The 107,049-nt window shown below is 61.9% G+C and carries 120 protein-coding genes (1 of these 120 only partly in view); 53 read left to right on the forward strand and 67 right to left on the reverse strand.

Annotation, left to right across the window (positions count from 1 at the left end; translation table 11 throughout):
* Window positions 1–540 precede the first annotated feature (540 nt).
* Window positions 541–1,185 (forward strand): transporter suffix domain-containing protein, encoded by a 645-nt coding sequence (locus tag AC1DLV_RS21765; protein ID WP_476802148.1) that lies wholly within the window; start codon window positions 541–543, stop codon window positions 1,183–1,185.
* Between the two features lie 20 nt (window positions 1,186–1,205).
* On the opposite strand, the gene AC1DLV_RS21770 is transcribed toward AC1DLV_RS21765, so the two are convergent.
* The 6 genes from AC1DLV_RS21770 to AC1DLV_RS21795 form a co-directional block, all read right to left on the reverse strand.
* Window positions 1,206–1,664 (reverse strand): MaoC family dehydratase, encoded by a 459-nt coding sequence (locus tag AC1DLV_RS21770; protein WP_476802149.1) that lies wholly within the window; start codon window positions 1,662–1,664, stop codon window positions 1,206–1,208.
* Window positions 1,661–2,122 carry a MaoC family dehydratase gene (locus tag AC1DLV_RS21775; protein WP_476802150.1) on the reverse strand — a complete coding sequence of 154 codons (462 nt, stop codon included), beginning with the start codon at window positions 2,120–2,122 and terminating at the stop codon, window positions 1,661–1,663. The genes AC1DLV_RS21770 and AC1DLV_RS21775 overlap by 4 nt, the downstream gene beginning before the upstream one ends.
* Window positions 2,123–2,205: 83 nt before the next feature.
* Window positions 2,206–3,180 (reverse strand): magnesium/cobalt transporter CorA, encoded by a 975-nt coding sequence (gene corA, locus AC1DLV_RS21780; RefSeq protein ID WP_476802151.1) that lies wholly within the window; start codon window positions 3,178–3,180, stop codon window positions 2,206–2,208.
* A gap of 183 nt (window positions 3,181–3,363) precedes the next feature.
* A complete protein-coding gene (locus AC1DLV_RS21785) occupies window positions 3,364–4,158 on the reverse strand; it encodes an APH(3')-II family aminoglycoside O-phosphotransferase (RefSeq protein WP_476802152.1) in 795 nt (264 codons plus the stop codon).
* A gap of 15 nt (window positions 4,159–4,173) precedes the next feature.
* The gene (ychF, locus tag AC1DLV_RS21790; protein ID WP_476802153.1) at window positions 4,174–5,277 is read right to left on the reverse strand and encodes a redox-regulated ATPase YchF; all 1,104 of its coding nucleotides are present in this window, start codon (window positions 5,275–5,277) and stop codon (window positions 4,174–4,176) included.
* Window positions 5,278–5,350: 73 nt separating this feature from the next.
* Entirely contained in the window at window positions 5,351–5,893 is a 543-nt protein-coding gene (locus AC1DLV_RS21795; RefSeq protein ID WP_476802154.1) for a dihydrofolate reductase family protein, read from the reverse strand.
* Window positions 5,894–6,051: 158 nt separating this feature from the next.
* Between AC1DLV_RS21795 and AC1DLV_RS21800 the strand changes: the two genes are divergently transcribed.
* Entirely contained in the window at window positions 6,052–6,426 is a 375-nt protein-coding gene (locus tag AC1DLV_RS21800) for a hypothetical protein (protein WP_476802155.1), read from the forward strand.
* A 9-nt stretch (window positions 6,427–6,435) separates the two neighbouring features.
* Here AC1DLV_RS21800 and pth read toward each other — a convergent pair whose 3' ends face one another.
* Window positions 6,436–7,176 (reverse strand): aminoacyl-tRNA hydrolase, encoded by a 741-nt coding sequence (gene pth, locus AC1DLV_RS21805; protein WP_476802156.1) that lies wholly within the window; start codon window positions 7,174–7,176, stop codon window positions 6,436–6,438.
* Between the two features lie 26 nt (window positions 7,177–7,202).
* Complete coding sequence (locus AC1DLV_RS21810; protein ID WP_476802157.1) at window positions 7,203–7,820, reverse strand: 50S ribosomal protein L25/general stress protein Ctc; 618 nt, start codon at window positions 7,818–7,820, stop codon at window positions 7,203–7,205.
* Window positions 7,821–8,088: 268 nt separating this feature from the next.
* Between AC1DLV_RS21810 and AC1DLV_RS21815 the strand changes: the two genes are divergently transcribed.
* From AC1DLV_RS21815 to chrA, 3 genes are all read left to right on the forward strand, one after another.
* Entirely contained in the window at window positions 8,089–8,853 is a 765-nt protein-coding gene (locus AC1DLV_RS21815; protein ID WP_476802158.1) for a sulfite exporter TauE/SafE family protein, read from the forward strand.
* Between the two features lie 148 nt (window positions 8,854–9,001).
* Window positions 9,002–9,805, forward strand: coding sequence for a chromate resistance protein ChrB domain-containing protein (locus tag AC1DLV_RS21820; protein ID WP_476802296.1), 804 nt, complete (start codon window positions 9,002–9,004; stop codon window positions 9,803–9,805).
* A 1-nt stretch (window position 9,806) separates the two neighbouring features.
* Window positions 9,807–11,141 (forward strand): chromate efflux transporter, encoded by a 1,335-nt coding sequence (gene chrA, locus AC1DLV_RS21825; RefSeq protein ID WP_476802159.1) that lies wholly within the window; start codon window positions 9,807–9,809, stop codon window positions 11,139–11,141.
* A gap of 86 nt (window positions 11,142–11,227) precedes the next feature.
* Here chrA and AC1DLV_RS21830 read toward each other — a convergent pair whose 3' ends face one another.
* From AC1DLV_RS21830 to AC1DLV_RS21865, 8 genes are all read right to left on the reverse strand, one after another.
* Window positions 11,228–12,163, reverse strand: a complete 936-nt coding sequence (locus AC1DLV_RS21830) for a ribose-phosphate pyrophosphokinase (protein ID WP_476788010.1) — start codon at window positions 12,161–12,163, stop codon at window positions 11,228–11,230.
* A 113-nt stretch (window positions 12,164–12,276) separates the two neighbouring features.
* Window positions 12,277–12,867, reverse strand: coding sequence for a hypothetical protein (locus tag AC1DLV_RS21835; protein ID WP_476802160.1), 591 nt, complete (start codon window positions 12,865–12,867; stop codon window positions 12,277–12,279).
* A 43-nt stretch (window positions 12,868–12,910) separates the two neighbouring features.
* Entirely contained in the window at window positions 12,911–14,062 is a 1,152-nt protein-coding gene (locus tag AC1DLV_RS21840; protein WP_476802161.1) for a M24 family metallopeptidase, read from the reverse strand.
* Window positions 14,063–14,066: 4 nt separating this feature from the next.
* On the reverse strand, window positions 14,067–14,858 hold the full coding sequence (pgeF, locus tag AC1DLV_RS21845) for a peptidoglycan editing factor PgeF (protein WP_476802162.1): 792 nt from the start codon (window positions 14,856–14,858) through the stop codon (window positions 14,067–14,069).
* 106 nt (window positions 14,859–14,964) lie between these two features.
* Entirely contained in the window at window positions 14,965–16,041 is a 1,077-nt protein-coding gene (locus AC1DLV_RS21850) for a class I SAM-dependent methyltransferase (RefSeq protein WP_476802163.1), read from the reverse strand.
* Window positions 16,038–16,892, reverse strand: a complete 855-nt coding sequence (gene lgt, locus AC1DLV_RS21855) for a prolipoprotein diacylglyceryl transferase (protein ID WP_476802164.1) — start codon at window positions 16,890–16,892, stop codon at window positions 16,038–16,040. Before lgt ends, AC1DLV_RS21850 begins: the two co-directional genes overlap by 4 nt.
* A gap of 86 nt (window positions 16,893–16,978) precedes the next feature.
* Window positions 16,979–17,278 carry a type II toxin-antitoxin system RelE/ParE family toxin gene (locus AC1DLV_RS21860; protein WP_476802165.1) on the reverse strand — a complete coding sequence of 100 codons (300 nt, stop codon included), beginning with the start codon at window positions 17,276–17,278 and terminating at the stop codon, window positions 16,979–16,981.
* Window positions 17,279–17,282: 4 nt separating this feature from the next.
* Window positions 17,283–17,534, reverse strand: coding sequence for a type II toxin-antitoxin system ParD family antitoxin (locus AC1DLV_RS21865; RefSeq protein WP_476802166.1), 252 nt, complete (start codon window positions 17,532–17,534; stop codon window positions 17,283–17,285).
* 159 nt (window positions 17,535–17,693) lie between these two features.
* On the opposite strand from AC1DLV_RS21865, the gene AC1DLV_RS21870 reads away from it, so the two are divergent.
* The 3 genes from AC1DLV_RS21870 (at window position 17,694) to AC1DLV_RS21880 (ending at window position 19,198) form a co-directional block, all read left to right on the forward strand.
* Complete coding sequence (locus AC1DLV_RS21870) at window positions 17,694–18,008, forward strand: accessory factor UbiK family protein (protein ID WP_476802167.1); 315 nt, start codon at window positions 17,694–17,696, stop codon at window positions 18,006–18,008.
* 320 nt (window positions 18,009–18,328) lie between these two features.
* Window positions 18,329–18,829, forward strand: a complete 501-nt coding sequence (locus AC1DLV_RS21875) for a type III secretion system chaperone family protein (RefSeq protein ID WP_214389781.1) — start codon at window positions 18,329–18,331, stop codon at window positions 18,827–18,829.
* A gap of 9 nt (window positions 18,830–18,838) precedes the next feature.
* On the forward strand, window positions 18,839–19,198 hold the full coding sequence (locus AC1DLV_RS21880; RefSeq protein ID WP_476802168.1) for a tRNA-binding protein: 360 nt from the start codon (window positions 18,839–18,841) through the stop codon (window positions 19,196–19,198).
* Window positions 19,199–19,348: 150 nt separating this feature from the next.
* Here AC1DLV_RS21880 and AC1DLV_RS21885 read toward each other — a convergent pair whose 3' ends face one another.
* Complete coding sequence (locus AC1DLV_RS21885; RefSeq protein ID WP_476802169.1) at window positions 19,349–20,353, reverse strand: glycosyltransferase family 4 protein; 1,005 nt, start codon at window positions 20,351–20,353, stop codon at window positions 19,349–19,351.
* Window positions 20,354–20,666: 313 nt separating this feature from the next.
* Between AC1DLV_RS21885 and AC1DLV_RS21890 the strand changes: the two genes are divergently transcribed.
* The 3 genes from AC1DLV_RS21890 (at window position 20,667) to AC1DLV_RS21900 (ending at window position 23,311) form a co-directional block, all read left to right on the forward strand.
* Entirely contained in the window at window positions 20,667–21,515 is an 849-nt protein-coding gene (locus AC1DLV_RS21890) for a MetQ/NlpA family ABC transporter substrate-binding protein (protein WP_476802170.1), read from the forward strand.
* 73 nt (window positions 21,516–21,588) lie between these two features.
* Window positions 21,589–22,674: a methionine ABC transporter ATP-binding protein gene (locus AC1DLV_RS21895; RefSeq protein ID WP_476802171.1), complete on the forward strand. Its 1,086-nt coding sequence runs from the start codon at window positions 21,589–21,591 to the stop codon at window positions 22,672–22,674.
* Window positions 22,655–23,311, forward strand: coding sequence for a methionine ABC transporter permease (locus tag AC1DLV_RS21900; protein ID WP_476802172.1), 657 nt, complete (start codon window positions 22,655–22,657; stop codon window positions 23,309–23,311). The genes AC1DLV_RS21895 and AC1DLV_RS21900 overlap by 20 nt, the downstream gene beginning before the upstream one ends.
* A 2-nt stretch (window positions 23,312–23,313) precedes the next feature.
* On the opposite strand, the gene AC1DLV_RS21905 is transcribed toward AC1DLV_RS21900, so the two are convergent.
* From AC1DLV_RS21905 to AC1DLV_RS21915, 3 genes are read right to left on the reverse strand one after another with little or no spacing between them, the layout of a single operon-like run.
* Window positions 23,314–24,726, reverse strand: coding sequence for an ATP-binding protein (locus tag AC1DLV_RS21905; protein WP_476802173.1), 1,413 nt, complete (start codon window positions 24,724–24,726; stop codon window positions 23,314–23,316).
* Between the two features lie 54 nt (window positions 24,727–24,780).
* On the reverse strand, window positions 24,781–25,500 hold the full coding sequence (locus tag AC1DLV_RS21910) for a response regulator (RefSeq protein WP_476787127.1): 720 nt from the start codon (window positions 25,498–25,500) through the stop codon (window positions 24,781–24,783).
* On the reverse strand, window positions 25,490–26,020 hold the full coding sequence (locus AC1DLV_RS21915; RefSeq protein ID WP_476787126.1) for a MarR family winged helix-turn-helix transcriptional regulator: 531 nt from the start codon (window positions 26,018–26,020) through the stop codon (window positions 25,490–25,492). The genes AC1DLV_RS21910 and AC1DLV_RS21915 overlap by 11 nt, the downstream gene beginning before the upstream one ends.
* Before the next feature lie 239 nt (window positions 26,021–26,259).
* Between AC1DLV_RS21915 and AC1DLV_RS21920 the strand changes: the two genes are divergently transcribed.
* The 3 genes from AC1DLV_RS21920 to AC1DLV_RS21930 all read left to right on the forward strand — a co-directional run bounded on the left by AC1DLV_RS21920 (window position 26,260) and on the right by AC1DLV_RS21930 (window position 28,371).
* Entirely contained in the window at window positions 26,260–27,153 is an 894-nt protein-coding gene (locus tag AC1DLV_RS21920; RefSeq protein ID WP_476802174.1) for a branched-chain amino acid aminotransferase, read from the forward strand.
* A 150-nt stretch (window positions 27,154–27,303) separates the two neighbouring features.
* Window positions 27,304–27,594 carry a hypothetical protein gene (locus tag AC1DLV_RS21925; RefSeq protein ID WP_476785679.1) on the forward strand — a complete coding sequence of 97 codons (291 nt, stop codon included), beginning with the start codon at window positions 27,304–27,306 and terminating at the stop codon, window positions 27,592–27,594.
* A gap of 135 nt (window positions 27,595–27,729) precedes the next feature.
* Window positions 27,730–28,371: an MBL fold metallo-hydrolase gene (locus tag AC1DLV_RS21930; protein WP_476802175.1), complete on the forward strand. Its 642-nt coding sequence runs from the start codon at window positions 27,730–27,732 to the stop codon at window positions 28,369–28,371.
* Window positions 28,372–28,442: 71 nt separating this feature from the next.
* On the opposite strand, the gene AC1DLV_RS21935 is transcribed toward AC1DLV_RS21930, so the two are convergent.
* The 3 genes from AC1DLV_RS21935 to AC1DLV_RS21945 all read right to left on the reverse strand — a co-directional run bounded on the left by AC1DLV_RS21935 (window position 28,443) and on the right by AC1DLV_RS21945 (window position 29,793).
* The gene (locus AC1DLV_RS21935) at window positions 28,443–28,874 is read right to left on the reverse strand and encodes a BA14K family protein (RefSeq protein ID WP_476802176.1); all 432 of its coding nucleotides are present in this window, start codon (window positions 28,872–28,874) and stop codon (window positions 28,443–28,445) included.
* Window positions 28,875–29,077: 203 nt separating this feature from the next.
* Window positions 29,078–29,290 carry a cold-shock protein gene (locus AC1DLV_RS21940; RefSeq protein ID WP_018428999.1) on the reverse strand — a complete coding sequence of 71 codons (213 nt, stop codon included), beginning with the start codon at window positions 29,288–29,290 and terminating at the stop codon, window positions 29,078–29,080.
* Window positions 29,291–29,580: 290 nt separating this feature from the next.
* The gene (locus AC1DLV_RS21945; protein ID WP_067959476.1) at window positions 29,581–29,793 is read right to left on the reverse strand and encodes a cold-shock protein; all 213 of its coding nucleotides are present in this window, start codon (window positions 29,791–29,793) and stop codon (window positions 29,581–29,583) included.
* Window positions 29,794–30,222: 429 nt separating this feature from the next.
* Here AC1DLV_RS21945 and AC1DLV_RS21950 point away from each other — a divergent pair, with 429 nt between their 5' ends.
* Entirely contained in the window at window positions 30,223–30,729 is a 507-nt protein-coding gene (locus AC1DLV_RS21950) for a Kazal-type serine protease inhibitor domain-containing protein (protein WP_476802177.1), read from the forward strand.
* Window positions 30,730–30,865: 136 nt separating this feature from the next.
* Here AC1DLV_RS21950 and map read toward each other — a convergent pair whose 3' ends face one another.
* The 5 genes from map to AC1DLV_RS21975 all read right to left on the reverse strand — a co-directional run bounded on the left by map (window position 30,866) and on the right by AC1DLV_RS21975 (window position 33,568).
* Window positions 30,866–31,657 (reverse strand): type I methionyl aminopeptidase, encoded by a 792-nt coding sequence (gene map / locus AC1DLV_RS21955; RefSeq protein ID WP_476802178.1) that lies wholly within the window; start codon window positions 31,655–31,657, stop codon window positions 30,866–30,868.
* Window positions 31,654–31,866 carry a ParD-like family protein gene (locus AC1DLV_RS21960; RefSeq protein WP_476802179.1) on the reverse strand — a complete coding sequence of 71 codons (213 nt, stop codon included), beginning with the start codon at window positions 31,864–31,866 and terminating at the stop codon, window positions 31,654–31,656. The genes map and AC1DLV_RS21960 overlap by 4 nt, the downstream gene beginning before the upstream one ends.
* 204 nt (window positions 31,867–32,070) lie before the next feature.
* Window positions 32,071–32,460, reverse strand: coding sequence for a DUF1801 domain-containing protein (locus AC1DLV_RS21965; RefSeq protein WP_476802180.1), 390 nt, complete (start codon window positions 32,458–32,460; stop codon window positions 32,071–32,073).
* A 4-nt stretch (window positions 32,461–32,464) separates the two neighbouring features.
* On the reverse strand, window positions 32,465–33,280 hold the full coding sequence (locus AC1DLV_RS21970) for a transporter (protein ID WP_476802181.1): 816 nt from the start codon (window positions 33,278–33,280) through the stop codon (window positions 32,465–32,467).
* A gap of 108 nt (window positions 33,281–33,388) precedes the next feature.
* The gene (locus tag AC1DLV_RS21975; RefSeq protein WP_476802182.1) at window positions 33,389–33,568 is read right to left on the reverse strand and encodes a hypothetical protein; all 180 of its coding nucleotides are present in this window, start codon (window positions 33,566–33,568) and stop codon (window positions 33,389–33,391) included.
* Between the two features lie 107 nt (window positions 33,569–33,675).
* Between AC1DLV_RS21975 and AC1DLV_RS21980 the strand changes: the two genes are divergently transcribed.
* Together AC1DLV_RS21980 and AC1DLV_RS21985 are read left to right on the forward strand one after the other, a co-directional pair.
* On the forward strand, window positions 33,676–34,584 hold the full coding sequence (locus tag AC1DLV_RS21980) for a LysR substrate-binding domain-containing protein (RefSeq protein ID WP_476802183.1): 909 nt from the start codon (window positions 33,676–33,678) through the stop codon (window positions 34,582–34,584).
* A gap of 74 nt (window positions 34,585–34,658) precedes the next feature.
* Window positions 34,659–35,357 (forward strand): aspartate/glutamate racemase family protein, encoded by a 699-nt coding sequence (locus tag AC1DLV_RS21985; RefSeq protein WP_476802184.1) that lies wholly within the window; start codon window positions 34,659–34,661, stop codon window positions 35,355–35,357.
* A 3-nt stretch (window positions 35,358–35,360) separates the two neighbouring features.
* Here the strand turns inward: AC1DLV_RS21985 and AC1DLV_RS21990 are convergent, their stop codons facing one another.
* Both AC1DLV_RS21990 and AC1DLV_RS21995 read right to left on the reverse strand, forming a co-directional pair.
* A complete protein-coding gene (locus AC1DLV_RS21990; RefSeq protein WP_476802185.1) occupies window positions 35,361–35,975 on the reverse strand; it encodes a DUF502 domain-containing protein in 615 nt (204 codons plus the stop codon).
* 63 nt (window positions 35,976–36,038) lie between these two features.
* Window positions 36,039–37,625, reverse strand: a complete 1,587-nt coding sequence (locus AC1DLV_RS21995; RefSeq protein ID WP_476802186.1) for an ABC-F family ATP-binding cassette domain-containing protein — start codon at window positions 37,623–37,625, stop codon at window positions 36,039–36,041.
* A 158-nt stretch (window positions 37,626–37,783) separates the two neighbouring features.
* Between AC1DLV_RS21995 and AC1DLV_RS22000 the strand changes: the two genes are divergently transcribed.
* From AC1DLV_RS22000 to AC1DLV_RS22035, 8 genes are all read left to right on the forward strand, one after another.
* Window positions 37,784–38,167 (forward strand): GFA family protein, encoded by a 384-nt coding sequence (locus AC1DLV_RS22000; RefSeq protein WP_476802187.1) that lies wholly within the window; start codon window positions 37,784–37,786, stop codon window positions 38,165–38,167.
* A gap of 133 nt (window positions 38,168–38,300) precedes the next feature.
* Window positions 38,301–38,945, forward strand: coding sequence for a VOC family protein (locus AC1DLV_RS22005; RefSeq protein ID WP_476802188.1), 645 nt, complete (start codon window positions 38,301–38,303; stop codon window positions 38,943–38,945).
* A 179-nt stretch (window positions 38,946–39,124) separates the two neighbouring features.
* Entirely contained in the window at window positions 39,125–39,697 is a 573-nt protein-coding gene (gene gfa / locus AC1DLV_RS22010) for an S-(hydroxymethyl)glutathione synthase (RefSeq protein ID WP_476802189.1), read from the forward strand.
* Window positions 39,698–39,844: 147 nt separating this feature from the next.
* Complete coding sequence (locus AC1DLV_RS22015) at window positions 39,845–40,138, forward strand: GYD domain-containing protein (RefSeq protein WP_476802190.1); 294 nt, start codon at window positions 39,845–39,847, stop codon at window positions 40,136–40,138.
* Window positions 40,139–40,315: 177 nt separating this feature from the next.
* Window positions 40,316–40,999 (forward strand): class I SAM-dependent methyltransferase, encoded by a 684-nt coding sequence (locus tag AC1DLV_RS22020; protein WP_476802191.1) that lies wholly within the window; start codon window positions 40,316–40,318, stop codon window positions 40,997–40,999.
* A 154-nt stretch (window positions 41,000–41,153) separates the two neighbouring features.
* On the forward strand, window positions 41,154–41,759 hold the full coding sequence (locus AC1DLV_RS22025) for a TetR/AcrR family transcriptional regulator (RefSeq protein ID WP_476802192.1): 606 nt from the start codon (window positions 41,154–41,156) through the stop codon (window positions 41,757–41,759).
* 54 nt (window positions 41,760–41,813) lie between these two features.
* Window positions 41,814–42,959, forward strand: a complete 1,146-nt coding sequence (locus AC1DLV_RS22030) for an efflux RND transporter periplasmic adaptor subunit (RefSeq protein WP_476836243.1) — start codon at window positions 41,814–41,816, stop codon at window positions 42,957–42,959.
* A 122-nt stretch (window positions 42,960–43,081) separates the two neighbouring features.
* Complete coding sequence (locus AC1DLV_RS22035) at window positions 43,082–46,225, forward strand: efflux RND transporter permease subunit (protein ID WP_476802194.1); 3,144 nt, start codon at window positions 43,082–43,084, stop codon at window positions 46,223–46,225.
* A 31-nt stretch (window positions 46,226–46,256) separates the two neighbouring features.
* Here the strand turns inward: AC1DLV_RS22035 and AC1DLV_RS22040 are convergent, their stop codons facing one another.
* The 3 genes from AC1DLV_RS22040 to AC1DLV_RS22050 all read right to left on the reverse strand — a co-directional run bounded on the left by AC1DLV_RS22040 (window position 46,257) and on the right by AC1DLV_RS22050 (window position 49,638).
* Window positions 46,257–46,688, reverse strand: a complete 432-nt coding sequence (locus AC1DLV_RS22040; protein WP_476802195.1) for a GFA family protein — start codon at window positions 46,686–46,688, stop codon at window positions 46,257–46,259.
* Window positions 46,689–46,800: 112 nt separating this feature from the next.
* A complete protein-coding gene (locus AC1DLV_RS22045; RefSeq protein ID WP_476802196.1) occupies window positions 46,801–48,153 on the reverse strand; it encodes a serine hydrolase in 1,353 nt (450 codons plus the stop codon).
* 273 nt (window positions 48,154–48,426) lie between these two features.
* Window positions 48,427–49,638, reverse strand: coding sequence for a diaminopropionate ammonia-lyase (locus tag AC1DLV_RS22050; protein ID WP_476802197.1), 1,212 nt, complete (start codon window positions 49,636–49,638; stop codon window positions 48,427–48,429).
* A 100-nt stretch (window positions 49,639–49,738) separates the two neighbouring features.
* Here AC1DLV_RS22050 and AC1DLV_RS22055 point away from each other — a divergent pair, with 100 nt between their 5' ends.
* Entirely contained in the window at window positions 49,739–50,251 is a 513-nt protein-coding gene (locus AC1DLV_RS22055; RefSeq protein WP_476802198.1) for an Lrp/AsnC family transcriptional regulator, read from the forward strand.
* Between the two features lie 11 nt (window positions 50,252–50,262).
* Here AC1DLV_RS22055 and AC1DLV_RS22060 read toward each other — a convergent pair whose 3' ends face one another.
* From AC1DLV_RS22060 to AC1DLV_RS22070, 3 genes are all read right to left on the reverse strand, one after another.
* Window positions 50,263–50,532, reverse strand: coding sequence for a hypothetical protein (locus AC1DLV_RS22060; protein WP_476802199.1), 270 nt, complete (start codon window positions 50,530–50,532; stop codon window positions 50,263–50,265).
* A 118-nt stretch (window positions 50,533–50,650) separates the two neighbouring features.
* Window positions 50,651–51,616: a 4-hydroxy-tetrahydrodipicolinate synthase gene (gene dapA / locus AC1DLV_RS22065; protein WP_476802200.1), complete on the reverse strand. Its 966-nt coding sequence runs from the start codon at window positions 51,614–51,616 to the stop codon at window positions 50,651–50,653.
* The gene (locus AC1DLV_RS22070) at window positions 51,606–52,034 is read right to left on the reverse strand and encodes a hypothetical protein (RefSeq protein ID WP_476802201.1); all 429 of its coding nucleotides are present in this window, start codon (window positions 52,032–52,034) and stop codon (window positions 51,606–51,608) included. Before AC1DLV_RS22070 ends, dapA begins: the two co-directional genes overlap by 11 nt.
* 242 nt (window positions 52,035–52,276) lie before the next feature.
* Between AC1DLV_RS22070 and AC1DLV_RS22075 the strand changes: the two genes are divergently transcribed.
* Window positions 52,277–52,888 carry a glutathione S-transferase family protein gene (locus AC1DLV_RS22075; protein ID WP_476802202.1) on the forward strand — a complete coding sequence of 204 codons (612 nt, stop codon included), beginning with the start codon at window positions 52,277–52,279 and terminating at the stop codon, window positions 52,886–52,888.
* Window positions 52,889–53,162: 274 nt separating this feature from the next.
* Here the strand turns inward: AC1DLV_RS22075 and AC1DLV_RS22080 are convergent, their stop codons facing one another.
* From AC1DLV_RS22080 to AC1DLV_RS22090, 3 genes are all read right to left on the reverse strand, one after another.
* Complete coding sequence (locus tag AC1DLV_RS22080) at window positions 53,163–53,363, reverse strand: hypothetical protein (RefSeq protein WP_476802203.1); 201 nt, start codon at window positions 53,361–53,363, stop codon at window positions 53,163–53,165.
* A gap of 39 nt (window positions 53,364–53,402) precedes the next feature.
* The gene (gene uvrB / locus AC1DLV_RS22085; RefSeq protein WP_476802204.1) at window positions 53,403–56,459 is read right to left on the reverse strand and encodes an excinuclease ABC subunit UvrB; all 3,057 of its coding nucleotides are present in this window, start codon (window positions 56,457–56,459) and stop codon (window positions 53,403–53,405) included.
* Window positions 56,460–56,569: 110 nt separating this feature from the next.
* Window positions 56,570–57,028, reverse strand: a complete 459-nt coding sequence (locus AC1DLV_RS22090; protein ID WP_476836244.1) for an SH3 domain-containing protein — start codon at window positions 57,026–57,028, stop codon at window positions 56,570–56,572.
* A 265-nt stretch (window positions 57,029–57,293) separates the two neighbouring features.
* On the opposite strand from AC1DLV_RS22090, the gene AC1DLV_RS22095 reads away from it, so the two are divergent.
* The 3 genes from AC1DLV_RS22095 (at window position 57,294) to AC1DLV_RS22105 (ending at window position 60,616) form a co-directional block, all read left to right on the forward strand.
* Window positions 57,294–58,385: a glycosyltransferase family 4 protein gene (locus AC1DLV_RS22095; protein WP_476802206.1), complete on the forward strand. Its 1,092-nt coding sequence runs from the start codon at window positions 57,294–57,296 to the stop codon at window positions 58,383–58,385.
* Window positions 58,386–58,461: 76 nt separating this feature from the next.
* Window positions 58,462–59,499, forward strand: coding sequence for a CapA family protein (locus tag AC1DLV_RS22100; RefSeq protein WP_476802207.1), 1,038 nt, complete (start codon window positions 58,462–58,464; stop codon window positions 59,497–59,499).
* 163 nt (window positions 59,500–59,662) lie between these two features.
* Entirely contained in the window at window positions 59,663–60,616 is a 954-nt protein-coding gene (locus tag AC1DLV_RS22105) for a DUF3137 domain-containing protein (protein ID WP_476802208.1), read from the forward strand.
* A gap of 9 nt (window positions 60,617–60,625) precedes the next feature.
* On the opposite strand, the gene AC1DLV_RS22110 is transcribed toward AC1DLV_RS22105, so the two are convergent.
* Window positions 60,626–60,883: a SemiSWEET family sugar transporter gene (locus tag AC1DLV_RS22110; protein ID WP_476788026.1), complete on the reverse strand. Its 258-nt coding sequence runs from the start codon at window positions 60,881–60,883 to the stop codon at window positions 60,626–60,628.
* Window positions 60,884–61,349: 466 nt separating this feature from the next.
* Here AC1DLV_RS22110 and AC1DLV_RS22115 point away from each other — a divergent pair, with 466 nt between their 5' ends.
* Entirely contained in the window at window positions 61,350–61,592 is a 243-nt protein-coding gene (locus AC1DLV_RS22115; RefSeq protein ID WP_476781821.1) for a DUF1344 domain-containing protein, read from the forward strand.
* A gap of 134 nt (window positions 61,593–61,726) precedes the next feature.
* On the opposite strand, the gene AC1DLV_RS22120 is transcribed toward AC1DLV_RS22115, so the two are convergent.
* The 3 genes from AC1DLV_RS22120 to AC1DLV_RS22130 form a co-directional block, all read right to left on the reverse strand.
* Window positions 61,727–62,131, reverse strand: a complete 405-nt coding sequence (locus tag AC1DLV_RS22120; RefSeq protein ID WP_476802209.1) for a hypothetical protein — start codon at window positions 62,129–62,131, stop codon at window positions 61,727–61,729.
* A gap of 131 nt (window positions 62,132–62,262) precedes the next feature.
* Complete coding sequence (locus tag AC1DLV_RS22125) at window positions 62,263–62,577, reverse strand: BrnA antitoxin family protein (RefSeq protein WP_476802210.1); 315 nt, start codon at window positions 62,575–62,577, stop codon at window positions 62,263–62,265.
* Window positions 62,561–62,875 (reverse strand): BrnT family toxin, encoded by a 315-nt coding sequence (locus AC1DLV_RS22130; RefSeq protein ID WP_476802211.1) that lies wholly within the window; start codon window positions 62,873–62,875, stop codon window positions 62,561–62,563. The genes AC1DLV_RS22125 and AC1DLV_RS22130 overlap by 17 nt, the downstream gene beginning before the upstream one ends.
* Before the next feature lie 145 nt (window positions 62,876–63,020).
* Here AC1DLV_RS22130 and AC1DLV_RS22135 point away from each other — a divergent pair, with 145 nt between their 5' ends.
* Window positions 63,021–63,959, forward strand: a complete 939-nt coding sequence (locus tag AC1DLV_RS22135) for a diacylglycerol/lipid kinase family protein (protein WP_476802212.1) — start codon at window positions 63,021–63,023, stop codon at window positions 63,957–63,959.
* A gap of 205 nt (window positions 63,960–64,164) precedes the next feature.
* Here AC1DLV_RS22135 and AC1DLV_RS22140 read toward each other — a convergent pair whose 3' ends face one another.
* From AC1DLV_RS22140 to AC1DLV_RS22155, 4 genes are all read right to left on the reverse strand, one after another.
* Entirely contained in the window at window positions 64,165–64,386 is a 222-nt protein-coding gene (locus tag AC1DLV_RS22140; RefSeq protein WP_476802213.1) for a DUF6500 family protein, read from the reverse strand.
* Between the two features lie 75 nt (window positions 64,387–64,461).
* The gene (locus tag AC1DLV_RS22145; RefSeq protein WP_476802214.1) at window positions 64,462–65,379 is read right to left on the reverse strand and encodes an NAD(P)-dependent oxidoreductase; all 918 of its coding nucleotides are present in this window, start codon (window positions 65,377–65,379) and stop codon (window positions 64,462–64,464) included.
* Window positions 65,376–66,587, reverse strand: a complete 1,212-nt coding sequence (locus tag AC1DLV_RS22150) for a mandelate racemase/muconate lactonizing enzyme family protein (RefSeq protein WP_476802215.1) — start codon at window positions 66,585–66,587, stop codon at window positions 65,376–65,378. The genes AC1DLV_RS22145 and AC1DLV_RS22150 overlap by 4 nt, the downstream gene beginning before the upstream one ends.
* A 59-nt stretch (window positions 66,588–66,646) precedes the next feature.
* Complete coding sequence (locus AC1DLV_RS22155; protein WP_476802216.1) at window positions 66,647–68,266, reverse strand: GMC family oxidoreductase; 1,620 nt, start codon at window positions 68,264–68,266, stop codon at window positions 66,647–66,649.
* A 187-nt stretch (window positions 68,267–68,453) separates the two neighbouring features.
* Here AC1DLV_RS22155 and AC1DLV_RS22160 point away from each other — a divergent pair, with 187 nt between their 5' ends.
* Window positions 68,454–68,846: an acyl-CoA thioesterase gene (locus AC1DLV_RS22160; RefSeq protein ID WP_476802217.1), complete on the forward strand. Its 393-nt coding sequence runs from the start codon at window positions 68,454–68,456 to the stop codon at window positions 68,844–68,846.
* Between the two features lie 593 nt (window positions 68,847–69,439).
* Here the strand turns inward: AC1DLV_RS22160 and AC1DLV_RS22165 are convergent.
* On the reverse strand, window positions 69,440–69,808 hold the full coding sequence (locus AC1DLV_RS22165) for a winged helix-turn-helix transcriptional regulator (protein ID WP_476802218.1): 369 nt from the start codon (window positions 69,806–69,808) through the stop codon (window positions 69,440–69,442).
* A 102-nt stretch (window positions 69,809–69,910) separates the two neighbouring features.
* Between AC1DLV_RS22165 and AC1DLV_RS22170 the strand changes: the two genes are divergently transcribed.
* Window positions 69,911–70,516: an NADPH-dependent FMN reductase gene (locus AC1DLV_RS22170; protein ID WP_476802219.1), complete on the forward strand. Its 606-nt coding sequence runs from the start codon at window positions 69,911–69,913 to the stop codon at window positions 70,514–70,516.
* Between the two features lie 209 nt (window positions 70,517–70,725).
* Here the strand turns inward: AC1DLV_RS22170 and AC1DLV_RS22175 are convergent, their stop codons facing one another.
* The 5 genes from AC1DLV_RS22175 to AC1DLV_RS22195 form a co-directional block, all read right to left on the reverse strand.
* Window positions 70,726–72,036 (reverse strand): hemolysin family protein, encoded by a 1,311-nt coding sequence (locus AC1DLV_RS22175; RefSeq protein ID WP_476802220.1) that lies wholly within the window; start codon window positions 72,034–72,036, stop codon window positions 70,726–70,728.
* A gap of 85 nt (window positions 72,037–72,121) precedes the next feature.
* The gene (locus AC1DLV_RS22180; RefSeq protein ID WP_476802221.1) at window positions 72,122–72,826 is read right to left on the reverse strand and encodes an LssY C-terminal domain-containing protein; all 705 of its coding nucleotides are present in this window, start codon (window positions 72,824–72,826) and stop codon (window positions 72,122–72,124) included.
* Between the two features lie 101 nt (window positions 72,827–72,927).
* The gene (locus AC1DLV_RS22185) at window positions 72,928–73,947 is read right to left on the reverse strand and encodes an extensin-like domain-containing protein (RefSeq protein WP_476802222.1); all 1,020 of its coding nucleotides are present in this window, start codon (window positions 73,945–73,947) and stop codon (window positions 72,928–72,930) included.
* A gap of 93 nt (window positions 73,948–74,040) precedes the next feature.
* Complete coding sequence (locus AC1DLV_RS22190) at window positions 74,041–74,886, reverse strand: extensin-like domain-containing protein (protein ID WP_476802297.1); 846 nt, start codon at window positions 74,884–74,886, stop codon at window positions 74,041–74,043.
* 101 nt (window positions 74,887–74,987) lie between these two features.
* On the reverse strand, window positions 74,988–75,413 hold the full coding sequence (locus AC1DLV_RS22195; protein WP_476802223.1) for a DUF3775 domain-containing protein: 426 nt from the start codon (window positions 75,411–75,413) through the stop codon (window positions 74,988–74,990).
* A 155-nt stretch (window positions 75,414–75,568) separates the two neighbouring features.
* Between AC1DLV_RS22195 and AC1DLV_RS22200 the strand changes: the two genes are divergently transcribed.
* The 4 genes from AC1DLV_RS22200 (at window position 75,569) to AC1DLV_RS22215 (ending at window position 78,165) form a co-directional block, all read left to right on the forward strand.
* Window positions 75,569–75,919, forward strand: coding sequence for a DMT family protein (locus AC1DLV_RS22200; protein ID WP_476802224.1), 351 nt, complete (start codon window positions 75,569–75,571; stop codon window positions 75,917–75,919).
* 67 nt (window positions 75,920–75,986) lie between these two features.
* A complete protein-coding gene (locus AC1DLV_RS22205) occupies window positions 75,987–76,694 on the forward strand; it encodes a tetratricopeptide repeat protein (protein ID WP_476802225.1) in 708 nt (235 codons plus the stop codon).
* A 239-nt stretch (window positions 76,695–76,933) separates the two neighbouring features.
* Window positions 76,934–77,515, forward strand: coding sequence for a tetratricopeptide repeat protein (locus AC1DLV_RS22210; RefSeq protein ID WP_476802226.1), 582 nt, complete (start codon window positions 76,934–76,936; stop codon window positions 77,513–77,515).
* Window positions 77,516–77,637: 122 nt separating this feature from the next.
* Window positions 77,638–78,165 (forward strand): tetratricopeptide repeat protein, encoded by a 528-nt coding sequence (locus AC1DLV_RS22215; protein WP_476802227.1) that lies wholly within the window; start codon window positions 77,638–77,640, stop codon window positions 78,163–78,165.
* Window positions 78,166–78,251: 86 nt separating this feature from the next.
* Here the strand turns inward: AC1DLV_RS22215 and AC1DLV_RS22220 are convergent, their stop codons facing one another.
* The gene (locus tag AC1DLV_RS22220) at window positions 78,252–79,385 is read right to left on the reverse strand and encodes a PQQ-dependent sugar dehydrogenase (protein WP_476802228.1); all 1,134 of its coding nucleotides are present in this window, start codon (window positions 79,383–79,385) and stop codon (window positions 78,252–78,254) included.
* 285 nt (window positions 79,386–79,670) lie between these two features.
* Here AC1DLV_RS22220 and greA point away from each other — a divergent pair, with 285 nt between their 5' ends.
* The 3 genes from greA (at window position 79,671) to AC1DLV_RS22235 (ending at window position 82,152) form a co-directional block, all read left to right on the forward strand.
* Window positions 79,671–80,144, forward strand: coding sequence for a transcription elongation factor GreA (gene greA, locus AC1DLV_RS22225; protein ID WP_476782780.1), 474 nt, complete (start codon window positions 79,671–79,673; stop codon window positions 80,142–80,144).
* 89 nt (window positions 80,145–80,233) lie between these two features.
* Window positions 80,234–81,274: a glycosyltransferase family 4 protein gene (locus tag AC1DLV_RS22230; RefSeq protein WP_476802298.1), complete on the forward strand. Its 1,041-nt coding sequence runs from the start codon at window positions 80,234–80,236 to the stop codon at window positions 81,272–81,274.
* 23 nt (window positions 81,275–81,297) lie between these two features.
* The gene (locus AC1DLV_RS22235; protein WP_476802229.1) at window positions 81,298–82,152 is read left to right on the forward strand and encodes a glycosyltransferase family 25 protein; all 855 of its coding nucleotides are present in this window, start codon (window positions 81,298–81,300) and stop codon (window positions 82,150–82,152) included.
* Window positions 82,153–82,180: 28 nt separating this feature from the next.
* Here the strand turns inward: AC1DLV_RS22235 and AC1DLV_RS22240 are convergent, their stop codons facing one another.
* Window positions 82,181–82,651, reverse strand: coding sequence for an Lrp/AsnC family transcriptional regulator (locus tag AC1DLV_RS22240; protein ID WP_476782778.1), 471 nt, complete (start codon window positions 82,649–82,651; stop codon window positions 82,181–82,183).
* A 242-nt stretch (window positions 82,652–82,893) separates the two neighbouring features.
* Between AC1DLV_RS22240 and trxB the strand changes: the two genes are divergently transcribed.
* Window positions 82,894–83,868, forward strand: a complete 975-nt coding sequence (gene trxB / locus AC1DLV_RS22245; protein WP_476782777.1) for a thioredoxin-disulfide reductase — start codon at window positions 82,894–82,896, stop codon at window positions 83,866–83,868.
* Window positions 83,869–83,900: 32 nt separating this feature from the next.
* Window positions 83,901–84,797, forward strand: coding sequence for a LysR family transcriptional regulator (locus AC1DLV_RS22250; protein WP_476782776.1), 897 nt, complete (start codon window positions 83,901–83,903; stop codon window positions 84,795–84,797).
* Here the strand turns inward: AC1DLV_RS22250 and AC1DLV_RS22255 are convergent.
* Together AC1DLV_RS22255 and msrP are read right to left on the reverse strand one after the other, a co-directional pair.
* A complete protein-coding gene (locus tag AC1DLV_RS22255; protein ID WP_476802230.1) occupies window positions 84,794–85,291 on the reverse strand; it encodes a methyltransferase family protein in 498 nt (165 codons plus the stop codon). The two genes, AC1DLV_RS22250 and AC1DLV_RS22255, sit on opposite strands and share 4 nt — an antisense overlap.
* Before the next feature lie 847 nt (window positions 85,292–86,138).
* A complete protein-coding gene (gene msrP / locus AC1DLV_RS22260; RefSeq protein ID WP_476802231.1) occupies window positions 86,139–87,053 on the reverse strand; it encodes a protein-methionine-sulfoxide reductase catalytic subunit MsrP in 915 nt (304 codons plus the stop codon).
* A 34-nt stretch (window positions 87,054–87,087) separates the two neighbouring features.
* Here msrP and AC1DLV_RS22265 point away from each other — a divergent pair, with 34 nt between their 5' ends.
* Window positions 87,088–87,423: a hypothetical protein gene (locus tag AC1DLV_RS22265; RefSeq protein WP_476802232.1), complete on the forward strand. Its 336-nt coding sequence runs from the start codon at window positions 87,088–87,090 to the stop codon at window positions 87,421–87,423.
* A 139-nt stretch (window positions 87,424–87,562) separates the two neighbouring features.
* Here AC1DLV_RS22265 and AC1DLV_RS22270 read toward each other — a convergent pair whose 3' ends face one another.
* Window positions 87,563–89,614 (reverse strand): elongation factor G, encoded by a 2,052-nt coding sequence (locus AC1DLV_RS22270; protein WP_476802233.1) that lies wholly within the window; start codon window positions 89,612–89,614, stop codon window positions 87,563–87,565.
* Between the two features lie 319 nt (window positions 89,615–89,933).
* Between AC1DLV_RS22270 and AC1DLV_RS22275 the strand changes: the two genes are divergently transcribed.
* Window positions 89,934–91,601, forward strand: a complete 1,668-nt coding sequence (locus AC1DLV_RS22275) for an arylsulfatase (protein WP_476802299.1) — start codon at window positions 89,934–89,936, stop codon at window positions 91,599–91,601.
* 106 nt (window positions 91,602–91,707) lie between these two features.
* On the opposite strand, the gene AC1DLV_RS22280 is transcribed toward AC1DLV_RS22275, so the two are convergent.
* From AC1DLV_RS22280 to AC1DLV_RS22295, 4 genes are all read right to left on the reverse strand, one after another.
* Entirely contained in the window at window positions 91,708–93,594 is a 1,887-nt protein-coding gene (locus AC1DLV_RS22280) for an MFS transporter (RefSeq protein WP_476802234.1), read from the reverse strand.
* Window positions 93,595–93,789: 195 nt separating this feature from the next.
* Window positions 93,790–93,960 (reverse strand): type II toxin-antitoxin system antitoxin, encoded by a 171-nt coding sequence (locus tag AC1DLV_RS22285; RefSeq protein ID WP_476786303.1) that lies wholly within the window; start codon window positions 93,958–93,960, stop codon window positions 93,790–93,792.
* A gap of 123 nt (window positions 93,961–94,083) precedes the next feature.
* The gene (locus AC1DLV_RS22290) at window positions 94,084–94,476 is read right to left on the reverse strand and encodes a hypothetical protein (protein ID WP_476802235.1); all 393 of its coding nucleotides are present in this window, start codon (window positions 94,474–94,476) and stop codon (window positions 94,084–94,086) included.
* 223 nt (window positions 94,477–94,699) lie between these two features.
* Entirely contained in the window at window positions 94,700–95,902 is a 1,203-nt protein-coding gene (locus AC1DLV_RS22295) for a pyridoxal phosphate-dependent aminotransferase (protein WP_476802236.1), read from the reverse strand.
* Window positions 95,903–96,157: 255 nt separating this feature from the next.
* On the opposite strand from AC1DLV_RS22295, the gene AC1DLV_RS22300 reads away from it, so the two are divergent.
* The 3 genes from AC1DLV_RS22300 to AC1DLV_RS22310 all read left to right on the forward strand — a co-directional run bounded on the left by AC1DLV_RS22300 (window position 96,158) and on the right by AC1DLV_RS22310 (window position 98,627).
* Entirely contained in the window at window positions 96,158–97,069 is a 912-nt protein-coding gene (locus AC1DLV_RS22300; RefSeq protein ID WP_476802237.1) for an EAL domain-containing protein, read from the forward strand.
* The gene (locus AC1DLV_RS22305) at window positions 97,062–97,898 is read left to right on the forward strand and encodes an EAL domain-containing protein (RefSeq protein ID WP_476802238.1); all 837 of its coding nucleotides are present in this window, start codon (window positions 97,062–97,064) and stop codon (window positions 97,896–97,898) included. Before AC1DLV_RS22300 ends, AC1DLV_RS22305 begins: the two co-directional genes overlap by 8 nt.
* A 117-nt stretch (window positions 97,899–98,015) precedes the next feature.
* On the forward strand, window positions 98,016–98,627 hold the full coding sequence (locus AC1DLV_RS22310; RefSeq protein WP_476802239.1) for a glutathione S-transferase family protein: 612 nt from the start codon (window positions 98,016–98,018) through the stop codon (window positions 98,625–98,627).
* A 298-nt stretch (window positions 98,628–98,925) separates the two neighbouring features.
* On the opposite strand, the gene AC1DLV_RS22315 is transcribed toward AC1DLV_RS22310, so the two are convergent.
* Window positions 98,926–99,135, reverse strand: a complete 210-nt coding sequence (locus AC1DLV_RS22315) for a cold-shock protein (protein WP_109575191.1) — start codon at window positions 99,133–99,135, stop codon at window positions 98,926–98,928.
* A 284-nt stretch (window positions 99,136–99,419) separates the two neighbouring features.
* Here AC1DLV_RS22315 and AC1DLV_RS22320 point away from each other — a divergent pair, with 284 nt between their 5' ends.
* A complete protein-coding gene (locus AC1DLV_RS22320; RefSeq protein WP_476802240.1) occupies window positions 99,420–99,722 on the forward strand; it encodes a hypothetical protein in 303 nt (100 codons plus the stop codon).
* Between the two features lie 153 nt (window positions 99,723–99,875).
* On the forward strand, window positions 99,876–100,196 hold the full coding sequence (locus AC1DLV_RS22325; protein ID WP_476802241.1) for a hypothetical protein: 321 nt from the start codon (window positions 99,876–99,878) through the stop codon (window positions 100,194–100,196).
* On the opposite strand, the gene AC1DLV_RS22330 is transcribed toward AC1DLV_RS22325, so the two are convergent.
* On the reverse strand, window positions 100,193–100,783 hold the full coding sequence (locus AC1DLV_RS22330; RefSeq protein WP_476836245.1) for a methylated-DNA--[protein]-cysteine S-methyltransferase: 591 nt from the start codon (window positions 100,781–100,783) through the stop codon (window positions 100,193–100,195). The genes AC1DLV_RS22325 and AC1DLV_RS22330 overlap by 4 nt on opposite strands.
* A 166-nt stretch (window positions 100,784–100,949) precedes the next feature.
* Here AC1DLV_RS22330 and AC1DLV_RS22335 point away from each other — a divergent pair, with 166 nt between their 5' ends.
* From AC1DLV_RS22335 to AC1DLV_RS22345, 3 genes are all read left to right on the forward strand, one after another.
* Window positions 100,950–101,981: a transglycosylase SLT domain-containing protein gene (locus tag AC1DLV_RS22335; protein WP_476802242.1), complete on the forward strand. Its 1,032-nt coding sequence runs from the start codon at window positions 100,950–100,952 to the stop codon at window positions 101,979–101,981.
* 2 nt (window positions 101,982–101,983) lie between these two features.
* Window positions 101,984–102,472, forward strand: a complete 489-nt coding sequence (locus tag AC1DLV_RS22340) for a GNAT family N-acetyltransferase (RefSeq protein ID WP_476802243.1) — start codon at window positions 101,984–101,986, stop codon at window positions 102,470–102,472.
* 622 nt (window positions 102,473–103,094) lie between these two features.
* A complete protein-coding gene (locus tag AC1DLV_RS22345; RefSeq protein WP_476802244.1) occupies window positions 103,095–104,663 on the forward strand; it encodes an HNH endonuclease family protein in 1,569 nt (522 codons plus the stop codon).
* 45 nt (window positions 104,664–104,708) lie between these two features.
* Here the strand turns inward: AC1DLV_RS22345 and AC1DLV_RS22350 are convergent, their stop codons facing one another.
* The 3 genes from AC1DLV_RS22350 to carB form a co-directional block, all read right to left on the reverse strand.
* Window positions 104,709–105,065: a hypothetical protein gene (locus AC1DLV_RS22350; RefSeq protein WP_476802245.1), complete on the reverse strand. Its 357-nt coding sequence runs from the start codon at window positions 105,063–105,065 to the stop codon at window positions 104,709–104,711.
* Between the two features lie 242 nt (window positions 105,066–105,307).
* Complete coding sequence (locus AC1DLV_RS22355; protein WP_476802246.1) at window positions 105,308–105,682, reverse strand: hypothetical protein; 375 nt, start codon at window positions 105,680–105,682, stop codon at window positions 105,308–105,310.
* Between the two features lie 317 nt (window positions 105,683–105,999).
* Window positions 106,000–107,049 carry the end of a carbamoyl-phosphate synthase large subunit gene (gene carB / locus AC1DLV_RS22360; protein WP_476802247.1) on the reverse strand. It continues 2,445 nt past the right edge of the window, so 1,050 of the gene's 3,495 nt are visible here — the last part of the coding sequence; the start codon falls outside the window, past its right edge; the stop codon is at window positions 106,000–106,002.

A 107,049-nucleotide genomic window follows, 5' to 3' on the forward strand; every position in this document is an offset into this window, starting at 1 on the left:
GGGAAGCGCCGGTGCCGGGCTGGTGGGAGGTCGGTTCTCCTGCTGGGTGATGAGCCCCCAAGCCCGGGCCTTGCGGCGGCTGGCGGTGAAAGCCGAGGCGACTGAGCGGGGCAAGAACACCGAGCGGGGCGCGAACGTCGCGCCACATATTATCAATCGGAAGGCTCGGCCTCGCGCCCCGCTTCCCGAACTACCTCCTGCAAGGGAGTGCTCTTTGACAATGACCAGGCGCGAAAGCGAGCGTGGCGGTGAATAAGTGCGAGCCAAAGGCGGCGGAGGTCGTATTCCTTCGCGCCCCCCCTCTGGCCTGCCGGCCATCTCCCCCTCAGGTGGGGAGATCACGCCGTCATCGCGGCCTTAGCTAACCATCAACGTCGCAAAGGGCGCGAGGTGCCGAAGCTGCTGATCTCCCCACCTGAGGGGGAGATGGCCGGCAGGCCAGAGGGGGGGCAACGTAGAGCGCCGCGATTGCCCATCACCCGGCCCTTCGGGCCACCCTCTCCCCAAAAACGGGGCGAGGGGAGCCCACGCCAGCAGGGTATGCCGAAGCTGCAGGGGCATCGCCGCCGACGAATTGGCGTGTTAGCACTGTTGCTGACGGCCAAGCTGGTCGGACGTCGCACAGCGAAACGGAGTTCGCCGATGGCAGGTCAAGGCTCGCAAGCTGCCCAGCCGAGCATGTCGACGTGGCGCTTCAAGGCTGGTGTTTTCTTGCTGGGCCTGGTGATTGCCGCCTGGCTGCTGGTGCCGGTCGCGGCGTGGCTCGGGGCCTCGGCAGGTACCATTGCGACACTCACCGGTCTGATCTTCATCTGGAACAAGGCGGTCATCCTGCTGATGATCGCGGTCATGGGCAAGCCGGGCTTTCAGCAGCTCAAGAGCAAGGTGCTCGCTGCCTTCCGCTTTCCGCCTGAAAGCAGTATCAGCCCGGCGCGCTACAATATAGGGCTGGTCATGTTCTGCGTCCCCTTGGCCACATCGGCGCTCGAGCCCTACATCGACGCGGCATTTCCCGAGCTTCGCCCGAACCTGTTTGAGTTGCAGATACTCGGCGACCTGGTGTTCCTGGCCAGCTTTCTGGTGCTGGGGGGTAATTTCTGGGCAAAGATCCGCGCCTTGTTCAGCCGAACGGCGCGTGTTTTCGACGATGGTGAAACAGTTGGGCATGCTGATCTGGCCGCGTGAGCCCACGAGGCAAGCTGCTGCTAAGCTACCTTCACGAGCACTGCGCTGTTAAACTCGATGACCTTGTCGCCGGTGGAGTCAAAACCCTCGGAGTGAATGGTCATGATGCGCCAGCCGGGGCGTGAGGCGAGCGGCCGGTGATCGAGGCCGCGCCGGGTGAAGGTCACCGTCTCGCCGGCATAGACCGGCTTCAGCCATTTCAGGTTCTTGAAGCCGGGCGAGGGGCCGAATTCTGGTTTCGGGCCGGGGCCCTCCCAGGCGCGGCCGCGATGCGCAAGGTTGAGCTTCATCCAGGCGGCAGTGGTGTGCCAGCCCGAGGCACACAGGCTGCCGAAGACGCTGGCCTTGGCGGCCTCCTCGTCGACATGGAAGGGCTGCGGATCGTATTTGCGGGCGAACTCCTTGATCGCCTCCGCCTCGAAACGATAGCTGCCGAGCGTGATGGTGACGTCGATGCCGAGATATTCGTCGAGCGTCATGCCGCTGCCTCGCGGGTGAGGAACATGCAGGTGTTGGCAAGTTCGAAAACGACCTCGCCCTTCTCGTTCACCAGTTCGGCGCGCCAGCTGACAAAGCCGAGCGTCGGTTTCGAGCGTGACAGGCGCTTGGACAGGATGGTCAGTTTGCCGCTCAGCGTGTCGCGGGCCAGCACCGGCCGTTTCCACTTGGCATAGTCGATGCCCGGTGCGCCTTGCGAGGTCGAGTCGAGCAGCAAAGCGTCGCACAGCATGCGCATGAACATCGAGCAGGTGTGCCAGCCCGACGCCGATAGACCGCCCAGGATGCTCGCCTTGCCGGCTTCTTCGTCGAGATGAAACGGTTGCGCGTCGAACTCCGAGGCGAATTCGACGATCTCATCTGCGCTGACGATCTTGGTGCCGAGGTCGAGCACAGCGCCCTCGCCAAAATCCTCATAGGCCCATTTCTTGGCGCTCATCGGAAATCCTGTTCAAGATTGTACGATCACAATGAACCGGCCTTGGCTCGTCGGCAAGGCACGGTCAGGGACCAGTCATTGGCTCACAGCCAGCCGCGGCGGCGGAAATACCAATAGGGCAGGATCGCCGAAACGACCATCATGCCGAGCGCGAAGGGGTAGCCGAACAGCCATTTCAGCTCCGGCATCAGTTCGAAATTCATGCCGTAGATCGAGGCCACCAGCGTCGGCGGCAGGAACACGACCGCCGCCACCGAGACGATCTTGATGATGCCGTTCTGCTCGATGTTGATCATGCCGAGCGTCGCATCGAGCAGGAAGGTGATCTTTTGCGACAGGAAATTGGCGTGGTCGGTGAGCGACAGCACGTCCCGCGACAGCGTCTTGACGTGTGCCTTGGAATCCTTGCCGTTCTTGCCCTGGCCAACGGCATTGGCCAGAAAGCCCGACAGGCGCTGCAACGAGGTCAGGCTGTCTCGGATGTCGGAGGTCAGCGTTTCCTTGCGGCCGATATCCTTGAGCAGGCGCTGGAAGTCGCGGTCGCGCTTCGAGGCCTTGGTGGCGGTCGGGTTGAAGATGTCCTTGGAGATCGCCTCGACGCCGCGCGAAGCCCGCTCCAAAACGTCGGCGAGGCGGTCGACGATCGCCTCCAGCAGGCCGATGAGGATGGTTTCGCCCGTGGTGCAGCCGGTCGAGGCTTTCTCGGCCCGCATCGGAAAGGTCTGGAAGGCGCGCGGCTCGTGATAGCGGATGGTGACCAGCAGATTGCGGCGCAAAACGAAGGTGACGGGCGACATCACGGGATCGTCGCTGTCGGCCTGGGAGGGCAAGGTGGCGGTCATGAAGTAGGCGCCATCCTCGACATAGAGGCGCGACGAGATTTCGATCTCCTCCATCTCCTCGCGCGTCGGAACGCCAACCCCGAGCCATTGCTCGATCATGGCCTCTTCGTCTTTGGTCGGCGTGAACATGTCGGCCCACACGATCCTGTCCTTGTCGGCCTCGATATTCTCCGAGAGCCGCAGGCGGTCGTTTTCCACGACGAATGCCTTGATCATCGGCCGGGTCTCCCATGCTGGAGGCGAGACTGCCCAACCGGGCACGCGCTCAAGTTAACGTCAAAACACAGTGCCGACAGCCGGCCCACCAGGCCGCGCGTAGACCCGGGCGCAGCAGGCGTCAAGCCGCCAGTCCGTAGGGGCGCGACATGACGGAACTATGACGTCGTCACCGAGGTCTGCTCAGAAGAACTCGTCGAGCAGCTGGTAATAGGAGAGCTTCGCCGCTTCGGCCTCGGGCATACCGTAGAGCGCGAGGAAGGGTGCTATCCACTCTTCGCCAAGATTGGTGTGGATGCTCCAGCAGACGATGCCCAAATCCTGATGGCGGTCGGCGACGCCGAGCCGGCTGCAATCGATGACGCCTGAGAAGCGGTCGCCATCGGCGATGAAATTCGGCATGGACGCGTCGCCATGGGTCACCACCAGCTCTTCGCCGGCTGGCCGGCGCGCCAGAACCTGTTCGAATACCGTTTCGGCGGTTTGCCCCAGCCATTCCTCGTCGAAGTCGTCCTCATCGACCTCGCCGGCCTCCATGCGGGACTTTGCCAAAGCGATACGCGCCGCAAGCCTGTGGTCGAACGGGCAGGAAGAGATATCCAGCGCATGCAAGCTGCGCAGCGCCTGGGCCATGATGGCGATGGCCTTGTCGGGCGCGGTCTCTTGCGAAACCAGATCCTGGCCGGCAAGCGCGCTCATCAGCAGCCAGTTGTGGCCGGCATGGATATCGAAGACGATGACTTCGGGGCAGGGGACGCCTTGGCTGCCTAACCAGCGCAGCCGAGCCACCTCGTCGGGCAGCTCGGCAAAGTCGCTGGTCTCTTCGGTCTTGAGGAAAAGGGTCGGCTTGCCGGTGGCTGCAAGCTTGAACACGCCGGCATCCGAATGGCCGATAGTCTGCCGGTCCCAGTCGTAACCCGATAACGCGGCCCGCAACGATTTCGGAAGATCGATCTCGAAAGAAGCGTGCTGCGTCATAGGGGTCTCAAGGCATCAGGTGTTGAACTTGAACAGCATGACGTCGCCGTCCTGGACGACATATTCCTTGCCTTCGTCGCGCGCCTTGCCGGCCTCCTTGGCCGGAACTTCGCCGCCAAGCGTGACGAAGTCGTTATAGGCGATGGTCTGGGCGCGGATGAAGCCGCGTTCGAAGTCGGTGTGGATCACGCCCGCAGCCTGCGGTGCCTTGGCGCCCTTGTGGACGGTCCAGGCACGCGTCTCCTTGGGGCCGACGGTGAAGTAGGTGATCAGGTGCAAAAGCTCGTAGCCGGCGCGGATGAGCTTATCCAGGCCCGGCTCCTTGAGGCCGAGATCAGCCAGGAATTCCTGGGCTTCTTCGTCGGGCAGCTGCGCGACTTCGGCTTCGATGGCGGCCGAGATGACGACGACGCCTGCGCCCTGCGCCGCGGCCATCTTCTCGACGGCGCGGGTGTGCTCGTTGCCGGTCGCGGCGTCGCTTTCGGCGACGTTGCAGACGTAGAGCACTGGGTGCGAGGTCAGCAGGTTGAGGCCCTGAAGGATCTCGAGGTCTTCAGGGGCAATGCCCTTGAGCAGCAGGCGCGCCGGCTTGCCGTCCTGCAGCAGCGCCAAGGCCTGCTCCATCATCGGCAGGACGGTGGTTGCTTCCTTGTCCTTGCTCGCGGCGCGCTTGCGGAACTGCACGATGCGGCGCTCGAGGCTTTCGAGGTCGGCGAGCATCAGCTCGGTCTCGACCGTCTCGGCGTCGGCGACGGGGTCGATGCGGCCTTCGACATGGGTGATGTCGTCATCTTCGAAGCAGCGCAGCACGTGCACGATGGCGTCGACCTCGCGGATATTGGCGAGGAACTGGTTGCCTAGGCCTTCGCCCTTCGAGGCGCCACGCACCAGGCCAGCGATATCGACGAAGGAGATGCGGGTCGGAATGATCTCCTTCGACTTGGCGGTCGCCGCCAGAAGTTTTAGGCGCGGGTCAGGAACCGCCACTTCGCCGGTGTTCGGCTCGATGGTGCAGAAAGGATAGTTTGCCGCCTGTGCGGCAGCCGTGCGCGTCAGCGCATTGAAAAGCGTCGATTTGCCAACGTTGGGCAGGCCAACGATGCCGCATTTGAAACCCATGGTCTTGGTCCTATCGGGAAATCGGAATTTTGATCAGGGCTATGGGCGATCAGGCCTTGTATCGTCAAGTCTTTCAGCGTCGCACGCGGTATTGCGCATGCACCGCGCCATTGGCGAGCGGCTTGGCAAAGGCCAGGTCGAGCCAGCGATCGGCCTGCTTGCCGCCGAAGGCGGGGATGCCGGAGCCCAAGATGACAGGGATCGTTCCGATCTCGATCGTGTCGAGCAAGCCTGCGTCCATGAACTGGCGGGCGAGGTCACCGCCGCCGAACATCCAGATGCGGCCATTGGCGCCGCGGCGCCGGAGATTGGCCAGCAATTCGGCAGGTGAGCCCGCCATCGCTTCGGTGTTTTCGGGCGGGTTGTCCAGCGGACGCGACGTGGCAACGAGGCAGGGATATTTGGCGTAGGCCCATTCCGGTTCGCGGCGCACGATATCGTAGGCGGCGCGTCCCATGACGATACCGCTCAGCGAATTCATGAAGGCGGAAAAATCATAGTCGTCATCAGCTGGAAAGTTGTCGAGCCAGTCGAAGCTGCCATCGTCGCGGGCTATGTAGCCATCTAGCGACATCGCGAACATGTAGATGACGTCATCAACGCCTACAGAAACCATCAGACCCGCTCCCAGTTGCCAAAGAGCCCTCCTAGCACGGATGCCGTCGAACTTATGTCAGGAGCGTTGATCGCTGAGTTTTAGGCCGGCGCATAGAACAGATGCAGGATAAGGCACCTTTAATCTACCTTCGGCATAGTGCCGACAGGGAGACGCAATTGGAAACCCAGGCAACGCTTTGGCACTACCTTGCTGCACCATTTGTTTTGGCTGCAATCGGCGCGCTTTGGCATGTCGCGAGAGCGCTCTGGGCCCCATACCCAGAGCGGTTCACAGGGTCGATACATACCGATCTGTATCTACCTCTTGGCTATCTTCTGACCGATTGGATTCACGAAACAGAGTTCGATGAAGATGGGTACTATCGACTGGATAGCTGGCGGAACCTGAAGGTTGCAGTCGCCCTAGTTGTCGCAGTGGGCATGTTCTTTGTGTTGTTTTCTTCAAGCGTTGCAAATTTCTTCGCAACATACGTGAACGCTACGCTCCAGTGGTTTTTCGATCTCGTGGTCTACAGGTGGCAAAATCTGTAGCAGCCGCGCTCAGTCCTTGTTGCCGAACAGTTTTTTCAGCATCGCGGCCATCGGCCCGCTTTCGGGAATCTTGACCGGAGCCTGCGGCGTGCGGGCCTGGCGGATATGGCTTTGAGCTTTTGGCGCTTGCGGCTTTGGGGCCTTGGGCGGCGGGCGATCGTCGTCGGAGGTGGGCGCGAGCTTGTCGCGCAGGCCGACCGTCACCTTGTTCATGAAGCCGTTGTCGTCGCCCTTGGTCAGAAAGTCGGCGCTATCGGCCACCAGGTCGAGAAGAACGTCCAGCCATTCCTTGTCGGCCTTGGCGAAGTCGCCCAGCACGTGGTCGTGCACCATTTCCTTGACGCCGGGATGGCCGATGCCAATGCGGACACGGCGATAGTTCTTGGCGATGTGCTGGTCGATCGAGCGGATGCCGTTATGGCCACCCGCGCCGCCGCCGATCTTGACCCGCACCTTGCCGGCGACCAGGTCGAGCTCATCGTAAAAGACGGTCAGCGCCGAAGGTTCGAGCTTGTAGAAGCGCAAGGCTTCGCCGACCGACTGGCCGGACAGGTTCATGAAGGTCTGCGGCTTGATCAGGATGACCTTTTCGCCGCCGATGTTGCCTTCAGATATCAGGCCCTTGAATTTTTTCGTCCAGGGCGAAAACGAATGGCGGCGGGCAATTGCGTCCGCCGCCATGTAGCCGACATTGTGCCGGTTGTTCTGGTATTGCGCACCCGGATTGCCGAGACCTGCAAAGAGCAGCATGTTCGGGTCCTCCGGGCGCTTGAGGCTTAGGCCTCGGCGGTCTCGCCAGCTTCGGCAGCGCCTTCTTCCGACTTCGATGCCGAAGTGCCGGCGATCGTTGCGATGGTGAAATCGCGGTCGGAGATGACCGGCTTCACGCCCTTGGGCAGCTTGACGGCCGAGATGTGGATCGAATCGCCGATGTCCGTGCCGTCGAGATCGACGGTGATGAAGTCCGGGATCGCATTGGCCGGGCAGTGGAACTCGACTTCGTGACGAACGATGTTGAGCGTACCGCCGCGCTTGATGCCGGGCGACTTTTCTTCGTTGATGAAGTGCACCGGAACCTGGACGTTGACTTCGGTGTTTGCGCCGACGCGCAAGAAGTCGACATGCATCGGGAAGTCGCGGACCGGGTCAAGCTGATAGTCCTTCGGCAGGACCTGGATCTTCTTGCCGTCGACATCGATCGTGGCCACGGTGGTCAGGAAGCTGCCGCCATGGATCTTGTAGAAGATGTCCTTGTAGGACAGGGCGATGGCCAGGGGAGGCTGCTTGTCGCCGTAAATAACTGCAGGCACTTTACCGTTGCGGCGAACTTCACGGGCGGACCCCTTACCGACCTGTTCGCGTGCTTCGGCCTTGAGCTCGTATGTTTCGCTCATGGCATTTCCTTTCGGTTGTATGGAGCGCCTACGGCCGGCTCGAAGCCGCATCCGTAAACGTCGAAAGCCGCCGGGTGGGGCGGCCTTCCGCCGCGTTGCCTCCAAGGGTGTCTACGCGGGTGGCGGCTCTATAACGGAAGGTGGGCAAAAGTGCAACCGCCGGGGCTCTTTGCGCTGGCTCCCTCATGGCGTTGCCGTGGCCGCTCGCGAAATCGCCCGCATGCCTGTATCACGCCGATTCGTAACATTCACGGCGGCAAATTCATTGATGCAAGAACTACTCCCGCTCGACCTTTCGGCGGCCACTATCCTTGTGCTTGTCGTGGCTGCGTTCGTCGCCGGCTGCGCCCGTGGCTTTTCCGGTTTTGGCGGCGCCCTGATTTTCGTGCCGGTGGCAAGTTCGCTGGTCGGGGCCAAGCTTGCGGTGCCGCTGCTTTTGATCGTCGACCTCGTGCTGACCCCGGGGCTCATCCCGAATGCGTGGCGAAACGCCGACCGCGCCAATGTCGGCGTCATGGCGCTCGGAGCGGTCATCGGCGTGCCGGTCGGCACCTATATGCTCAGTCATGTCGACGGCGTGGTGATCCGCTGGGGCATCGTCGTCATCGTGGTTGCGCTGCTCGCGCTTTTGATGTCGGGTTGGCGCTATCACGGTCGCCCTCACGCCAGCCTGACCGCCGCCGTAGGTGCGACCTCTGGGCTGTTTTCGGGCGCCGCCCAGGTCGGCGGGCCGCCTGTCGTCGCCTACTGGCTCGGCGGCGCCATCCAGCCGCTGACGGTACGTGCCAACATCGTGCTCTACTTTGCCATATCGAGCGTGCTGTCGATCGTAAGCTACCTGATCGCCGGGCTGCTGACCTGGGAGACTGTGGGCCTTTCGCTGACGATCGGGCCGACCTTCGCTGCGGGACTGTTCATCGGCTCGCGCCTGTTCAGCCGTGCCAACGAGACCACGTTCCGCCGCATCTGCTACGGCTTGATCGCAACGGCGGCGATCATCGGGCTGCCCGTGCTGGACGGCGTGCTGCGCTGATTGGGGAATGCGTGCGCCGGCCCTTTGCCGTTGAAGAGGGGTCCGCTTTCAACTAGAATTCACAAACCGGGGGCATGGTGGACTCCCCGTGAGGCGCGAGCCCAAGTTCCGCCTTCGCTGGCTTTGCGGAGGAAAAACCATGCCTCGGATGATTTCGTCCCAACAATTGATCCCTTTGATCGGCACTGATCTCTGTCCGCTGATCATCGATGTGCGCCGGGCCGAAACTTTTGCCGCGTCGCCGACACGCATCGCTGGGGCGTTGTGGCGCGACCACATGAAGACCGACGAATGGCTGCCGCAATTGCCAGCCAGGCGCGAACTGGTCGTTTATTGTGCCCACGGCCACAATGTCAGCGAGATCGCTGTCATGCGTCTGGCAGCTGCAGGCGCTGATGTTTCGATGCTCGAAGGCGGCATCGATGCGTGGATTGCGGCCGGGGGATTGCTGGTTGCCCGCGAAGCGCCGGGTATCGAGCCCGGATTGCCCACGCCAAGCGTCTGGGTAACGCGGTCGCGGCCGAAGATCGACCGCATCGCCTGTCCGTGGCTGATCCGGCGCTTCATCGACCCGCTGGCGATCTTTCATTTCGTCACTGCCGAGTGGGTCAAGGATGTCGCCGACGAGACCGGCGCCATACCTTACGACATCAAGGAGGTGCATTATTCGCATCGCGGCGACGAATGCACATTCGACACGCTGATATCGGAGTTCGGCCTGACCGATCCCGCACTGCTTCATCTTGCCAGGATCGTGCGCGGGGCCGACACCGCGCGCATGGATCTGGAGCCGGAGGCTGCGGGGCTGCTCGCCATATCGTTGGGCCTTTCGGCGATCGAGGCCGACGATCTCAGGCAACTGGAAAAGGGCATGACGATTTACGATGCGCTCTACGGCTGGTGCCGCTATGCGACGGCTGAAACCCACAATTGGCCGGCAAAGGCGATCTGAAATGGACATGACTTCAAGCGGGGCGGCTCGCCCGTCCTTTGCCGAAGCCGTGCGCGTCTTCGCCAAGATCGGCCTTTTGTCCTTCGGCGGGCCGGCCGGTCAGATCGCGTTGATGCACCGCATCCTCGTCGACGAGAAGCGCTGGCTCGATGAGCCACGCTTCTTGCATGCGCTCAACTACTGCATGCTGTTGCCGGGACCGGAGGCGATGCAGCTTGCGACCTATGCTGGCTGGCTGCTGCATGGCGTCAGGGGAGGGCTGGTCGCCGGGCTGCTGTTCGTGTTGCCGGGCGCTCTCGTCATTACCGCGCTGTCGGCGATTTATTTGACCGTTGGCCATGTCACGCTGGTGCAGGGGCTGTTGTTCGGCCTCAAGGCAGCGGTGCTGGCCGTCGTGCTGGAAGCGCTGATCAAGGTGTCGAAACGCGCCCTGAAGAGCAGTTTGATGGTGGCGCTGGCGATTGCCGCCTTCATCGCCATCGCTTTTCTCAAGCTGCCGTTCCCGCTGATCATTGCGGTGGCGGCGGTCATCGGGGCGGTGATGCACCTGCTCGGTGGCAATTCCAGCAAGGCGTCGGCCGACATCGAGCCGGAAATCGCCTATGCCATGCCGGAATGGACGCAACCGAGCGTCCGGCGGTTCTTCTCCACGCTCGCCGCGTGGCTGGCGATCTGGTTCGTGCCGCTGATCGTGTTGTGGCAGGTGCTTGGGCCCGGCCACGTATTCACCACCGAAGCCACGTTCTTTTCCAAGATGGCGGCGGTGACCTTCGGCGGCGCCTATGCGGTGCTTGCCTATGTCGCCCAGCAGGCGGTCGAGGTGCATGGCTGGCTGAAGCCGGATGAAATGCTGACCGGCCTCGGCCTCGCCGAAACGACACCGGGGCCACTGATCCTGGTTTTGGTGTTCGTCGGTTTCCTCGGCGGCGCCAGGCTTTCCAGCCTTGCGCCGCTTGCCGGCGGTGTGACGGGCGCTGTGGTGACGCTGTGGTTCACCTTCGTGCCGTGCTTCTTGTGGATCTTCGTCGGCGCGCCCTATGTCGAGACGGTGCGCAATGTGCGCTGGCTGGCTAGCGCGCTGTCTGCGGTCACCGCAGCCGTTGTCGGCATCATCGCCAATCTTGCGGTGTGGTTTGCGCTGCATGTGCTGTTTGGCAATGTCGGCGAGAGGGATTTCGGGCCGTTCGCGCTGCCGGTGCTGGATTTCAGCAGCTTCGATGCGGCCGCGGCCATCATCGCTGTCGCGGCAGGCGTGGCGCTGATCCGCTACCACGCCAACATGATCGTCGTTTTGGCCATCTCGGCGATCACCGGGATGGCGTGGCAGCTGTCCTGAACAGTGCCGACGTCTTGCTGGAACGAAAAAGCCCCGCCGCGGATTGCCGGGCGGGGCTATGAAATGGTCTGCCTAAGGCAGAAAGCCTAGTCGAACAGGCTCGATACCGACTCTTCGGTCGCCGTGCGCGAGATCGCTTCGCCGATCAGGTCGCCGATCGAAACGACGCGGATGTTGTGGGCGTCCATCACCGCCTGGGTCGGCTGGATCGAGTCGGTGATGACCAGTTCCTGCAGCTGCGACCCGCTGATGCGGGCAGCCGCACCGCCCGAAAGCACGCCATGGGTGATGTAGGCGGTGACGCTGGTGGCGCCCTTGGCGAGCAGCGCGTCGGCCGCGTTGCACAGCGTGCCGCCGGAATCGACGATGTCGTCGATGAGCAGGCAGTCCTTGCCGTGCACTTCGCCGATGACGTTCATCACCTCGGATTCACCGGGGCGTTCGCGGCGCTTGTCGACGATGGCGAGCTGGGCGTCGATGCGCTTGGCGAGTGCACGGGCACGCACCACGCCACCGACGTCTGGCGAAACCACCATGACGTTGTTGAGCTGCTTGTACTTGGCCTTCACGTCGCGGGCCATGACCGGGATCGAGAAGAGATTATCCGTCGGGATATCGAAGAAGCCCTGGATCTGGCCGGCATGCAGGTCGAGCGTGAGCACGCGATTGGCGCCGGCACGCGCGATCATGTTGGCGACCAGCTTGGCCGAGATCGGCGTGCGGCCCGAAGCGCGGCGATCCTGCCGGGCGTAGCCGAAATAAGGAATGACCGCCGTGATGCGTCGTGCCGACGAACGCATGAAGGCGTCGATCATGATGAGAAGTTCCATCAGGTGATCGTTGGTCGGGAAGGCGGTCGACTGGAGGATGAAGACATCCTCGCCGCGCACGTTCTCTTGGATCTCGACAAAGATCTCCTGGTCAGCGAAGCGCCTGACGCTTGCCTTGCCAAGGGGAATGTTGAGATAGCGAGCGACAGCTTCTGCTAGCACCCGGTTGGAATTGCCCGCGAAGAGTTTCATACGCCGATCCTGGAAATGAATATGAGCGGGCTTTTAGCGGCCTTGAGCCGTATTGCAAGCGGACTCGCCGCTGAATCCCAAAAAAGCGACATCGTGGCGCGGAATGTCGCGGCCTAACCCGGTTTCGCCGCCAGCCAGTCGGCCAGCTGATCGATGGTGCTGTCGGCTATCGACTGCATCGTCGCGGGTGCCACCGTGGGCCAGCCGTCGCCGCTGCCGCTCGATGCCGCCGTCTTCTGGCCGTTGATGCGGTGCAGCCTTGTGCCGGCGGGATCGTAGACGTCCCAGACGTAAACGACCGTCGTGTCCTTGCCTTCGGTCATCGCCGAGAAATAGCCGCGCATGATGATGCCGGGCGGCGTCGTGTCGGTGCTGCCGGCAAGCGTGATTCCGCGTGCACGTGCCCGAATGCCGAGCTGCTGGGTCAGAGGCGTCGCCGCCTCGACCGGCGTGCCGACGATGGGGGCGAATTGCACGCGTGTCTTGGAGGTGACGGCCCCCGTCTGCGCCGGAACAGCCGTGGCGGCAACTGTGGCAGCACCCGTCACTGGCGGCGCCGCGACGTCGGTGCCCTCGATCTTGGCAAGTGCGTTCGACTGTTCCGTCGGTGCGATGGCCGAGGGCTCGAGCACGTCCTTGGAGCTGTTGCAGGCCGAAAGGGCGAGCACGGACAGGCCTGCCGCGCCCACAAACCAACGTTTCATCTGACCGAACTCCATGACAAACGCCCCTCAGCGTTCATCGCAATCACCGTACGATCAAGTCGAGATCATGGCGGGAAAGCGGCTTGGGCGCGGATTCGGTGGTCAGATAGGTTCGGCCAAGCGTCATTGCGGTTTCGGTTTCCGAATCCATGATGATCATGTGAGCGAACAAAGTCATATTCGGCGCGATTGGTTCGGCATTGCCTTGATAGAACATCGGCATGTCCATCCAGGACGGGGCAAAGCGCGCACCGACCGAGTAACCGCAGGCGTTGAGCCTGTGCTTGGTCAGCCCATGCATTTCCAGCGCTTTGGCGTGCGCATCGAAGACGTCGCCGAATGTGTTGCCCGGCGTCATCGCCTTTTCGACCGCGACCAGTGCGGCAAGCGACGCATCGTAAAGTTCCTGGTGGCGCTTGGACACCTTGCCGGTCAGCACTGTCCGCATCATCGGCGCATGGTAGTGGTGGAACACGCCGGCCCATTGGAGCGTCAGCTGGTCGTTCTTGTTGAGCTTGCGGCGGCCGGCCTTGTAGCGGCAGAGCAAAGCGTCGACGCCCGAGCCGATGATGAATTCGTTGGCCGGATAGTCGCCGCCGCCGGCAAAGATCGCGCCCTGCATGGCTGCCAGGATCTTGGCTTCGTCACCACCCTGCTTGATCAGCGGCAGTGCCGCATCGAGCGCGTCGTCGGCAAGACCGGCGGCCTTTTCGGCTTTTTCGATCTCGGCCGGGCTCTTGAACAGGCGCAGGCGACCGACGATGCCAGAGGCGTCGACGATCTGGCCGAAGGTCTGGAGCTGTTCGTCGAGACGGCGACCGTTGAAGGCGGTGAGGCCATGGGTGTCGTATTCGACACCGACGCGGGTGCCGAGCAGGCCGAGGTCGTTGAGCAGGTTGCGCAGGTCGAGAGTCGGGTTGGCGTTGTCGCGGTCGGTCCACAACACGATGTTTTCGATGGTCGAGGTGTGGCGCGCCTGGCGCAAATCGGCCGAACGCGTCAACAGCGTCATCGAACCGTCGGCCTTGACCACCAGGGACTGGAAGAAGCAGAAGCCGAATGTGTCGTAGCCGGTCAGCCAGTACATGCTCTCCTGCGCAAACAGCAGGACGGCGTCGAGCTTCTTTTCGGCCATCTCGATCATCAGCCGGTCACGGCGGGCGTCGAATTCGGTTCGTTCGAAATGCAGCGCCATGCTCTCAGTCCTCCAGTGCAATTGCCGAAATCTGCCGTCCGTAATCTGCTTCTTTCCGGTGCGTGGTGCGCCGGTAGGAATAAAATAGGTCTTCTTCCGCGTAGGTGCAGCGGTTCAAGGCCTCTGCGGTGACGCCGGCGCTGCGCAGCCGGTCGACGGTGTAGAGGTTGAGGTCGAACATCGAATGGCCTGCAATGGCCGAAGGCGTGAAGTAGCGCGTATTGCCGGCATCCGCTTCGACGAAGCGGGCGACGAATTCCGGGCCGACCTCGTAATTGGCAACGCTGATCGAAGGACCGAGCACGGCAAGGATGCGCTCGCGCCTGGCGCCAAGTTTTTCCATGGCGGTGACAGTATTTTCGAGCACGCCAGTGAAAGCACCCTTCCAGCCGGCATGGGCCGCACCGATGATGCGCGCTTCAGGGTCAGCGAAAAGCACCGGACCGCAATCGGCCGAGGAGGCGCCAAGGGCGATGCCGGGCCGGTCGGTGACGATGGCGTCAGCCTTGGGGCGAGCTCCTGAAAATGGCCCGGTGGCCACGATCACGTCGGGTGAATGGACCTGGTAGAGGCTGAGCAAATGGTCCGCCGGTACGCCCATCCAGGCGGCGACGCGGCGACGGTTCTCGATGACCCGCGCCTGATCGTCGTCCGAGCCGACGCCAATGTTCAAGCCTTCGTAGATGCCTTCGGAGACCCCGCCGATGCGGGTGAAGTAACCGTGGCGGATGCCGTTGGCCTCCGCGCTGGCGAGCAAGTTGGACCGGATCGGTTCCGGTTTCGAGTCGTTCAGCATTGCCGCCTTGTCTTCTCCGGGTGCGATTTCGTCAAGGCCAAGCCTGACTTCGCCGACCCGCTCTGCTGTTGCGAGCGCGGACAGTGGGGCAGCAGCAAGCTCGCTGTCAACTGAGGGTAGGGAAGGGAAGTTTTGTGCCAGCGGGTGCGATCGCGATCACCTTGAACAAGGTGCCCATCGCGTCGGGGCCAGCAAGGCGCTCGACCTCGGACTGGATTTTTTCACGCGCTGCGTCGTCCGCATTGGCGCCAAGCTTGCCAGCGCGTTCGAGCAAGCCGAGGGCAAGCAGGAATTCGCCCTGTGTCGCAAGCCGTGCGTCGAGGCCATGGGCTTTCGCAGCGGTGCCAAGGGCGGAAAAGTCGACATGCGAGGTGAGGTCCGCTTCGCCGGGTGTTGCCAGCACGTCTTCGTATCGATGCTTGCGCAGCGCCTGCAGCGTGTCGCCAATGCCGGGGCTGAGATGGCCGTAGTCGAAAAACAGCCCCGTGCCATCTGAAGCTGCGATGCGCTCGGCGATGGCTTCCATGGTGGCTGTGCGGGCAGGGGCGAATTCGAAGATGGAGCCTTCGGGCGCGTTTGCTGCCTCGGCGGGCAGGAGTGCCGCTTCGATGGTGGCCGGGCCAGCCACGAAAACAAGCTCGCCAGCCTCGTCGATGCCGATGGCGCGCTCGCGCCATTCCGCGCCGATCCTGACGAACTGACGGGTCGGGATGGCGTCGAACAATTCGTTGCCGACGATGAACAGCGGTGCGTTGGGCAGGGAGGATACCGTGTCGTGCCAGACGATCTCTGCGCCGCTGGCGGCCAGGGTCTGCTTCTGGATTTCGCGCAGGCGCGGGCTCGTCTCGATCATGGCCACGGTGGGGAATGCCGCATCGAGCTTTTGCAGCACCCGCAGCATGTCCTTCATCAACGTGCCGCGCCCAGGGCCGATCTCGGCCAGCGTGGCGTTTGTCGGCCGTCCCTCAGCCTGCCATGCCGCGTAGAGCCAGACGGCGACGAGTTCGCCGAACATCTGGCTGATTTCGGGCGCGGTGGTGAAGTCGCCAGCCGCCCCGAACGGCTCGCGTGTCGTGTAGTAGCCGTCCGTGGGGTCGAACAAGCATTGCGCCATGTAATCGGCGACGCCTATCGGCCCCGACGCGGCGATCAGGCTTGTCATGCGCTTTTTGAGCGCGGTCATGCCGGCTTTGCGGCTTGGGTCACCGGCTTGGCCGACAGCATCGCCCACACGCCGATCAGCACCATTGGCACCGAAAGCACCATGCCCATGGTCAGCCAGCCGCCCAGGAGATAGCCGATCTGCTGGTCGGGTTCGCGGAAGAACTCGACGAAGATGCGCGACAGGCCGTAGCCGCAAACGAAGGCGCCGGCGATGAAGCGCGGCGTCTTGAGCTTCAGGCGCGAGTGGGTGAGGAAGCGCAGCACGAGGAACAGCACCAGGCCTTCGAGCAGCGCTTCATAAAGCTGGCTCGGATGGCGCAGGAACGGGCCGCCGGTGGGGAACTCGATCGCCCATGGCACGTTTGTGACCCGGCCCCAGAGCTCGGAATTGATGAAGTTGGCAACACGAACGAGGCCGAGGCCAACCGGCACGCCGGCCGCAACCACGTCGATCAGCGACCAGACAAGGATGCCATGCTTGCGGGCAAACAGGAACATGGTGATCGTCACGCCAAGCAGTCCGCCATGAAACGACATGCCGCCTTGCCAGACCGCGAAGATGTCGAGCGGATTTGAGATGTAGCGGGCGAGGTCGTAAAACAGGATGTAGCCGATGCGGCCGCCAAGCACCACGCCGGCCGCCGCCCAGACGAGAAAATCGTCTAGGGCTTCGGGCTTCATCGGCAGGATGCCGTTCGGCCACAGCCGGGTGTTGGTCACCAGCCGCTTGCCGTACCACCAGGCAAAAAGAATACCGACGACATATCCCAGCCCGTACCAGTGGATGGCCAGTGGCCCGAACTGCACGATGACCGGGTCGATGTTCGGAAAGGGCAGGGCTGCCAAAGGAAGGGCAAGGTACGCGCTCAAATCAGTCTCCAAGGCCGGCAATGCGGCGGACCATGCGGCAGGCTTTTGGCAGGGTCAAGGCAGGCAAGCCTGAGGTAACCGAGATGTCATTGCTCGGGAAAAAGGATCTGCTCGTAGTCCATCGCGCCGTGCAGCACGCGGATGATTTCAAGCGATTCAAAGTGCACGCGGTAGAAGATCAGGTAGTTGCCGAACACGCGACGGCGTATTTCGTTGTCGCCGATTTTCCTTACCACCGCGTAACCTAGCGGTGTCTCGGCTATGCCGAAACAGCGGTCGCGCAGCTCCAGGATGAATGTCAGCGCGCGGGTTGGATTTGATTGAGCAATGTGATCGCCGATCGCCTCGATGTCTGCTTCGGCAGTGGCGGCGATGATGACCTTCATGTCGTCATCGGCCCTGCGAACGGTATTTGGCTTCGAGGCGTGCAAACACCTCATCGGCCGGCTTGCTACGCCCGGCCTCGGCGTCGCTCAGCCCTTGAGCCAAGGCGGCGTCGAGTGCGGCCAAGCGCTTTTCGCGTTCCTCGACGAGGCGGACGCCTTCGCGCAAAACCTCGCTCTTGGAGTTGTAGCGACCGGTGCTGACCAGCTCGTTCACAACCTCTTCGAGATGCGTGCCCAGATCGGCGCTGATGGCCATGGCGATGCTCCTGCCTTCGTTGTTTCAATCTAATAATAGTTATTGATTGCGGCAAGTCCGGGATGCGGCGCGATAGCGCAAACCGAACCGGGAGACCTTCACGCACTTGCATTCGAAGCCTTGCCCTACTACGTCGAATGGACAACGCGAGGGTTTGCCATGACGACCGGACCGAACCGCATTCTGGATGAGTTCGCCAAGCTGATGACCGATGCCGCAGGCGCCGCACAGGGCGTCAAGCGCGAGGTTGAAACCGCGTTCCGCTCGCAGGCCGAACGGGCGATGAATTCGCTCGAACTGGTGCAGCGCGAAGAGTTCGAAGCCGTCCGCGACATGGCGATCAAGGCGCGTGCTGAGAACAAGGCTTTGACCGCCCGTATCGAGGCACTTGAGGCCCAGCTCGCTGGCCGCGGCAGTGAAAGCGACGACAAGGCCTCACCGGCGGCGTCGCCGAAGCCTCGTACAAAGAAATAATTCGTTAACTTTTCCACAAAGCACAATCCGAAAAAGTGCTTTGTCGTGAATCGCTTACCGGCGCTTGATGAATCTGCGCCGCAGCCTGTTTCCACATCCTAATGGGGTGCTGCGAAAAATTGGGCTGTTCACGAAACTCCCGATCAATACACTGAATTTGTTGCATGATTCGTAACTGGGTCATGCACCCGGATGGAGCGGTCCGGCTGGGGGTATTGAGTCTGGCAGCGCTGGTCGTCCGAGTTCAAGAATAAGTTTGTTCGTCGTGTGTGCCCTTTGCGCGGAGCGCGATGGCGCTCCCGGAACGACAGGAAGCATTTATGGAACTTCTCGAACTCGAGTTCTCGCGCGAAATCCACCCGGTGGATGTTATCGAGCAGGTGGCTCACAACAACGACTGGTCATTCGAGCGTGCCGGCGACGACGAAATCTCGATTTCGGTTGTCGGCAACTGGACTGAATACCAGGTCTCCTTCTCCTGGATGGAGGATTTTGAGGCCCTGCACCTGGCCTGTGCTTTCGATGTGAAAGTGCCGGAAAGCCGCACGCTTGAAATCCTCAGGCTTTTGTCGCTGATCAACGAGCAGATGCTGTTTGGCCATTTCGATCTCTGGGAGACTGAAGGCGCGATCATGTTCCGCCAGTCGCTGCTGCTTGCCGGTGGCGTCGAGCCGACCAGCCAGCAGGTCGAAGTTCTGCTGTCTTCGGCGCTCGAAGCCTGCGAATGCTATTTCCAGGCGTTCCAGTTCGTCGTCTGGTCGGGTACGTCGGCCAAGGACGCGCTGGCAAGCGTGCTGTTTGAAACGCACGGTAACGCCTGAGACTGCCCGATGAGTTCGCATAACGAGCGCAAGCCCGAGATCACCTTCGCGGATTTCGACAAGGTCGATATCCGCACCGGTACGATTGTCGAGGTGGAGCCGTATCCGGAGGCGCGCAAGCCGGCGTTCAAGCTGAAGATCGACTTTGGGCCGGAGATTGGCGTGAAGCGGTCGTCAGCGCAGATCACTAAATATTATACGCCCGAAACACTTGTCGGCCGGCAGGTCTTTGCCGTCGTCAACTTCCCGCCGCGCCAGATCGGCAAGTTCATGTCCGAAGTGCTGACGCTCGGATTTCCCGATGCCGAAGGCGACGTGGTACTCGGTGCTGTCGAGCGCCAGGTGCCGGACGGCGGCCGCCTTTTTTAGGACACGTCGCAATTCAGGTGATGCCGGCCTGCAAATGGCAATTTCCTGCGCTTCCGGTACTCACGTACCCAAATGTACGCTCCGTTCCGGTTCTCGGAACTCACCATTTTCGACTCGGCCTGACCTGAATGGTCGGGGTGTCCTGGCGGTCTACACGGCGTAAGCCGCCTTCACATTATCCAGGAACATCTCCGCACAAGCATTCCACGTATAGCGCATCGCGCGCTTGCGGGCCTCAAGCCGGTCGATCTTGAGCGCTGCAAGTGCTGCCTCGCGCAAATCCTGCGCAACCACGCCGCCCACACCATCGCCGACGATGTCGATTGGCCCGGTCACCGGATAGGCGGCGACGGGCGTGCCGCTGGCCAGCGCTTCGATGATGACATTGCCAAAGGTGTCGGTGCGGCTCGGGAAGACGAAGACGTCGGCGGAGGCGTAGATTTCGGCGAGTTCGTCGCTTGGCCGCCGGCCGAGGAAATGCGCTTGCGGATACTTCGCCTTCAACCTTTCCAGTTCCGGCCCGTCGCCGACCAGTACCTTGGTACCCGGCAGGTCGAGGTCGAGGAAGGCGGGCAGGTTCTTCTCCACCGCTATGCGCCCAACGCACAAGAAGATCGGGCGGGGCAGGTCGATCACGGTCTTCTTGCCGGGATGGAAGTGGTTGATGTCGACGCCGCGTGTCCAGGGGCGCAGCTTTTCAAACCCGCGCGAGGCGAGATCGTCGGCAAGCGACTGGGTCGCGACCATGCAGCCCTGGCCGGAATTGTGGAACTTGCGCAGCAGCCCATAGCTCCAGCTCTCTGGCAGCGGCAGGCGGGCACTGACATATTCGGGAAAACGGGTGTGGTAGCTGGTGGTGAAGGGGCGCTTGCGGGCCAGGCAGTAGCGCCGCGCCATCATGCCGAGTGGCCCTTCGGTCACCAGGTGTATGTGGTCGGGCCGCCGCTCCTCGATGATGCGCGCGACATGGCCCGGCGTGGTCAGCGCCAGCCGGATGTCGGGATAAGTCGGCATCGGCAAGGTGCGGAAGATGTTCGGCGTCAGGAAATCGGCTTCGGCGTCGAACGCTTTCAGCGCTTCGGAAAGCCGTTCGAGCGTGTGGATCACGCCGTTGATCTGCGGCTTCCAGGCGTCGGTGACCATCAGGATGCGCAAGAAATGTCTTCCCTGTTACTCCGCGTCTAGCCGGCTAGCAGTCACCAGCCAGGAATCAGCGGCGGTCCCTTTCGATGCGGCCGCTTTTGACCAGCTTTGCATGACGCGCCGATGACGATGCTGCTCTTCGCAACTGCGAAGGCGGGGTCAGTTCTGCTCGAAGGCGCATTTTCTTTGAGACGATATTCCTGCCTTTGGGCGGGCCGAGGAATGCGGTCCTTTGCTGAACGGTGCCGCTTTGCCGAGGATATGGGCAAGCTTCGCTACCTGCGGAGCGAGCCATCCTCCCATCGGCGCTCAGCGAGAGTTCAAAATGACCGAGATCACCAAAACCCACTTCCATCAGCGACCGGCCAGCCGGCGCACGGCACTTGCAGCACTTTTGGCGTCCGTCGTCACCGTCATCGGCTTCACCTTGCCGCATCAGGCATTCGCGGAAGACAAGACCGCGATCAAGGTCGGCATCATCTCCGGTGAGGACGAGGATGTCTGGCGCGTGGTCAAGGCCGAGGCCGCCAAGCAGGGGCTGACTGTCGAGACCGTAGTGTTCAACGACTACACCCAGCCCAACGAGGCGCTGGAGCGTGGCGACATCGACGCCAACGCCTTCCAGCACCAGCCTTATCTCGACAACCAGATCAAGACCCAAGGCTACCATATCACTCCGGTTGGCTACACCGGGCTATGGCCCATCGGGCTCTATTCCAAGAAGCACGCCAAGCTCGAAGACCTGCCGGAAGCCGCAGTGATCGGCGTGCCCAATGACCCCTCCAACGAGGGCCGGGCGCTGCGCGTGCTTGCCAACACCGGCGTCATCAAGCTGAAGGATGGCACCGGCATCCTGGCGACCATCGCCGACGTCGTGGAAAATCCCAAGAAGTTCGAGATCAAGGAACTTGATGCCGGTATCGTCGGCCGTTCGGTCGAGGACCTCGATGCGGCCGTGGTCAACACCGATTGGGCGCTGAAGAGCGGGCTGAGCGCTGAAAACCGCATCTCGCAAGAACCTGTGGCCGACAATCCCTACCGCAACTTCATCGCGGTCAAGACCGGCAACGAGAACGAAGACTGGGTCAAGAAGCTGGTCGCAGCCTACCAGAACGAGACCGTCAAGGCCGAGTTCGACCGCGTCTACAAGGGCACCGGCGTCAGCGCCTATTGATCGCCTCAAGGGCTTTAGCACAGGCGGCTCGCTTTTTTGGCGGGCCGCTTTTCCACATTGTCAGGGGATTTTCATGACCCAGCATTTTGCGACCATCGAAGGCGCGCTGCCGCTTGCCCACGATGCGCCAGCCGACGACGTCATCCGCCTTGTCGACCTCAAGCGCCGCTTCGGCGAAACGGCGGCGGTGGACGGCGTGTCGCTGTCCGTGCGCAAGGGGGAGATCCTTGGCATCATCGGTCGCAGCGGCGCCGGCAAGTCGACGCTGATCCGCTGCCTGAACGGGCTGGAGCGGCCCGACGCCGGGCAGGTGTTCATCGAAGGCCGCGAGATATCAGGCTTGAGCGAGCGCGAGTTGCAGCCGCTGAGGCGGCGCATCGGCATGATCTTCCAGCATTTCAACCTGCTGTCGGCAAAGACCGTTGAGGAAAACGTCGTTCTCCCCCTCAAGATCGAGGGCCGCCCCAAGGCCGAGCGTCTCAAGCGCGCCACCGAGTTGCTCGAACTCGTCGGCCTCTCCGACAAGGCAAGTGCTTATCCGGCGTCGCTGTCGGGTGGCCAGAAGCAGCGTGTCGGAATTGCGCGTGCGCTCGCCGCGCGCCCGGCGGTGCTGCTTTCAGATGAGGCGACATCGGCGCTCGACCCCGAGACGACACGCTCGATCCTGTCGCTGCTCAAGGACATCAACCAAAAGCTCGGGCTGACCATCATGCTCATTACGCATGAGATGGAGGTGATCCGCAGCATCGCCGACCGCGTGGCGGTGATCGATGCAGGCCGTATTGTCGAGCAGGGGCCGGTGTGGTCGGTCTTCGCTGACCCAAGGTCAGAGGTGACGCGCAGCCTGTTGGGCGGCATCCGTCCGCAACTGCCTGAACATTTGGCGGCCCGGCTTCGCACCAGCGGAGACGAAGCGATCCTGCGTGTCGATATTTCTGGTGAAGCGGCGCGCCGTCCGCTGTTGGCCGAACTGGCGACGTCGATCCCTGGCCAGTTCCGCCTGATCCATGGCGGCATCGATCATATCCAGGGCGAGCCGGTGGGCACCTTGTTTGTCGGCGTCACCACTGCAACCGGCGTCACTGCGACTGCCGTCGAAATCTTGAATGCCCGGGGTGCGCGGGTGGAGGTGCTTGGTTATGTCTCAGACGATGTTTGACCTGCTGCTGCGCTCGCTGTGGGAGACGGTGCTGATGACGGCGGCATCGGGGCTGATCTCGTTGCTGTTTGGCCTGCCGCTGGGACTGGCGCTTGTCGCTACCGACCGGGGCGGTATCGCCGAGCAGCGTTGGGTCAACCGCATCCTTGGCGCCGTGGTCAATGGCCTTCGGTCGGTGCCCTTCATCATCCTGCTCGTTGCGCTCATTCCGCTGACGCGGCTGATCGTCGGAACTTCGATCGGCACCTGGGCGGCGATCGTGCCGCTTTCGATTGCCGCCACGCCCTATTATGCCCGCATCGCCGAGGTGTCGCTGCGCGAGGTCGACCGTGGTTTGATCGAGGCCGTGCGCGCCATGGGCGGCGGCCGCTGGGCGATCATCCGCGAGGTGCTGGTGCCCGAAGCGTTGCCCGGCATCGTCGCCGGCTTCACGGTCACGCTGGTGACCCTGGTCGGTGCATCCGCCATGGCGGGCGCCATCGGTGCGGGCGGGCTCGGCGACCTTGCCATCCGCTACGGCTACCAGCGCTTTGAAACGGCGGTGATGATCGCTGTGGTGGTCGTGCTAATCGTCCTTGTCTGCGGCATCCAATGGATCGGCGACCGGTTGGTGGCGCGGCTGGATCACCGCGCCTAGCTTTATGCAGGCACGCGGATCATGGCGCGCAGGCCGCCCAGCGGGCTGTCGCTGAGCTTGATGTCGCCGCCATGGCTGCGCGCGATATCGCGGGCAATGGCTAGACCAAGCCCGGTGCCGGTCGAATCGAGATTGCGCGCCTCGTCGAGTCGGTAGAACGGCTTGAACACCTCTTCGCGCTTTTCCTCGGGAATGCCGGGGCCATTGTCGTCGACCATGACCACCAGCATGCCGCGATCATGAATGGCCTTGACCTCCACTTCCTTGGCATAGCGGAAGGCGTTGCCGACGACGTTCTGCAACAGGCGGGTGAAGGCGTTGGGGCGGACGTGCACTTCGGGCTCGCCGACAAGCGTCACCTTGAGCTTGCGCTTGCGCAGCCGGGCTTCCTCGCCAAGCTTGTCGAGATAGCTGGTGAGATCGAAGCGGCCGGGGTCTTCCGACGCCTCGCCACGGGCGAAGGCGAGATAGGCTTCGAGCATCGACTGCATGTCGTCGACGTCCTGGCTCAGCGCTTCGCGGTCGATCTTGCTGCCTGACAAGGCTAGCTGCAGCTTGAAGCGTGTCAGAATGGTGCGCAGATCGTGGCTGACGCCGGTCAGCATCGCCGTGCGCTGGTCGATCTGGCGTTCGATGCGCTCGCGCATCTGGATGAAGGCAAAGCCAGCGCGCCGTACTTCCTCGGCACCGCGCGGTCGGAAATTGGGCGGCATCGGCCGGCCCTTGCCAAAGCTTTCGGCGGCCTCGGTGAGCTGCAGGATCGGGCGTATCTGGTTGCGCAGGAAAGGAATGGCGATGGTCAAAAGCACCAGCGACGTGCCCACCATCCACAGCAGGAAGATGTGGGTGTTGGACGCATAGGCCTGGCTGCGGCGGACGAAGACACGCAGCACCTTGTCGTTGAGCTGAACGCGCACCTCGACGATATTGGAGTTGCCGACGGTGTCCAGCCAGAACGGCCTGTTGATCTGCCTGCGGATTTCCGTCGAAAGCGCCTGATCGAGGATCGAAAAGAACGGCTTTGGCCCAGGTGGGGGCAGGGGATCGGGCGGCAGCAAGTCGATCTTCAGCTGCATCCGGTCCTGGGCGATGCGGATGATCTGGGCGTAGTTGTCGGGCTGCGGGAAGGTGTCGAGCAGGTCGATGATGGCGGCGATGTCGCGCGTCACCGCCTGCGACAGGCGAACCGTCACCGTCTGCCAGTGGCGCTCCATGAAGACGAAGGCGACGACCGATTGCAGCAGGATCATCGGGGTGATGACGATCAGCAACGAGCGCGCATAGAGCCGCTTTGGCATGTAGATCGACACACGCCGCCAGAAGCGGTTCCAGCTTCTGGGCACAGCCGTCAGTGCACGCCAAGCGCGTGTTCCGAGGCTGCCTCCGCCAGGCCGTTCCATGTCAGTGGTTGCCATCCGCCATTCCGTTCGCCACCGGCCGGATTGTGCTCCGGCCGCCCTTCGGCGATCCTATTCCACGCTGAGCCGATACCCAATACCGCGTACCGTCTGTAGCCAGACGGGGTTGGCCGGGTCGCGCTCGATCTTGCGCCGGAGGCGGTTGATCTGGACGTCGATTGTGCGTTCGCCGACTTCGGAATCGCCGGTTACCAGCTCATGGCGGGGGATGGTCTCGCCGGCGCGCGCGGCGAAGATGGCAAGAATTTCCTGCTCGCGGTCGGTCAGCTTGAGCGCTTCGCCACCACGCTTGAGTTCGCGGCGCGCGATCTGGAAGGTGTAGGGCCCGAACACCAGCTGCTCGGCCTTGGGCGTCGTCAACGGGCCGCCGCGCCGCAGGATGTTGTTGATCCTGAGGATCAGCTCGCGCGGATCGAAGGGCTTGGGCAGATAGTCGTCGGCGCCAGCCTCGAGGCCTGTGATGCGGCTGTCGGTTTCCGACAGTGCGGTCAGCATCAGGATCGGCACGTCCTTTTGGTCGCGCAGCGACTTGGTCAGTTCGATGCCGTTTTCGCCCGGCATCATCACGTCGAGGATGAGGAGGTCGAAATCGAGCCCGGCGAGTTTGCGCCGCGCCTCGTCGGCGTTGCCGGCGACAGTTACGCGAAAGCCGTTCTCGGTCAGATACTGCTTGAGCAAGTTGCGGATACGCGTGTCGTCGTCGACGACGAGCAGATGCGGAGCATCGTCGCCCAACGTGGCCGGATTGGCCGTCTTGTCGTTATTCTCCATGGTCTTTCCCCGGCGTGTTTCCGGGCAGATGATCAATCTGCGCCCTTAATTCAGGATTGACCATCGCCTTGAGGAATCTTTCGACCCAGGCGCGTTCGGTCTCTCCTGCGCCTTCCAGTGCAGCATCGATGCGGCGTGACTGTGGCCGCGCCAGCGCCAGTGTCAGGGTGCGGCCCTTGTGGGTGGGGTAGAGCTCGCGCTGGCGGCGGTCGCGCGGCCCCTGGACCTGGATGATGTATCCGGCATCGATCAATTGCTTGAGTACACGCGCCAGGCTTTGCTTGGTGATCTTGAGCACGTCAAGCAACTCGGCCACCGTCAGCCCCGGCATGCGGTTGACGAAGTGCAGAACGCGGTGATGGGCGCGGCCGAAGCCGTACTCGGCAAGTATCTGGTCCGGGTCCGACGTGAAGTCGCGATAGGCGAAATACATCAGCTCGATGATCGAGAAGTCGATGCCCTCATCTGCCGTCACCGCGGTGCGGATCGGTTGGGCGGCTGCGCCGCTACGTTGTGCCATAGAATTCCTGTCCGTCAATTTATGTCAGCACTGTTGACATAAATTAGGTGCGATGGTAATTTTTGCCAAGCTTTTCGGCAGATTGCGAACGAAAAGGCAAGGTACGGTGGTTTTTTCCGAAACATCGTGAGTTTGCTTTGGTGTTCTAGCCCGCCGACGCTTTATCCGGCAGGCCCCTTACGGGCCATTAAGAACGATACGAAACGATAGGCAGGCCGCCGCCTGCGGGAAGGTTTATCATGGCATCCGTTCCTTTTGACCAACTCGATGGATTCATCTGGATGAACGGCGAGTTCGTCCAATGGGCCGACGCCAAGATTCACGTACTAACCCATGGTTTGCACTATGCAAGTGCAGTGTTCGAAGGTGAGCGCGCCTATGGCGGCGAGATCTTCAAGCTCACCGAGCACACCGAGCGCCTGCATGAATCGGCCCGCATCCTCGGCTTCAAGATCCCTTATTCGGTGGCCGAGATCGACGATGCTTGCCGCGAACTGCTGAAGAAGCAGGGCTTCATGGACGCCTATGTTCGTCCGATCGCCTGGCGTGGCAGCGAGATGATGGGCGTTTCGGCGCAGAACAACCGCATCAACTGCGCCATCGCGATCTGGCAGTGGCCGAGCTATTTCGATCCGGCGCAGAAGCTCAAGGGCATTCGTCTCGACATCGCCGAGTGGCGCCGCCCCGACCCGCGCACCGCACCTTCGAAGTCGAAGGCATCGGGTCTCTACATGATCTGCACCATGTCCAAGCATGCGGCCGAGGACAAGGGTTACGCCGACGCGATGATGCTCGACTGGCGCGGCCAGGTGGCTGAAGCAACCGGCGCCAATATCTTCTTCGTCAAGGACGGCAAGATCCACACGCCGACGCCGGACTGCTTCCTGGACGGCATCACCCGCCGCACGGTGATCGGTCTTGCCCGCGATCGCGGCATCGAAGTGATCGAACGCGCCATCATGCCGGAAGAGCTGGCCGGTTTCGAGCAGTGCTTCCTCAGCGGCACGGCGGCCGAAGTGACGCCGGTTTCCGAGATCGGACAGTACCGATTCGAGGTTGGCGAGATCGCCAAGACGCTGATGAACGACTATTCGGCCGCGGTTCAGCCCAGGCACGCGATTGCCGCTGAATAATAAACAAATTCAATGGCTTACAGTATGGAAGGGGCGGTTTTCAAACCGCCCCTTTTCGTTGCGTAAGGTCATATTTGACTTTCGCCGATTTCGGCGTCTGATGTTGACGTCGGCATTATGAGGGCCGGCATGCAATTGGAGGGAATTGTTATGGAATCGCTTCTTCCGATCATCATACAAATTGTCACCGGCGTAATTGGTGGACAGGCAGTAGGCGCGGCAATCACGACGGCAGCGATGGGGCAGGTGACCAAGCTGATCGCCGGTGGCGTCGGCGGTATCGCAGGCGGTCAGATCCTCGGCAGCCTTCTCGGCGGTGCGGCTGATCCTGCAACGGCGAGCGCCATGAGCGGGATCCTGAGCAATGTGGTTGGTGGTGCTGGCGGCGGCGCCATCTTGACTGCGATCGTGGGCGCAGTCATGGGCGCAATGAAGAAGTAAGTTCATTTCAGACAGAATTCGGATTGGGCGGCTTCGGCCGCCCATTTCATTTTTGGGACGGGTAAACGACGTGAGCGCAGTGGACGAGCGGCCTGTGTGATCCTATGTCGGGGGCAAAGATCAGAAAGGACAGCCATGGGACAGCTCAATGCCGGGATCGTGCCGGTCACACCCTTCCAGCAGAACTGCACGATCCTCTTTGACACCGACGACAAGACCGGTGTGGTTGTCGATCCAGGCGGCGATGTCGAAACCATCCTGTCGGTGCTGAAGGATAACGGCATCACGATCACGGCGATCTGGCTGACCCATGGCCATATCGACCATGCCGGCGGGGCGATGGAACTCAAGGAAGCGCTCGGCGTCGACATCATCGGCCCGCACGAGGCCGACAAGCCGTTGCTCGACAACCTGGTGACGCAAGCCCAGAAATTCGGCATGGGCGGCTCGGTGCGCAATTGCGTGCCAGACCGGTTCCTGACCGAAGGCGAGACCGTCTCGTTTGGAACCCATGTCTTCGAGGTGCTGCACTGCCCCGGCCATGCGCCCGGCCACGTCGTCTATTACAACCGCGACGCGAAGTTCGCGCATGTCGGCGATGTGCTGTTTCAGGGTTCGGTCGGCCGCACCGACCTCTATGGCGGTGACCACGACACGCTGATCCGCTCGATCAAGGAAAAGCTCCTGCCGCTTGGCGACGACATCGGCTTCATCTGCGGCCATGGCCCGGGCAGCCGTTTCGGCGACGAGCGCCGCAGCAACCCCTATCTCGTCTGAAGCGTAGCTCCTCTCACCAAAGAAAACGGCGCCAACCTTTGATGGTGGCGCCGTTTTTTATCAGTTCAGCATCAGTTGGCGGCGCAGAAGCGCGCAACGCCATCATAGCCGACGAAGGTGCCGCTGCGCGGGTTGAAGCTGCGGTAGCGGTCCGAGCAGTACTGGTACCATTCGGGCGTCCAGGGCTCCATCCCATAGCCGCCGCTGGAGTAGACCACGCGACGCTGCGGTGCCGGCTGGTAATAATCCTGACGATAGACGCGGCGCGGCTGGGGCTGCTCGTAGTAATCATCATAGACCGGCTGCGAGCGATTGGCGCTGCCAGCGATGACCGCACCGGCGATCAGGCCGAGCGCGCCGGCGGCGACGATTGCGCCGGTGTTGTCGCTGTGGCCGTGATCGTAGCGGCGCCAGCGCTCACCAGCCTCGGCCGCGGGCAGGGCGGCGAGCGTGGTGGCAGCAACGGCTGCCGAAAGAACGAGGGTTTTGATGGTGCGGTTCATGTCGGTCTCCTTCGCCGCCTGGCCCGTATCAAGGCCGGAAATTAGCGTCGACAATATGTCTAAGGGAGCGAGCCTGAACGCAGCCTGAACGAATTTTCAGGCGAGGAGCCGAACTGAACAACGCCACCACCCGCCAAGCGACGCGGCGGCGAAACAGTCGAGCAATGGGGCCGGGGCATGGAGCTCCGGCCGTTTGACTGGGCTCAGCCGACGGTCAGATTGACCGCCTTGGGACCCTTGCCGCGCTTGTCCGGCTCGGTGTCGAAAGAAACCTTCTGCCCATCCTCAAGACCGGGAAGGCCCGACGCCTGCACGGCCGAGATGTGGACGAAGACATCCTTCGCCCCGTCGTCCGGCGTGATGAAGCCGAAGCCTTTGGCATGATTGAAGAACTTGACGGTGCCGGTCTGCGGCATGGGGAACTCCTCTGATCCCATCAATTCCAGTCTTCGAGCCGGCAAATGCCCGAAGTAGAAATTTGTCGTTCATTTTTGGATCATCGGCAAGCAAAAGTTTTGCGCCCCAGCGGCGCTCAAAAGCCGTACGTCGCCGGGTTTTCATGGCCCCCGGGCAACGTTTGGCGGCGCAACTTCCGATATGCAGATCGACCGGGCAGGCGGCAAAACAGCGCCGAGCGTGGCGTCAAAAACAAAGGGCGCGACGGTTGCCCATCGCGCCCTTCGTCAATCGATGCAAACTGGCGAGATTAGCCCGCGCGGAGGTTGACCGCCTTAGGACCCTTGCCCATACGGTCGGGCTCGACGTCGAAGCTGACCTTCTGGCCGTCGACGAGCGTGCGCAGGCCCGAAGCCTCGATAGCGGAGATGTGGACGAAAACGTCCTTGGCGCCGCCATCCGGCGTGATGAAGCCGAAGCCTTTGGTTGCGTTGAAGAACTTTACGGTACCGGTCTGGGTCATTGGGAGAACTCCTTCACCCGTTCAGTGGTCTGGACCTGCCATCCGCCTGGCGTCGGCGGCAAGTCGGTGGTTTTGCTTGGCGGTCATGCATTTGCGCACGATTAAACCCCCCGCCGAGTCACGGGGTCGTCAGAGATTCACAGTATCGGGGAAAGGGTCGTGCAAAACGTTCCAGTCTCCGGGTCAGCAAACGCCCGAACTGACTCTGATATTGCACGGAAACGTGTAGGTTGCAAGATGTCGCAGTCGATCGCGCCGACACCTCGCAGCATCGCATTCATATATGACAATTCTAAAAGCGCCATTGGCCAGATTGCCGCGTCCGCTGGGGCAGCTTGGAGACGGATTGATATCGTTGACAGAATCGCCAGGATCGGGGCAGGGGCTGAAACAATTCCCGCAGGGGCGGGAATGAGAGGGAATATATCCATGACGTTTTCGGCAAAGACCTTTGCACGAAAAGCAACTGTCGCCTCGTTGCTGTCGCTGATGCTCGCATCCTGCGTTGTGGTGGATGAGGGCCCCGGACCAAGGCCGCTGCCGCCCCGTCCGGGTCCTGGCCCGCAATTCTGCACCCGCGAATATGACCCGGTCTGCGCGCGCCGGGGCAATGAGAGCCAAACCTTCGCCAATCCCTGCATGGCCGAAGCTGCGGGCTTCCGCATCGTCCGTGGCGGCGAGTGCCGTGGCAGCGGCGGTGGCAGTGGCGGTGGCTGGAACGGCGGCGGTGGCGGCTGGAACGGTGGGGGCGGCGGCTGGAATGGCGGTGGCGGGAATGGCGGCGGTGGTGGCTGGAATGGCGGTGGCAATCAGCAGTTCTGCACCAGGGAATACCGGCCGGTCTGCGGCCAGCGCGGCGGCACGCTGCGCACCTTCCCCAATGCCTGCGAGGCTGATTCCGCCGGCTTCCGCGTCGTCGACCAGGGGCAGTGCTAAGACCATCTGACCACCTCCCGGCAGAAGCTGCCGCGAGGTTCTTGTCGATGGTGACAAGTTCGCCGTTTCGACGGTCGAGCTTTGCCGACGAGGCAAACCGATCGCGTTCGTAGGCGAGCAATACCGCCCGGAGGGGCTACGCGCCTACGGCGCGCATCGTGGCGGCGAACTGTGCTTCGTCCGGGCGCAATGTCAGCACGCGGACGCCGTCATCAGTGACAGCAACCGTGTGCTCGAACTGTGCGGAGAGCTTCTTGTCCGCGGTGACAACGGTCCATCCGTCATCCTCAGTTCGAACAGTCCTGCGCCCCTGGTTCAGCATGGGCTCGATGGTGAAGACCATGCCCTCTCGCAGCATAAGGCCGGTGCCCGGCTTTCCGTAATGCAGCACTTGCGGTGCTTCGTGCATCTCGCGCCCGATGCCGTGACCGCAGTATTCCCGCACGACCGAATAACCGTTCCGCTTGGCGTGCGACGCAATGGCGAAGCCGATGTCGCCAAGCCTTGCGCCCGGGTGCACGGCGCGGATGCCCTTCCACATGGCTTCATAGGTGGTGCGAACGAGCCGCCTCGCCATGGGCTCTACATTTCCGATGAGGAATGTTTTGCTGGAATCCGCGATATAGCCCTGCTTCTCGAGCGTGATGTCAAAATTGACGATATCGCCGTCCTGTAAAACCTCGTCCCTCGACGGCACGCCGTGGCAGACGACCTCGTTCCTTGAACTGTTCAGCACGAAGCCATAGCCATACTGGCCCTTGCTGGCGGGCCGCGCGCCGAGCTGATCGACGATGAATGCCTCGACGAGGTCGTTGACCTGCAGGGTGCTCAATCCGGCGAGGGGTTGTCCATCCAGATGCGCGAACACCGACGCGAGCAGACGCCCCGACTCCGCCAGCAGCTCAATTTCGGCCGGAGTCTTCGTCATGCCGCCGCAGCTGAAAGATCAGGTGCGTCGACGCCCGCCTGCTTCAGTTCACGTGCCACAAGCTCTTGGAAAGTGAGGCCCGGGTTCAGCTCGCAGAGCATGCCGATCTTGATCCAGAACGCCGCCTGGGCGTTGATCGATCGAAAGGACGCCTTGCTCGCCCGGCGCAGCTGCTCATGCAGCTCATCTTCGATATTGACGATACCCATTGTGCATTCCTGAATATACGATTCGTTTATGTTTCATATATTCCGATTTGGGGCGTGGCAAGTGGTTCGCAGGCAGCCGTCCTGCGTAATCTCGACAAGCTCGGGCCACATGGCGGATGCCGTGCATGGCTCCTTCGCGCAGGATGGTAAAACCGTGCGTCCTGCCATTCGCCCGCTGGTGTCGCTTTGGGGAGCCGCGTCAGATCATCGGGCTTTGGACTTGTTCAGGGCCACGGCTGAACGTATCAGCGCCTTGAAGGCGTCTTCATCCACTTCAGCGCCTTCGTGGATATCTATCGCGCGCCTCGTGTTGCCCTCAAGGCTGGAGTTGAACAGGCCGGAAGGGTCCTCGAGCGAGGCGCCCTTGGCGAATGTCAGCTTCACGGCGCTCTTGTAGGTCTCGCCGGTGCAGATCATTCCATCGTCATACCACACCGGAACTCCTCGCCACTTCCACTCCTCGATGACGCCGGGGGCCGCCTGCTTGATGAGAGCGCGGACATGGGCGAGCGTCTTGCCGCGCCAGTCGTCCAGTTCCTTGATCTTGGCGTCGATCAGCTGGGAAGGGGGCTCGGTCGTTGCGCTCTTTTTCATATTGTCACTTCGGAAACAGGAACGTCACCGCCGTGCGGAAGCCAAAGCCGTCCGGTCCGCTGTCCGGGGTCTCGGCCCAATAGCGCACGCCCGCCATCAGGCTGATCGGCTGCTTGTTGAGCACGATGAGCTTGGAGACTGTGAAATTGATCGGCACCGACCACTCCGAGGCCTCCCAATTGTAGGTGCTCTCGGTGTTCAGCGCGAATGTCCAGGCATCCTTGGTGGTGTAGGAAACGAAGGGCTGCAGGAAAGTCGAACTGATGTTGCTGCGGTCATCGTCGCCGGCGAAGGACCAGATGTGGTTGGCGAGGATGCCTACGGTCCAGGGGCCCGTCTGTTTGAGCGCGACTGCGGTCGGGCCCGCGCCCCATTTCTCTCCGCCGAGCATATCGTCGGTCGCGGTAGGGATCAAAAAGGCCGGGCCGACACCCCAGATCATACCGCTTGGGCCGGGTGCCTTCGGTGAAAAGAACAGGCTCTGGGTGATGTCGCCGAGGCCGAACTGGCTACCCGATGCGCCTGCGACGTCATTTTGCCAGGCGACCGGCAGGATCGTCCTCGAAATGACTTCCCAATTGTCGTTCAGCGAAAACGGGATGACGGGCTGGATGTTGACATAGGCCTTGTCGCCATCGTTCGGACCGTAACCGCTGTCGTAGTTGAACTGGAACGGAACGCTGATCATCGAAGCGATCGGATTGGACAGCTTCTTTGCCAGATCCGAGGCGTCCTGCGCCAGGGCCGCGTTCGTCAGAACGGCGAGGGGCAGAAAAACCGCCGCGACCCGTCCCGCTACCCGATTGGGAATCAAGAACATGCTCACCTCTCCGCCCGCGCCCTTCGCCAAACATCTCTCGTTGGGTGAGGAGCGTCAATAGAGGGCCATCGTAGGCGAGCGACTGCGATTTCCACCGATGACCGGTTCCTACCTGACCGATCCCGCCGGTTGCTTTCCGTCGAGGTAGCCCAGGTCGCGGTTGAGGTGATCAGACACGTCGCGTGGGTCGAATTGGGCGCGGCGCCGGCTGCGGCCGCTGCTTGTCATCAACAATGTAAGCCATGTCTGGAGCGGGCCGAGCGAGGCGGCAAGGGGCGTGACGTTCATCTGACAAAGTTCCGATAGTCAAATTTCATTGAGGGAGTATCGCCACCTTCGCTTTGTTTTTGCTATGAATCCAATTCAACCTCGGAAGGTAGGCATAAGGAAAACTTATGGCGATTAATCAGCTGCCGCCGCTCACGGCCATACGCGCGTTTGAGGCGGCAGCACGCCTCGGCAATTTCACCAAGGCGGCGGAGGAGCTTGGCACCACGCAAGCGGCGGTCAGCTACCAGATCAAGCTTCTCGAGGAGCGCGCCGGCACGCCGCTGTTTTTGCGGCGACCCAAGCAGACCGTGCTGACCGATGCGGGCAAGGCGCTGGCACCCAAGGTGAGTGCCGCTTTCGAGATGCTGGGCGACGCCTGGGGCGAAACGCGCGGCGGGGCGCGGGGAGTGCTGGTGGTGAGTACCTTGCCGACCTTTGCCGCGAGCTGGCTGGCGCACCATCTCGGCGCGTTCCAGATGGTGCAGCCTGACCTGGCGGTCCGGCTGGAGACCACGACCCGCAGCACCGATTTCAAGTCGGAGGAAGTCGACGTCGTTATCCGCAGGGACTACGGGCACTTTCCGCGGGGGCTTGCAGGCCATCTTCTGGTGCCCAGCGACTTCGCGCCGATGCTCAGCCCGAAGCTTGCGGCGACCATTGGCGGCGTCAAGGAGCCGGCGGATTTGCTCAAGCTGCCGCAGATCGATCCCGGCGACATCTGGTGGCGTGCCTGGTTCGAAGGTGCCGGGTGGCCGACCGATGCGCTGCCGAAACGCCAGGCGCCGAAGATGGGCTCGCAGGCCTATGAGGCGATCGCGGCGATTGCCGGCCGTGGCGTGGCGATGCTGACACCGGTCTTCTACAAGCAAGAGCTTGCCAGCGGCGCGCTGATCCAGCCATTCGACCATGTCGGCTCGGACGGCTCCGGCTTCTGGCTGGTCTATCCCGAGGAGCGTCGCAACGTTCCCAAGATCAAGGTTTTCCGTGAGTGGATACTGGCGGAGGTCGAGCGGACGCTCGGGACGGCCGGATAACGCGCTCCCTTGCGGTCGCAAGGTCGGGCGGGATAGAGCGATGGTCGCATCGAGCTGGCGGAGGAGGCTATTAAATGGCGCAGAAGGTGATTGGTCTGCTGGGCGGCCTGAGCTGGGAAAGCTCGGCCGAATATTACAGGATCATCAACGAGCAGGTGCGCGAGCGGCTTGGCGGGCTGCATTCAGCACGGCTGTTGATGTGGTCGTTCGACTTTGCCGAAATCGAGGCGCTGCAAAGTGCCGATCGCTGGCAAGAGGCGACTGTCGAGATGATCGACGCCGCGCGGCGGCTGGAGCGCGGCGGGGCGGATTTCGCCGTCATCTGCTCCAACACGATGCACCGCATGGCCGATGAGGTGCAGGCGGCGATCAACATTCCGCTGCTGCATATCGCCGACCCGACCGCCGCACGGATACGCGCGGCGGGCCTGCGCCGCGTGGGCCTTTTGGGCACCGCCTTCACCATGGAGCAGGATTTCTACAAGGGCCGGCTTGTCGAACAGCACGGGCTGGAAGTGCTGGTGCCCGAGGCTGACGACCGGGCGGTTGTGCACCGCATCATCTATGACGAGCTGGTGCAGGGGCGCATCGAAGCGTCGTCGCGGAAAGCCTATCGCGAGGTGATTGCACGACTGGTTGCGCGTGGTGCCGAGGCTGTGATTTTGGGCTGCACCGAGATCATGCTTTTGGTCGGGCCCGAAGACAGTGCTGTGCCGCTGTACGATACCACCGCGATCCACGCAGAGGCGGCGGTCGAGATGGCGTTGTCCTGACCCTCAGGCCAAGCTTGCCGGCAGTGTCAGGTCCGCGTTCCGCAACGCGCCAGCGGATCCGATGCCGATGTGCTTCACGATCGTGGCGGCCTGGACCATGGTGATATCAAGAGGGCGGACACGGTCGGCTGGAAAATACATGACGTTGCCGGACAGCGGCGTCGGCGCCTGGGGCAGGAAGACAGCGACCCAGCCATTGCCGATCTCTTCGACGAGATAGCCGATCTGCCAGCCTTCCTCGACGCTGACCAGGGCCGGTTTCAGGCCTTGGGAGTTTTCGAATTGCATGAGGCCTTCGGCCATGGTCCGGACCATCCGATAAGGCGGCAGGCCGCCGATCAGGGAATGATCGACCCAGCCCGACATGCGCGTTCCCATACGCGTCCGGGCGACCATGCCGGCCATGAAAGACACCACGACCAGTGCCAGCACGCCCAGTGTCGTGACGATGCTGAAGCCTGCCACCGCACCCATCTGGTCCAGTTTCAGGCTATGCGATATCGGCTCGACAAACTGATGCGCCAGTTTCAAGGCGTGGCCCAGAACGAGCGAAATCACGACGACCGGGAGCAGGAATATGATCCCGCCGACAAGTGTCGTCTTGAGGAAGTTGGTCATGCGCTGCCTCCGGTCTGAATAGGGCTGCAACGTAGACACCGTTTGATCGGATTCGCCAGTGGGCTATTGCGACGACAATTCCAGCCTGCGCGTGATGCCTATGCCATGCAGAAAGGCTTCGTCGTGGCTGACCACCAGAAGTGCGCCGTCATAGGCCCGCAATCCCGCCTCGACGGTCTCGATGGAATCGATGTCGAGATGGTTGGTGGGTTCATCGAGGATCAGCAGAGGCGGTGGCTTCGTTCCGCCCAGAACGCAGGCGAGCCCGGCGCGCAGCAGCTGGCCGCCGCTGAGGCTCGAAACTATCTGCAAGGCAGCGTCGGCGCGGAACATGAAACGCGCAAGGGCGGCACGGCAGGCGTTTTCGCCGGCGTCGGGGTTGATGCGGCGGAAATTGTCGCGGATCGAGGCCGAGGGATCGAGCAGGCTGACCTGCTGGTCGAGCATGGCGAAATCGGTCATCACCCGCACGCTGCCGGACCATGGCAACAATTGCCCCGCAATCAAGGCGAGCAAGGTGGTCTTGCCCGAGCCGTTGGCGCCTGTGACAGCGACGCGCTCCGGCCCCGAAATGGCAAAGGACAGGTGCTCGATGATCGGCTGTTCCAGGTGATAGCCGGCACGCACGCGATCCATGCGCAAGACAAGCTTGGTGGCCGGCAGGCCGGTCGTGGGCAGGACGAGGGTGAATGGCTCGAGGATTTCCAGCCGCGCGCGGGCGGAAGCGGCATCGTCGGAGGCCTGCGCGCGCCTGCGTTCGGCAAGACGTGCATTGTCGCCTGACGTGTTTTCGCTGTTGTTTTTCAGTCCATTAAGCAGGATGCGCGGCATGTCGCCCTTGGCGCGCTTGCTGTGGCCGGCACCATCCTTGCGCGCCTTGCGTTCGGCGGTGGCCTGGGCGCTGCGCGCGGTATCGGTGACACGCCGTTCGGCGTCGGCCAGATCGTGCCGGGCGGCTGCGAGCGCCACCGCCTTGCGCTCGCGGTAATGGCTCCAGTTGCCGCCATAACGCGTCGCGCCGAGCGAGGTCAGTTCGACGATGGCGTCCATGGTGTCGAGCAATTCGCGGTCGTGGCTGACGACGAGCGCACCGGCTCGCCAGCTGGCCAAAAGCTCGATGACCTTTGCCCGGCCGTCGCGGTCGAGATTGTTGGTCGGTTCGTCGAGCAGGATGAAATCAGGTTCGCCGAAGATCAGTGCGGCAAGCCCGGCACGGGTGCGCTGCCCACCGGAAAGCGCGGCCAACGGCGCTTCGGCTGATATGTCGAGGCCGAGCCGGGCGAGGGCGGACGCGATACGCGCTTCCAGTGTCCAGTCGGCTATGGCGAGATCGTCGAGATCGGCCTCACCAGCTTCGGCCCGGCGCAGCAGTTCCAGGCCTTCGCGGACACCGAACAGGTCGGCGACGGTCTCGTGGGCGGCAGGTTGGACCGTCTGGCTGAGAAAGCCCAGGGTTCCGCTCACCGAGACGGTGCCAGCCTGAAGCGGCAGGTTGCCCGAGATCAGCTTGAGCAGCGTCGACTTGCCGATGCCATTGCGTCCGACAAGGCCGGTGCGGCCTGTATCGAAGCTGATGTCGAGATCGGAAAAAAGCGTCCGGCCGTCAGGCGTGGACCAGGTGAGATTGGACAGTGAAATGGAAGCAGGCATGGATATCCCCGATGGCAAAACGGCTTGGCGTTGCTGTCGGGTAGGAATCCATTGCTGCACACATCCTGTAGGAATTGATGACGGGCTCCACATAAGCTCTATGTCGGACCTGTTCAAGGCAATTGTCGCAACGATTCTACCGATGCAAAGGGGCTGGCATGGAAACCAAGCAATATCTCGGCGGATGCCTGTGCGGTAGCATCAGGTTCAGGGCGACGGGCGTGCCGGCCAATCCCCACAGCTGCTCGTGCACATATTGCCAGAGGCACTCCGGCGCGCCGACCCTGTGCTGGGTCGAGTTTCCAAAAGACGCGGTCGAATGGGTTGGCGAAGGCGGAGCGCCCGCGCTCTATCGCTCGTCGGATTATTCCAGCCGCTCGTTTTGTCCACGCTGCGGCAGCACGCTAGGGGCGATCGACGATGCGCCCACCGTCGCACTGGTGACCGGCAGCTTTGATGCCGGGGACGATGCGGAATTGCGCCCGCTGTCGCACTCGTTCGAAGATGGCTGTCCGAACTGGTGGAAGATCGACGTCAGGTGAGGGGCGGATGCACGCGCCAGGTTTGACAAGGATGCGCCGGCTGAGGCAAATTCGGACTGCTGCGTAGGGCGCATCGGTGCAAGCCGAAAGGGCAACGCCCACCTACTGCAAGAAGCAGTCCATAGTTGCGCCCATGCCGAACCTCGAAAACCTCAAGAAGCAGGCCAAGCAATACCTGCGCTGGCATCGCGAGGGCTATCATCCGGTCGCCGCCGAGATCAGGGCGGCGTTGCCGCGATTTCAGCACCTCGACGACAGCCAGATATTGCAAGCAAGCTTCAAGCTTTCAGACGCGCAGGAACTCGTCGCGCGTCAGCGAGGCTTTGCGGGTTGGCAGGCGCTTAAATCAGGAGCCCCAGCAGTGAGCAATCAAGCCAAACAGACCGTGCATCCCATTCTCAGCTCGACCGCTGCACAGCTGTTCGTTGCCGACATCAAGACGTCGTGCGATTTCTTTACCGGCAAGCTCGGCTTTGCCGTCGACTTCATCTATGGCGAGCCGCCGTTTTACGGACAGGTCATCCGCGACAAGGCGCAGCTTGCTCTGAGGCAGGTGTGCGAGCCGGTCTTTGCAGGCGATATTCGCGAACGCGAGCACCTTCTGTCCGCATCGATCACCGTCGACACGGCGGACGAGATCAAACAGCTGTTTCTGGATTTCCAAGCGGCGGGTGTGCGCTTTCACCAGATGCTGAGGAAAGAACCTTGGGGGGCGAGGAACTTCATCGTCCTCGACCCGGATGGAAATATGATCCAGTTTGCCGGCCCGGCGGACTAAGCCGCAATTGCGGGTCACTGTCCTGTTCGGTTGCCGCAGCTGAGATCACGGCAATCTGAACGGCGGATATGCACAAGTGCCTTTGCGCCATGTATCGTATGGGACCAGTCGAGTTGGGCTCGTTGTTGCATACCGTTTGAAGGTGTCGGCGTGGACGCCGAAACAGGGAGGAACAGGACATGGCTTCAGTATCGATACATCCGGCGCTCGATGTCGGGGTCAAGCCCGGCAGCGCCAGTTTCACTGGCGGCACGCTGGTCTGCGCCTGCACCGACAGACCGGTGAAAGTGGCGATCAAAGGACAGGTCGCGCACAACCATGTCTGCGGCTGCACCAAGTGCTGGAAGCCAGCAGGCGCCAAGTTTTCGATCGCGGCCGTCACCGCGCATGAAAACGTCACGGTGCTGGAAAACGGCGACAAGCTTGCGGTTGTCGATCCTTCAGCTCTCATCCTGCGCCATGCCTGCAAGGGGTGCGGCGTGCACATGTATGGCCCGGTCGAGCGCGACCACGCCTTCAAGGGCCTCGACTTCATCCATCCCGAGCGCTTCCAGGAAGCGGGCTGGGCGGAACCCGGCTTTGCCGCTTTCGTGTCGTCGATCATCGAGGCTGGTGTCGACCCCTCCGAGATGGACGGCGTGCGCGCCCGGCTGCGCGAACTTGGCCGTGAGCCCTACGATTGCCTGTCGCCTGCCTTGATGGACTACATCGCCACCTGGGTGGCGAAGAAGTCGGGCGTGCTCAAGTCCTGACGCTAAAGCGTCGGGATCTTGCTCTAGCTCCTATGACCTATGCCCCCGCCTGCATCAAAGCATGACGATCCGTGCTAGGGTGCCGGCGGGAGAAACGGCGGCAACGCCTGATGCGCCCGCACGCCTCCTCAATCGAGGGAGGTAAGCATGGCATATTATGTTTTCCTGACTAATTTCACGGAACAAGGGGTCAAGTCGGTACGGGAAACGACCAAGCGAGCCGACGCATTCAGGGCGATGGCCGAAAAAGGTGGCGCCAAGGTCCATACGCTGCTGTGGACGCTAGGCAAGCATGACGTGGTGGCCATTGTCGAAGCGCCCGATGACCTGACAGCGACCGCACTCAGCCTGTCCATATCATCACTTGGCAATGTCAAAACACAGACACTGAAAGCGTTTGACGCGGCAGACATGGGCAAGATCCTGGCCAAAATGAGCTGACGTCGTCTCTCAATGCGGGGTGGAAGCCTATCTTTGTCTTTTGCCAGCCTCCTGCTTCTACCCCGTCAAAATCAATCATCCGCTTGCCGCAGATGTTCAATCTCATGCCGACGCGGGCTTGCGCGAGGCGCGAAGTCGGCCATTGTGCTGCCATGGCACGCGGCATGAGAACCACTGTTGAACATTCAAAACCCAAGGCCTAACCCGCACCCGGATGCCACGGCATTCATCGTGGCCAACCTGTTGGTTGCGTCGGTTCCTTTGCTGCCGGAAATCAGGCTCTATACCGCCCATCCGGCGAGCGGATTGTCGCGGCTTTCCGGGGATGACATCAGCGACGAGGAGGGGGACGATCCACCTGCGCCCTACTGGGCCTATCAATGGGCGGGCGGGCTGGTGCTTGCTCGTCACATTTGCGACCGGCCGGAGACGGTGAGGGGACGGCGCGTGCTCGATCTTGGGGCAGGTTCGGGGCTTGTCGGCATCGCTGCGGCCAAGGCTGGCGCGCGCTCGGTTCTGGCCGCGGAGATCGACAGCAACGGCATCGCTGCGATCGGGCTCAATGCGGCGCTGAACGAGGTGGATCTGACTGCGGTCGGCGATGACCTGACGAACGGGCCGCCACCCGAGGTCGACATCGTGTTGGTCGGCGACTTGTTTTACGCGCCTGATCTTGGCGAACGCGTGACGGCTTTCCTCGATCGTTGTGTTTTCGCAGGCATCGAGGTGCTGGTCGGCGATCCCGGCCGGGCGCACCTGCCGCATGCGCGGCTTCGGCTGGTGGCCGAGTATGCGGTGGAAGATGTCGGCACCGGTAGCGCCGTTTTGACAAAACCGAGTGCGGTGTTTTCGTTCGCGTAAGCCTCGCCACCCGATCATGCCACGAACCAACCCGTTATGCCGCTGGCAGCATATGTCAGTTTTTGCAGCGCTGCGGATTGACGATAGACGATTTACGGTTTACGACTGACGAAAATAGAAATTCGTCATTCGTAAAAAATCGAGCGACCTTGATATGAACGACGTTACCGAAAGCCCCGTGGATCTGGCGCGACAGGAGACTGTCGGACGCATCCTGGATTCGGCCGAGCGTCTGTTCAGGCACTATGGCTACACCAAGACCAATGTCGCCGACATCGCCCGCGACCTCGGCATGTCGCCGGCCAATATCTATCGCTTTTTTGCCTCCAAGGTGGAAATCCACCAGGCGATCTGCGGCCGCATGCTTGCCGCTGTCTACCAGATGGCCTGCCAGATCCTGCGCGCGGAAGGTAGTGCCACCGAGCGCCTGCGCCGCTTCATCCATGCCCAGCACAACCTGACCGTCGAGACCATGCTCGATCAGGAAAAGGTGCATGAAATGGTCATCATCGCGCTGGAGCGCGACTGGCACGTCATTGAAAAACACATCGACCGGCTGCACGACCTGATGGCGGAAGTCATCGCGCAGGGCATCGCATCGGGCGAATTCTCCAAGCAAGATCCACAGATTGCCGCGCGCTGCTTCGGTGCTGCAACAGCGACCCTGTGCCATCCCCAGATGGTGTCGCAATGCGTCAACAAGCCGAACCGCGCGACCTTCGAGGAACTGACTGAATACGCCCTCAGGGCGCTGAAATAGCAAAGCGGCTGACGGGCCGGCATCCAGATCAACAGACAACCGGGAGTGCGAACGATGAATTCGTTCAAAACCTTCAATGCGAAACTGCGTCCTCTCGCCAGCCTGGCACTTGTGTCGCTGATCGGCATTGGTGTCTCCGCCTGCTCTGAAGCCAAGACCGAAACGGTGGCGGCGATACGCCCCGTCAAGGTGGTGGAGATCGCCAGCGCAGGCACGACCCGCGAGCTCGATTATTCGGGTGGGGTCAAGGCGCGCACCGAGATGAATCTTGGCTTCCGCGTGGCCGGCAAAATGACCGAACGCGCCGTCAATATCGGCGACAAGGTCAAAACGGGCGACCTTCTGGCCCGCATCGACCCGACAGACTACCAGCTTGGGGTCAGCAGTGCGGCGGCCAATCTCGAAGCAGCGCAAAAGCAGGTCGAGACAGCCCAGCTTGTCGATCAGCGCGCCGAACAGCTTTTTGCCAAGAAGTTTGCCTCTCAGGCCCAGCGCGAGCAGGCGGCCTTGAGCTACAAGCAGGCGGTTGCGCTGCGCGATGCAGCGGCTTCGTCGCTGGAGCAGGCCAAGAACCAGGTCGGCTATGCCGAGCTTCGCGCCGACCAGAACGGCATCGTGACCGCTGTCAATGCTGACACCGGCCAGGTGGTCGGCGCCGGTACGCCGGTGGTCAGTGTCGCAGTCGACGGCGAAAAGGAAGTGCAGATCGCGGTGCCCGAGCTGGAAATCGCCCAGTTCGCGCCAGGCAAGGCGGTCCGGGTCAGCTTCTGGTCGGACGACAAGCTCGCGCTCGACGGCAAGGTGCGCGAGGTTGCCGGCAGTGCCGACCAGCAGTCGCGGACCTTTTCGGTGCGCGTCAGCCTGCCTGACGACGCACGTGTGCTGCTTGGCATGACCGCGAAGATCTCGGCGTCGGTCAATAATGGCAAGGAATTCGTGTCCATCCCGCTAAGCGCGCTCGGCAAGCAGGATGGCAAGCAGATCGTATGGGTGGTCAACAACGACCAGCAAACCGTGCATGCGCGCGACATCAAGGTCGCGAGCTTCGCCGACGATGGCGTCGAGGTCGCCGACGGACTGAAGCCGGGCGATATCGTGGTGGCTGCCGGCACCCAGTTCATGACCGAAAATCTCAAGGTCAAGCTGCCGACGGTCGAACAGCGCGCGGCGGCGAACGAAGCCACCGCCACGGTTCGCTGAAGACAAACATCCCGCCAGGCGCCGCGCGGCCGATGGGCTGCCGCGGCCCCGTAGAACATTGAACCCTGCGCATGTCCCGGTGCCGCTGACAGGCCCGCATGCGCCAGCGCGGAACCACGGCCATGGACAATTCCAGCCAGGACAAGCAGCCCTTCAACCTGTCGCGCTGGGCGATCGGGCATCCGAGCATCGCGCGCTTCCTGTTCGGGCTGATCATCATCACCGGCGCGCTTGGCCTGATGCGCATGGGCCAGAGCGAGGACCCGGATTTCACCTTCCGCGTCATGGTGGTGCAGGCGGTGTGGCCGGGCGCCTCGATCGAGGAGATGCAGGACCAGGTCGTCAACAAGATCGAGCGCAAGTTGCAGGAAACGCCGCATCTCGACTGGGTGAAGTCCTATACGCGCGCCGGCAGCGCCATCATCACCGTGCAGGTCAAGGGCAATACCGACACAGCCCAGGTGAAGGACGCCTTCTACCAGGTGCGCAAGAAGGTCGGCGACATCTCGAGCGAGCTGCCGCAGGGCCTGATCGGCCCGTTCTTCAATGACGAGTTCGGCGATACCTTCATCACGCTGCATTCGATCGCTGGCGAAGGCTATAGCTATCCCGAGCTCAAGAAGATCGCCATCAAGGCGCGTGACATGCTGTTGACGACGCCCGGCGTTGAAAAGGCCGTCATCCTCGGCGACCAGCCGCAGCGCATCTATATCGACGTCTCTTCCAAGGCCCTGGCCGAACGTGGGCTGACGCTGAACGACGTTCGTGCCACCATTGCAGGCCAGAACAACATCGATCCCGCTGGCGCTGTCGACACCGGCATGCATTCGGTGCGCATTTCGGTCGAGGGCGACCTTTCCAAGGCCTCCGACATCCGCGAGCTGCGCCTGCGCGCGGGCAACCAGGTCACCCGTCTTGGCGATATCGCCACCGTGACGACCGGGCTTGAAGATCCCTACCAGCGCAAGTTCCGCTACAACGGCCAGGACAGCGTCCAGGTCGGCGTGGTGATGGCCAAGGGTTTCAAGGTCACCGACGTCGGCAAGGCCGTCGAGGAGACCTACAAGCGCTTCGAGGAATCGTTGCCTTATGGCGTGTCGGTCGACCAGATCTCCAACCAGCCCGAGGTGGTGACGGAGGCCATCGGCGAGTTCATGAAGGCGCTGATCGAAGCGCTGCTGATCGTGCTGGTGGTGTCGTTCCTGTCGATCGGCTGGCGCTCGGGCCTTGTGATTGCGATCACCATTCCGCTGGTGCTCGCCGCCACCTTCGCCGTCATGTACCAGCTCGGCATCGACCTGCAGCGCATTTCGCTCGGCGCATTGATCATCGCGCTCGGGCTCTTGGTCGACGACGCGATGATCGTCGTCGAGATGATGGAGCGAAAACTCGAGGAGGGCCTGGTCAAGGTCGACGCCGCGAGCTTTGCCTATTCGTCGACGGCGTTTCCGATGCTGACCGGCACGCTGATCACCACGGCAGGCTTCATTCCCGTCGGCTTTGCCGCATCGACGGCGGGCGAATATGTGCGTTCGCTGTTTTACGTCGTCGGCATCGCGCTTGTCATCTCGTGGTTCGTGGCGGTCTACTTCACGCCATGGCTCGGCAACATGATCCTGAAGCAGCGCAAGCATGCCGGCAGTCATCACGACGCCTTCGACACCAACTTCTACCGCCGCCTGCGCGCGACGGTGAGCTGGGCGGTGCGTCATCGCATCATCGTGCTTGCCCTGACGCTGGTGACCTTCTTCGGCAGCCTTTTTGCCTTCCAGTTCATTCCGCAGAACTTCTTCCCGCAGTCGTCGCGGCCCGAAATCCTCGTCGACCTGTGGCTGCCCGAGGGCACCAGCATCAAGGAGGTCGAAAAGCAGGCCGAGGCGCTGGAAGCGCGTATGATGGACGATCCCGACAAGAAGTTCATCGCCACCTATATCGGCGAGGGCGCGCCGCGCTTCTTCCTGCCGCTCGACCAGCAGCTGCGCAACCCGAACTACGCCCAGCTGCTTGTCATGGCCAATGACGAGCCGGCGCGCGAGCGCCTGATCGTCAAGCTGCGCACCATCCTGGCCGAAGATTTCCCCTCGATCCGCGGCAAGGTCGACCGCCTGTTCCTCGGGCCGCCCACGGGCTGGCCGGTGCAGCTGCGCGTGATGGGCCCCGACAGGACCGAGGTCAGGCGCATCGCCGACGAAGTGAAGGCGAAGTTCGAAGCGACGCCGGAACTCGGCGCCATCCATGACGACTGGCTCGAGCCGGTGCCGGCGATGAAGCTGGTGGTCGATCAAGACAGGGCGCGGGCGCTTGGCGTCTCCTCGCAGCGCATCCGCCAGATGCTGCAGGCAACCATGCAGGGTGCGCCGCTGGACGATTTCCGCGACGGCGAGGAGACGGTGTCGATCGTCGCCCGCGAGCCGGAGGCCAATCGTCACCTGCTGACGGCGGTCAACTCGGTCTATATCCCGACCGACTTCGGCAGCTTCGTGCCGCTGTCGCAGGTGGCCAAGGTGGTGCCGGTGATGGAGCAGGGCATCGAATGGCGCCGCGACCGCCTGCCGACGATTACGGTCAGGGCGACGCTGCCCGACGGCATCCAGCCCAACGACGTGGCGATGAAGCTTTATGCCGACCTCAAGCCGCTGCGCGACGCTCTCGCACCCGGCTACAAGGTCGAGATCCAGGGCGGTGCCGAGGACGCGGCCGAAAGCCAGGCTTCGATCGCCGCCAAGGCGCCGGTCATGCTGCTTGTCATCGTGCTTTTGCTGATGGTGCAGCTGCAGCACTTCGGCAAGGCGATGCTGGTTCTGGCAACGGGGCCATTGGGCATCATCGGGGCGGCGGCGGCGCTGCTGATCTCAGGCGCGCCCTTCGGCTTCGTGGCGATCCTGGGCGTGATCGCGCTGCTCGGCATCATCATCCGCAACTCGATCATTCTGGTCGACCAGATCGACCAGGACATTGCGGCCGGCATGGAACGCTACGAAGCGATCGTGGGGGCGGCCGTGCGCCGCTTCCGGCCGATCGTCTTGACGGCGATGACGGCGGTGCTGGCGCTGATCCCGATCTCACGCGGCGTGTTCTGGGGCCCGCTCGCCTACGCCATGATGGGCGGCATCCTTGTTGCGACGGTCTTGACCATCCTGGTGCTGCCGGCCGGCTACGCGCTGTTTTTCGGACGTGAGCCGAAGAAGAAGGCGGACGAACAGGAAGTCGTGGACCACGACAATATCACCGAGATAGCTCCCCGTCCGGCACTGGCTGCGGAGTAGGGATGCGCATGACCATGCCAGCGCAGGCGGACTATCCTGCCTGCGTGACGTCAAGGGATGGTTCGGTCTCGACCCTATGTTGGTCGAACTGGGCGGCTCCAGGCAACGGGCTGAGCCAATGCTCGCGCCTCTTGACCCAGAGCTCGTACCCAGGGGTAAGGCCGGTTGGAACGTCATCCAGGCTGCCGATGGTGACTTCGGCTTCGCCATCGCTCAGCCATGCGACGCGGCCGCCGCAGGTCGTGCAAAAGCTTCGGTTGGCATAGGTGCTGGTGTAGCCGGTCTCCTGCTCGAAGGCCTCGATCGGCCACACGGCATAGGCCGCAAACGGCGCGCCGCTGCTCTTTCTGCAGTCAGTGCAATGGCAGATGCCTACCCGAAGCGGATCGCCGCTCACGCGGAACGTCACGCCGCGGCAAAGACAGCTTCCGGAGCGGATGGGGGTCGCAACAGGGTCCTGCATGGCAAGTCTCCTTTTCGAACAAACGGCGGCATCTGCTGGTTCGTTCCCACCTAAAAGGAGAGCCTTGCTCGAAGCAATGAGGTTCCGCTTACGCTGAGCCTGGGTGGAGTGGCTAAACGGCCACCCGCCGTGCCCGCTGCTCGATGCCGTTCTGGTGCAGCGTCAGGCTTTTCGCCTGGCCGACAGTATCGACTTCGAAAATGATCTGGGCGTTGACGTCGGAGGAAAAGAAAGCGGTTTCGCTCTCCGGCTGGATTTCCACCTTCGACTGCCCGGTGGCCTGGACGAACAGGCTGTTTCCTTGGCGGCTTACGGTCAGGACGAAGTCGGGGCTCAGCGGGTAGTCGCCGACATAACCGTCATAGATCGCCGGGTCGATGGCAACAGCCACTCGTTCTTTAGGTGGCTGGGCAAGCGGCATGCCGGGGTCGAGCAGGTGTCGGGCGATGTCGTCGACGCCGATTTCGGTCGCTGTGTTGGAAAGCGCCACGACGCCGATGCCTTTGGCCGGCATGAAGCCGAGGAAGGAGCGGTAGCCGCCGGTGCCGCCATTGTGCCAGATGACTTGGCTGTTCCCGCTGCCTGAGATGACCCAGCCAAGTCCGGTCTCGTCGTTTTCGCCGCCGGTCGGACGCCGGGTCGCCAAGGTGGTGGCGAGCGCTTCCCGAAGCGGCGAGGGCCGCGCGCCGAGCAGCATTTCGAGATAGTTCAGCTGGTCGTTTACGCTCGACAACAGCGCACCGGCCCCGGCGAGCGTCGGCAGATCCCAGCCGGCAACGGGCGCGAGCGTCTGGTCATGGCCGTTGGCCAGCCGGTTCTTCATGTCGGGGTAGACGGTGTCGGCGCTCGACAACATGTCGAGCGGTGCGAGGATGCGCTCGTGCAGCAGGTTGCCGTAGTCAGTGTCGGCGTGTCTGGCCAGGGCATGGCCGAGAAGCCCCATGCCGAGGTTCGAATATTCGTACTGGCTGCCAATGTCGCGGGGCAGGGCGTAGTCGGAGAGAAAAGCGTAAAGCTGCTCGACGGTGTAGTCGGCGTAGGGATTTTCGAGGTCGGCTGGTTCAAGATTGCCAGGCAGGCGGGGCAGTCCCGAGGTGTGGGTCGCGAGATCGGTCAGGGTGATCTGCCTGCCGCCGCGTTCCGGCACGGTCACCGTTTCGGGCAGATATTTGGTGACCGGGTCATCCAGACTGACCTCGCCGCGCCCGGCCATTTCAGCGAGCAGCAGCGTGGTGAAGGTCTTGGTGATCGAGCCGATCTCGAACACGGTGTCGCCGTCGACAGGGCGGGCATAAAAGGCGCCGAAACGGCCATGGGATACGATACGCCTGCCTTCAGGACCAAAAATACCGACGACGATGCCGAGGCTCTGTCTCTGCTCGTCGATACGTTCGGCGAGGATGCGTTTGATCTCGGCATCGGAGGGAAAGTGCGACGGAACTTGCACAGGAACAGAAACGGTCATCGCTCGAAATGCCCTCTCATCTCAGACGTGGATGGCGGCTGATATCGAGCGGAGATTACACCAGCATGGCGGAATTGGTGGGCAGGTGGGCGGGCTTGCCTTCTCCCCTTGTGGGAGAAGGTGGATCGGCGCGCAGCGCCGAGACGGGTTGAGGGGTATTGGCCGGAGCGCAAGGGGCCAAAACCACCAGCGCATTCCTTCCATCACCCCTCATCCGCCTTCACTTCGTTCAGGCACCTTCTTCCACAAGGGGAGAAGGAAAATTCCTTTCCATCACTTCCCCTCAATCGCCGCTGCGTTGCTCATGAGACCAGCCGGCGTCAGGCCGACGAGTTCGCGGTAGCGGTCAGGGTCGGTCGCGCCTTCGGTGATGACCAGCAGAACGCGCGAGCTGGCATCGAGGCCGATCGCCGCGCGCATTTCGGGATCGCGCGCGGCAGTCAGAAGGCCGGCGAGGCCTGCGCCACCGCTTTCGCCCGCAACAATCACCGGATCATGGCCGAGTGGGCGGGCGAGGAGGTTCATCACTTCGACCGCCGTTTCGTCCTCGACCGTCATGAAGGCGTCGGCGACACGCGACAGCACGCGCCAGGCGAGCAGCGAAGGTTCATAGCATTCGAGCATCGCCATGACCGTCGGCTCGCCATGGGCAAGCTTGACCGGCTTGCCGGTGCGGGCGGTCTCGAAGATGCAGGCAGCGCGCGCCGGATCGACGACGATGAAGGTCGGGCGCGCTGCGCCAAAGCGGCTGGCGAGATAGGCGGAGGCAGCAGCGGCGATGCCGCCAACGCCGGACTGGATGAAGACATGGGTCGGTGTTTCAGGCCGCTTTTCCAGGGCTTCGCGCATGATTGCGGTGTAGCCCTGCATGACCAGGCCCGGAATGCGCTCATAGCCTGGCCAGGAGGTGTCGGAGACAACGGTCCAGCCTTTTTGCGCACAGACGCGCGCGGCTTCGGCCACTGAATCGTCATAGGTGCCGGCAACGCGGATGATCTCGGCACCGTAGCGGGCGATGGCCGCGATCCGCGCGTCGCTGACGCCGCCATGGACGAAGATCATTGATTTCGCGCCGACCAGCTGGGCGCCTTGTGCGACCGAGCGGCCATGATTGCCATCGGTGGCGCAGCCGAAGGTCATCGCGGCGGAGATTTTCGCCACTTCGGGGCTGTGCAATTCGGTGATATCGACCGGACGGCCGAGCGCTTTCTCAGCGGCTTCAAGCACCAGGCGGATGACGGCATAGGCACCGCCGAGCGCCTTGAAGCTGCTGAGGCCGAGGCGGTAGCCCTCGTCCTTGAGATGGATGGCACCAAGGCCAAGCTCGTCGGCGAGTGCTGGCAGCGAACGCAGCGGCGTCGGCCGGTGATTGGGTCGGTGCGACAGGAAGCGCTCGACCGCCTCGGCTGCGGCAACGCCGAGCGTTTCGGTATCGACTGCTTCAAGAGGCTTGCGATAGTCGGGGTGCTGGTTGCGGATAAGCATGGTGCGAGGCTCCTGTTTGCACGCATTGATATTGCGTGACAGGCGAGAAAGGCGCTCTAATTGGTGGCATCTGGTGCAAGTTTGTTTCGCGGGGGCGCTGATGTTGAAATATGCCGGGCAGGGAAACGACCTCGACGCCTTTGACCTGAAGATCCTCGACATCCTGCAGCACAACAACGCCACGCCGCAGCGCGAGATCGGCGAGGCGGTGAACCTGTCGGCGCCGGCGGTTCAAAGGCGCATCAAGCGCATGGAAGAGAGCGGCGTCATTGCGGCCAATGTCGCGGTGATCGATCCCGACAAGGTTGGGCGACCGATCACCGTGATTGTCGAGGTCGAAGTGGAAAGCGAGCGGATCGACCTGCTCGACGCGACCAAGGCGAGCTTCGCCGCAGCTCCTGAAGTGCAGCAATGCTACTATGTCACCGGCGAGGCCGACTTCGTGCTGATCGTGACGGTGGCCAGCATGGGCGAATATGAGGCGCTGACGCGGCGGTTGTTTTTCGCCAATCCCAACATCAGGCGGTTTCGCACGCTGGTGGCGATGGATCGGGTCAAGGCCGGGCTGACTCTGCCGTTGGATGAAGAAAAGCCCGCCGAAGCGGGCTTTTGAATTCGGCTAGTCTAGTGACGACTGGCGACCGCATCGGCACCCAGATCGGAAAGCGGGTCGAGGCTGAGCGTGACGTCGCAGGGTGCGCAGAATACGGCGCCCGGCATGTGATCGCTTTCGGCCAGGGCAAACCTGACGGCGGATTCCTTGTCGGCGAAGATGCCGCCAACCATGCCCAGTTCGTCGCTGACAACCCAGCGCCCCTGGGGATCGCGGCCGACCATAAAGCGGTGGCTGTGAAGTGCCGGGTGGATGTCGCGAGCTAGAGTGCCCATGGTCATTTGCCTTTCTCGATCGTCACGGCGAATTGCCGTGCGGCTCATGCAAGCATTGAGTTGGTGATGTGATGCGCCAGCCATATGAATTCGATTGGCGGCAAGGTGCGAAGAAATTCAGATCTTATAAATGCCGGCCAATCGAAGCTGAGGCGGCGGCCATGCGTGCGGGGCGCAGCGCGCGGGCGGGGTGCGCCTGCGCTTCAAGCCCTGACAGGGCATCGCGGATGGCCGAGGCCGTATTCGGCTCGACTTCGACCAGCGGCAGCCGGACATCCGATGACATCTTGCCCATCAGGTGAAGCGCATGCTTGACCGGCACAGGATTGGTTTCGAGTTCGAGCGCGGCAATGAGCGGGCGCAGGCGGCTTTGGATTTCGCGTGCCGTGTGCGGGTCACCGCGCCGGCAAGCGTCATGCATGGCAGCGCAAAGGCGCGGCGCCACATTGGCGACCACCGAGATGGTGCCGCTGCCGCCCATGGCGTTGAAGCCGAAGGCGGTGGCGTCGTGGCCCGACAGCCAGATGAAGCGGTCGCCGAATTTTTGGGCAGATGTCATTACCCTGGAGAGGTCTCCGGTCGCATCCTTGAAGCCGACGATGTTGGGGATCGGCGCCAGCCGCTCGATGGTGGCGGGTGTCAGGTCGACGCCAGTGCGTGCCGGCACGTTGTAGACAAAGATCGGGATGTCGACCTTGGCGGCGATCGTCTCGAAATGCCTGACAATGCCCGACTGACTCGGCTTGCTGTAGTAGGGCGTGACGATCAAGGCTGCGTCGGCACCGAAATCCTTGGCGGCGGCGGTGTAGGCGACCGTCGATTCCGTGCTGTTGGTGCCGGTGCCTGCGATAACCGGCACGCGTCCGGCCGCAACCGTCACGCAGCGGCGGATGATGGCGATGCGCTCGTGCCACGACAAGGTCGGCGCCTCGCCCGTGGTGCCACAGGGAACCAGGCCGTTAATGCCTTCGGCGATCTGCCATTCGGCCAGCGCTGCAAGGCTTTTCAGATCGACTTCGCCATTCCTGAACGGGGTGACGAGTGCGGACAAGGCGCCTGAAACGCGGTAGCGAAGCTGCTCAGTGGTCATGGCTGTGGGCCCGTTCGTGCTGGAGGAAAGGGGTGGTTCGGCGGCGGCGTGCCGTGGACGGCAGCAGAAAGCTCATCAGCAGCGAGGCGAGCACGGAGGCCGCCAAATCGGCATGTTCGGCCTTGCAGGACCGGCTGCCGCCAGCTGTGGCGTAGCGCATCGAACAGACCCAGTGTCCCCGGTAGTTGCTCATGCTTTCGACAAATCTCGGCGGTTCGGCATTGGCGGCAAGCAGCAGCACCGCATCGAGCAGCGCATCCGCATCCATCAGCGCCCGGAATTTTCGGCGTGACTGCCTGGAACGGTCGTCGAGGCCATCAAGGCCGAGGATATCGGCGGCAGCCCAGACGTGGTGCTCGCGGAGGATCCTGATATCGGCGACGCGGTCGGCCAGGGCAGGGATGTTTTCCGGCTTCATGATGAGAGAACAGATAGTCCGTCATCGCGTGTGAATTCGAGAGCAGGAAGGGACCTGCTTTATATGAATCGCATAGGGGCGCGGGGGCGAACGGAGCGCTGGGGCGCGCGAAGCGGAAAGGCTTCGAACATGTGCGCTGGCGCGCAACGAACTTGCATGGGCGAGGCGCAATGAGAGCGCAATTCTCGCCGCCTGCGGGCTAGAAATGTTGGTCAGTTGCCGCCGATCCGAACGGGAAAACGATGATCCTCTACTACCAGACCCATTCGCCCTTCGCCCGCAAGGCGCTGGTCTTCGCCCATGAGGTCGGCATCGCCGACCGGCTTGAAGTGGTCCATCACGAGACCAGCCCGACCTTGCGCAATGCGCGCGTCTACGCCGCAAACCCGCTCGGCAATGTGCCGGTGCTGCTGCGTTCGGATGGTGGAGCGATCTTCGATTCCGACGTCATCTGCGCCTATTTCGATACGCTGCATGACGGCCCGAAATTGATCCCCGAAAGCGGCGAGGCGCTCTGGCAAGCGCTGCGGCTGCAGGCGGTGGCGCAAGGGCTGGCGCAGACCGGCATTGCCTTGCGTTGGGAGACGGAGAGGCGGCCCGAGCACCTGCGTTATGAGGCGCTAGCCGAAGGTTTCAGGGACAAGATCGAGGCGACCTATGACTGGCTCGAAGGCGAGCTCGATGACGGTACGTTGCATGTCGGGCACGTGGCGCTGGCCACTGCGCTGTCATGGATGGCTTTTCGCCAGCTGCCTCCGTTTCGTGCTCGGACGCGATTGACACGCTGGTTCGACGCGTTCGAGACCCGTCCGTCGATGCTGGCGACCCCGCTGTCGGGCGAGACGCACGACTGAGAGGGGATTGCAGCGGTGCGGTGTCACCGTACAAGTTTGTCGTACTCAGCGTGAGCGCCGATCCAGAACCAAACGAAATCACCATCAAGTTTGATCGCCAACGCGCGGTGATGGAGGCCGACGCGGACGGACCAAAACCGGCCCACCGGTTTCAGATGCAGGGACGGATGATGCGGGTCTTTTCGCAGCAGGGCAAAATTCCTGTCTGCGAGTTGTCGCACGGGTTCGGGAAGAAGATCATATGCTGCCCAGAATCTGGAGCTGGCGTGATGGATCAAAGCGGCCGTGTCCGGCCGGCCTTCAATTCTGCCAATGCCTCTTCAGCGAACCGGTCGAGCTTTCCGCTTGATGCATCGGCCTCGATCTGGCGATCCCAGCGTTCCGCCTGCAGTTCGGCGAACCAAGCGGCAAACTGCTTCAACTCGTCTTTCGACAAAGCCTCTACGGACTTTTCGATCTGCTCAAGCTTGGTCATGAGCGAAAGATAGCACGGAGGCAGCCCCAGACAAGCTGCCTACCGTCCCGGTCGGCCCGACTTGCTCGGGCGCTTCTTTTCACGCGCGGCTTCGGCTGGATCCTCGTAGGACCCCGCGCCGATCTTGGCGCGCTTGATCGGCTTGACGCTTTCGATGGGCTTTTCGGTGCGGCGGACGGTCATCTCGTCGAGGCTGTTCTTCTTGAACAGCGATTTGGACGCATCGTCCGGCACGCCGTAGTCGGCGCCATGCGCCTCGTCGGCCGACTGCTTCTTGAACAGCGAGCGCGGAATGGCGCCGGCTGGCGTCGCCATGTCGGTTCCTGGGCCCATGTCGTCGATATGCGGCTTGGCGAAGAGCGACTTGCCTGCGGGAGCCGTGCCGTCCGCGCCCATTTCGTCGAGCTTTGGCTTGCGGAACAGGTTCGGCCGGGCAGCCTTGGCCTCCTCCTCGGCGGCACGCGCCGCGTCGAGCTTGCGGAAACGTTCCTGCTCCTCGACCGTGCGATGCTTGGCCACGCCCTTGTTGTGCTTGCCTTTCTCGCGGCCGGAAGCGGGGCTTTCCATGTCGGCATATTTGGCCATCGGGTCGTCGGAGATGGCGAGTTCCATCTCGCGCAGGCGCTTAATCTCGTCGCGGATGCGGGCGGCCTTCTCGAAGTCGAGATCGGTGGCAGCGTTGCGCATCTGCTTTTCGAGCGCGTCGAGATGGGCCTTGAGGTTGTTGCCCATCATCGCACCGGCTTCGTCGGTGAACTGCGAGATGTCGGCGCGGACGTGGTCCTTCTCGTAGACCGAGTCCAGGATGTCGGAGATGCGCGACTTGACGCTTTCCGGCGTGATCCCGTTGGCCTCGTTCCACGCCTGCTGCTTTTCGCGGCGGCGTGTCGTTTCGGCCATCGCGCGTTCCATGGAGCCGGTGATCTGGTCGGCGTAGAGGATGACCTTGCCGTCGACGTTTCGTGCCGCGCGGCCAATCGTCTGGATCAGCGACGTTTCGGAACGCAAGAAGCCTTCCTTGTCGGCGTCCAAGATGGCGACGAAGCCGCATTCGGGAATGTCGAGGCCTTCGCGCAGTAGGTTGATGCCGACCAGCACGTCGAAGGCGCCAAGCCTGAGATCGCGGAGAATTTCGATGCGCTCCAGCGTGTCGATGTCGGAGTGCATGTAACGGACGCGAATGCCGTTCTCGTGCAGATATTCGGTTAGGTCCTCGGCCATGCGCTTGGTGAGCACCGTGACCAGCGTGCGGTAGCCGGCCTTGGTCGTTTCGCGGATCTCGCCGACGACATCGTCGACCTGGGTCTTGGCCGGCCGGACCTCGACGGGCGGATCGATCAGGCCGGTCGGGCGGATGACCTGCTCGGCGAAGACGCCGCCCGCCTCTTCCATCTCCCAGTTGCCCGGCGTTGCCGAAACGGCGACGGAAAGGGGGCGCATGGCGTCCCACTCCTCGAAGCGCAGCGGCCGGTTGTCCATGCAGGATGGCAGGCGGAAGCCGTATTCGGCCAGCGTCGCCTTGCGCCTGAAGTCGCCGCGATACATGCCGCCGATCTGCGGCACGGTGACGTGGCTTTCGTCGATGAAGACCAGTGCGTTGTCGGGGATGTATTCGAACAAGGTGGGCGGCGGATCGCCGGGGCGGCGGCCGGTGAGATAGCGCGAATAGTTTTCGATGCCGGCGCAGGAACCGGTGGCGTCGAGCATCTCCAGGTCGAAGCGGGTGCGCTGCTCCAGCCTCTGGGCTTCAAGCAGACGGCCAGCCTTTTCAAGCTCTTGCAGGCGGTGCTGCAGCTCTTCCTTGATCGACTTGATGGCTTGATTCAAGGTCGGGCGCGGCGTGACATAGTGCGAATTGGCGTAGATTTTTACGCTCTTGAGGTCGCCCGTCTTCTGGCCGGTGAGCGGATCGAATTCTGTGATGGCATCGATTTCGTCGCCGAACAGCGAGATGCGCCAGGCCGAATCTTCCAAGTGGGCCGGGAAGATTTCGATGGTGTCGCCGCGCACGCGGAACGAGCCGCGGACAAAGTTGATGTCCTGGCGCTTGTATTGCTGGGCGACGAGATCGGCGAGGAGCTGGCGCTGGTCGAGCCGGTCGCCAACCGCCATCTGGAAGGTCATGGCGGTGTAGGTTTCGACCGAGCCGATACCGTAGATGCAGGAAACCGAGGCGACGATGATGACGTCGTCGCGTTCGAGCAGCGAGCGCGTCGCCGAGTGGCGCATGCGGTCGATCTGCTCGTTGATCGTCGATTCCTTCTCGATATAGGTGTCGGTGCGCGGGACGTAGGCCTCAGGCTGGAAGTAGTCGTAATACGAGACGAAATACTCCACCGCATTGTCGGGGAAGAACTTCTTGAACTCGGAAAAAAGCTGGGCGGCGAGCGTCTTGTTGGGCGCCAGGATCAGCGCCGGGCGCTGCGTTTGCTCGATCACCTTGGCCATGGTGAAGGTCTTGCCCGAGCCGGTGACGCCAAGCAGGACCTGGGTGCGCTCGGCCGAATTGACGCCTTCGACGAGGTCCTTGATGGCGGTGGGCTGGTCGCCGGCCGGTTCGAATTCCGACTGCATGACGATCTGGATGCCACCTTCGGACTTGTCCGGGCGCGCAGGGCGGTGCGGCACCCAGATCTCGCCGTCCTTGTGCAGCGGGTTGCCGCTTTCGATGAGCGCTGACAGGGCTGCAACCGTTGCGGTGACGCCGGAATTGGACAAGGACGCCGCATCTTCGAGCGAGATGTCGAGGCCAGCGACGGGGCTGAGACCTGCGGCGGTGCGATCCTTGGCCGAGGCTGCACCCCCCATCGAGGTGCCACGCGATGAGCGGGTCGGCGCCGAACTTTTCTCGGGAATCTTTTTGGCTTTGGGCTGAGGCTTTTCGGCCTCCTTGGCGATCTGGTTGGCCCAATCGGCGATCGAGCCGGACAATGGCGCGCCAGCGAACTCGGCCTGCGGCGCTTCGCCCAAGCCAGGACGATGCAGTGGCTCGGAGGCGTCAAGGAAGTCGGTTACGCCATTGCCCCCGCGCTTGCGCGGAGCGGCACGGTTATCAGCCCCCGAAGCGGGCGATTTCTTGTCAGGAGATTTGGCCATGGCACAAATATGGGGGGTATCCGGAAAAATGGAAAGGGCGCGGGAGCCGGAAAGCCGGTACCCGCGCAGATGCGCCTAGGCGCTCCTGACATCAGGCTGTCAGGAAGTCGTCACCTCGGGCAAGGAAAGCCGGGCGCGATCTTGCAGTTGGCGCCGGGCGGACGCGGCCGGGGAGGACGCGGATTCGGCGGGCGATGCCAGCTGGGAGGCGGGCGATTCCAGTGTGGTGGGGGCCGGTTCCAATGGGGCGGACGATAGTTCGGCGGCCGAACGAAAATCGGTGGCGGCACCACGACGACTGGGGGCCGGTAGTTCGCGCGCGACAGGAAGTTGGCGGAGACCCAGCCACGTAGCCGGTCACCACGGATGTTGCACCAATTGTCCTGGCAACTGCGTATGTCTACCGGTGTGCCGGCCAGGAGCATGCCGATGCGGTCATAGCCGGTGCCGGGGCCGGCGCGGACATTCACATTGCCTGTGGTAAATCCGTTCGCGGCCGAGGCCGCCGCCGGCAGAATCACCACGCCGGCCAGTATGGCGGCGGCAGTGACAAGTCTTCGAAAACGCATGGGCAGTGCTCCAGACCGAATTTCACTTCGAACGGTTGCAGACTACTGCCTATCCCCGCGCGCGCCAGTGTATTGGTATCATTATCCTTTACGCCCGTGTAATTGCACTGTTGGTCCCGCCGAAGCTGCGGTTTGCGGCGACGTCTTTGCGCGATCGCCCATGAATGCTAGATAGCGTTCGCTCAATTCCGGACCCAGGCATCAATGATCCCAGTGACCAGCAGCCCGCCGCAGCGCATGCCCCAGACATTGTTGGCTTGACGCGATGAAGATCGCGCATCTTGTCGGCCATGGCGCGCTGAACGGCGTTGCCACCAGCTCGCGGATCTTGATCCAGGCACAGCTCGATGCCGGGCATGAGATCATGCTTGTGCATTCGCTGAACTCCTGGATCGAACATCAGCCGTTTACCGGGCCGATCCAGATCATGGGTTCGAATTTTGCCACCACCCCGTCCGAGCTTCGCCGCGTCGGCTATGCCATTCGCGACTGGGGCGGCGAGGTTGTGCATACGCATGGCAGCCGTGGCAACAAGTTCGGGCTGGTTTTCCGCTGTGCGGCAGGCACGCCGATCGTGATGACGGCGCATGCCAGGCAATACCAGCTGCCGTGGCTGTTTGCCCATGAGGTGATCGGGCTCAGCCAATGGACGGTGGATTATTACATCAAGCACTGGCTGGTTTCGCGCCGGCACATGCATCTGCTGCCCAACATGTTCGACGTATCGAGGATCGAGCTCACCAGCGCCGCCCGCAAGGCGAAGGCCCGGGCGACCCTGGGCATTCGCGACGACGCGTTCCTGATCGGCTCGGTCGGGCAATTGGGCGGCCGCAAGAACCAGATCGACCTGGTCAGGGTGCTGCGCGAATTGCTGGCGAAGGGCCTCGATGCCGAATTGCTGGTGGTCGGCGAGACCGATCAGGGCAAGGACATCATGCCCGATTGGGCCGCCGCCATTGCCGCACCTGAGGTAAAAGGCAGGATCCATCTCCCCGGCCTGCGCCAGGACACGCTGGAGCTGCTGCCGGCCTTCGACGTTTTCATGATGGCGTCGCGCGACGAGCAGGCGCCGATCGCGCCGCTGGAAGCCATGGCGACAGGCTTGCCGGTGCTGTCGACGCGCGTCGGCAACATGGTCGATCTGTTGCCCCCAGAACGCACATTCGCGGTCGGCGACGTGGCCGGCATGGCGGCTGCGGTGCTGAAGCTGCAGGATGAGACCGTGCGCCGGGAGGTGGGGCTGGCGGGGCGGCAGGAGATCGCGCGGCAACTCGACCCGCAGCGCATCGCCGGCGAGATCGACAAGATCTACCATCTGGCCATCAACCGTTCGAGCATGAAGCGCCGGCAAAAATAGACGGGGGCAGCGCGTCAGCGCCAGTCGCGCGCAATGAATTGCTGGTAGGGTCGAGCCGGTCAATTGCGGGCGCAGCGTGTCCAACTATCCATTTTCCTACAAGGTCTCCTGGCCGGTCCGGTTTCTCAAGCCGTCATTGCGCGGCGATGCTTCGGGCAATCTGCCGGCGCATGGCGCGTTTCTGCCCAAGCCTGACAAAACTGTGCGGCTGGCCTTCGTCGGCGATATTTCCGCTGTGGCCAACAGGCGGCCGCCGGTGTGCGATGCCGAACTGGCGGCGCTTCTGACATCAGCCGATCTGGTGGTTGGCAATTGCGAAAGCCCCATCGTGGACAGGCCGAGCGCGCGGATGGGTACCCTGGTCGGCACGCACCACGCGATGACGCGCGGGTTTTTGGCTGATGCGCTGGAGGCTGTAGGTATCGCACCGGGTCGGCTGGTGGTGTCGCTTGCCAACAACCATGTGCTCGACCAAGGCATTTCAGGGTTCGAGGCGACGCGGACGGCGCTCAATACACTTGGTATTACGACGGTCGGGACGGTGCCTACGGTCACCAAAGTTTCCGTTGGGCCGCTGACACTTGGACTTGCGGCGTTCACGCAATGGCGCAATGCGCCTGCCGAACAATTTGCCGGGCGCGTGGCAATGGCTGACGATTTCTTTGCCGCCGCCGACAAGGGGCTATCTGCCGGGACTGACCTTGTTTGCGCAGTGCCGCATTGGGATTGGGAGTTCCGGCATTTTCCGCGTGCCGAGACGCGCGCCTGGGCGCAAAGGCTGGCCGAACTCGGCGTCGGGCTCATTGCCGGGCATCACGCCCATGTCGTGCAGCCCGTTGCGCGTGTTGGCGAAGCGCTGGTCGCCTATGGGCTTGGCGATTTTCTCGGCACCGCGCTCGCACGACAACCCTGGCCGGGGCGGATCGGAGCGATCCTGGTCGTCGAGATCAGCGCCGATGCGCCAACGCGCGGGCAGATCGCGAGCTATCGCCTGGTGCCGTTCGTGCGTCTGCGCGACGGCGACCGCGAGAAGATGGTACCGCTCGAAAAAGTCGAAGGGCGGTTGGGAGCTAAGGTGCGGGCGCGGTGGAATGTCTTATTCGCGCCAGGCTAGCGAGCGTGGTGACGTTCGCAGCTTGATTCCGCATACTGCGCCATGTTGTTGGTTTTAAACGGTTCGTGCCTGTGCATGTCGGCGAAAGACACGACGACTTTCGCGCCAAAGCCGCTATCATTCGACGAGGGGCGCCGGCAATGCTGGCATTGGGGAGGGTTGAATGAGTGCAGCCGGTTTTATGCCTGACGAGGCGGCTATCGCGGGCATCAGGCTCGACATCGAAGCCTATGAGGCACAGCGCAAGGCAGCCGCTCGTTCCGTGCGCTGGCGCGTGCCGCTCTATCTTTGCCTGCTGCTTGCGATCGTCTTTGGCCTGGCGACGGTGCTCAACCTTGGTGCCGATCCGTACGAGCAGTGGTTCTCGACGCTGCACGTCTACCTCTATTTGGCAGGCTTCCTGCTCTCCTTCGCAGTCTATGTGCTGGCATCGAGCGCTGGCGGCAGCCTGCAGGCATCACTGCGGGACAAGCTGCTGCCGACCGCGTTTGGCTTCATCGAGGACGTCAGGCTCCAGAAGGCCGTTTCACCGGAGAGCTTCGCGCGGCTGCCGCGCGAGAGCGTTGGAGACTATAACGGCAGCCTGTTCGACGACGTTATCTCCGGCAGCTACGACGGGTTCTCATTCGAGCTCTACGAGGCGGCGCTGTGGCGGCGCTCCGGCAAGGTGGATGCCGAGCTGTTCGATGGGATCATCGTCGCCTTCGACATGGTCAAGCCGTTCGACGGCATTCTGATCGCGACGGTTCGGACCAATGCGGTCATGAGTTTCTTCAGCGAAATCTTCGGCAGCGGACTGAAGGAGATCAGGTCTGGGGTCCAAGAACTCGATATGGCCTATGAATTCCGAACGTCCAATGTTGATGCCGCGCAGCCGCTGGTGTCAGGGCAGATGGCGCAGGCGCTGACCTGGCTCAAGGAAGCCTGGCCGGGCGAACCCGCGCGCCTCGCGCTCAAGGGCAAGGATGGTTTCCTGTTGTTGCCGCACAAGAAGAACTTCTTCGAGCTGCCGGCCTCGAATGTGCCGCTGGACTACAAGACGCATATCGAACCGATAATCGCCGACATGGCGACGATGCTGGCGATCACCGCACTGGTGCGCAAGATCGGGACTTGAGAATCAGAGCTAGCCGAAGCGCAGCTTCAGCCCGACGATGGCGAGGATGAAGACCAGCGTGATCGAGTTCGACAGGATCACCGGCAGCGAGCCGATGGCGAAGCCGTAGACGATCCACAGCGAGATGCCGGTGGCGAGCGCTGCATTGGTGCCGAGCGAGATGTCGCTGGTCTTGCGTTCGCGCAGGATCTTGGCGATCTGCGGCAACCAGGCGAGCGTGGTCAAGATGGCGGCGACGGCGCCGACGATTTCGAACAGGGGGTTCAAGACGGGAGCTTCCCTAAAGCACAAATTGTGCGGCGCGAGCTATGCCAGATTGGCTCTCGGCTGTGAAGCGGATGAAATGAGCTGGATCAACGAAAAGACGGCGCAAAACGTCGCGGGATCATGCCGAGAATGGTCCTGAGAAACTGTGCTTGTGCGGTATCGAATAACGGTTTCGTGATCGCCGAATTGCAAATCCGGCACTCGCATGGCCGCGCGATGACGCCGATGTGACGGCCCCTAGGCTATGGAGGGCAAGGGTCCCGGTGGTTTTGCCATGTTTGCAAATCAGCCCGAGCTAGGCCGGTTGCGTCGGAATGTGGCAGAAATAAGCTTATGATTCTGTTGGATAATTTCACGCAACGTGATTTGCTCTTGGCCGGTTCGGCGGTCAGTCTCCAGGTCGTTCGGCGGGCCTTGCTGCGAAAGTGAAGCCCGCGAGGACGAAGATAGAACGGGAGTACCTGACATGAACAAGTTCCTTGCAACGACCGTCGCTTCGCTTGCCTTCATCGGTTCCGCCTATGCCGCGGATATCGAAGGCACGGTCCAGTCGGTCGATGCGGCCACGCGTTCGATCACGCTGGACGACGGCAAGATCTATGTCGTGCCCGAAAGCATCAAGGTCGATGGCCTTGCCGCCGGTGCCAAGGTGAAGGTGACCGTTGACGACACCACAGGTGCCGTGACCGCGATCGAAAACGCGTCGTAAACTTCCTTTGCGAACTCGCCCTGCCGTTATTGCCGTCCCGCCCGGGCAGGGCGAGTCCCATTCTCGACACCTTCCAAGCACGCATTTCGGCCGACCCCTTGTGGGTCGGCTGTTTTTTAAGCGTGCTGGCGGCTCTAGAAACCGATGTTTTGGGCAAGCCAGCTGGACGAGCGTTTTGCCACCGCAAGTGTGCCGTCGGCAAAGCGGTCGAGGCCGGAACGCACCAGCGCATACCCGTTGGTCGTGCGGTAGAGCACCGAGCCATTGTCTTGTGGCGTACCGGCATAGGCGGCCGGCTGGACCTCAGGGTGGATGGCAGGCGCTGATGCAAGCTGCGGATCGGCAAAGGTCGTGGTGCGGCAGATGCCGGTGACCAGCGGATAGTCGTGGTTGCCTTCGCGCAAAATGCGGCTCTTCATCGCCGCCTCGCAGTCGGCGACAGAAGTCCAATGCGCCGGGGTCTCGCCGATATATTCGCAAAGCTTGGCATCGCAGTCGCAGCCGACGATGGTCATGGCGACAAGGGCTGACTTGATCACGGTCCGAATCCTTCGGGTTGGTCACGAAGTGATTTCTCGGCTGCGATCACGGCGCCAGTTGGCCGCAATCATGGCATGATGGTGGCGTGCGATTGCTATTTTGTGGTGTGGTCGGAATGTCTGGGATGTGTCTACCGGTCGAGGCCAGCTGCCTTGCGTAAGGCGTCGTTCATCCGCGTCTGCCAGCCCTCGCCATCTGCCTTGAACAGAGCGACGACTTCCGGGTCGAGTCTGAGCAGGACGGACAGTTTCTTGTTTGGTGAGCGAGGACGGCCGATCTTGCGGCGAAACAGTTCATCAGCGGGTTGGGCGTCAGGGTCGGCAACAGCATCGGCTGTGATGGCGCGGTCTTCGTCGTCGGAAATATCTTCGAGAGAAATCAAGGCGCGTCGCCGCGCGTCCGCAAGTCTGGCATTTTCAGTGGCCGACTTAGAAACTTTGGACATAGATCTCGATCTCCCGTCTGTTGGCTTTGCGCAACGAGATGACGCGAATGATGTCGCTGCGCTCGGTGTAGACGATCACATGGACACGGCTGCCAATGAGGCCAATTGCAACAAGGCGGGTTTCGCCATAGTCGGCCCTATCGTCTTCAACAATCAGCGCCGTGTCGAATTCGAATGTGCGCGCACGCTCGAACGAAACCCCGTGCTTGGCTTCGTTGGTCTCGGCCTTTGCCTGATCCCATTCGAGCTGTATGTGTCCGCCCCTCCAGACAATTACCGTATATACGAAAACGCGCACTAATGCAAGTGTTTCTGTATATACGGTAACGTCGAGTCTATTTCGGATGTGAACTTCGCAAGCTTTTCCTTGCGCATTTGCCTATGCGGCTAACAATGGCGCCGGAGGGCGGCGGTGTTTGCGCAGCCGGGGAGGGTTTTGTTTCGTGAAGATCGGCGTCGTCAGGAATCCGGTGGCCGGTGGCGGCAGGCTCGGCACGCATTGGACGGAAGTTGCAGCTGCACTTTCCGAACGCTTCGGCGATGTCGAGTTCCGCGAGACCGAAGAGCCTGGCGATGGTGCGACGATCGCGCGCGATCTCGTGGCGCTCGGCTGTGGGCTGGTGGTTGCCGCCGGAGGCGATGGTACGATCAGCGAAGTCGCCGACGGGACCTTGCAGATGCAGGCCGAGACCGGGGGCGCGGCGGTGCTCGGCGTGCTACCGTGCGGAACGGGCTCGGACTTCGCCCGGGGCATGGGCATTCCGCTCGAGGTGAAGGCTGCGATCGCGCGCATTGCCGAAGGCAAGGACCGGATCATCGACGCCGGTCGCATTTCTTTCATCGACGATCATGGCCGGCTGGCGAGCCGGCATTTTGTCAACATCGCAAGCCTCGGCATGTCGGGTGCGACGGTGCGGGCGGTGAACGCCGACCGGCGAAAGGGGCGCGTTTCGGCCAAGGCGCTGTTTTTCTGGCGCACGGTGACGGAGTTCGTGCGCTACCGTTTCCAGGAGGTGCGCATCACCGTCGACGATGGCGCGCCGATCGAGGCCAAGGTGGCGCTGGTTGCTGTTGCCAATGAAAGGTTCTTCGGCGGCGGCATGATGATCGCGCCCGACGCCGTTCCCGACGACGGGCTGTTCGACATCGTCATTTTGCGCGCGGCGAGCAAGTTCAAGCTGATCTTTGACATCCGGCTGCTTTATGGCGGCCGCCACCGCGATCATCCCGCGATCACCATCCTGCGCGGCCGCAAGGTGATGGTAGAGCCGATCGGCGATCCGCTCGCCAATGCCGCACTGGCCGACATAGACGGGGAGTCGCCAGGACATATACCCGCCACCTTCGAAATGTTGCCGAAGGTGTTGAAGGTGAGGTGCTGAGTCAGGCGGTTGGGATAATGAGTCGGGAAGTCAGTGTATGTGACTGATTTCATAGAGCTGCCCCTCATCCGCCTGCCGGCACCTTCTCCCCGTAATGACGGGGAGAAGGGACAAGCGGCAACGCCGACGCCTCCCTCTCCCCGTTATTTGCGGGGAGAGGGTAAGGGTGAGGGGCAAATTCATAGGGCAGGTTCTTGCAGTCTGGTTAGGCACCCATCGCCCTGACCATGGTCTGGATTTTCGTCGCCTTTTCGAAATGGTCGAGCTTGTGGGTACGGATCCACCATTCGGCGGCTTCCATCAAAAGCTCAGGATCGTCGTTCCTGTTGGCGAAGAACGCGTAGAATGACAGCCCGACATCGGGGCCCTTGGTGGCGATCTTGCGCTCGCAGACGTCCAGTATCTTGGTCTTCAGGCTCGCTCTCAAAACAAATCCTCAGACGAATCGTGCGGCAGCTTTCCCTCTCGTGAAGCAGCATGTCAAAGGCCGGCGTCCGCCATGTCAAAGCTTTGCCGGAAAACCCGGTGCGCGCAGGTCGGTTTGGGTGGCGTCTTCCAGGAGCTTGACGATCATCGTCGACCAGGCGTCGCCGCCATAGTTTGCCTTTCCCTGCTCGAAGATCGCCGTGACGCGCGATGCGAGATCGAGGGGCACGCCGAGTTCGCTGGCCATGCCGAGCGCGAAGCCGAGGTCTTTCAGCGCCAGATCCATGGTGAAGCCGATGTCGTAGGACCCATTGAGCACGAGCTGGCTTTCGGTCTCATGCACGAAGCTGTTGCCGGAAGAGGCAGCGATCGCGTGGTAGGCTTGGGCGAGGTCGAGCCCGCCTTTCCTGGCGAGCATCAGCGCCTCGCCGGCGGCGACAAGATGGATGAAAGCCAGCATGTTGGTGATCACCTTGATCACCGCCGCCGAGCCGATCGACCCCATCAGGAACGAGCGCGCGCACATCGCCTCGATGGCTGTGCGGTGGCGCGCGTAAAGGGTCGGGTCGCCGCCGACCAGCGCGGTGATGTTTCCTGAAGCTGCGAGATGAACGCCGCCGGTAACAGGGCATTCGAGCGTATAGACGCCGCTTTCAGCGGCAAGGTCGGCAAGACGCAGAATGTCATCGCGGCCATTGGTCGACATTTCGATCCAGGTGGCGCCCTTGGGCAGGCCGGCAAGCAGCCCGTCCACACCTGCCAGCACAGTTTCGCTGACCCTGGGCGAGGGCAGGCAGGTGATGGCGTTGCCAGCGCGGGCTCCTGCGTCGGCAGGGCTGATAGCTGCGGTGGCGCCGAGCGCGACAAGGCGGGCGACGGCGGCCGGGTCGCGATCGAAGACGGTGACCGAAAAGCCGTTACGCAGCAGGCTGGTTGCCAGATTGGCGCCGAGATGGCCGAGGCCGATAAAGGCGTAGGCGAAGGGTTTTGTCATGGCATCAGCGGCGTTTGCGCCATCTGCAGGTGCAGATGGGAACCGTCATAGGGATTGGCCTCGCACACTGCTTCGTCGAGTTCGACACCGAGGCCAGGCTCTTTCGAGGGGATGACGTGGCCATCTTGCCATTCGATCTTTTTCTTCAAAAGCGTGGCGTGGAAGCCGTCCCATTGCCTGAGCGATTCAAGGATGAGGAAGTTGGGCAAGGTGACCGCGAGCTGGATGTTGGCGGCGCCGACGATCGGTCCGCAATAGCAGTGGGGTGCTACCTGGATGTGGTAGGCCTCGGCCATGGCGGCGATCTTCTTGGTCTCGAGGATGCCGCCCGAACGGCCAAGGTCGGGCTGCAGGATGGCGGCGGCGCGGTTTTCGATGACGCGAGCGAATTCGAATTTTGTCGTCAGCCGCTCGCCGGTGGCGATGGGGATCGAGGTGCCGCGCGCGACCTCGGCCATCACCTCGGGCATGTCAGGCGGCACCGGCTCCTCGAACCACAAGGGATCATAGGGTTCGATGGCGCGCGCCATGCGCAGCGCGCCTGAGGCGGTGAATTGGCCGTGGGTGCCGAACAATATGTCGGCGCGGGTGCCGACGGCCGCGCGGATCGCCTTCATCATGCGCGCCGACAGGTCGATGTCGATCAGTCGCGGCTGATGGCCGTCAAAGGCGGTGTAGGGGCCGGCGGGGTCCAGCTTCACCGCGTTGAAGCCCTGGCTCACATAAAGCGCTGCGCATTCAGCGGCCATGTCAGGGTCGTTGTAGACGTTCTTGGGTGCTACGTCCTCGGTGTGGACGCTGCCGGAATGCGGGTAGAGATAGGTGTAGGAGCGCAGCGTCTCGTGCACCTGGCCGCCGAGCAGCTTGTAGACTGGCTTGTTGGCCTCCTTGCCGATGATGTCCCAGCAGGCCATTTCCAGCGCCGAGAAGCAGCCCATGGCCGATACGTCGGGCCGCTGGGTGAAGCCGGAGGAATAGCAGCGGCGAAACAGGTTCTCGATATCGTGCGGGTCCTGTCCCAGCAGATATCGCTCGGCCATGTCCTCGATCATCCGCGCCGTGACATGGGCGGAGAAGGTGGCGTTGTAGGCCTCGCCATAACCGACGACGCCGCCATCGGTGGTGAGCTTGACGAAGATGAAGTACTTGCCGCCGATGCCGGGCGGCGGGTTGTTGACCACGAAGGTTTTGACGTCGGTGATTTTCATCTGGCTTCCTCCCGGTAGCGTAATCTCTTTGACGTCAGGCGCTGCGCGAACGCTCGAAACTAGTCACCCACATCCTCCAGCACCATCTCAGCGCCTTTCCAGCCGGTCATGATCGACGCGGCGTTGGTGTTACCGGTGATGTTGTCGGGGAAGATCGAGGCGTCGATGACGCGCAGGCCTGAAAGGCCATGCACGCGCAGGCGCGGGTCGACGACCGAGTTGCGCGGGTCCGGCCCCATGCGGCAGGTTGAGACAGGGTGGTAAACCGTGCCGGAGCGCTTGCGGAAATCCTGAATCAAGTCCGGGTCGGAAGTGATTGAGGGGCCTGGTAAAACCTCTTCGGCGATGACGTCGGCTATCTCCGGCATCGAAGCCAGCTTGCGCAGGAATTTGACCGCGTCGAGCATCTCCGAGACGTCGGTCTCGGTCGAATAGGCGTTGACGGTGATGCGGGGATGAACGGTCGGATTAGCCGAGCGGATCATGATCTCGCCTCGGCTCGAGGGCCGGCAGTTGGACAGGCCGATGGAAAAGCCGGGGAAGGGGTCGGGCGACAGGATCGGGCGCTCGCCTGATTTGGGCAGGACGGTGGAAAAGACCTGGAAATAGAGCTGCATGTTGGGCCGCGCGCGGGTGGGGTCGGAGCGGAAGAAGCCGCCGCCCTGGTTCATGCTCATCGACAGCGGGCCGGTGCGCAAAGCGAGATATTGCATGCCGACCAGAAGCTTGCCCCACCAGGGGCGCAGGATCTGGTTGAGCGTCGGCACCTTGGCCTTCCAGGTGTAGTTGATACCCTGGTGGTCCTGCAGATTGCGGCCGACCTGCTCGGCGGCATGGACGATCGGGATGCCAAGCTCGCCAAGAAGGGTTTTTGGCCCGACGCCCGACAGCTGCAGCAGTTGCGGCGAGTTGATCGAGCCACCGGAGAGGATGATCTCGCGGCCGGCGCGGGCGGTGAACTTCTTGCCGCCTTGCAGATATTCGACGCCGACCGCGCGGTTGCCTTCGATCAGGACTTTTGTCGCCAGCGCGTTGGTCTCGACCCTGACATTGGTCCGCTTCATTGCGGGACGCAGGAAGGCGCGGGCGGCGGACATGCGGCGGCCACCCCTGGTGGTGATTTGATAAACGCCGACACCCTCTTGAGAGCAACCGTTGAAGTCTTGATTCAGCGCGAGACCGGCCCTTTGGCTCGCCGCGAGGAAGCGGTGGGTAAGGGGATGAACCTTCTTCCTGTTGTCGGTGACGTGGATCGGACCGCCACTGCCGCGCAGTGCGTTGCCGCCGGCTTCATTGTCTTCGATCGCCTTGAAGGCGGGCAGCAGGTCGTCAAAGCCCCAGCCGGGATTGCCGGCGTCGCGCCAGGCATCGAAATCCTCGGCCGCACCCCTGATCCAGACCATGGCGTTGATCGAGCTCGATCCGCCCAGGATCTTGCCGCGTGGCCAGTGATCGGCATTGCCGGCGAGACCCGGATCTGGCTCGGCGGCATAGTTCCAGTTCACCGCTGGATCATAAAAGGTCTTGCCGTAGCCGAGCGGCATCTGGACGAAAAAACGGCGGTCGCTGCCACCTGCCTCGAGCACCAGCACGGAGTGGCGGCCGCTGGCGGAAAGGCGCTCGGCAACGACAGAACCGGCAGAGCCAGAGCCGACAACAATGAAATCGTAAGTCTGCATGGAAATGCTGGCCGCCCGGATGGCATTTGATGTCGGGCAAGACTAGCGCTGCCCCAGGCGAGCATCACCGGAGGTTACGGCATGGCCTGTGAAATATGCGACGGCTTTTGACAGGCCAAGCGGTGTTGACGCCCGCGCGGCCCGGACGATACGGGTTGAGCTAGATTCGAATCCTGGGAGCAAGGCGATGGTGCAGTATGCGGACGGCCGGCCGCACGGCGAACTGACACTCAGGACGCTGGCCATGCCATCGGACGCTAACGCGGCCGGCGACATCTTCGGCGGCTGGGTGATGGCGCAGATGGACCTTGCCTGCGGCATCCGTGCCGCCGAGCGTGCCCGTGGCCGCGTGGTGACGGCGGCGGTCAAGGAAATGGCCTTCGCCAAGCCGATGAAGATCGGCGACACGCTGTGCATCTACACCCATGTCGAGCGCGTCGGCCGCACCTCGATGACGCTCAAGGTCGAGGCCTGGGCGCAGCGCTACCTCTCCGACCTGATGGAGAAGGTAACCCACGCCGATTTCGTGATGGTGGCGCTGGATGGCGAGGGCAAGCCGAAGGCTGTGCCTGCGGAGTAGAGTGGGGCGCGCTGCCTAGCCGCTTCCGCTGCGACTCGCACGTCATCATGGGAACATGTGGCCTTGACGGCCCATGGCGATGCGCCTCGACGCCGTTTCCTGGGCCGAATCTGGTTTCGTCACAGTCGCGGCATGGATTCCCGACACTCTCCGCTCGTTTCACTCGCTCACGAGGTCGGGAATGACGGAACGCAGGGGTGTTTTCTATAGTCTCCAACGTCGATGACTCGCGGGACGCTCCCAGTAGCCCTCATAGAGAGCCTGTCGAACCACAAGAGCACCATGGGAGGCGCTTCGTGCAGCTGACCCAAAATCCGATGGTTCGACAGGTTCACCATGAGGATTTTGGGTTGGCCGAAAATTCCCACCAAGGAACAGGCCCTGCGCTCCGTCATTCCCGACCTCGTGAGCGAGCAGCGCGAGCGGAGAGTGTCGGGAATCCATGCCGTGACATCAAGGAAGCCATAGACGGTTCAGGCAGACGCCTGATGAGCAGTCTAAGTGTTCGCCCAGTCTCCGACCGTTACCCTGTTGCGCAAAACCAGCCATAAAACTGCGCTGGGGCAACGCCATGTGCACCTAATGTCGGCCTCTTACTCAGCCGCAGCGTCGAACTTCGTCCGTGCCTCGGCGACGCGGCGCTGGTTGAGTCGCGCCCATTCGCCAAGCGCGTTGACGGGAACGAGCAGCTCGCGGCCGAGATCGGTCAGTTCATAATCGACGCGCGGCGGGATTGTGGGAAACACGGTGCGGGTGACGAAGCCGTCACGCTCGAGCCCGCGCAGCGTGGTGGTCAGCATCTTTTGCGAAATGCCACCGATGCCATGGCGCAACTCGTTGAAGCGCATCGGTCCATCGCCGAGCTTGCCGACGACGAGCACGGTCCATTTGTCGCCGACACGCTGCAAAATATCGCTGACGGCACGGCAATCCTCGGTGCGGTGCGGGTGCCTCGGTATCAAAAAAGTGCCTCCTTGTGCAGGTGTTTTTCAGTCACCTATATAGCGTCGGTATCCATTAGTTACCAGTATCGCTTCGATACTCACGCCCGAAAGGTTCCTGCCATGTCCAAACCCAAGATTGCCATCGTCGTTGGCTCGACGCGCGCCGCACGCTTTGCAGACACGCCGGTCGAGTGGATTGCCAAGATCGCAAAATCCCACGGCGATATCGAGGTCGAAATCGTCGACCTCAGAGATTTCCCGCTGCCCTTCTTCGACGAAGTGGCCTCGTCCGCCTGGGTGCCGTCCCAGAACGACGTCGCCCAGCGCTGGCAAAAGAAGGTCGCCGAGTTCGACGGCTTCATCTTCACCGCCGCCGAATACAATCATGGCCCGACCGCCGTGCTGAAGAACGCGCTCGATTATGCCGCCAAGGAGTGGAACAAGAAGCCCGCTGGCTTCGTCGGCTATGGTGGTGTCGGTGGCGCGCGTGCCGTCGAGCAGCTGCGCATGCATGCGGTGGAACTTCAGATGGCGCCGACAAAGGCCGCCGTCCACATCGTCTGGGCCGACTTCCTGGCGGTTCGCCAGGGCGAAAAGAAGCTCTCCGACTTCGAACACCTCAACCAGGCGGCCAACGGGCTGGTCGAAGAGATCACCTGGTGGGCCAAGGCGCTGAAGATCGCGCGTGAAGCGGACGTGCTTGCCGAAGAAGCCAAGGCTGCCTGAGCAGCGAATTTTCTCCCAAGGAATTTCAGGGCGGCCTCGAGCCGCCCTTTTTCATGCCTGTGGGCCGGGCGATTTGAGAGCAGTTGCCCGGTCACGGCATGGATCCCCGGGATATCCGCACTCGCTAACGCTAGCGCTTCGACCCGAGGATGACGAAGGCACCTATGCAGCCGTGACTGCATAGGTCCAGACGTATCTGAGCGAATACCTTACCTTACCGGCTCGCGCTGGCTGCCGGGCAGGCGGGAAGCCAAAACCTTGTCGATGCGGCGGCCGTCGAGGTCGACGACCTCGAAGCGCCAGCCCTGTGCGTCGACGCATTCGCCGGTCGCGGGCAGGTGGTGCATGTGCGACAGCACATAACCGGCGACGGTCTCGTAGTCGCGGTTTTCCGGCAGGTCGATGTTGAGCTGGTCGGCCATTTCGTCGGCCTGCATGTAGCCGGCGAGCAACCAAGACCCGTCCTCGCGCTGGACGGCGTTGTCGACATCGTCTTCGTCGAGGTCGGAACGGAATACGCCGGTGATGGCTTCGAGAATGTCGGCTGGCGAAACGACGCCTTCGAAATGGCCGTATTCGTCATGGACCAGCGCCATCGGCACATCGGATTGCTTGAGCGTTGCGAGCACGTCGAGCGCATCGGCCTGATCGTGGACGATGGGGGCGGTGCGCACATGCTTGCGCGGGTCGAAGGCGCGGCCAGCAAGCAGCGAGGCGAGCAGTTCGCGCGTCTGGACGACGCCAACCATGGCGTCGACCGAACCTTCGCCTGCCGGCAGGCGCGAATGCTGGGTTTCCATCAAAAGCTTGCGGGTCACGGCCTCGTCTGCCTGGAGATTGATCCAGTCGACCTCGGTGCGCGGGGTCATGACGGCGCGCACGGCGCGGTCGCCCAGGCGCATGACGCCGGCGATCATGCGCCGCTCGTCGGATTCGATGGTGCCGTGATGCTCGGCCTCGGCGACCAGCATCTTGATCTCCTCGTCGGTGACCTTTTCTTCGCTTTCGCCGCGCTGGCCAAGCAGCCACAGCACCGAACGGCCGGAAATGTCGAGCAGCCAGACCAGCGGCAGCGCGACCTTGGCGAGCAGCGACATTGCGGGGGCGACGCGCGAGGCGACGCCTTCGGGGTCGCGCAGGGCGATCTGCTTGGGCACCAGTTCGCCGATGATCAGCGAGGCATAGGTGATGATGGCGACGACGATGCCGACGCCAAATGCATCGGCGAGACCGGCGCGCATGCCGTATTCGCCGAGAAGCCCGCTCAGCCGCTGGCCAAGCGTTGCGCCGGAAAAGGCGCCTGACAGCACACCGACCAGCGTGATGCCAATCTGCACCGACGACAGGAATTTGCCCGGGTTGGCACCCAATTCAAGCGCGCGGCCGGCACCCTTGACGTTGCGGTCGATCATCGCCTTGAGGCGCGCCGGGCGGGAAGAAACGATGGCAAGCTCGGACATTGCCAGAAGGCCGTTCACACAGATGAGGACGACCACGATACCGATTTCAGCATATAACATGATGGTCGCTGCATAGCATTCCTTCCGCCCCTTCGAAAGGACGGTAGCGAAAATACAGTTTGGCAGTCCTGTTTGGACGGCGGCGCTACTTGTGGGGCACCAGGACAGCCATCTGGACCTTGCCGTCGGTGAAATAGGGATCGCCGCCGCCGTTGCGGCCAGCGCTTGTGAAGCCGATGCCGGGAATCATTGTGACCGACTCGGTTTGTCCGGCAGCGGTCAGATCGTGGATCAGCGAATCGCGTTCGGCGTCGATGTCGGGTGCGATGTGGTGCGTGATCTGGCCGGTGTCGTGGCTGAGACCGACGCCGCGATCGAAGCTCGCCGAACCGTACCAGGTCGGCCGGCCGTCAGTACCCGGCCTAAATGTCACCCAGAGGCGGACGTGGTGACGCTGGTCAGCACTTTTGCCAACCGGCTTTTCGAAGGCGAGGTCCTCGCGGCGACCGTCAAACAGCAGCGTTGAAACAGGGGCGTTGACGTCAGGGCGGTCAAGCAGCACGCTTTCGCCGATCTTGATGTCGGATTTCACGGAAAGGCCGGTTGCGCGGTCCCAATGCGCTGCAGCGAAGGCCTCGATGACATCTTCTTCCGTGCCCACCAGGCTGATATTGATGGGGTCGCCGGGAATGCCATCAGGGGTGGTCGTCATCAGGGCGGCAGGCTTGAGGTCGTCGCGCAGGATGTGGAAGGACCAGAATTCCGGCGCGGCGAAATAGGCAAGCCCAAGATAGGCCGCACAAAGGGCCGCAAACCACAGGGTCGCCTGTCTACGCAGTTTCCCCGCCATCGGATGCAGCCGTCGCAAATGGATTGAACCGACTTTTTATCGCGAATTCGATGAAGGGGCAAACCCTGGGTTGGTTATGCCCTATCGGCAGGCTATCGAGACTAGCGGCAGGCGCGATAGCCGTTTCGGCGCTGCTTGATGTCGAAATGGAAGTGGTTGCGATGGTCGTAATTGTAGCCGGGGCCGAGCACCGTGTTGAAATAGCTGCAGCCGTCGGCGCGAATGGTGTTGAGGAAGCCTCGGGTGCGGAAGGCAAACAGGCCGGGCTTCTTCACGTCGATGTCGCGGCCGCTGTTGAGTTCGATGCGCATGATGTCGAGCGCGTTGCCCTTGCCGTGTTCCGACAAGGTGCGCGAGCCGGCGATCTTGCGGCAGGAATAGCTCGAGCCCTGGTGGATGGTCTTGACGCCGGAGAAGTAGCGCAGGCGGGCTGCCGGCACCAGGTCGCGCTTGGTCCAGGCAGCGAAGCTCGCCGCCATGGCGCAGGTGACGGTCGCGGCGGGCTTCATCTGTACCGAACCGATGGCCGAGACCTTGACCGGGTAGTCGATGCCGCAGGCCGCGCCGTCGCTGATCGGCGGCAGGTCGCGATATTGCACATCGAGCTTCTTCAAGTCGGCGCGGCAGTCGACCTCGTCGGCAGGCATGACGGCGGGCCGCATTGGTGCTGTCTGCGGCTTGTTGGAGGGATCGTCGAGCTTGGGATAAGCGACCATGTAGGGATTGGATGGCACCAATGTCTGCAGCCCGCGCGCCGGAACCAGGGCTGCGGTCTGGACGGGTGGCGGTGCTGCGGTGGTGATTTGAGGTATCGCTTCGGCCTGGGCGTCGAGCGTCGGCTCGATAGCCTGGGGCGCGGTGGCCATCATCGTCATGTCGGGCTGCGGCGCTGCAGCCATGGCAACAGGCGCTGATTGCGGCGCGACCTCGACCACGGGCAAGGAGGCTGTCTGCGAGCCGACATCAACGGCCGGCTGGAGCGCGAATACGTCGCCGGTGGTGCAGGAACTCACGCCGAGGCCTGCGATCACCAGCGTCGTGGCGAGCAGCAGGGCGCGCTGGCGCGAGATGCGGCGCAGCGATGTGGTGGTTGCGATGGCGGCGCGCGAATCTGCGGCCATGCGAGGCTCCTGTCCCGGTAGGGCTAGAGTCTAGCTGGCAAGGGTAAAGGAAAGATCAGCAGCCCCATTTACGGCTGCGGCGGAAATGGGGCGTCATTGGCAAAAGGTGCCGCCATTGCGCCGAGGCGCGAGGTCGAGGTGGAAGTGCAGCGAATGGTCGGCATCGCTGCCGGGGCCGAGCACCGTCTTGAACGGACCGCAGGCAGCCTTGCGGATTGAAGCCAGGAACTTCGCGTTCTTTTCGGGTGGTGCCGGTTCGACTTCGATGGCGGTGCCCTTGGAAAGGGTGAAGCGGGCAATGTCGAGCGCATTGCCGAAGGCATGTTCGGACAGCTTTCTGGTGCCATTGCGCGGCCGGCAGACATAGGCTGAGGCTTGGTCGATCGTTGTCAGATCTTCGCCGAATGCGGTCTTTGCGGCTGGTTCTATCACATCGGTCGCAAAGCGAGAGGCTGCTTCTGCGGTGGCGCAGTTGATGACCGCGTCGGGCTCGATGTCGATCGAGCGCGACAGCCGCTTCAGCTTGAGGGGAAAGGGCAGGGCGCAGCCCTTTGCATCGCTTTGTGCCACAAACTCTTCGAACTGCGCTCCGAGTACCTTCAGGCGCGTGCGGCAGGCTGTCTCTTCGATGGGCATGGCGGCTGGCCGAGGAGCATTCGAGCGCTGGTCGGGCAGCATTTTTGGTGCAGGAGGACCGATGAATCCCTTGTCGGGAGCCTTGGGCAAATCGGGGCGGGCCTGCGGAATGGGGATCGAGGCTTGCTCAGAAGGCTTGGCGGCAGGCGAAGACACGGGCACGGCGGGAGCCGGCGCGAATTGGGGCACCGGACCTCGGTCGGGCAGGTCGATCGCTTTCGGGCGGGCGTAGGCTAGCTGTGGCAAGGTCGCCAAAGCGAGGATCAAAAACAGCGATGGGTGGTGAAGTCTGCTGAAATGCATCGCCGTCAACGGCAAGCACCCCTGACCGGTTGCCTGGAAGGCCGGGCAGATCGCATCACTTTCGGTGACGCCGGTGTCATCGGACGGTCGAAAAGGGCAGGTCAGGCCCCCAGCGCGTCCAGACCTTCTTCGAGCCAGTTGCCCAGCATCGGCATGCCAAGCAGGTATTTGGCGGTGCGCCGGTTGCTGCGCGCCCGCGCTTCGGCGACGGCGTCCTGCCACTCCGATGCGTCGTAGTCGCCGCGCCCGAGCCAGGCCAGCGCCACGAGTTCGGCCGCCTCATCGACATTGAGATCGCTGATCAGCTCGTGCAGCTCTTTTTCGGTGAGGTTTTCTTCCTCCTCCTCGGCGAGCCCGTCGTGATGATGATTGTCGCGGGTGCCGCCGTCATATTCGATCTCGTGCTCGGCGCCGTCCTCATAGTCCTCGTTGACGCCGGCGCTGATCGCCTTGGCCTTGAGTATGAACAAACGTACCGTGTCCGGTCCGATGGACAGGTCCCATTCTTTGTCGCGCCGCTGCTGCACGAGCGTGCTCCTGGTTGCCTCCCCCGCACTGATGATAGCGCATTTGGCGGCAACGTCACTGCCTCGATATTCGCGGCGTGGTTGTTATGGTTGACATGACATTAGGAGAGGCGGATATAGCGCGCCTTCCTCCCCTCCACATCCGGTATTTCCCCATGGCTTCACTGCTTTCGCCCAAGGTTTTTCCCGTTTTGATGCTCATCGCATCCAACGTGTTCATGACCTTCGCGTGGTACGGGCATCTCAAGTTCAAGGCGGCCCCACTCTATGCGGCGGTCATTTTTAGCTGGCTGATCGCGTTCTTCGAATACTGGCTGGCGGTGCCGGCCAACCGCATCGGCCACGAGGTTTATTCGGCAGCCGAGCTGAAAACGATACAGGAAGTGGTCACGCTTTCCGTCTTCGTCATCTTCTCGGTGTTCTACCTCAAGGAAGGCATCACCTGGAACCACGCGATGGGCTTTGCTTTGATCGCTGGTGGAGCGGCGTTGATTTTCCGCGGCTGATGCCGGACGAAATGCCGACGCCAGCGCGTTGACCTCGCCGAGGGGACGCAATGGTGGAGGTTAAACCATGCAAACCCGATATCTGAAACTCCTGGCAACTGTGCTCGTGTCATTGCCGCTGTTTGCGGCTCCTGTGCTTTCGTCCGGTGGCGGAGGCGGTGGAGGAGGTGGCGGCGGCGGTGGAGGAGGTGGTGGCGGTGGCGGCGGTGGAAATGGCATGTCCGGCGGTGGCGGCGGTGGAAATGGCATGTCCGGCGGCGGTGGCGGTGGAAATGGCATGTCCGGCGGTAGCGGCGGCAGTCTCTTCGGCAGCGGCGGTATCTTCGGCGGCAACGGCGGCGCCCAGGTCAAATGCCGTACGGGCTTTATCTACAATATCAGAAGCAAGAAATGCGAACATCCAAAGGCTGGCATGATCGACGACGAAAGCCTGTTCCTGGCTGGCCGGTCGCTTGCCATGGACGGCAAATATGACGATGCGATCAAGGTTTTGACGCTCGCAGCCGACAAGACCGACGCGCGCATCCTCAACTATCTCGGCTATTCGCACCGCAAGGCCGGGCGAACGCTGGTCGGCTTGGGCTACTACAAGGAAGCGATCCTCAACGATCCCAACTACATGCCCGTCCGCGAATATCTCGGCGAAGCGCATCTGACCTTCGGCGATGTCGCCGGCGCTCGGGCGCAGCTGACCGAGATCGCCAATCGTTGCGGTGTCACCTGCCGCGAATACGGCCTGCTGTCGGAGCAGATCCACAGCTACGTGAAGACCTAGAGCCTGTTCCATTCCGATTGAATCGGAATGGGGCTCTATCTTTTTGGTGGAGCATGATCCTTTCCGAAAACCGGTACCCACTTTTCGGGATCATGCTCTAGGATACTTGATCCAGGCGCCTGCGGTTCTTTCGCTGTCTCGAAAACCGCGGGCGTTCATCGTTTCTGGTGCTCTGGCCGGACGAATTGCCGCCGCCAGCGCGTTGACCTTGCCGAGGGGCCCAATGGTGGAGGTTAACCATGCAAGTCCGATATCTGAAGCTTCTGGCAAGCGCGCTCGTGTCACTGCCGTTGTTCGCAGTTCCCGTCCTATCGGCTGATGGCGGCGGCGGTGGAGGCGGAGGAGGTGGTGGCGGTGGGGGAGGCGGCGGCGGTGGCGGCGGTAGTACCCAGGTCAAGTGCCGTACAGGTCTCATCTACAACGCAAGAACCAAAAAATGCGAGCGGCCCAAGGCGGGCATGATCGACGACAACAGCCTTTATCTGGCTGGTCGCGCGCTCGCCATGGACGGCAAGTATGACGACGCGATCAAGGTGCTGACGCTTGCCGCCGACAAGACCGACGCGCGTATTCTCAACTATCTCGGCTACTCCCACCGCAAGGCCGGCCGGATTCTCGTCGGTTTGGGATACTATCAGGAAGCGATCCTCAACGATCCCGACTACATGCCCGTCCGCGAATACCTGGGCGAAGCTCACCTGACGCTTGGCGATGTCGCCGGTGCGCGGCTGCAGCTGAACGAAATTGAACAGCGCTGCGGGACGAGCTGCCGCGAATACGGCCTGCTGTCGGAGCAGATTGAGACCTATCTGAAGGGGTGAGGCTTTATTCCGACGGGATGGCGACGATTGCTCGCCGTCCCTCGGTGCCGATTGCATCTCACCCGGATGAAATCCGACCTGGAATGCGTTAGCTTACGTTAGGGCAATCTCAGGAGGTGGCTATGCAGTCCCGATATATGATGCTTGTGGCAGGTGCCGTGGTGGCGCTGCCGTTGTTTGCAGCGCCGGTGCTTGCAGCCGACAGCGGTGGCTCGACCCCGCCTGCGTGCAAAGCTGGTTTCATCTACAACAAGAAGACCCAGAAGTGCGAACCTGCCAAGGCAGGCATGCTCGACGACAACAGCATCTATGAAACCGGGCGCGCGCTTGCCATGAACGGCAAGTACGACGAGGCGATCAAGGTGCTGACGCTTGCCGCCGACAAGACCGACCCGCGCATCCTCAACTATCTCGGCTATTCCCACCGCAAGGCAGGACGCGTGCTGGTGGGCCTTGGCTATTACCAGGAAGCGCTGCGCAACAATCCCGATTACACGCTGGTGCGCGAATATATGGGCGAGGCCCATCTGATGCTCGGCGACGTTGCCGCCGCACGCGTGCAGCTATCGGAGATCGAAAAGCGCTGCGGCAAGGGCTGCCGCGAATACGGCATGCTGGAGGAAAACATCGAGGCGTATTTGAGGGGCTAATAAGGCGGGAAGGCAGTAGGGCAATAAGGGAATAGGGCAGTAGCGGAATGTGCCCTACTGCCTTACTGCCCTATTGCCTTACTCCCCTAATCCGCCCTCGACAGGCGCATGATCATGCCATTGTCCTCGTCGGTCAAAAGCCAGACCGAGCCGTCGGGCGCCTCGACGACGTCGCGGATGCGGCCGAACGCGCCTTCGAACATGCGCTCTTCACTCAGAATCTTGCCCTTGGCGTCGCGGTGAAGCCTGCTCAACAGCTCGAATTTCAGCGCGCCGACCAAAAGGTCGCCCTTCCATTCGGGGAACATCTTGCCTTGATAGCTCGCAAGACCTGAAGGCGCGATCGAAGGATCCCAGTAAAAAAGCGGCTGTTCGTAGCCGGGTGCTGCGGTGCCGATGCCGATTTTCTTGCCGTTATAGTCGACGCCGTAGGTGATGACCGGCCAGCCGTAGTTCTTGCCAGCCTCGGGATGGTTGACCTCGTCGCCGCCCTTGGCGCCATGTTCGACGGTGATCAGGCCGCCCATCACCGGATCGATGACCGCGCCCTGAATGTTGCGGTGGCCTTTCGACCAGATCTCGGGCGCCATTTTCTTGCCGTCGGGCGAGGGGTTGTCAGCGGGAATCGAGCCGTCGGGCTTGATGCGGACGACCGCGCCTGCGGCATCGTGCATATCCTGGGCGCGGTCGCGCTGGCCAAGGTCGCCTGTCGTGATGAACAGCGTGCCATCGTCGTTGACGACGATCCGCGAGCCGAAATGCACGCTGGCTTGCGATTTGGGCGCGACGGCGAAGATCACCTTGACGTCTTCGAGGCGGGGATTGGCGCCGCGGCGCACCAGCCTTGCGCGGGCGACCGCCGTGCTGGCGCCGCCTTTGCCCGGCTCGGCATAGGCAAAGAAGATCGTGCCGGATTTTTCGAAATCTCTGGCAATCGCGATGTCGAGCAACCCGCCTTCGCCGCCGACCGCGACCTTGGGCACGCCTGCCACCGGTTTTGACAGGCCAGATTTGGTGAGGATGCGAATGCGGCCGGGCCGCTCGGTGACGAGAGCGCCACCATCGGGAAGGAAGGCGAGCCCCCAGGGGTGTTCGAGGTCCTTTGTTACGACATCGGCGCGAACCTTGACCTTTTGCGTGTCCAAATCGCGGCTCTGGGCAAGGGCTGGCGAAACAAAAAGCATGAAGGCGAGCGCGTAGAGAAAGGGCTTCAAGGTCATTGCTCCGACATAGGTGCGAAGGCGGGAGTGGCAACCATGACAGAGCATCAAAGCGGTGCAGTTTCAATCACAAGCGGGTGAAGGAAAGCGGCGCCAGGTTTTCGCTACAAACAGCTCAGTGGTGGTAAACGAATTTTTTGACGTGAATTCTGCGACAGGATTGCTATATTCGCCGGAGATAGAGGTGAGACGGTTCCGTTAGCCGAGGCTGCCGGACCGTTTTCTTTTTTGTGTCTCGCGGCAACAACAGGCAAGCCGCGCGGCAAAGGCCAGGAGAGGTCGACTATGAACAAGGTTCCGATGACGGCGGGTGGATTCGTCGCGCTGAAGGAAGAGCTGCGTTGGCGCCAGCAGGAAGAGCGTCCGCGCATCATCGAGGCCATCGCCGAGGCACGCTCGCATGGCGATCTTTCGGAGAACGCCGAATATCACGCGGCGAAAGAATCGCAGAGCCTCAATGAGGGCCGGGTCAACGAACTCGAGGACTATATCGCGCGCGCCGAGGTGATCGACGTCACCAAGCTCAATGGCGACAAGATCAAGTTCGGCGCAACGGTCGTTCTCCTCGACGACGACACCGAGGAAAAGAAGACCTATCAGATCGTCGGCGACCAGGAAGCCGATGTGAAGTCGGGTCGCATTTCGATCTCCTCGCCGATCGCACGCGCGCTGATCGGCAAGGAAGTGGGCGACGCTATCGAGGTCAACGCGCCGGGCGGCGCACGTGGCTACGAGATCGTCCAGGTGCAGTTCATCTGAGGCGCGGAACGGCATTGGCCGTCGCCATGCCGGACCAGGCAAAGAAGATCGAGACTGCTGACCGCGCCGAACAATCCGGCGCGGTCGACATGGCGCGCATCGAGGTGCTCGCGCCCAATCTCAAAAAACGGCTTTCAGGCGTCACCAGCACCATCGTGCAGCTGGTGCCGGTACAGGCGCGCGATCTCGGTATTGCCGTGTGCGGGCCCGGCCTGCCCGAGACCCTGCCCACGATGCGCTGGTGGCAATTGCCGTCGCTGCTCAAGCGGCCGGCTTCCAGGCGGCCGCGCATCTGGCACGCGCGGCGCAACACAGAGATGGTGGCCGGGCTTGTCCTTCGTCACATCTTTCGGGCGCAGCTCAGGCTGGTGTTCACTTCCGCCGCGCAGCGCGACCACAGGGCCTTCACCAAATGGCTGATCCGCCAGATGGACGGCGTGATCGCGACGAGCCGGCTGTCGGGGCGTTTTCTCGAAGTGCCGTACAAGGTGGTGATGCACGGGGTCGATCTCGACAAATTCCATCCCCCGCGCACGACTGACGATGAATTCGCCGCTGCCGGCCTGCCCGGCAGATATGCCATCGGTTGCTTCGGCCGCGTCCGGCATTCGAAGGGCACCGACCTGTTCGTCGACGCGATGATATCGCTTCTGCCCCAGCATCCGGAATGGACGGCTGTCATCACTGGCCGGGTGACATCAGAGCACAAGGGCTTCGCCGACGAACTCAGGCAGCGGATCGCCGCAGCCGGGCTTTCGGAGCGGATCCTGTTGCTTGGCGAGGTGCCCGACGTTGCCGTGTGGTACCGGCGGGTGAGCCTCTACGTCGCGCCATCACGCAATGAAGGCTTTGGCCTGACGCCGCTTGAGGCGATGGCTTCGCGCACGGCCGTGGTTGCAAGCGATGCCGGCTCTTACTCTGAGATCGTCACACCAGGCGTGACCGGCGCTTTTGTTGCCGCTGGCGACGGCGTCGCCTTGCGTGAGGCGATCCGACCCTATCTCGCCGATCCGGCCCTTGCCGAAGCGCATGGCGCTGCCGGGCTTGAGGACGTCTCCAAGCGGTTTCGGCTTGAGAACGAGGCGGCTGGGCTGCGCGAGGTCTATGACCTGGTGTGGGCGAACGGCTAGTACGCGTCGGGTGGGGAGCGCGAATGAAGATCTACCTGATCAACCTCGACCGGGCCGCCGAGCGGCTGTCGTGGTTCAGGCAGCAGATTGATGGCAAGGGGCTCGATCTCATCCGCGTGGCGGCGGTCGATGCGTCCAGGCTGGATGAGGCCGAGTTGGATCGCTGGCGCGCTCTTTCCTCCGGTCAAAAGTCGCTGTCGCCGCCGGAGATCGGCTGCATGCTCAGCCATCGCAAGGTCTGGGAACTGATTGTCCAAGGCACCGACGAGTGGGCATTCGTGGCCGAGGACGACATCCATCTTACAGCCGACGCGCCGCTGTTCTTGCGGGGCGCGAACTGGATTCCGAAGGGCGCGGATTTGGTGAAGGCCGAGACCTTCTTGAACGAGCTCGAAATGTCGGCTGCCGTCTGGGGGCAACCACATGGCCACCAATTGAGGCGGCTCAAGTCGCGGCATTTCGGCACCGCCGGCTATTTCATCTCGAAAAAGGTGGCCGTGCAGCTGCTTGCCTACACGGCGAAGCATTGCGAGCCGGTCGACCTGATCCTTTTTTCCCGCGAACTCGGACTGCTGGACGAATTGACTGTGCTGCAGCTCAGTCCCGCGATCTGTGTGCAGCATATGGCAGCACCCGGCGTGAAGACGAAAGCAGGCAGCGGGCTTTCAAGCCAGATCGACGGCGAGCGGCTGCGCTTCCATCGCAACCATCCCAAATCCGTGAGGCTGCGCGGCATGGCCAGGGTGTGGCGGGAAATCAAGCGCGTCGGACGAGATATCATGGCTCCCCTGCGCAAGGCCGCCCGTATCTTCAAGCGCGAGTCGGTATTCCGCTCGGTTCCGATCACATTGGGTGGAGAGGGGAACCAATCCTCGTAGTGAGCCAGCCAATGGCCGTGAGCAGCGGCTAAATCGCCACCGGCCCGTCATCCTTGACCTGGCGGATGGTGAGTGCCGTGCGGACTGTGTCGACATTCGGCGAAGAGGTCAGTTCCTCGATGACGAAGGTCTGGAACGTGCCGAGGTCAGGGGCGAGGCAGTGCAGCATGAAGTCAGATTCGCCCGAGACCATCCAGGCGCTGCGCACGATGGGCCAGCCGCGCGTGCGGTCGGCAAAGGCCTTGAGGTCGACCTCGGATTGGCGATTGAGACCGACGAGGCAAAAGGCGACCACGTCCATGCCAAGTGCCGGCGCGTTGAGCAGGGCGCGGTAGCGCTGTATGATGCCTTCGTCCTCGAGGCGCTTGACGCGGCGCAGGCAAGGCGGCGCCGAGATGCCGACGCGGCGCGACAGTTCGACATTGGTCATCCGCCCATCGTCTTGAAGTTCGCGCAGGATCTTCCAGTCGATGGCGTCGAGATCGGCCTTGATGGGCATGTTTGCTCCGGGACTCGCGCAAGAATCTTGCGCATTCACGTAATTAAACTACTCGCAGCCATTGGGAAGCCCAAGCGCAGAAATCGGTGCTCGCCATGGGGCAGGTTGCGCCAAGGTCAAGCTTTCGGGGGAGTAACATCTTGCCGCCTTGCGCGGGGTATGGGTGAACACCTAGATTAGGGACGATCCGCAGCCTGTATTGACGGGGTGCTGCTTTTTCCAATGACCATGAAGGCCCTTCGATGTCCGCCAAACATGCGCCAGTTCTCATCATCGGTTCGGGTCCCGCCGGATATACGGCGGCGATCTACGCGGCGCGCGCCATGCTCAAGCCGATGCTCGTTGCCGGCATGCAGCAGGGCGGCCAGCTGATGATCACCACCGACGTTGAAAACTATCCCGGTTTCGCCGAGCCGATCCAGGGCCCCTGGCTGATGGAACAGATGCGGGCACAGGCCGAACATGTCGGCACCGAGATGATCAACGACATCATCACCGAGGTCGATTTCGACGTGCGGCCGTTCCGTGCCAAGGGCGACTCCGGCACTGTCTACACCGCAGACGCCGTAATCATCGCCACCGGCGCCCAGGCCAAATGGCTCGGCCTGCCGAGCGAGCAGGTGTTCCAGGGGTTTGGCGTTTCGGCATGCGCGACATGCGATGGCTTCTTCTACCGCGGCAAGGATGTTGTGGTGGTCGGCGGCGGCAATTCGGCGGTCGAGGAATCGCTCTATCTCGCCAATCTCGCCAAGACGGTGACCGTTGTGCACCGGCGCGACCATTTCCGCGCCGAGCGCATCCTGCAGGAGCGGCTGTTTGCCAAGGACAATATCAAGGTGATCTGGGATCACGCCGTCGAAGAGATCGTAGGTGCCCCGGCGCAGAAGCCGATGCCGCCTTCAGTCAACGGTGTCCGGCTCAAGAACGTGCACACCGGCGCGATCACCGAGATGGCGACCGACGGCGTATTCGTGGCGATCGGCCATGCACCGGCGGTCGAGCTGTTCGTCGGCAAGCTCAAGCAGAAGCCGAACGGCTATCTCTGGACGGCGCCGAACTCGACGCGCACGGACGTTCCGGGCGTGTTTGCGGCCGGCGACGTGACCGACGACATCTACCGCCAGGCGGTGACTGCGGCAGGCCTGGGCTGCATGGCGGCACTTGAGGCGGAGAAGTACCTGGCCGGAATTGAAGTGCATCGCGAAGCGGCCGAATAGGCCGACCAAACGCCTGACATAAGAGGGGAAAAATGGCGTTGGATTGGGATAAGTTGCGCGTGTTCCACGCAGCGGCGGAGGCTGGGTCGTTCACGCATGCGGCGGAGACACTGAGGCTGTCGCAGTCGGCGATCTCGCGGCAGGTGAGTGCGCTCGAACATGACATCGGCGTGCCGCTGTTTCACCGCCATGCGCGCGGGCTGGTGCTGACCGAACAGGGCGAGATGCTGTTTCGTACGGCGCATGACGTCTTGATGAAGCTCGAGACGATCAAGACCCGCCTGACCGAGGCCAAGGACAGGCCCTCAGGCGTGCTCAAGGTGACGACGACTGTCGGCCTTGGCGCCGGCTGGCTGACGCAACGCATCCAGGAATTCCTCGAGCTCTATCCCGACATCCACATTCAGCTGATCCTCGCCAATGAGGAGCTGGACCTGACCATGCGCCAGGCCGACTGCGCCATCCGCCTGCGCCAGCCGCAGCAGCCGGACCTGATCCAGCGCCGGCTTTTCACCGTGCATTTCCACCTCTATGCCTCGCCGGCCTACGTCAACAAATACGGCAAGCCCGAATCCATCGGCGATCTCGCAAACCATCGCATCGTCACTTTCGGCGTGCCGGTGCCGACCCATCTGAGCGAGCTCAACTGGCTGGAGACGGTGGGCGATTTTGAAGGCGGCCAGCGCGTGCCGACGCTGCAGATCAACGACATCCTGTCGATCAAGACGGCGGTGCAGACCGGTGCCGGCATCGCCATGCTGCCAGACTATGTGGTGGGCAAGGATGCCGGGCTGGTGCAGCTTCTGCCTGAAACCGAGGTGCCGTCCTTCGACACCTATTTCGCCTATCCCGATGCGATGCGCGATCAAGCCAAGCTGCATGTGTTCCGCGACTTTGTGATCGCCAAGGCGCGGAGCTGGGCTTTTTAGGCGCCACGCCAGGGCGTGAGGCGCGGCAGCCAGCCGGGAACATTGGCGCGGTAGGTTTCGTATTGCGTGCCGTAGCGCTGGGCGAGAACCGGCTCCTCGTAGATGCGCACGAAGGTTGCCATGGTAGCCCCCATGATCGCGGCATAGGCCGCGAGCGGCCAGTGGGCGAAGATCAGCGCTTGGCCGAGGATGACCGACACCACCGAGACATACATCGGATTGCGGACATGGCGGTAGACACCGCCGATCACCAGCCTGTCGGTTGGCGCGATCGGGGCAGGGGTGCCCAGGCCGTCGAGCGCGAAACGGGCGAAGGCATGCAGCAGCACACCAAGACCGATGGCTGCGAGGCATGAACCCGCAATGACGAGCGGCCAGGGTGCCAGGGGCAGGCCGTAGCGGCCGGTCAAAAGCCAGGGCACAAGGCCGGCGACCACGCCCGGTGCGGCAACGAAGAAGACGGCGCTGCCGAGGATGGCGGATGGTTTGCGCAAGCGTGCACTCCTCTTCATCAGCAGGGCTGAAACCCAGGCATGCTGCCTATTGGCCTGGCTTCCGCTGCAACAATGATCAATAATGATCGTGTCGTGCCCGCTTTGCCAGCATCGCACTGCAGCGTAGATTTCTTCGGGTTTTTGTTGGGAAATGGCCTGTTAGCGTGCGCTGCAGCATCGAAAACAGGCGATTTTTGGCATGAAATCTGGTCCTATTCGGCTTCTAACATTGTTGGACCACAGCCTGCGTCTTTTTGCATGCGTGCGATGCAAAATAGATGCTTGTTTGTTGGGCATGATGAGCACATATATTGATCATCTCCGGGGCGCGTTCCTCCTCCCATTAGCGCCCTTGAGTGTTCCCCTCTGGAGGTTCGCCTTAATCGGCACTTCCAATCAAACTCAGCCGGATCTTCTTGGATCCGGCTTTTTTGTTGCCTGAATTCAGGCTGGAGCCGCATCCATCTGTTTGGACGCGCGAGGATGTTCTCGCCCGTTGCAGCGGGGCATCCCCTTACCGAAATTCGCCTCCGAGACACTGGCCGACGTTCCGAGCGGCCCGCGTAACAGTGACATGTAACCCCCGGTAACGTTCCTCGAAGCCTCTGACACGCCTAGCTTTTAGGTGGACGCGGTGATTGGCGCGCCGGGAGATGGGGGCATCACCCGAACGTGCCAGGCTTAGGCAACGCGCCGCGTCCAGCAGATTGCCAACGGAACAAAACGTTGGCCACGAAGCGGCGGACCTGCCGTCCCGCCTCCCCGGAACGGTCCGCAAAAAGCGGCGCTCGAGGATTTCCTCGAGTGCCGCTTTTGATTTGTCCTGACGCTCGCCTGATCTTGCCGCTTACATGTAGAGCTTGGCCGGGTCCTTGCCGGCATAGAGCTGGCCGACCTCGGCCGCGTAGCCATTGAACAGCTGGGTCGGCACCAGTTCGCCGGTGGCCAGCACGCGCTCCTTGGCCTGGCTCCAGCGCGGGTGTGGCACCTCCGGATTCACATTGGCCCAGAAGCCATATTCGCTCGGCTGGATCGCTTCCCACAGGCCGACCGGCTGTTCGGCGACGAAGTCGATCTTGCGGATCGACTTGATCGACTTGAAGCCATATTTCCACGGCAGCGCCAGCCTGAGCGGCGCGCCGAACTGCTTGGCCAGCGGCTTGTCGTAGGCGCCGGTGACGAGGAAGGGCAAGTCGAGCGCAGCTTCTTCGATGGTGACGCCTTCGATGTAGGGCCAGGGATAGACGAAGTCATTCTGGCCGGGCGCCATGTCCGGATCGAGGAAGGTCTCGAAACGGATGAATTTGGCGTCTGCCTTCGGATTGGCAAGCGCCACCAGCGACTTCAACGCAAAGCCGCTCCATGGAATGGTCATCGACCAGGCCTCGACGCAGCGGTGGCGATAAAGCCGCGTCTCCAGCGGGAATTTGCGGATCAGGTCGTCGATGGCAAGCGTCATCGGCTTGTCGACGAGGCCGCCGATCTGAACCTCCCACGGCCGCGTCTTGAGCATCTGGGAGTTGGCCGCGATTTCCTTGTAGGTGCCGTATTCGTAGAAGTTGTTGTAGTTGGCGTTGATCTCTTCGGGCGTCAGCGGACGGTCGAGCTTGTAGGCTGCGTTCGGCTTGGCGGGATAGAGATCGCTGGTGGGGTCGACATCCTCGGCGCGTGCGGCCCGGGGCAGGGCAGCGGCCGCGAGGCCAAGGCCCATGCCGGCGAGAATGGTGCGGCGGTTGAGGAATATCTCTTCGGGCGTGGCCAAGGCTTCCGAAATCGCCCAGGATGGGCGGCGGTGTATGAATGCCGTCAGTGGTTCTCCCCTCAGCCAGGCCGCAAGTTCGGCCGGGCCGGATGCGAAATCAACGGTAATACCTTTACATACGCATGCGAGCTGGGAATGTTTCTTCGTCGGGCAGCGCTCACGAGACTTTGATAATGACCGAGCGGTGGGCTTCGTGGTCCAGCAGGGCGAACCCAAGGGATTCGCCAAGGGCATTGATACCGTCACCGTCACGGCATGGATTCCCGACACTCTCCGCTCGTTTCACTCGCTCACGAGGTCGGGAATGACGGAACGCAGGTATCGCCTCGACCAGCATTCGACGTTGGCGTTTGGCGGAAACAGCAGATGAAGGCCGTCATTCCCGACCTCGTGAGCGAGTGAAACGAGCGGAGAGTGTCGGGAATCCATGCCGTGATGGCGGCCTGGCTGGCGGAACAGGCTGCCAGCCAGTACCGGGCGACCCATAATCGCCCGGCATGGGAATTCTCTCACGCAGCCTTGCCGCCCGACTGCATCGCCTCGTCGGCGAGGCGGCCAGTGAGCTCGGCCATATGGTCGAAGTCGGCGTGGTAGGTGGCCGCACCAGCGGTTGCCGAGCGCAGCTCGATGATCAGGTCGCCGATCTCCGACTGCGGCATTGTCGCTTCGACCACGTCCCAGCCGGGCCAGCCCGAACGGGCGTCATAGCCGAGGATCTGGCCACGGCGCTGCGGCACCAGCGCGATGATGCGCGCGGTGGCATCGGAAGGCGTGAAGATCTCGACCTTCATGACAGGTTCGAGCAGCACCGGCGAACAGCTTGGCATGCCTTCCTTCATCGCGATCCTGGCCGCCATCTGGAAGGCCATGTCGGAGGAATCGACGCTGTGAAATGAGCCGTCCGACAGGTTGACCGCGATGTCGACAACTGGAAAGCCAAGCGGGCCGATCTTCAGGAACTCGCGCGCGCCTGCTTCAACCGACTGGATGTACTGCTTGGGCACGACACCGCCGGTGATGGTGTCGGTGAACTCGAAGCCCGAACCGCGTGGCAGCGGCTTGATCTCGATGACGACGTCGCCGAACTGGCCGTGACCACCTGACTGCTTCTTGTGACGACCACGCTGCTGGACGGATTTGCGGATGGTTTCGCGATAGGGAACCGCCGGCGCATGGCCTTCGACGGCGATCTGGTTGCGGCCTTCGAGCCGCTCGCGCACGACCCGCAAATGCATCTCGCCATGGCCAGACAGGACCGTCTCGGCAGAATCCTGATTGTGGTGCAAGGTGAGCGAGGGGTCTTCTTCGGCCAGGCGCTGGATCGCCGCCGACATCTTGACCTCGTCCTTGCGCTCCTTGGGGCGAAGCGCGAAGGCGTAGACCGGCTTCGGCGGCGCAAGGCTGACCAGCGGCTTGGTGCCGCCCTTGGCCGAGGTCAGTGTCTGGCCGGTTGCGACATTGTCGAGCTTGCCGAGTGCCACCGTGTCGCCGGCAGCGGCATTGGCAAGCTTGGACTGATCCTTGCCAAGCATGCGGTAGATGCCCGAGACCTTGGCGGTGTCGGTTGCGTTGAGCCAGAGTTCGGAGCCATCAGTGACTTGACCGGCGAGAATGCGCGACACCGACAGCTTGCCGGCATGCGAGGTATGTATGGTCTTCATCACCTGAACCACGGACGTATTGCTGTCGCTCACGCCAAGGCGCTTGCGCGTCGCCTCGACATCGGGTGCGTCGTGGCGAATGGCCTTGAGCAGCCTCAGCGTACCATTGCCCTTTTCGGCTGAGCCGATGAGCACAGGGGTAACGGTGCCGTCGCGCAGATCGGCGGCGAGGTCGTCGAAGATCGCGTCCTTGGGCGGCTCGATCTCTTCGAGCAATTGTTCCATCAGCTGGTCGTCATGGTCGGCAAGGGTTTCGAGCATGGCGAAGCGCGCTTCGAGTTCCTGCGCCTTGTCGTCGCTGTGAATGTCGGCGATCTCGCTCGCTGCATATTCGCGGTAGATGTAGGCGCGCTCGAGCGCCAGGTCGATCGAGCCGACGATGACGCCGTCCTTGCGCAGCGGAATCTGGCGCAGCAGAAGCGGGGCCCGGCTGACCGGCTGCAAAAGCTTCAGCGTGTCGCGCACGCCTGATGTTGCCTTGTCGATCTTGTTGAGGAACAGGATGCGGGGAATGCCGAGCTCGTCGAGCTTGCGCATGATGACCTGCAAAGCGGGGATCTTCTTCTCGTCGGGCTCCACGACAACGACCGCGAGGTCGCAGGCGGCAAGCACCGGTTCAGCCTCGAAGGCGAACTCGACCGAGCCTGGGCAATCGACGAAGGTGATGCTCTCGCCCATGAACTGGGTGGTGGCGAAGACCGCCTCGACGCTCATGGCATGCGCCCGGGCCTCGGCGGAATGGTCGGAGACGGTGCTGCCGGACGAAACCGGCTGCTGCTTGGGGATGGCGCCCGAGCGGGCGAGAAGGGCTTCAAAAAGTGTGGTTTTACCGCTGGCAAAGGGACCGACGATGGCAATGCACTTCGGTCCCGTGCGTCTTCCTCCGGCGCGACTACCCATGAAAGCTGACCTCCACTCAGGCATTTTTCCCTGAATGCGGCGGCCGGCCTGTTCGGCCGTCGCGGGCAATGACGTTTTTGGTGTTCCTCCCGGTCAAACTTATCGTCACACGGCTTTGCGGGGAGAGCAAGAGAATCGTAGCGCCAGGGCTGAAACTGGGGCAAGCGAGACGCAGGATTGGCCTGGATCCATTCTCTTCGTGAGGCGCGTTTGGACTACGACCAGGAGTTGATGTCCGGCTCCGGTCCAAAGTTGCAGTTGGCAAAAAATTAGACCAGAATTCGTCCTGGGCGGGGGTAGCTAGGAGACCCCAATGAGCATGCATGCGGATGAAACTGGAATTGCACCTGCCTCTTCGCCAAAGGAGTCCTTGACCTCACCGCAACTCACGCGACGCAATCTTCTTGTTTCCGGTACGGCTCTTGCTGCTGTTTCAGCATTTGCAACTGGCACCACGGTTCCAAGCGCACAGGCGCAACAGCAGACCGGTGGCAGCGGAAAACAGCCGAATATCCTTGTCATATTCGGCGACGACATCGGCGTTCCCCAGATCAGCGCCTATACGATGGGGCTGATGGGCTACCGCACGCCCAACATCGACAGGATCGCCAGCGAAGGCGCGATCTTCACCGATTCCTACGGCCAGCAGAGCTGCACGGCCGGGCGGGCCTCCTTCATCCTCGGGCAGGAACCATTCCGCACCGGGCTTTTGACGATCGGCATGCCCGGCGACCCGCATGGCATCCAGGACTGGATGCCGACGATTGCCGACGTGATGAAAACCCAAGGCTATGCCACCGGCCAGTTCGGCAAGAACCATCTCGGTGACCATGACGAACACCTGCCGACCAAGCATGGCTTCGACGAGTTCTTTGGCAACCTCTACCACCTGAACGCAGAAGAAGAGCCCGAGGGCTATTTCTATCCGAAGGATCCCGAGTTCAAGAAGAAGTACGGTCCCCGTGGCGTGATCAAGTCCAGCGCGGACGGCAAGATCGAGGATACCGGCCCGCTTACGACCAAGCGCATGGAGACGATCGACGAGGAGTTCCTGGCGGCAGCCAAGGATTTCATCGACCGCCAGCACAAGGCCGACAAGCCTTTCTTTGTCTGGTTCAATTCCACCCGCATGCACATCTTCACCCATCTGAAGCCGGATTCGCTGGGAAAGACGGGCAAGGGCATCCATGCCGACGGCATGGTCGAGCATGACGGCCATGTCGGCCAGCTCCTGCAGCAGCTTGACGATCTCGGCATCACGGAAAACACCATCGTGGTTTACACCACCGACAATGGCGCCGAGATAGCACTTTGGCCCGATGGCGCCATGACGCCGTTTCACGGCGAAAAGGGCACCACCTGGGAAGGCGGCTTCCGCATCCCGATGATGGTGCGCTGGCCGGGCGTCGTGAAGCCGGGAACGCAGATCAACGAGCCGGTCACGCTGATGGACTGGATGCCGACACTGGCAACAGCGGCTGGGGTGCCCGACATCAAGGAGAAGATGAAGAGCGGCTTTGCCGCCGGCGCCAAGACCTTCAAGGTGCATCTCGACGGCTACGACCTGACCAGCCTTTTGAAGGGAGAAGCGAAGGACCCGCCGCGTGACACGATCTACTATTTCGACCAGGGCGGAAATCTCAACGCCATACGCTGGAACGACTGGAAACTGAGCTTTGCTGTCGCGCACGGCAACATCGCAACCGGCGTGCGGGAGACGCCAGCCTGGGCGCTCATCACAAATCTCAGGATGGACCCCTACGAACGGGGCCTTGAGGAAGGAGGCGGGGCAATCGACTTTCTCGCCCGAAACATCTGGCTGCTGGTGCCGATTCAGGGGAAGATCAAGGAGTTCTTCCAGGACTTCGACCAGTTTCCATTCCAGACGGGAAGCACGCTGAATGCCAGCGGCATCAATTATGGCTGGCTGCAGCAGCAGGCCGCGATGAAGCGGCTCGGCGAACTGGAGCGGCTGATGCCGCAGTGACGCTGCCGAACTGAGCTTTAGGCGCACCGCAATATGCAGGTGGCCGGAGCAATAAAAAACCCGGCAGGTGCGAACCTGCCGGGTTTTCTTCGTCAGTGGCTAAGGATCAATCCTTGGCGTTGAGGTCGGTGCCGAGCGTGTCCTTGACGAACAGCGTGCCGATGATCAGCGTCATGGCGGCAATCGCGATCGGGTACCACAGGCCGTAGTAGATGTCGCCGGCTGCTGCACTCATGGCGAATGCGGTTGCAGGAAGCAGTCCACCGAACCAGCCATTGCCGATGTGGTAAGGCAGCGACATGCCGGTGTAGCGGATGCGGGTCGGGAACATCTCGACCAGGATCGCGGCGATCGGGCCGTAGACCATGGTCACGTAGATGACCAGCACGGTCAGGATCGCGATGACGCCTGGCCAACTTACTGCGGCTGGATCGGCGACCATGGCGAAGGAGCCGCTGGCCGGGATGTTGAAGAAGCCGACTTCCGGAGTGCTGGCTGCCTCTTCTGCGGTGACGATCTTGTCCTTGATCGCCTGGGCGGCCGGGACCGTTACCTTTTCACCGGCGCGGATGGCGGTTGCGTCGAGCTTGAGCTCAGGGTTGGCGGCGATGAAGGCGTCCAGCTTCTGGTCGGCAACCTTGCTTGCACCACGGACAAGCGGATAGCCGCTGTCGTGGAGGGCGATGTTGACCGCCTTTATGAAGGCTGCGTCCTTGGCCTTGGCGGTGTCGCCGGCAGCGATCGCGTCATAGGATTCGACGGTCTCGTTGCCGATCTTGACGCTGGCCGCGGTGCCCGCCGCCGCTGTGGTGACGACGTCGTAAGGAACCGAGTTCTTGGTCAGGAAGGACGTTGCGATATCGCAGGAGGTGGTGAACTTCGCGGTGCCCACCGGGTTGAACTGGAACTTGCAGTCGCCAGGAGCGGCAGTGACAGTGGCGCGAACATTCTGCTGGGCGGTGGCGAGTGCGGGGTTTGCAGCCCAGGTCAGCGCCTTGAACAGCGGGAAATAGGTGACGATGGCGAGTGCCAGGCCAGCCATGATGATCGGCTTGCGGCCGATCTTGTCGGACAGCCAGCCAAACAGCACGAAGAAGCCGGTGCCGAGCAGAAGCGAGATCGCGACCATGATGTTGACCGCCTGGGCGTCGACCTTGAGCACGTTCTGCAGGAAGAACAGCGCGTAGAACTGGCCCGAGTACCAGACAACGGCCTGGCCGGCGGTGAGGCCGAACAGCGCGAGCAGGGCGATCTTGGCGTTCTTCCACTGACCGAAGGCTTCCGACAGCGGTGCCTTGGAGCCCTTGCCTTCTTCCTTCATGCGCTGGAAGGCCGGCGATTCCGACAGCGACAGACGGATCCACACCGAGATGCCGAGCAGGATGAACGACAGCAGGAACGGAATGCGCCAGCCCCAGGCGGCGAAGGCTTCCTTGCCGAGCCAGGTCTGCACCACAAGGATGACGACCAGCGACAGGAACAGGCCGAGTGTCGCGGTGGTCTGGATCCACGAGGTGTAATAGCCGCGACGGTCGTCGGGGGCGTGCTCGGCGACATAGGTCGCAGCACCGCCATATTCACCGCCGAGCGCCAGGCCCTGCAGCATGCGGAGGACGATCAGGATGACCGGAGCAGCAATGCCGATCGTGGCCGAGCCGGGCAGCAGGCCGACGAAGAAGGTCGACAGGCCCATGATCAGGATGGTGACCAGGAAGGTGTATTTGCGGCCGACGAGATCGCCGATGCGGCCGAAGACCAGCGCGCCGAAGGGGCGCACCAAGAAGCCGGCGGCGAAGGCCAGAAGTGCGAAGATGTTGCGTGTGGCTTCAGGATACTGGCTGAAGAAGGTCGCGCCGATGAAGGCTGCGAGCGAACCGTAAAGGTAAAAATCGTACCATTCGAAAACGGTACCGAGCGAAGAAGCGAAGATGACTTTCTTCTCTTCTCGCGTCATACCGCGCCCGCGGGCGTCGGCTGTTGCCGAGATTGCCATAGATGTCTCCTCCCAGAGTGCCGGCGGTAAGGGCCTGGAGACTGCGCTCCGGGAATCCGCCTGACGTAACGACGTTGAAGTGATAACGCCGGGAGGCCGGCGTTTTCCATCGCTGCTTTGGGATTATGACCTTAGTCGTAGAAGGGCGCCCGGCGGCGGATTTCCACGCCGCCGGGCATTCTTAGAAGAGGGGGCTCAAGCGGCCCGTTCTTCCTTTTCGACGAGATAGCCGCGATCGCGCAGCCACCGGGCGATGATGATTTCGACCATCGACGACACCGAGCGGTGGTCGTCCTTGGCCGCCTTGATGAGCGCTTCCTTGAGGTCGCGTTCAATGCGGAATCCGAGTGGATGAGTCTTGGACATGGCAATTCCTGAAATTCTGTCGGGACGTTTAGTCCCGTGGGAGGATGACCGGAGAAGCGACGAGCTTGCTGTTGTGGTCGCGTGTCGACCGGTCAGGCGGCGCAGGTGGGGCGCTTTGCGCCGTTAGACCTGGGCTGGGGGTGCGCGAGGCGCACTCGTTCTGTCACGCAAAAAGCTGAAGAGCGGATCGATTGAAGGTACAGAAATATCGATCTCGGCAATGGGCCGCGAATGGGCGATGCGCGGCAACGCGCTGTCTTCGGTGCCGTCGCTACTGCACTCGGCTAACGTGATGCAGGTATCGCCGCAAGCAAGCAGCGCTAGCGTGCCGCCTGTGTCCTGATAGACAGGGCCGGGCGCCGACACTTGCACAACGGCGTCGTGCTCGATCAGGTGAGCCTGGCTCGATGCAACCGAGCCGCCCAGCGCAGCAAATACCGGCAACAGCAGAAAGAACAAGTGCGCGAGCAGACTTGTGCTCCTTCGCCCCTGCTGCCGCTGCTTAGCTTGATACAATTGCTGCCTCTGGATCTCTATGCATACCCCCGCCAAGGGCGGCGGATATATTTGCGCTAGATTAACAGAGTTTGGGTCGGAACGGCAATATGCAAATGTATAACACCGTATGAGAATCAAACATTCCCGTAAGGAAACCGTAGCAAGATCAGGTCGATTCGCCCAGCCGGCAAAGAAAAACCCGGCCGGAGCCGGGTTTTCCGATCGTTTCAGTCGGCCGCGTTCAGATCAGCGAAGCGGTGAAGCGCTGGATGCGCGTGCATGCTTCTTCCAGAAGTGCTTCGGAAGTTGCGTAGGAGATGCGGAAATTGGGACCGAGGCCAAAAGCCGAACCGAACACCACTGCCACGCCTTCGGCTTCAAGCAGTTCGCTGCAGAAGGTTTCGTCGCCGTCGATGACGACGCCGGCTTGGGTCTTCTTGCCGATCAGTCCGGCGCAGGATGGATAGACGTAGAATGCGCCCTCAGGCGACGGGCAGGTGATGCCGCGCGCCTGGTTGAGCATCGACACGACGAGGTCACGGCGATTCTGGAAGATCGCCTTGTTCTTGGCGATGAAGTCCTGCGGACCGTTGAGTGCTTCGACCGACGCCCATTGCGCGATGGTGCAGGCACCCGAGGTCTGCTGCCCCTGGATCATGTCCATCGCCTTGATCAGCTGGATCGGACCAGCCGCATAACCAATGCGCCAGCCGGTCATGGCATAGGCTTTCGACACGCCGTTCATGGTCAGCGTGCGGTCGTAGAGCTTCGGCTCGACCTCGGCGATGGTCTTGAAGACGAAATCGCCATAGGTGAGGTGCTCGTACATGTCGTCGGTCAGCACCCAGACATGAGGGTGGCGCAGCAACACGTCGGCGATCGCGCGCAGCTCGGCCTCGCTATAGGCCGCGCCCGAGGGGTTCGACGGCGAGTTCATCACCAGCCACTTCGTCTTCGGCGTGATTGCCTTTTCGAGTGCGGGCGCCGTCAGCTTGAAGCCGTTGTCGATGCTGGTCTCGGCAAAAGTCGGCGTGCCGCCGCAGATCGCCACCATTTCGGGATAGCTGACCCAGTAGGGGCGGGGGATGACGACTTCGTCGCCGGGGTTCAGCGTCGCCATGAAGGCGTTGAACAGGATCTGCTTGCCGCCGGTGCCGACGATTGTCTGCTCCGGCTTGTAGTCGAGATTGTTCTCGCGCTTGAACTTCCTGGCGATGGCCTCGCGCAAGGGCATGATGCCGGAAACCGGCGGGTACTTGGTCTCGCCGCGGCGGATCGCTTCGATCGCCGCGTTCTTGATATTGTCGGGCGTGTCGAAGTCGGGTTCGCCGGCGCCAAGGCCGATGATGTCGCGTCCGGCATTTTTCAGCTCGCGCGCTTTCTGCGTGACCGCGATGGTCGCGGAAGGCTTAACGCGGGAAAGGGCATCGGCAAGAAAGGCCATGACTTCAGGTCTCCGGTTCGCAAATACGCGGTCGCGCGACCGCGGGCTTCTATTGTCGCATGACGCGGGGAATCGCAAGCGGATTGACGCCTTTGGCGCTGCCGATATGCTGGGCCAGCATCGTGCGGAAGCTGTGCATAAACAGACGATTGCCTGCCGTTCAATCAAGTTTGAGACATTCCGTTAACCGGCGATCAAATCTTCGATGAGATTTTGGCGGAGCAATTTCGCCAGCATTCCGGAATAGGACGGACCGTGTCGAAGAGCATCGGGCTCGCCCATATCATCCGGCACGACGACGGATCTGTGTCCGGCGTTTGGGGCGTTCACGCCCTGCGCAGCGCGTTTCAGCCGATTTTCACCTTTCAGTCGGGCCGATTGCTGGTCGGTGCCTATGAAGGCTTGATCAGGCCGTTTCGTGGCGAGGACGCTGTGCCGCCGGGCATTTTCTTCGGCATGGTGGATAGTGCCGAGCGGCTGCAGGTCGAGACGCTGACGCGGACGCTGCATTTGCTCAACGCGGCGGCGTTCCTGCCCAAGGAAGCGTCGATCTTCATCAATTTCGATCCCTCGGTGTTCCTCAACCGTTCGATTTCCGAAAACGCGTTGCGCGATATGCGCAAGGTGCTGAACGAAACCGGCATCGATCCGCGCCGCATCGTCTGCGAGATCACCGAAAAGAAGCCCGCCTCCGAAGAGGCGCTGTTCGATTTCGTCAGGGTGCTCAAGTCGAACGGCTTCCGCATCGCGGTCGACGATTTCGGCTCGGACGAATCCGACATCAAGCGGATCAGGGACATCAAGCCCGACATCGTCAAGTTCGATGCGCACTGGATCGGCCGGCTGATGGAATCGGGCGCCGGCTTTGCCCTGCTCAAGGAAATGGTGACGAAGTTCGAGGAGAAGGGCATCCGCACGGTCTTCGAGGGGCTGGAGGAGAGCTGGCAGCTGCAGCTTGCCGAGCGGTCCGGCGCATCGATGGTGCAAGGTTTCGTTCTGGCGTTGCCGGAAATCGTGCCTGCCAACTTTTCCCTTTTCGAACCGGTGGCCCCTCAAGCCGCCGGACAGCAGATGGCGGATCCGGAGGTAATCGGAAATGCCGAAACGGTGCCAGGTCGCGCGCCGAGGTTAAGCCGAAGCTTCGGCAAGAGGACATTGCATGAGTGACGAGTTTTTCGGGTTTGGTGCGTTGCCTCAGGATTTGGCCGCAAAGATTGTCGCCGATGAGGTTGGCCTGGAGTTTGGCGTGCATGGCGATTTCCGCTTGCGCTGCACCATTCAGCCGATCTTCAGGCATGAGCTGGGCCGCCTGACGCCGGTTGCAGTGGATGGGCAGGTCGTGCCGCATCGCAAGGGCCAGCCCGTGGCGATGGCGGAATTCCTTGCCGAGGTAACTGTTGAAGACCGCGCGATCATCGGGCGTGTCTGCGAAGTGCTGCCGCTGGCCAACGTGCACAATATTGGCGTTGAGGGTGTCGCTTTGCTGTTCAAGCATGACATCAACGGTGGTGAGTCGTCGCTGGAGGATCTGCGCTTCATGGTCAAGCGTCTGGCCGACGAAGATTTTGAGGCTTCAGAGCTGATCTGCGAGATCGACGGCGACGAAAACCTTGCCTGCGCGCTGCGTGCGCTCGGCATGCGCGTGGCCCTTGGCCATCATGGCGCTCAGCAGCCCGACGGCAATGCGGTGAAGCGCGTGATGCCCGAGATCGTTCGGCTCGATCGGGCTTCGTTCGAGCGTTTTTGCGCGGATGCCGCGACTGGGCGCCTGTTGCGCCCCGTCGTTTCAGAGCTGAAGGCACTAGGGGCCGACGTGCTTGTCGAAGGCATCGACAGCGAAAGCCGTCTCGAAATCGCGCTCGATGCCGGTGTCGACCTGTTTGAGGGCGATCTGCTTGAACCGGCAATGCTGGTTGGCAGCGTCTTTGCCGAGGGGCCGCGCGAGACGTCGCAATATCGTCGCGGCGAATGCGTGGTCGTTCCGCTGTTTGGATAAGGCTTGTTGGATGAGACTTGGCGAAACATCACGAAAGCTGATGTTTCGCTGGAGAATAATTCGCTGGATCGACGCGCCGGCACGACGATAATCGCACTCGAACCAAGGGCGGGTGCAATGATTGCGATCTACGGAATGACCGACAGCGGCAATTGTTACAAGCCGCGCCTGCTGATGGCCAAGCTTGGCCAGCCGTTCACCCATGTCGAGACCAGTTCGCGCGACGGCACGACGCGATCAGCCGCGTACCTTGCCAAGAATGCCAACGGCAAGGTGCCGCTGCTCGAGCTCGAGGACGGCCGCTTCCTGGCTGAATCGAATGCGATCCTGCTGCATCTGGCCGAGGGCACGCGGCTTTTGCCGACCGACGCTTACGAAAGGGCGCTGGTCTATCAATGGCTGTTTTTCGAACAGTATAGCCATGAGCCCTATATCGCCGTGCGTCGCTCGCTGATGACCTATCCCGAGCGTGCCGCATTGGCGACGCCGGAGCGTCTGGCCTCGCTTTTGGAAAGCGGCAACAAGGCGCTGGGCGTGATGGAAGCGCAGCTTCAAAAGACGCCATTCCTGGCCGGTGGCGCAATGAGCGTCGCCGATATCGCGCTTTATGCCTACACCCATGACGCAACCGTTGGCGGCTATGACCTCGATGCGTTTCCGGCGGTGAAGGCCTGGCTGGCGCGTATCGAGGCAGACAAGGGGCATGTGCCGGTGACCTGGCTGCCCTGACGCCTGCTATCGGCACGCAAGAAAAAGGCCCGAAGATCGGATCTCTTCGGGCCTTTTTCTTTGTTGCGTCCAGACATCAAGGCGGGTCTCGCGATCTTGAACCTGTCCGCAAAAGAAAAAGGCGGGGTGTAACCCCGCCTTCCGCTGTCAGCAGCTGATCCTGGTCCCTTCGACCCGAGGCTCACGGCAATCTGCCGCATCGTCCTTCAGGTCTTGGTTCCGGCGCGCTTGTCGCGCGGCCGCCAGTACATCCGTGACTTGCAACGCAATTGGAGCTTTCGCTCCCGCGCGCCTTAAATCAGACTGCCTTCAAAGCTCCAGCAGACGAGCGGCCCGTACGACGGTCCTGCTCGATCTCGAAGCTAACCTTCTGGCCATCGGCCAGCGAGCCCATGCCCGAACGCTCGACAGCGGAGATGTGGACGAACACGTCCGCACCACCTGCGTCGGGCTGAATGAAGCCGAAGCCCTTGGTTGCGTTAAACCACTTAACGGTGCCAGTTGCCATTGCGATAATCCTTAGTCGTTTGCAGTTGGTCTCGATCAAGCAAAATGCCCGATCTGTTGTATCGAAATTTTGGAGATAGACGTCTGCAAACGCGAGAGTGTCGCGGGGCACGGATCTGTCGGCCGAAATATCAACGACGCGGATATAAGGGTAGTCGGCGCAGAATGCAAGCCCCTGTAAATAGAGGAGGCATGTAGCTGGTTCCAATTTGCATGCAATCATCGCGGGAGAAGAGTATTGTTTCGCGTGGCGCTGGCGCCTGCCTGACATGTTGGGAGGTTATCATGAAAACCGTTCTGCTCGCCGCGTGCCTGACGCTGTTTGCCGCCGAAGCGCAGGCGGTCTCACGCTACAATTCCACCAGCATGAGCTGTGCCCGGGTGCAGCAAACCATACGTGGCGAGGGTGCCGCCATCATGCGCTGGGTGTCGCCGACGTCGGGCGTGCAGCGCTACGATCGCTTCGTGCGCGACGATTCGTTTTGCCCGGTCAATCAGGAGGCAAAGATCACCTCTTTGCCTGCGGCCGACACGCAATCTTGCCAGGTTCGCCACTGCAAGGCTATTCAGCGTTTCTTCGACAGATAGTGCCTGCGGTTTCCGAGATTTTTTTGTGCCTTCGATCCGTTTGTCAGGGCAGGGCCGCGCGACAGCGGCTCAAGATGCTACGCAACCATGGCGGGCGAAAAGTGTTATACTGCGTGGCGTTGGCGCCGCTGCCGGAAGCTTTTGGAGGTCACCATGAAAACCATTCTTCTAGCCGTTTGCCTGACGATGCTTGCGGCCGAGGCACAGGCGGCCTCGCGCTATACCTCGACCAGCATGAGTTGCGCTCAAACTCGCGGCACGATCGTAAATCAGGGCGCTGCCATCCTGCAGTGGCGCTCGCCGACTTCGGGCGTGCAGCGCTACGACCGCTATGTAAGGGATGACAGCTTCTGCCCGACCGGCCAGTATGCCGAGCGGGCCTGGGTGCCGACGGCCGATACGCAATCCTGCCCGGTTTATAAATGCAAGCAGATCGACCGCGACGATTTCTTCCTCTTCAGGCGTCGACACTAAAACCCGAACGATGCCTGGGTGGCTGGAGGCGGGCCGACGCGCACGCCTTCGAGCACCAGCATCTTTTCCTTCATGTTCGAGCCGCCGGTGGCCGAAAAACCGCCGATCTTGCCGCCCGCCGCCAGGATACGGTGGCACGGGATGACGAGCGGTATCGGGTTGGCGCCGAGGGCTGCGCCTGTTTCGCGAAACAGGCCCTTGCGGCCGGCCTTTTCCGCCAGCCCGCCATAGGTTGTGGTTTCGCCATGGTGGAGGTTTCTGGCCGCAGCATAGATATCCCTGCGGAAATCGTCGACGCCGGTGAGATCGACGGGCACGTCGGAGAAATCGACATCCGCGCCTTCGGCATATCGCCTGATGTCTAGGATCAGCGTGGCGATCCATGATGGCGGCGTGCGATCTCCAGTGGCGGCATTGCTGGCGCCGGCGAGGCGCAGCAGGCGCCGTTCGGCAGCGGCATGGGTCTTTTCCGGCAGGCAAAGCCGCGTCAGTCCGGCGTCGCTCCAGGCAAGCGCCATGAAGCCGAGTGCGGTTTCGAAGACGGCATGTCCGGGGAGGGGGAAGCTGATTGCGGTGTCCACGGCCATTCCTTTCCCAGTTAGTACAAGTCGGGCCAGTCAGTACAAATCAAGAACAATTTTCGCATGATCTGCGACCGCATGCCACCCGAAAACCACAGCCGCCTGTGGATTGCCCGGACTCATGCTGTGTTGTAAGAAGTTGGCGGGACGAAATCATTAATAGAGTGTGCATTTGCCGGCGATAAAGACCCACCTGCTGATTTCAGCGGCACTGGCGACGGCTCTGCTGTCTGGCTGCCAGACCAATACGGCGGCGCTCAGCACCGACCTTTCGACCGGCGCGGACGTGGCCTTGGCCTCCGAGATCGACCTGTCGCTGCCTGACACTGTGGCCGTGGTGCCGACGTCATATGCCAGCACCGATACGCCGCTTGCAGGTTCAGCACTTGCGACTGTTGCCGCCGCCCAAGCAACCGAGACGTTGACCGCCGAAGCGCCTGCTGCAGCATCCGTTTCCGCAGCGGCCGAAGCACCCGCAACGCCTGCGGCTGTTGCCGAGGCAGCCAAGGCGCCCGAAGCGGCCAAGACGCCCGATGCAGCCAAGGCACCTGTGGTGGCAGCTGCCGCACAGGGCGCTGCGCCTGCTGCCATCGCCAAGGTCCCGGTCGACCCGATGAGCGTACCGATGGCCGGCGGCGAGATCATCATCGCTGCCAACGCGCCAAAACTGTTCGGCAAGTTTCCGCCAGCACCGACCATCGCCGACTACGCACTGCCGGCCACAGCACCGGTGCCGGGGAGCTTCCAGGTCGCCTCGCTCGGCGATGTCGCGCCTGAAAGCTTCACGCCGTCGTCTTATGCCGTGCCCGACAGTCCGGCCCTTGCCTCGCGTGGCAAGATCGACGCGCTGATTGCGAAATATGCCGCCCTTTACGAGGTGCCGGAGAGTTTTGTGCGGCGCGTGGTCAACCGCGAAAGCACCTTCAATCCGTTGGCCTATAACAGGGGCCATTGGGGCCTGATGCAGATCAAGCACGCCACCGCGCGCGGCATGGGTTATGACGGCCCGGCCAACGGGCTGCTCGACGCCGAGACCAATCTCAAATTCGCCGTCAAATATCTGCGCGGCGCCTGGATGGTGGCCGACGGCAATGAAGACCAGGCCGACAAGCTCTATCAGAGCGGCTATTATTACCACGCCAAGCGCAAGGGCCTGCTCGACGAGACCGGGCTCGGCCGCGACCGCGTCCGCCATCGCGGCTAGACGTGCCCGTGCCGTCGCCACAAGGCGAGAACGACATCCGCCTGCGACGGGTCTTACCCGGGGAACTGAAAGCCGTGACGTGGCCGGCCGGTTTTGAAATGCGGACGTTCGAGGCGCCCGATGCGCTGGCGCTACACACGCTACTTGGACTGGTCTTCGACGACGGCAAGGATGGGCCGTTCGAGGCGTGGTGGCCGCGGATTTCGAGCGATGCCGAGTTCGACCCCGAACTGTGTTTCCTGGTCCTCGACGGCGAGGGCCGGCTGGCAGGCGCTGCCATGTGCTGGACCGGCGGCTTTGTGAAAGACCTTGCCGTTCATCCTGATTTTCGCGGCAAGGGCATCGCCGAAGCGCTGATGTGGCACGTCTTTGCCACCTTTGCCGCGCGCGGCGCATCCCATATCGACCTCAAGACCAATCTGGTCGGCAACGCCGATGCCGTGCGGCTGTACATCAGGCTCGGCATGGTCGAGGTGGACTGGGCGGGGTAGTTTTTTTCACGGTCGGCCTAGGGGCCGCACACTTGTTCATCGCCACGCCCCGTTTCCGGTCTGGCCTTTGTCAAAGAATGCTCCCTTGCTGGGAGGTAGTTCGGGAAGCGGGGCGCGAGGCCGTGCCTTCCGATAGTTGAATATGTGGCGCGAACCTCGCGTCCCACTCGGTGTCTGTCCCAAGGTTGGCCGGTCACAGCGCCGCTCCATGTACATTCCATGGACAATCGCCGCGGCTTCTCCGCATTTTCCCGCCGCGCAGCATTCCATTTGCGGAGCCTGCGCCGGAAAACGCCGGCCTGTCGTCGGGCCCTCGGAGCCACGGATACCGACACCGTGGCGGGAGGTCACCGCCGCCCTCCCTGATACCCGGTGCGCACCAGGTCCCGTAAGGGCGATGGGTGAATGATACGACAGGTTTGAGGGGGTGTGGAAAAACGGGGTGGGTCTATCCACGCTGCTTGCTGACAGATGGTGACATGTTGAGGCATATGTCCCTCGCGAATTCTGTGTCACGGAATATCCGGAAAGTACTGATGCGCACCAGAAGTGCCTCGAATTACTGTTGCTTACCTTCTCCAGTGCAATATTCAAAAATGAATAACGGATTCGGAGAGGTGTCGTGGCAGATTCGGTAGTTCTAGATGCGATGATAATGCGCGATGACTTTGCGGTGCAGGGCCCAAAATTGGAGACGTCAGAGTCAATTCGAACGCTTTCGATCGAGAATTTGACCTCCTCCGGCATGATTGTCCCCCTCCTGCGCAAGCCGGATTTCCAACGAGAAACTAATCATTGGACTCCAAAGCAAGTCCTCAGTTTTTTGGAAAGTTTCTTAGATAACGAACTCATCCCTTCTGTGATTCTATGGAAGTCAGACAGCTTCGTTTTTGTCATCGACGGAGGCCACAGGCTTAGCGCGCTGAGGGCGTGGATCGAGGACGATTATGGTGATGGTCTAATCTCAAGCAAGTATTTTTCTGGACAGATAAATTCGTCTCAGAAAAAAGTTGCAGTGTCTACGAGAAAGTTAATTGAGGAAAAAATTGGAAAGTACTCAACTATAAAAGACGCGCTGATAAATCAAGATGCCCATACTGCAGACCGGGTGCGGCGCGCCAGGAATATGGCGATGCGCTCTTTGGATTTGCAGTGGGTTAGCGGTGATTCCGAGAAGGCGGAGTCAAGTTTCTTTAAAATAAATACGCAAGGAACCCCTCTGGATAAATCCGAGGAGCTATTGCTTCGCAACCGTCATAGGTCTGTGGCTGTTGCTGCGAGATCGATTGTGCGTGCCGCAACAGGCCATAAGTACTGGTCTAAATTTTCACCCGAAACGCGATCCCAGATCGAAGCCAATGCTAGGGTGCTTCACCATGCATTATTCAATCCAGAGGTGGATCACCCCGTAAAGACCCTTGATCTCCCCCTTGGGGGCTCAAAGTCGCCAATCAGCGCTCTTGAATTGTTGATGAATCTGATTTCCGTAACGAATGGAGTGCAGGGGTCGAATAGGAAGGAAATTTCGGAGTTTGAAGACGATCCGTCGGGTGAGAAGACAGTAGAGGTGTTGCGGGATTGTGCAAGAGTTGTCGAGCGCACTTCTGGAAACAATGGGTCGAGCCTTGGGTTGCATCCGGCTGTTTATTTTTATTCTGAACGAGGCCGGCATATTCCAGATCTTTTGATTGGAATATTGCTATTGTTTAGACGTAAAATTCAAAACAACGATCCAAATTTCTTCAAGAAATTTATCTCTGCACGAAGCGCAATGGAGACTTACCTCGTCGAGAATAAAGGCCTCATAACGCAGGCTCTCCAGTTGGCACGAAGTGCCGTTCGCTATGAGAGAGTTGCCGCTTTGTATGAATTTCTTATTGAGGAAATAAATGCGGGTAGAAAAATCGACGATGAGAAGATGATTACGGTTGTTGCCCCTGGAGTAGTCTCAAAAATACTTGCGGTAGCTCAGAATCCGGCAGGTGCATCTTTCTCAAACGAGGCCAAGTCGACCATCTTTATTCGCCAGTCACTTCAAGGCGCGATGCGGTGTAGTATTTGCCATGGTTACCTCGATCCTACGAAATCGGCTTCCTTCGATCACGTTGTGAGAAAGCAAGACGGTGGGCTAGGGTCTGCGGACAATGGCCAAATAGTCCACCCCTTCTGTAACACGGGTGTGAAGAATTGAATTTGAGCCATTGGTCATTGGGAGCAGTTTGAACCTTACGACGCATCATCTAATGCGTCCCTTCATCTCCACCGCCCACGCGCGCCCTTCGTCACCACCCCATAACAGCCAGGCGACGTAGCCGGCTGACGGGTTCTGCTCGTTGCCGTAGTTCTTGCCGCGCTTGTCGACTTCGTGGCGGGCGAAATAGCTGACCATGCGCTTGATGGTGTGGGGCGAAAGTTCGGTGCGGGCGACAAGCTCCTCGGCGCGGCCGACGCCGATTTCGGTGCCGCCGCGTCCGAATTTTTGCCTGAGTGCAAGGCCCTTGGCGGCGTTGTCGGCCACGATCTGCGGTGGGACGAAGTCGATGCCCGATGCCTCACGGCGGATTTCATCGAACGGGTCGTAGGCGATGGGCATGCGGCGATTCCTGCTGATGGGGCAGGGTAGCGGGATGGGGTGGGGATGACGAGGGTGGTCCGCTCGGTGGCGACTGCGTCTTTGCAAGTCGGCGCGGTGATCCTCTGCGCTCGCTGAATACCCCCACCCTCAATCCCTCCCCACAAGGGGGAGGGAAGTTGTCTGTGCTGGCCAGGCCAATCTGGACCTCAATAAGGAGAACAAGTGCGGCGGAAGTTCATCGCATTTTCAGTATGTGCACCTCACTTCGAGGCGTAGATCGCGCACTTGCCGGTTGTCTTCATCTTGTACGTCTTGCCAACCGAATTGCAGCGCTCCAGCGCCTGCTTTTCGGCCGCCGCCTGGGATGGCGCGTTGAGGGAGTCGGCGCAGTAGAATGCCTCGACACCGCCCAGATGCGTTTGTGCGTAGGCCGAGTGGCCTGAAGCCGCGACATAGCCCTTGTAGGCGTCCTGGCATGGGCCTTTTGTCCAGGCGAACTGCACGGCATAGCGCTTCTTGCCTTCATTGCCGGCCAGCGAACCTTTGTCCTTGGCCATTGTGGCACCCGGCACGGCTGCAACCAGAAGTCCCGCCAGCACCGATGCCAGTGCCCGCCGCATAGTGTTCCTCTTCATTCTCAAATACTCCCCACCTGATATTGAAGAGTTATCTGCAATCTATGCGAGTGAAAAGGTGGGGCAGAAGAAAATCGCACGGCATCGTTAAGACGAGACCTGCGTATATTAGATATTGCTTTATGATTTTTTTCCGATTGCAGGCAGAAAGGTGCCTGGGCGGGCCTTGTGCTTGCGAGGCCCTTCTTCTGCGCCGCAGACGTTTGCGATCCGAAGTGACAAGGAGGCGCCAGCGTTTGCGCTGCCCCTCATCTGCCTGCCGGCATCTTCTCCCCGTAAGAACGGGGAGAAGAAAGCTAGCTTCAGCGCTGTGCCTATTACTTGAAATAGTCCTGCAGCGGGCGCACTTCGAGTGAGCCGGCCTTGAGGGCTGCGATGGCTTCGGCAACCGCTGCGGCACCCGACAGCGTGGTGTAGTAGGGCACCTTCTGCATCAGGGTGGCGCGGCGGATCGACTTTGAGTCCGACACGGCCTTTTGGCCGTCTGTGGTGTTGAAGACGATCTGGATCTGGCGGTTGCGGATGGCGTCTTCGATATGCGGACGGCCTTCGAGCACCTTGTTGATCTTTTCAGCCGGCACGCCGTTTTCGATCAGGAAGCGCGCGGTGCCCGATGTTGCGAGCACCTTGAAGCCGAGGCCGGACAGGCGCTGGACAGCACCCAGGATGCCGGCCTTGTCTTCGTCGCGAACCGAGACGAACAAGGTGCCCGAACGCGGCAGGTCGACGCCAGCACCCAGCTGGGCCTTGGCGAAGGCGAGCGCAAAGTCGCGGTCGAGGCCCATGACCTCGCCGGTGGACTTCATTTCGGGCCCAAGCAGCGTGTCGACACCCGTGAAGCGGGCAAACGGGAACACCGCTTCCTTGACCGCGATATGGCCGGGATTACGCGGATCGGGCTTGGCGCCGTAGTGGGCGAATGCATCGTCGAGCGTTTCGCCGGCCATGATGCGGGCAGCGATCTTGGCGATCGGCTTGCCGACGGTCTTGGCAACGAAGGGCACGGTGCGGCTGGCGCGCGGGTTGACTTCCAGCACGTAGATGGTGCCGTCCTTGATGGCGTATTGCACGTTCATCAGGCCGCCGACATTGAGCGCGCGCGCCATGGCCGAGGTCTGGCGCTCGAGCTCGTCGACGAGCTCGGTGGAGAGCGAGTGCACCGGCAGCGAGCAGGCCGAGTCGCCCGAGTGGATGCCGGCTTCCTCGATGTGCTCCATGATGCCGGAGACGAAGGTTTCCTTGCCGTCGCACAGGCAGTCGACGTCGACCTCAATGGCGCCCGAGAGATAGGTGTCGAACAAAAGCGGGTTCTTGCCGAGCAAGGTGTTGATCTGGCCGGTCTTGTCGTTGGGGTATTTCTGCTTGAT

The sequence above is a fragment of the Aminobacter sp. 01T433 genome, assembly GCF_056398585.1.

What these genes read in the sequence shown, in the direction of transcription:
- AC1DLV_RS21765 (WP_476802148.1), top strand. Translation starts at nt 541, where the DNA reads ATGCCGAAGCTGCAGGGGCATCGCCGCCGACGAATTGGCGTGTTAGCA.
- AC1DLV_RS21770 (WP_476802149.1), bottom strand. Translation starts at nt 1,664, where the DNA reads ATGACGCTCGACGAATATCTCGGCATCGACGTCACCATCACGCTCGGC.
- AC1DLV_RS21775 (WP_476802150.1), bottom strand. Translation starts at nt 2,122, where the DNA reads ATGAGCGCCAAGAAATGGGCCTATGAGGATTTTGGCGAGGGCGCTGTG.
- corA (WP_476802151.1), bottom strand. Translation starts at nt 3,180, where the DNA reads ATGATCAAGGCATTCGTCGTGGAAAACGACCGCCTGCGGCTCTCGGAG.
- AC1DLV_RS21785 (WP_476802152.1), bottom strand. Translation starts at nt 4,158, where the DNA reads ATGACGCAGCACGCTTCTTTCGAGATCGATCTTCCGAAATCGTTGCGG.
- ychF (WP_476802153.1), bottom strand. Translation starts at nt 5,277, where the DNA reads ATGGGTTTCAAATGCGGCATCGTTGGCCTGCCCAACGTTGGCAAATCG.
- AC1DLV_RS21795 (WP_476802154.1), bottom strand. Translation starts at nt 5,893, where the DNA reads ATGGTTTCTGTAGGCGTTGATGACGTCATCTACATGTTCGCGATGTCG.
- pth (WP_476802156.1), bottom strand. Translation starts at nt 7,176, where the DNA reads ATGCTGCTCTTTGCAGGTCTCGGCAATCCGGGTGCGCAATACCAGAAC.
- AC1DLV_RS21810 (WP_476802157.1), bottom strand. Translation starts at nt 7,820, where the DNA reads ATGAGCGAAACATACGAGCTCAAGGCCGAAGCACGCGAACAGGTCGGT.
- AC1DLV_RS21815 (WP_476802158.1), top strand. Translation starts at nt 8,089, where the DNA reads ATGCAAGAACTACTCCCGCTCGACCTTTCGGCGGCCACTATCCTTGTG.
- AC1DLV_RS21820 (WP_476802296.1), top strand. Translation starts at nt 9,002, where the DNA reads ATGATTTCGTCCCAACAATTGATCCCTTTGATCGGCACTGATCTCTGT.
- chrA (WP_476802159.1), top strand. Translation starts at nt 9,807, where the DNA reads ATGGACATGACTTCAAGCGGGGCGGCTCGCCCGTCCTTTGCCGAAGCC.
- AC1DLV_RS21830 (WP_476788010.1), bottom strand. Translation starts at nt 12,163, where the DNA reads ATGAAACTCTTCGCGGGCAATTCCAACCGGGTGCTAGCAGAAGCTGTC.
- AC1DLV_RS21835 (WP_476802160.1), bottom strand. Translation starts at nt 12,867, where the DNA reads ATGAAACGTTGGTTTGTGGGCGCGGCAGGCCTGTCCGTGCTCGCCCTT.
- AC1DLV_RS21840 (WP_476802161.1), bottom strand. Translation starts at nt 14,062, where the DNA reads ATGGCGCTGCATTTCGAACGAACCGAATTCGACGCCCGCCGTGACCGG.
- pgeF (WP_476802162.1), bottom strand. Translation starts at nt 14,858, where the DNA reads ATGCTGAACGACTCGAAACCGGAACCGATCCGGTCCAACTTGCTCGCC.
- AC1DLV_RS21850 (WP_476802163.1), bottom strand. Translation starts at nt 16,041, where the DNA reads ATGACCGCGCTCAAAAAGCGCATGACAAGCCTGATCGCCGCGTCGGGG.
- AC1DLV_RS21860 (WP_476802165.1), bottom strand. Translation starts at nt 17,278, where the DNA reads ATGAAGGTCATCATCGCCGCCACTGCCGAAGCAGACATCGAGGCGATC.
- AC1DLV_RS21865 (WP_476802166.1), bottom strand. Translation starts at nt 17,534, where the DNA reads ATGGCCATCAGCGCCGATCTGGGCACGCATCTCGAAGAGGTTGTGAAC.
- AC1DLV_RS21870 (WP_476802167.1), top strand. Translation starts at nt 17,694, where the DNA reads ATGACGACCGGACCGAACCGCATTCTGGATGAGTTCGCCAAGCTGATG.
- AC1DLV_RS21875 (WP_214389781.1), top strand. Translation starts at nt 18,329, where the DNA reads ATGGAACTTCTCGAACTCGAGTTCTCGCGCGAAATCCACCCGGTGGAT.
- AC1DLV_RS21880 (WP_476802168.1), top strand. Translation starts at nt 18,839, where the DNA reads ATGAGTTCGCATAACGAGCGCAAGCCCGAGATCACCTTCGCGGATTTC.
- AC1DLV_RS21890 (WP_476802170.1), top strand. Translation starts at nt 20,667, where the DNA reads ATGACCGAGATCACCAAAACCCACTTCCATCAGCGACCGGCCAGCCGG.
- AC1DLV_RS21895 (WP_476802171.1), top strand. Translation starts at nt 21,589, where the DNA reads ATGACCCAGCATTTTGCGACCATCGAAGGCGCGCTGCCGCTTGCCCAC.
- AC1DLV_RS21900 (WP_476802172.1), top strand. Translation starts at nt 22,655, where the DNA reads ATGTCTCAGACGATGTTTGACCTGCTGCTGCGCTCGCTGTGGGAGACG.
- AC1DLV_RS21905 (WP_476802173.1), bottom strand. Translation starts at nt 24,726, where the DNA reads ATGGCAACCACTGACATGGAACGGCCTGGCGGAGGCAGCCTCGGAACA.
- AC1DLV_RS21910 (WP_476787127.1), bottom strand. Translation starts at nt 25,500, where the DNA reads ATGGAGAATAACGACAAGACGGCCAATCCGGCCACGTTGGGCGACGAT.
- AC1DLV_RS21915 (WP_476787126.1), bottom strand. Translation starts at nt 26,020, where the DNA reads ATGGCACAACGTAGCGGCGCAGCCGCCCAACCGATCCGCACCGCGGTG.
- AC1DLV_RS21920 (WP_476802174.1), top strand. Translation starts at nt 26,260, where the DNA reads ATGGCATCCGTTCCTTTTGACCAACTCGATGGATTCATCTGGATGAAC.
- AC1DLV_RS21925 (WP_476785679.1), top strand. Translation starts at nt 27,304, where the DNA reads ATGGAATCGCTTCTTCCGATCATCATACAAATTGTCACCGGCGTAATT.
- AC1DLV_RS21930 (WP_476802175.1), top strand. Translation starts at nt 27,730, where the DNA reads ATGGGACAGCTCAATGCCGGGATCGTGCCGGTCACACCCTTCCAGCAG.
- AC1DLV_RS21935 (WP_476802176.1), bottom strand. Translation starts at nt 28,874, where the DNA reads ATGAACCGCACCATCAAAACCCTCGTTCTTTCGGCAGCCGTTGCTGCC.
- AC1DLV_RS21940 (WP_018428999.1), bottom strand. Translation starts at nt 29,290, where the DNA reads ATGCCGCAGACCGGCACCGTCAAGTTCTTCAATCATGCCAAAGGCTTC.
- AC1DLV_RS21945 (WP_067959476.1), bottom strand. Translation starts at nt 29,793, where the DNA reads ATGACCCAGACCGGTACCGTAAAGTTCTTCAACGCAACCAAAGGCTTC.
- AC1DLV_RS21950 (WP_476802177.1), top strand. Translation starts at nt 30,223, where the DNA reads ATGACGTTTTCGGCAAAGACCTTTGCACGAAAAGCAACTGTCGCCTCG.
- map (WP_476802178.1), bottom strand. Translation starts at nt 31,657, where the DNA reads ATGACGAAGACTCCGGCCGAAATTGAGCTGCTGGCGGAGTCGGGGCGT.
- AC1DLV_RS21960 (WP_476802179.1), bottom strand. Translation starts at nt 31,866, where the DNA reads ATGGGTATCGTCAATATCGAAGATGAGCTGCATGAGCAGCTGCGCCGG.
- AC1DLV_RS21965 (WP_476802180.1), bottom strand. Translation starts at nt 32,460, where the DNA reads ATGAAAAAGAGCGCAACGACCGAGCCCCCTTCCCAGCTGATCGACGCC.
- AC1DLV_RS21970 (WP_476802181.1), bottom strand. Translation starts at nt 33,280, where the DNA reads ATGTTCTTGATTCCCAATCGGGTAGCGGGACGGGTCGCGGCGGTTTTT.
- AC1DLV_RS21975 (WP_476802182.1), bottom strand. Translation starts at nt 33,568, where the DNA reads ATGAACGTCACGCCCCTTGCCGCCTCGCTCGGCCCGCTCCAGACATGG.
- AC1DLV_RS21980 (WP_476802183.1), top strand. Translation starts at nt 33,676, where the DNA reads ATGGCGATTAATCAGCTGCCGCCGCTCACGGCCATACGCGCGTTTGAG.
- AC1DLV_RS21985 (WP_476802184.1), top strand. Translation starts at nt 34,659, where the DNA reads ATGGCGCAGAAGGTGATTGGTCTGCTGGGCGGCCTGAGCTGGGAAAGC.
- AC1DLV_RS21990 (WP_476802185.1), bottom strand. Translation starts at nt 35,975, where the DNA reads ATGACCAACTTCCTCAAGACGACACTTGTCGGCGGGATCATATTCCTG.
- AC1DLV_RS21995 (WP_476802186.1), bottom strand. Translation starts at nt 37,625, where the DNA reads ATGCCTGCTTCCATTTCACTGTCCAATCTCACCTGGTCCACGCCTGAC.
- AC1DLV_RS22000 (WP_476802187.1), top strand. Translation starts at nt 37,784, where the DNA reads ATGGAAACCAAGCAATATCTCGGCGGATGCCTGTGCGGTAGCATCAGG.
- AC1DLV_RS22005 (WP_476802188.1), top strand. Translation starts at nt 38,301, where the DNA reads ATGCCGAACCTCGAAAACCTCAAGAAGCAGGCCAAGCAATACCTGCGC.
- gfa (WP_476802189.1), top strand. Translation starts at nt 39,125, where the DNA reads ATGGCTTCAGTATCGATACATCCGGCGCTCGATGTCGGGGTCAAGCCC.
- AC1DLV_RS22015 (WP_476802190.1), top strand. Translation starts at nt 39,845, where the DNA reads ATGGCATATTATGTTTTCCTGACTAATTTCACGGAACAAGGGGTCAAG.
- AC1DLV_RS22025 (WP_476802192.1), top strand. Translation starts at nt 41,154, where the DNA reads ATGAACGACGTTACCGAAAGCCCCGTGGATCTGGCGCGACAGGAGACT.
- AC1DLV_RS22030 (WP_476836243.1), top strand. Translation starts at nt 41,814, where the DNA reads ATGAATTCGTTCAAAACCTTCAATGCGAAACTGCGTCCTCTCGCCAGC.
- AC1DLV_RS22035 (WP_476802194.1), top strand. Translation starts at nt 43,082, where the DNA reads ATGGACAATTCCAGCCAGGACAAGCAGCCCTTCAACCTGTCGCGCTGG.
- AC1DLV_RS22040 (WP_476802195.1), bottom strand. Translation starts at nt 46,688, where the DNA reads ATGCAGGACCCTGTTGCGACCCCCATCCGCTCCGGAAGCTGTCTTTGC.
- AC1DLV_RS22045 (WP_476802196.1), bottom strand. Translation starts at nt 48,153, where the DNA reads ATGACCGTTTCTGTTCCTGTGCAAGTTCCGTCGCACTTTCCCTCCGAT.
- AC1DLV_RS22050 (WP_476802197.1), bottom strand. Translation starts at nt 49,638, where the DNA reads ATGCTTATCCGCAACCAGCACCCCGACTATCGCAAGCCTCTTGAAGCA.
- AC1DLV_RS22055 (WP_476802198.1), top strand. Translation starts at nt 49,739, where the DNA reads ATGTTGAAATATGCCGGGCAGGGAAACGACCTCGACGCCTTTGACCTG.
- AC1DLV_RS22060 (WP_476802199.1), bottom strand. Translation starts at nt 50,532, where the DNA reads ATGACCATGGGCACTCTAGCTCGCGACATCCACCCGGCACTTCACAGC.
- dapA (WP_476802200.1), bottom strand. Translation starts at nt 51,616, where the DNA reads ATGACCACTGAGCAGCTTCGCTACCGCGTTTCAGGCGCCTTGTCCGCA.
- AC1DLV_RS22070 (WP_476802201.1), bottom strand. Translation starts at nt 52,034, where the DNA reads ATGAAGCCGGAAAACATCCCTGCCCTGGCCGACCGCGTCGCCGATATC.
- AC1DLV_RS22075 (WP_476802202.1), top strand. Translation starts at nt 52,277, where the DNA reads ATGATCCTCTACTACCAGACCCATTCGCCCTTCGCCCGCAAGGCGCTG.
- AC1DLV_RS22080 (WP_476802203.1), bottom strand. Translation starts at nt 53,363, where the DNA reads ATGACCAAGCTTGAGCAGATCGAAAAGTCCGTAGAGGCTTTGTCGAAA.
- uvrB (WP_476802204.1), bottom strand. Translation starts at nt 56,459, where the DNA reads ATGGCCAAATCTCCTGACAAGAAATCGCCCGCTTCGGGGGCTGATAAC.
- AC1DLV_RS22090 (WP_476836244.1), bottom strand. Translation starts at nt 57,028, where the DNA reads ATGCGTTTTCGAAGACTTGTCACTGCCGCCGCCATACTGGCCGGCGTG.
- AC1DLV_RS22095 (WP_476802206.1), top strand. Translation starts at nt 57,294, where the DNA reads ATGAAGATCGCGCATCTTGTCGGCCATGGCGCGCTGAACGGCGTTGCC.
- AC1DLV_RS22105 (WP_476802208.1), top strand. Translation starts at nt 59,663, where the DNA reads ATGAGTGCAGCCGGTTTTATGCCTGACGAGGCGGCTATCGCGGGCATC.
- AC1DLV_RS22115 (WP_476781821.1), top strand. Translation starts at nt 61,350, where the DNA reads ATGAACAAGTTCCTTGCAACGACCGTCGCTTCGCTTGCCTTCATCGGT.
- AC1DLV_RS22125 (WP_476802210.1), bottom strand. Translation starts at nt 62,577, where the DNA reads ATGTCCAAAGTTTCTAAGTCGGCCACTGAAAATGCCAGACTTGCGGAC.
- AC1DLV_RS22145 (WP_476802214.1), bottom strand. Translation starts at nt 65,379, where the DNA reads ATGACAAAACCCTTCGCCTACGCCTTTATCGGCCTCGGCCATCTCGGC.
- AC1DLV_RS22150 (WP_476802215.1), bottom strand. Translation starts at nt 66,587, where the DNA reads ATGAAAATCACCGACGTCAAAACCTTCGTGGTCAACAACCCGCCGCCC.
- AC1DLV_RS22155 (WP_476802216.1), bottom strand. Translation starts at nt 68,266, where the DNA reads ATGCAGACTTACGATTTCATTGTTGTCGGCTCTGGCTCTGCCGGTTCT.
- AC1DLV_RS22160 (WP_476802217.1), top strand. Translation starts at nt 68,454, where the DNA reads ATGGTGCAGTATGCGGACGGCCGGCCGCACGGCGAACTGACACTCAGG.
- AC1DLV_RS22170 (WP_476802219.1), top strand. Translation starts at nt 69,911, where the DNA reads ATGTCCAAACCCAAGATTGCCATCGTCGTTGGCTCGACGCGCGCCGCA.
- AC1DLV_RS22175 (WP_476802220.1), bottom strand. Translation starts at nt 72,036, where the DNA reads ATGTTATATGCTGAAATCGGTATCGTGGTCGTCCTCATCTGTGTGAAC.
- AC1DLV_RS22180 (WP_476802221.1), bottom strand. Translation starts at nt 72,826, where the DNA reads ATGGCGGGGAAACTGCGTAGACAGGCGACCCTGTGGTTTGCGGCCCTT.
- AC1DLV_RS22185 (WP_476802222.1), bottom strand. Translation starts at nt 73,947, where the DNA reads ATGGCCGCAGATTCGCGCGCCGCCATCGCAACCACCACATCGCTGCGC.
- AC1DLV_RS22190 (WP_476802297.1), bottom strand. Translation starts at nt 74,886, where the DNA reads ATGCATTTCAGCAGACTTCACCACCCATCGCTGTTTTTGATCCTCGCT.
- AC1DLV_RS22200 (WP_476802224.1), top strand. Translation starts at nt 75,569, where the DNA reads ATGGCTTCACTGCTTTCGCCCAAGGTTTTTCCCGTTTTGATGCTCATC.
- AC1DLV_RS22205 (WP_476802225.1), top strand. Translation starts at nt 75,987, where the DNA reads ATGCAAACCCGATATCTGAAACTCCTGGCAACTGTGCTCGTGTCATTG.
- AC1DLV_RS22210 (WP_476802226.1), top strand. Translation starts at nt 76,934, where the DNA reads ATGCAAGTCCGATATCTGAAGCTTCTGGCAAGCGCGCTCGTGTCACTG.
- AC1DLV_RS22215 (WP_476802227.1), top strand. Translation starts at nt 77,638, where the DNA reads ATGCAGTCCCGATATATGATGCTTGTGGCAGGTGCCGTGGTGGCGCTG.
- AC1DLV_RS22220 (WP_476802228.1), bottom strand. Translation starts at nt 79,385, where the DNA reads ATGACCTTGAAGCCCTTTCTCTACGCGCTCGCCTTCATGCTTTTTGTT.
- greA (WP_476782780.1), top strand. Translation starts at nt 79,671, where the DNA reads ATGAACAAGGTTCCGATGACGGCGGGTGGATTCGTCGCGCTGAAGGAA.
- AC1DLV_RS22230 (WP_476802298.1), top strand. Translation starts at nt 80,234, where the DNA reads ATGGCGCGCATCGAGGTGCTCGCGCCCAATCTCAAAAAACGGCTTTCA.
- AC1DLV_RS22235 (WP_476802229.1), top strand. Translation starts at nt 81,298, where the DNA reads ATGAAGATCTACCTGATCAACCTCGACCGGGCCGCCGAGCGGCTGTCG.
- AC1DLV_RS22240 (WP_476782778.1), bottom strand. Translation starts at nt 82,651, where the DNA reads ATGCCCATCAAGGCCGATCTCGACGCCATCGACTGGAAGATCCTGCGC.
- trxB (WP_476782777.1), top strand. Translation starts at nt 82,894, where the DNA reads ATGTCCGCCAAACATGCGCCAGTTCTCATCATCGGTTCGGGTCCCGCC.
- AC1DLV_RS22250 (WP_476782776.1), top strand. Translation starts at nt 83,901, where the DNA reads ATGGCGTTGGATTGGGATAAGTTGCGCGTGTTCCACGCAGCGGCGGAG.
- AC1DLV_RS22265 (WP_476802232.1), top strand. Translation starts at nt 87,088, where the DNA reads ATGAATGCCGTCAGTGGTTCTCCCCTCAGCCAGGCCGCAAGTTCGGCC.
- AC1DLV_RS22270 (WP_476802233.1), bottom strand. Translation starts at nt 89,614, where the DNA reads ATGGGTAGTCGCGCCGGAGGAAGACGCACGGGACCGAAGTGCATTGCC.
- AC1DLV_RS22275 (WP_476802299.1), top strand. Translation starts at nt 89,934, where the DNA reads ATGCATGCGGATGAAACTGGAATTGCACCTGCCTCTTCGCCAAAGGAG.
- AC1DLV_RS22280 (WP_476802234.1), bottom strand. Translation starts at nt 93,594, where the DNA reads ATGGCAATCTCGGCAACAGCCGACGCCCGCGGGCGCGGTATGACGCGA.
- AC1DLV_RS22285 (WP_476786303.1), bottom strand. Translation starts at nt 93,960, where the DNA reads ATGTCCAAGACTCATCCACTCGGATTCCGCATTGAACGCGACCTCAAG.
- AC1DLV_RS22295 (WP_476802236.1), bottom strand. Translation starts at nt 95,902, where the DNA reads ATGGCCTTTCTTGCCGATGCCCTTTCCCGCGTTAAGCCTTCCGCGACC.
- AC1DLV_RS22305 (WP_476802238.1), top strand. Translation starts at nt 97,062, where the DNA reads ATGAGTGACGAGTTTTTCGGGTTTGGTGCGTTGCCTCAGGATTTGGCC.
- AC1DLV_RS22310 (WP_476802239.1), top strand. Translation starts at nt 98,016, where the DNA reads ATGATTGCGATCTACGGAATGACCGACAGCGGCAATTGTTACAAGCCG.
- AC1DLV_RS22315 (WP_109575191.1), bottom strand. Translation starts at nt 99,135, where the DNA reads ATGGCAACTGGCACCGTTAAGTGGTTTAACGCAACCAAGGGCTTCGGC.
- AC1DLV_RS22320 (WP_476802240.1), top strand. Translation starts at nt 99,420, where the DNA reads ATGAAAACCGTTCTGCTCGCCGCGTGCCTGACGCTGTTTGCCGCCGAA.
- AC1DLV_RS22325 (WP_476802241.1), top strand. Translation starts at nt 99,876, where the DNA reads ATGAAAACCATTCTTCTAGCCGTTTGCCTGACGATGCTTGCGGCCGAG.
- AC1DLV_RS22330 (WP_476836245.1), bottom strand. Translation starts at nt 100,783, where the DNA reads ATGGCCGTGGACACCGCAATCAGCTTCCCCCTCCCCGGACATGCCGTC.
- AC1DLV_RS22350 (WP_476802245.1), bottom strand. Translation starts at nt 105,065, where the DNA reads ATGCCCATCGCCTACGACCCGTTCGATGAAATCCGCCGTGAGGCATCG.
- AC1DLV_RS22355 (WP_476802246.1), bottom strand. Translation starts at nt 105,682, where the DNA reads ATGAAGAGGAACACTATGCGGCGGGCACTGGCATCGGTGCTGGCGGGA.